Raw genomic sequence first — 112,712 nt, 5'->3', positions numbered from 1 at the left:
TGGAGAAGAACTCGAGCTCTTCGTCCCATGCCGGGCTGGCGATGGAATAAGCGCGATAGAGCGGCTTGCCGTCGATCATCAGACCGATCATCACGAATTCCCCGGACCGGAAGCGGAAGCTCGCCGGGCGTGTCATGCGAAAGCGGAACAGGCGGTCCGTGTAATGCTGGACGGATTTCACTTCCTCGACGAAAGCGCCAGCCGGGGCGGCAGCTTCGAGGTCGGCGGGTTTGGCAAGTACGTTCATGTCAATCTTGGTCCGTTTGTCAGCGCTCGTATTAGATTGTGCCTCATGTAGCATTAGTCCAGCCTTGACTTGAAGCAACTGCTATCCACTAAACGCACTTAGTTCAAAAAAATCATTCTAAAAATGTTCAAGATTCCGGCCTGCAGGCGTTCGCAGGCCTTTCCTGACAGGCCATCCGGCGATGCCGGACGGCCACGCCACCCGCATTACACGTCAGCGTCTTTCTTCAATTGTCGTCACGGTTTCCCGAAAGAAATCGAGCTTTCCGTTGTCTTCGTGGCTGAGGATATAGGTGATGCTTTCGCATTCGCAGTTCCTGACAGGATAGAAGAACCTTTGCTCGAAACGGGTCAGGAACCATCCCTGCCCCAATGCCTGGGAGGCGAGAGCGAAAATATGTGTTCCCTTCGGAAAAACGTCCTGTGCAAGGCGCTGCAGGACACCAGCCATTTCCTCCAGCCCGGAGGCCACCTGCCAGGCAACGTCGGTTTCATCGCGGTAGTGGTCGATACGGAAGTCCAGTTGTTCCGACAGTTCGCCGAAGAGTTCCGGTGACCCTTTTTCAAACAGATCAAGCACACGATGAATGGCGATCGGTTCGGTTCGAGGCAGCGGAAAGGTTTCTGACGGAGACAGGGGTATTGCGGAATTCATTCGGGAGTTCCTTCGGTATGGCGTTGCAATTGACCGCCCGAGTTGTGCCCTCAGCTTGTTTCGCAGTACACTCCTATGGTTTCTATCGTTAATATAGGCAATTCCTATGCTTGAAGTGACCCCGCTTCGCTATTTCGTCAGCGCCTTCGAATTGGGAACGATCAGCGCGGCAGCGACGGGACACGGCATTTCCCAACCGTCCTTGTCCCAGGCCTTGCAGAAACTTGAAGACGCAATTGGAACGTCGCTGTTTGTCCGTTCCCGCACCGGGTTACGCCCGACACCGGCTGGTCGCGATTTGTATCACCATGCCCAGTCTATCCTGCGGGCTGTCGGAGAGGCCGAGAACCGCTTCCTGAAAGAACCCCCGCTTCGCCTGAGCCTCTATACGGCGCCCGATATTCTGCTTCCCGCGTTTCAGGGGGCGTTCCATGCCCTGCGCACCACTTATCCGACACTGGAGATGCGTTTCGAGCAGGCAGCGGCGGACGCGGAACTTTCTCTGGTCGACAAGGCCTGCTCCCCCAAGAGCCACAAGTACCGGGAACTCTACAGCGAGCCTTATGTACTTGCCGTTGCAAGGTCTCATCCGCTGGCCGGGCGCAACAGGATTTCCATGAACGACCTTCAGTCCGTTTCCCTGATCTCCCGCAGGTATTGCCCGAATTATGATGCCCTGCTGGCTGAATTCGCCCTGGCGGGCCTGCCGTTGAACGTTTCAGCTGAAGCGGTCAACGATCAGCAGGTACTGGAATTGGCCGGATTGGGCTTTGGCGCTGCCATCCTTCCTGCCGGCCATTTGAAGATGAAGGATACTTTGACTGGCGTTCCGCTCGACCATGAAGGCCTGGAGCGGCGCAGCGTCGGCATCGCGGTGAAAAAGACAGCATTTGCCGATGAAATGTTCCGCACCTGGATGACGGGCTGGGCAACGTTGCTAATTCGTTTGTGACATTTACGAGAATATCAGGTCTGTAAGCGTTTTTTATTTGACAGATAAATACAAACTGCAAAACTTGCTGAAAGCCAAAGACAAATGGCAATAATACCTTCCATAGAGGCACAGTAAATGTCCGGACGCGCGCACGATGAATCAGGCCAGAAGATAGCATTCGTGCTCATGGAGCGATTTTCCATGAACGCTTTCGCCAGCGTTATCGAACCTGTCAGAATAGCAAATCGCCTTTTGGGAAGAGAGTACTACCAATGGACAACTTATTCGCTTGACGGGAATCCCGTCACGGCGAGCAACGGCTGCGAAGTCGCGGTCAAAAAATCTATTCGCGACCTGCACGATGCCGACATTACACTTTTGTGCACCGGCATCGACGTCGAGCGCCTGCCGCTGGACACGGAACTCGGTAACAAGCTGCGCCGTCTGAACGCAATGGGCCGCACCTTTGGCGCCATCTGCACCGGTGCCTATCTGCTTGCCCGGTATCATCTTCTCGACGGTCGCCGCTGCACCATCCATTGGGAAAACCTGAGATCCCTGCGGGAAGAATTTCCGGATGTCGAAGTAACGTCCGATATCTTTGCGATCGACCGCAACTGCATCACCTGTGCCGGCGGCATGGCGTCGCTCGACATGATGCTGCGCCTGATCGCGATCCAGCATGGTGCCTATCTTGCCCATGAAGTTGCCGAAGTCGCGCTCTACCAGAACATGCGCTCCGGCGAATCTGCGCAGCGCCATGACATCGAGGCCCGGACCGGCATTTCGAATGCCAAGATCCTCGACGCGATCCGGATCATGGATTTGCATATCGAAGACCCGCTGAGCTGCCAGCAACTTGCGATGACGGTCAACCTGTCGCCGCGCCAGTTGGAGCGCCTGTTCCGGCGTCATTTCAACTGCACGCCCGGCCAGTACTACTTGCGCCTGCGTCTTGAAACCGCGCGCGACCTGTTGCGCCGGACCAGCCGCCCGGTGCTGGATGTCGCTTTGGCCTGCGGCTTTGCCTCCACCTCGCATTTCACCAAATGCTACCGCGAGCGCTTCTTGTGCACACCGACGGAGGAACGTCAGTCCTACCAGTGGGCCAACACCAAGACGACATCCGGGGTCGGCACCGCCACCCCCATGCGGCTGATTGCCAAGTAAGACGCGGCCTGAAAAACCAGTTCTCGAACGCCGCGGTCTTCGCGGCGTTTTTTTGTAGCCCGCCATGGTCAACCATGACGTAGAGTAGCGAAGATCCGTGATCGGTGAGCCGAGATCTGGAGAAGCAAGCCGAAGAAGACAGCGAACACAACGTTGCCTCTGTCCCGGCTCGCGCTTCGCTTGGCTGGAATGACATTGGAAAAGGCAAGTCCTTGGCTGCGCCCCCAAGCGCCACGATTTCCCGCCATGATTTCTGCCGGAAAAGCTAGAGCAGCCGCCAAAGCCCCAGTGGAATGAGGTAAAGGCCAAGGGCGAGGATGGCTGCCAGCACGAGCCGGCGGAAACCGGCCTCCGACACTTTCTTGCGCGTGTGCTGTCCAAACCAAACGCCGGACAGGGCCGGTACGACCAGCGCAGCAGAGGCCACTGCTTCCTGGCCTCCCATCAGTCCGAAACCGCCAAGTGAAATGCCGAGCGCCGTTGTCGACAGCAGGAACAAGAGACCCATTGCCTGGATAAGTTCGTCTCGCGTAAGCCCCAGCGCCTGCAGATACATGACACCGGGCACCGTGTAGGACCCCGTCAGTCCCGACAGGACACCGTTGACCAGCCCGACGACCACTCCAACCGGGACGACCCGGTTTTCCGGAATATGCAGCACCAGCCCTGCAAGCATCGGCACCGCGTAGGAAACCATCAGTATCCCCAGAAGCAGATCGGCGGCGCCTTCCGGCAACTGGGTGAGGATGAAGGTTCCGGCGGCGAGCATCACCACGGCTGACACCAGAAAGGGCCAGAGACGGGGCAAGAGAACGCGCAGATAACCACCTGACAGGCTTTGCCAGAGGTTGGTCAGGAATGCCGGCCAGAGGATAAGGACCATCGCCTTTTCGACACCGACAAAAACAGTCATCAGGCCAAGCCCGATTGTCGGCAATCCGAAGCCCACAAGCCCTTTGATGAACCCTGCGCTCAGAAACACCAGCACGGCAATCAGTATCAGTCCCGGACCGGCTGCGCCTAAATCCGTCACGCCTTCACCTGTTGCTGCATGGGGTCTCTTGCTTCTTCTATCCGTCGCCCGTGGGCAGAGTGTAGCCTTCGATCAGCTTGTTCAGCTCACCGGATTCACGGCGACGCTGCAGTTCCTCGTCAAAGGACTCCAGCATTCTTATACACGGTGTCGCGCGGGAGAACAGGAAATGAACCGTGTTGACAGCCGCAGACCACGGCAGGACCTCGACCTTTCCTTCGACCCCGGCTTCCTGGATCATCATCTCGCCGTCCCGGCGGGCAATGACCAGATAGTCGGCCTTATCCTCTGCCAGCAGGTACATGTTGGTCTTGAAGTCGTCGAAGGGTTGCCGATCGATGGACAGTTTGGCAGCCGCATAGGTCTCGAATTCTTCGCCAAACGATGCCCCGAACGGTGCAACGCCCCTCAGTCCCGCAAGGTCTTCAAGCGATGCAGGGCGGATATCCAGGCTGGTGCGGACAAAGACACCGACATCTTCGCGCATGACCGGCAGACTGACGCCGAACTTGGCGAGCCTTTCATCAGTCAGATAGGCCCCCGCCAGGACGTCGATCTGCCCATGCTCAAGCAATGTCAAAAGCCGTTTCCACGGCAGATCCGGCCCCATGACCAAAGGCAAATCCAATGCTGAAAAGATTTCAATTGCGAGGTCGGGAAACACACCGTTGAGGCCGACATCGGCTTCCTGGCGCATGGAAATCGGGTACCAGACACTGGAACCGTTCAACTTGACGGAGGAACAGTCATTCGTGTCGGCACGGGCAGCAGAAGACAGCGTCAAAGCCAGGAAAGCAAGACCCGAAACCAGTATTCTCTTTCTCAAATGATTGAAAACACTCATTTTATACCGCTCAAACAAAGCTATGAATGAAGTCAGACAAATCAGTGAAACTTCTTTTGACTAATCGGTCAATCAAAAAAACACGTTTTACGTGTGCATGCGTTGTATTTACGGTTTCATTTTGACAACGGCATCTGTCGCTCTTGCAAAAATTCACAATAAGATCACTGCGGTCATTTTCTTTGAAACCTGGAAGATGCTAGCCTTGCCGCATGAGTGCCTCCCCCCTGCCCCCGCTGCCGAATCGTATTGCTCGGCACCTCTTTCTCGAAAGACACGGCCTTGCATCCGCCCCCAAGGGAACCGGAAAAGGCGATGATCTTGCTGCGGTCATAGACCAGATCGGCTTCGTGCAACTCGACAGCATCAACACTGTCGCCCGCGCGCACCACATGATCCTGGCTGCCCGGCGACCGGCCTACAAGGAAAAGAACCTCAAGCTTCTTGCCGAGCGTGACCGGCATCTGTTCGAGCATTGGACGCACGATGCGTCGGTCATACCGACAGAGTTCTTCCGGCATTGGCGTCTGCGCTTCAGCCGGGACAAGGAAAACCTCATCAACAGGTGGCGCAACTGGCACCAGAACGAGTTCGAACGGAAATTCGACGAGATTCTGAACAGGATCAGCGACCATGGTCCGGTCACGTCGGCATCTGTCGGAGAAGACGAGCAACGCAGCAATGGCGGCTGGTGGGAATGGCACCCCTCGAAGGCAGCACTCGAGTTTCTGTGGCGCACCGGCGAACTGTCGGTTACCGGCCGGAACGGGTTTCAGAAAGTCTACGACCTGACGGAACGGGTCATTCCAGCGCAACACCTCAATGCTGCTCATGACTTTGAAGAAACGACAGAATGGGCAGCTCGCTCCGCGCTCGACAGGCTGGGCTTTGCGACCTCCGGCGAGATTGCTGCCTTCTGGGACCTGATCACGCCACATGAAGCCAAGGACTGGTGCACGGCAGCAAAGGCTGCGGGCACGATTACCGAAATTGAAGTTGAGTGTGTCGATGGATCCTGGCGGAAGGTTTTCGCCTATCCGGAAACGCTGGATACCGTTTCCGAGCTTCCCGAACCGCCTTCGCGGGTGCGGATCCTGTCGCCGTTCGATCCTGCACTTCGCGACCGCAAAAGGGCCGAGCGCCTGTTCGGATTCTACTACCGGATCGAGATCTTCGTGCCTGAGCCGAAACGCCAATACGGCTACTACGTCTTCCCTGTCCTGGAAGGCGACCGTTTGATCGGCCGCATCGACATGAAGGCACTCAGGAGCGAGAACAGGCTTCATGTGCGGGCCTACTGGCCGGAACAAGGCATCAGAGCCTCAAAGGGCCGAGAGGCCAAACTACAGGCGGAGCTGGAACGCACCGCCCGCTTTGCCGGCGTTTCCGACATCACCTACGAACCGGATTGGCAACGGACGGCCCTTTAGCCGTCCGTACCACTGTTTCCAGCGCTGGCCGGTCATCCGGCCAACACCATGGGTCAATCAAGAGGTCAGCTCGCCACCCTTTCCAACAGGTGCTTACGGGCCAGAGCGCGTACCTCTTCGAAAGTCCAGTCCTTCACCAGCACGCCATTGCGGTAGACCTTCTGCAACTGATCGGTTCTGCCGCCAACCGCTTCGAGACGAGCCGCGCTCAGCACTCCGTTTTCCAGGACCGTCGCCTGCCGACCGGCCTTGGAGGCCTTGCCGGGATCGGTCGCCGGGTTCTTGGAGACATCGCGCCAGGTGCCATCAGCGGTTTTCATCGCATTTGCCTTCATGGCAAAGCGCATCGTGTCCCGGTTGACTTGCTGCAACAGTCCCCCGCCCATTCCGACGGCGATGTTGTCGACCGACCAATTGCGACGCACCAGCTCTTCCACCAGTTGCCTGATGGTGTCGAGCTTCATGCCGTCACCCTGAATGACGCGAACCGACGGATGCAACACGCGCGCACCCTTGCTGTTTTCCGAGCCGCCGTAGTGCTGCCAAAGGGTTTCCATAACCTTCAACGGCATTTCGACAGGGTCGCCGGAATCCGGGCGGATGACGACCGTTGCCCCCGATTTCAGCACCTCGTCCTTCAACCGGCCACACCACAGGTTCTCGACAGCATTGCCGAGATCGTAGCTGTCTGAAACGACCGCCACCAGAGCATTGGGACGGCCAAACTGCACCAGCATGTTCCGGTACGCGTCGACTTCCCGCTCACGACCCCAACTCGTCATAGTCGAGTGTTCGGCTGCCGGGATCGAAAAACCCGCCACATCTGCGCCGTACCAGGTCATGGCCGCTTCCAGAGCTTCCATGGTGTCGGTGCCGGCAAAGTTGACCAGATGGGCCATGCCGCCAAGAGCGGCGCTTTCGGCAGAAGATACACCGCGCGCGCCAAAATCGTGCAGCTTGAACGGGATCTGGCTGTCCGGATCGTCGGACGTGTCCAGAAGACCGCGATACAGGATCTCCTTGCACTTGAAAGACAACGTGGCAACCGTCGACGGGTACCAGACCGACCGCAACAAGGCGGTTTCCACCCAGGTCGTCAGCCAGGGCATGCGCTCGTCGGTGTTTTCCACCTGAACAAGCGGCACACCACTCGGTGCCAGTGTTCCTTCCGGCAGCGCCTTGATCTCCAGCGGAAACAGGCCACCGTGATCTGTCAGGATCTGTTCCCAACCTTCCCGGTTGAAGAGAACGCCATGGGCAGCACAGATCCGATCAGCCGCTGCAATGTCCGATGCCGTGATCGGCTTGAGAAGCACGTCCTTCAGGTAGGTTTGCAGCCCGAAGAACAGGACGCTGTCCGAAAACGGATTTGGCCTTGCTTCCAGGTAAGCAGAAATCCTGCGGGCCTCCGGAGGGTATTGCTTGAAATGCGACTGCTTGTAGCTGTCGGTCGCCAGAAGTGGATTTGTCATTGTGAACTCCTCACGTGACAGGTGCGATTGCCTGCGGGCCTCCCCCGCAGGTGCTGTTACAGGTCCGCCATCAGCTGGATGATGGACCAGTGATCTTCGAAGAACTGCTCGGACTTCAGGTCGCCAAGGCGATGCCAATTGGCTGACCTGGCATCGTCACCACCCGTGACTGAAAACAGTTCGCGCCGTTCAGGCAGGCGAAACAGAAACGCGTGGGTGATGATGCGGCCACGCAACGACCGGTCAGGATGGTCGAAGACCCTTGTCTTGGTTCCGTCTATGAAAGACGCCAGCATCGCCGGGGGAATTTCTCCCTTGTGGTCGCTGATGGCGGTTTCTTCCTTCAACTCGCGGATCGCGGCGTCCTTTATGCTTTCACTGGGATCAAGGAAACCGCCGGGCAGAGCCAGCAACCCCTTGCCGGGAGCCTGGCCGCGCTCGACCAGAAGAATGTTTCCGGACTGGATGACGACGGCATCCACCGTCACGAACGGTCCTCTTCCCCATTGCCCGGGATAAGCATCCAGGTATTCGGCCTCTTCCAGAAGTGCACGAAAGGTCTCCGTCAGAACGAAGGCTTCCAGCCACTCCACCACGCCGGCCGACAGAACCGACCGCGATATGACCGGGATGCGCTGGAACAACTGCCTGCGCACGTCTGTCGACGAGAAGGTGCCGTATTGGCTGGCCAACTGCACATTGCCCCATTCGGGAAACAGCTTGAGATAGTAGCTCGTGCGGTCCTTGCCATAGCCTGCAAGCGCGATCTCGATATCCTGCAAGCCATGCAGAACGACACCGCCCTTGTTGTAATCGGCAAGCACGGTTTCATTGACGGCTCGCTGAACCTCGGCGCACCAGGCAGCATCCGAATAGGGATGATCCGAAACAGGCTTCAGGATCAGACGGCCGGTGGTCAGCTCGTGCTTGAACACCTTTGCGAACATTTCTTCGCGTTCGGCGCAAGTGAAGGGATTTCGCGGGGTGCGCGCCTGACCGGAAGACCCGATCAGCACGATCAGCGTATCGACTTGTTCCAGCGCAGATCTGATGACGGCCTCATGGCCGGCATGCAACGGCTGAAAGCGGCCGACAAAAACGCCGTAGTGAAATTTTGACATTCGAGCCTCCCTCGAATTTTTGGAATACAGCCGAACTCCTCGGCTGCATCTCATCTAATACTCATTTTGAGCATTAGCAAGAGATTAATGCTCAAAATGAGTATTATTCTCTTGTCGATCCGGAAATTGCCGCGATACCGCCGGTGAGATCCCTGCTTGGCGATGTGTCCTGCCGGAACCAAGGACCTGTTCAACGCGGTAAAATGGGCGCATAATTTCTCTGTTTCGAATGAATGAAACTTGGGAGAATACGATGACCGTCGAACGCGCCATTCTTCTCGTGGTCGGCCTGCTGATACTTGCGTCGGTATTGCTGGCTGTCTACGTCAATCTCAACTGGCTTTGGCTCACTGGAATTCTCGGCGCCCATCTCGTCCAGGCGTCCTTTACCGGACTTTGCCCGGTGGTGATGGTCCTGAAAAAGCTGGGTTTGCCGCAGAAATCCGGTTTTGCCTGAAAGGATGCAACGCCGCCAGGAAAGAAACGCGCGCGAAAAGATCGCCTTCGATCTGATCGAGAGCGATCTTGCGTCACTTGATTGTTGATGTAGCTGCTGAAGTTCCCTTCGCCATTCAGTCGGCTCAGGTCCAGCTGAGGACTACCTTGCCGGCTTCGCCTGACTTCATGGCAGCAAAACCTTTTTCGAAATCATCGACACCAAACCGGTGCGTGATGACATTGCGCACGTCCAGACCGTTCTGCAGCATGGCAATCATCTTGTACCAGCTCTCGAAAATTTCCCGGCCGTAAACGCCCTTGATCGTGATCGCCTTGAACACGATGCGTGACCAGTCGACGGGCGACTTTCCAGGCGGGATACCAAGCAGTGCAATTCGCCCGCCCATCACGAGGTTCTCGACCATCTGATCGAGCGCTACCTGACTGCCGGACATTTCCAGGCCGACGTCGAAGCCTTCCTTCATGCCGAGTTTCTTCTCGATGCCTTTCAGATCTTCCCGGGCGACATTGACCGGCACCACGTCGGCCACCTTCGTTGCAAGGTCGAGACGCGCCTGATTGATATCGGTGATAACGACATTGCGCGCCCCAACATGACGGGCAACAGCAGCGGCCATGATGCCGATCGGACCAGCTCCGGTGATCAGAACATCCTCTCCAACCAGATCGAAACTGAGTGCGGTATGAACCGCATTGCCGAGCGGATCGAGAATGGCGCCGATCTCATCGTCGATCTCGTCCGGCAAAGGCACAACATTGAAGGCCGGCAAGCGCAGATATTCTGCAAAGGCACCCTGCTCGTTGACGCCTATGCCGCGGGTTTCCGGATCCAGATGAAACTTGCCCGCGCGAGACTGGCGTGAGTGCCGTCCGATCAGGTGCCCCTCGCCTGAGCATCGCTGTCCGATTTCAAGGTCGGTCACGTTCTTGCCGAGTTCGACAATTTCGCCGGCGAATTCGTGACCGGTGATCATCGGCACCGGCACGGTCTTCGACGCCCAGTCGTCCCAGTTCCAGATGTGAATATCCGTGCCGCAAATGCCGGTTTTATGGATCTTGATCAGGACATCGTCCGGACCGATTTCCGGCACCGGCGCGCGGGTCATCCAGAGGCCCTCCTTCGGTTCGGACTTGGACAGCGCCTTCATTTGGTTGCTGGTCATGACAGAACCCCCGTCGCCTTGCCGGCCTTTTCGAAGGCTTCCAGTGCGCGATCCAGATCGGACCGGGTCAAGGCCGCGTTCATCTGCGTGCGAATCCGGGCCTGACCGCGCGGCACCACAGGAAAGAAGAAACCGGAGACATAGACGCCTTCCTCAAACAGCTTTGCCGCCATTTCCTGGGCCAACTTTGCCTCGCCCAGCATCACCGGAATGATGGGATGCTCGCCCGGCAGAAGCGTGAAGCCGAGCGCTTCGAGGCCTGCACGCCAATAGCCGGCATTGTCGAAGAGGTTCTTGCGCAGATCGTCACCCTCTTCCACCAGGCGGATGGCCTCAAGACCGCTCATGACCACTGCCGGTGGCAGAGAGTTGGAGAAGAGGTAGGGCCTTGCCCGCTGGCGCAACAGGTCAATAACCGGCTGAGGCCCGGCAATATATCCGCCGATGCCACCGCCCAGCGCCTTGCCGAGCGTTCCGGTCAGGATGTCGACATCAACCCCGAAATGCGCCGGTGTGCCCTCGCCCTTCGGTCCCATGAAACCGGTCGCGTGGCAATCGTCGACCATCACCACGGCATCATATTGCCTGGCGAGTTCGGTCACCCCCGGCAGGTTGGCCAGATAGCCGTCCATCGAGAAGACACCGTCGGTCGCGATCATGATATGGCGGGCTCCGGCGGCCCGAGCTTCCTTCAGCTTCGCTTCCAGATCCGCCATATCGGAATTGGCGTAGCGATAGCGCTGGGCCTTGCACAGGCGAATACCGTCTATGATCGATGCGTGATTGAGCGCGTCCGATATGATCGCGTCCTCAGGACCGAGCAAAGGCTCGAACAAGCCGCCATTTGCGTCAAAACAGGCAGCGAACAGAATGGAATCGTCCTTGCCGAGAAATTCAGCCAGACGCTGTTCAAGCTGGCGGTGAATGTCCTGCGTTCCGCAAATGAAGCGCACGGAAGCCATGCCGTAACCCTTTGGCTCAAGTGCCTTGCGGGCAGCTTCCTCAAGAGCTGGATGATCGGCCAGACCCAGGTAATTGTTTGCGCAAAGGTTGATAACCTCGCGCCCGCCAACCGTGATCAAACCGCCCTGCGGCGAGGTGATCAACCGCTCGCGTTTGTAGAGCCCTTCGGCCTCGATTTCTTTTAGCGTCTCGGAAATATGCGACAGAAAGGCATCGGACACAGGGCTTCCTCCGGCAAAATGGATATTTCCTCCACTATGCCGGATATTTGTCCGAAATAAAAGATTCGATTTCCGGTATCACGGATTCTTGCAACTGCCCTTCTGTAAGACCCAGGCGATCGCATCAGCCTTTCCGGCCAGGAAATATCCGCAGATACTAACGCATTACAGTGACACCCGCCATTCGAAAACCTGCATAGAGCAAGGCAACCCCGGCGCATTTGTTGACGAGACCTACAACCCAGTTCTTCATCTCACCACGGGTCAGGCGATCCCCCAGAAAGGCATATGCCGTGTAGGATGTCAGGTCGATCAGGAAAGTCGTCATGCCCATGATGAGGATCTGCGGAACAATGGGTGCATTGATGTCGAGAAACTGGGGCAAAATAGCTGCGAAATAGAGCAGTGCCTTCGGATTGGCGAACTCGATCACAAAGCCCTGGGCGAATAACGCCTTCAGGCTGGACTGCCGCCCGGACCGCTTGACGCGGATTGCACCAGCCGGCGTGAAGAGTGCGGTCAGACCCAGCCAGACGAGATATCCTACACCAGCCCATTTGATTACCGAGAACACCAGGTTGGAAGCAATGATCAGTGAGGCAATGCCGGTTGCCGAAAGCGCAAAATAAACGGCATTGGCAGACGCAATACCAAAAACGCCACCAAGTGCCCGACGCCCGCCATTCGCCGCCCCTTGCGACGCAACGGCCACGGCCGCCGCACCGGGAGAGAAAACCACGACAGCTGTCGTGACAAGAAAGATCAGATAGGTCTCGAACTGCATTGCTTTCTCCTGCGCTCGCCAGATTTGCCGAGAACTGCTGCTTCGCCTAAGCGGCCGCGACAATTTCGATTTCGATCATCCACTCGGGTGTCAGCGTTCGAACCACAATGGCCGTGGTCGGGACGCGCCGGGCGCCCAGCGCCTCCAGTCGTGCGGCCTGGTTCTTTTCGGCATGGTCGAGATCTGAAAGATAACTGGTGACGCGGACGATATTGTCGGTCGTCATGTCTGCTTCAGTCAGGATCCGGCGCAGGTTCGCCCAAACCAGATCGAGCTGCTCTTCCAGGCTCTCTGGAGCCCGGCCGATTACATCAAGCCCCATGGTGCCGCTGACGAAGAGCAACCGCCCTGCACCGGTCACTTCCAGGGCATGCACATAATCCGGTGTTGCCGGGTAAATGCCCTTGTCCGGGTTGATTGTCCGCTCCATCAAGTCGAAGATCCTTCTTCCGAAATCTGTTTCGGATATGACTGTTCAGACGAACACGATTCACCGCAACAAGGATCTGGCCGAATGAAATCAAATAAAGAGACCATTCAGAAAAACAGCACCCCCGGCCGCCCCGTGGACGCATTCGACCGAAGAATATTAGGCGAGCTGGTGCGCAATGCCCGGCAGACCTATGCCGAGATCGGGACCAAGGTCGGGCTGTCCGCACCGGCGGTGCATGACCGGGTAAAGCGGATGATCGCGTCCGGAACCATCGCCTCCACCAACGCCGCCATTGATCCCATCTCTGTCGGCAAACCGTTTCTGGCTTTCGTGCATGTGGACGCCAGCGGATGGGGCAAGAGCGAGCGGATGATGAAGCTGCGGGACTTTCCGGAAGTGGAAGAACTCCATTCCGTCACGGGCGACTGTTGTGTCATCCTGAAGGTGCGGACGGCCAATGCCGACGCGATGGAACGCTTCCTTGCACAGGTCTATGCCCTGCCGGGCGTAAGGGCGACCAGAAGTTATGTTGTGCTGACGACGTATCTCGACCGGCCGGTGCAGGCGGAAGTCACGGAAACCTGGCCTGATGTGCCGCTGCCGGCTGCGTGAGGATCAAGAAAGCGCTCGCGGCCTTCAGAACTTAATCACCATCAGGATCGCCCGAGCCGGGCCGCCCACGGCTGCAATGCAATGGGGCACGTCGGCGGCGTAGCGAGCCGTGTCCCCTTTTCCGATAACACCTTTGGCCACACCGGACGTGACTTCAAGCTGGCCGTCTTCGGCTATCAGTTGCTCCCGCGTTCCACGTTCGTGCGGTTTGCTGTCGAGCTTTCCATCTGCCGCGAATATCAGCTCATAGATTTCGAACCGGCCTGTGTCCTGCGGCGGTGACAGGATGCGGATCTTGCAACCGTCTCCCGCCCTGTCGAGCGCCGGGGTCTGATGTTCGTGCACGATCTCGACCCGATCCTCGGCAGCCTCCTCCCCCAGTAGACCTGCAAAGTCGACATTCAGGGCTCTGGTCAGATTGAGCAGGGTCGCGACAGTCGGGTTGGACTCCCCGCGCTCGATCTGGCTGACCATGGAGCGGGAAACGCCGGAGAGCTTTTCAACGGCCTCGAGCGAGAGCCCCTGGGCACGCCGCGCTTTCTTGAGGCGGGCCGGCAAACGGGAGAGAATGTCTGAATCTGTCATTGCGGAACTAAAATCCGTTTCGCCAGATATTGCAATTTACTTTTCCTGTCATCCAACTGTCACAAATCATGTAAGCTTTCCCTCGGCCAGGACCTGAAAACAGGAATGGCCATCGTCTTCGGGGGGGGAACACATGAAAGCGATACCACGTCTTTATTTTGCCACGGCCGCACTCTTTGCCCTGATCGGCATGGCCTGGGGCATCCACATGTCAGCGACCACTGATCACACGCTTGCGCCAGCGCACGGGCATCTCAACCTGATCGGCTTCGTGATGATGGCCGTCTTTGGTGCCTACTACGCCCTGGCACCAATGGCAGCCGCCTCGCGCCTTGCGCTCATCCACTACGGATTGTCGGTTCTCACCGTCATCGTGCTGGTGCCCGGGATCGTATTTGCGATCAACGCCGAAGGGGAAATCATGGCCAAGGCCGGCTCTGTTCTGGCGGTTCTGACCATGCTGGTTTTTCTCGCAACAGTGCTGCGCAACCGCGCCGATTGAGTTGCCGTCGCTTCCGGGGCGCATCCTGTCGCTTTCGGAACATTTGCTGCACCGCCCTCTCCCATAGCGTTCCGGCACAAGTCGGGGCGGTGCAAAACCGCATCCGGAAAACAAGAAATCGGAAACGCTTCGGAGAGAGAGAACCCATGGCCAGCGATATTGAAATTGCCCGTGCAGCCAAGATGAAACCCATTCAGGAGATTGGCACACGGCTGAATATTCCCGAAGACTCTCTCCTGCCCTATGGGCGCACCAAGGCCAAGATTTCCGCCGACTACATTGCCAACCTCAATGGCCGCAAGAACGGCAAGCTGATTCTGGTGACAGCGATCAACCCGACCCCCGCAGGCGAAGGCAAGACGACCACAACGGTCGGTCTTGGCGACGGTCTCAACAGGATCGGCAAGAACGCGATGATCTGCCTGCGCGAACCTTCGCTCGGCCCCTGTTTCGGCATGAAGGGCGGCGCAGCCGGTGGCGGCTATGCGCAGGTCGTCCCGATGGAAGACATCAACCTGCATTTCACCGGCGACTTCCACGCCATCACTTCGGCCCACAACCTGCTCGCCGCCCTGATCGAGAACCACATCTACTGGGGCAATGAACTGGGCATCGACATTCGCCGCGTTGTCTGGCGCCGGGTGATGGACATGAACGATCGCGCACTGCGCTCCATCGTCTGTTCGCTTGGTGGCATTGCCAACGGCTTTCCGCGTGAAGCAGGGTTCGACATCACCGTCGCCTCCGAAATCATGGCCATCCTCTGCCTGGCCACCGATCTCGAAGATCTGCAGAAGCGGCTCGGCGACATCATCGTTGCCTACCGGCGCGACCGCACGGCGATCACCGCGCGCGAACTGGAAGCAGACGGAGCCATGACCGTACTGCTGAAAGAAGCAATGCAGCCGAACCTGGTGCAGACGCTGGAAAACAACCCCGCATTCATTCACGGTGGCCCCTTCGCCAACATCGCACACGGCTGCAACTCCGTGGTTGCCACCCAGACAGCCCTGAAGCTGGCCGACTATGTGGTGACGGAAGCTGGCTTTGGCGCAGATCTCGGTGCGGAGAAGTTCTTCGACATCAAATGCCGCAAGGCAGGCCTCAGCCCGGATGCGGTTGTCATCGTCGCCACCATCAAGGCCTTGAAGATGAATGGCGGCGTTGCCAAGGAAGACCTCGGCAACGAGAACGTCGAGGCCGTGAAAAAAGGCTGCGCCAACCTGGGACGCCACATTGAGAACGTCAAACAGTTCGGTGTTCCGGCAGTTGTGGCCATCAACCACTTCACAGCAGACACGGAAGCGGAAGTTCAGGCCGTGCGGGATTACTGCGCCGAATTCGGCGTTGAAGCGATCCTGGCGACCCATTGGGCCAACGGCTCCGCAGGCACCGAAGAACTTGCCACCCGTGTGGCAGCCCTTGCCGAAAGCGGCGCGGCGCAGTTCGCACCGCTCTACGACGACAGCCTGTCCCTTTTCGAAAAGATCGAAACCATCGCAAAACGGATCTACCGGGCAGACGAAGTTCTGGCAGACAAGTCTGTGCGCGACCAGCTCAAGCGTTGGGAAGCCGACGGGTTCGGTCATCTTCCTGTCTGCATGGCCAAGACCCAGTATTCCTTCACGACCGACCCGCAGCGCCGGGGCGCCCCGACCGGCCACAGCCTGCCGGTCCGTGAAGTCCGCCTGTCGGCAGGGGCCGGTTTCATCGTGGTGATCTGCGGGGAAATCATGACCATGCCCGGCCTGCCGCGCGTGCCGTCAGCCAACCACATCAAACTGGACGAAAAAGGTCAGATCGAAGGTCTGTTCTGATCATTCAGGATCGATGCCGAATACCAGAAAAAGGCGGGTCTCCGAACCTGCCTTTTTTGTGTGGCGTGCGATCCACAGTCTCTCAGCCTGCGGCGGAGTGACATCGCTTCAAACGCTACACAAGATGAACTGAAACGGCATGGATGCCATGGTCGAGCCACGCATGAAGAAAGTTGAGATTTTGGCTAGTCAGCGCGGTGTGGTTTTCGGCCGAGCAGAACGAGCCCGATCGCAGCCAACAACAGGGAAAGGCCCGAGAAGACGGTCCGTGTCTGGTTCCACACCTGCCAAGGCTCGGAATAAGACCGCCAGAGCATTGCCGCATCATTCAGGTTTTCCGGGATCGCTGCCTCAGCAAGCTCGAGGTTCATCGGCACGTTGACCAGGAACGTCAGCATGATGCCGCCCAGCGCATAGACGATTGCTCCACCTACAAAGGCGACCCCGGCTGCGCGCCGGCCAGACAACAGGCTGAAGACCCCGGAAAGAGCAAGAACGAAAGGCGTGCCGAAGAAAGCGGGCGCAAAAACGGCGTTGCGGACAGACGCGTTCATGGCCTGCATGGCTGCTATCGCAATGCGAGCGTCAGTGGCATCCAGGCCCCACATGGTTGAGCAGACCCAGGCATAGAAGAAACCGAAGATGGCCCCGGCAAAAACAAGCGCCAGGAGACCGGTTCCAAGTGCAAGTCGATACATCCCAAACTCCAAAACCGTAATTAAGTGTACGGATTGTAATTTCCGTAACATCGATTACGGTTTTGAGCAAGCGACGGAGAGAACGACATGCGGGCGGAAGCCAGGGAACGACGGAAAGCATCCATAGAAGCGGCGGCGATCGAATTGCTACTGGATCAGGGCTATGACAACCTGTCGATGCTGGCAGTCGCAAAAAAAGCAAAGGCCTCCAACGAAACGCTCTACCGTTGGTATGGAGACAAGACCGGGTTGTTCAGCGCCCTGGTGGATCGCAATGCAGAAAACATTCGCCAGTCACTTCGAGAGTGTATTGAAAACACCCCGTCTCCCACCGAAGCACTGCGGAACTTCGGCCGACGTCTCCTGGGCGTTCTTTCGAACCCGGCCGCAATCGCTCTCAACCGTGCAGCTGCCGCCGACACGACCGGCACGCTTGGAACTGCCCTCGCGCAAAGCGGTCGCGACGCGATCAGGCCGCTCGTAACCGACCTTGTCGCGAAGGTTCAGGGCGACGGACTGCTGACAGGCCTTGAAACGGAAACCGCGGTAGAAATCTATCTATCCCTGCTGATCGGCGATCTTCAAATCCGGCTGGTGACACGCGCCGTGGCTGAATGGTCGGAAAACGACATCGACGCCCGTGCGGAAACCGCCTGGCAGGGCGTGAAGCTTCTTTCGGCAGGCAGCGCCACTGCCTTCTCGTAAGTTTAGACAGCTACAAACATTTCCCGTCACCGTACAAAATTGACATTGAACGGCCTGGCTTGATTTCCCTGTCGCGTAAACGACTAGCCGTGTCGCTTTGGAGATATCGGCGAATCCGGCTTGAGGCATAAGGTTTTGCACTAAGTTGATGGCCGTTGTGCCTGGTTGGAGCTGCCCATGTCTGACGAAGACGATATTGATCTCGCCTCCCTTTCTGACGACGAACTTGTCGAGCAGATGCATGACGACCTCTACGACGGTCTTCAGGAAGAAATCACGGATGCCGTGAACATCCTTCTGGAACGCGGCTGGGTACCTTACGACATCCTGACCAAGGCCCTTGTCGAAGGCATGCGGATCGTCGGCGTCGACTTCCGCGATGGCATCCTGTTCGTTCCCGAAGTGCTGCTTTCCGCCAACGCCATGAAAGCCGGTATGGGCATCCTGCGTCCGCTGCTGGCGGAAACCGGCGCACCGAAGGTTGGCAAGATGGTCATTGGCACCGTGAAGGGCGACATCCACGACATCGGCAAGAACCTTGTCTCGATGATGATGGAAGGCGCCGGCTTTGAAGTGATCGACATCGGCATCAACAACCCTGTCGAAAACTACCTTGCGGCCATTGAAGAGCATCAGCCGGACATTCTCGGCATGTCTGCTCTTCTGACCACCACCATGCCCTACATGAAGGTCGTGATCGACGAAATGAAGGCCAAGGGCATCCGGGACGATTATATCGTGCTCGTTGGCGGTGCACCGCTGAACGAGGAATTCGGCGAAGCCGTCGGTGCTGACGGTTATTGCCGCGACGCGGCCGTTGCTGTGGAAATGGCGAAAGATCTGATCGCTCGCCGCCACAACATGCTGGCCAACAAGGGCTGACGGCAATGTTCAAGGAGGCTGCCGAAATGTTGGTGGGCGAGCCTCTCTTTCCGGTTGAAACGGATGGGAGCGCGGACGACAAGGCCGGCCGCGTTCTTGTTATTGCCTGCGGGGCTCTGGCACGCGAAATCGTTGCCATCCGCGAAAAGAACCGCCTCGATCATCTCGATATCACCTGCCTTCCGGCGAAGCTTCACAACTCGCCGGAAAAGATCCCTGATGAAGTCCGCCGGGCCATCCTCAAGAACGCGGACACCTATTCCGACATTCTGATTGCCTACGGCGATTGCGGAACCGGTGGCCTGCTCGACAAGGTGCTGGAAGAAACCGGCGCGAGACGCATCGATGGCGCGCACTGTTATGCCTTCTTCACGGGGATAGACGAATTCGACCAGATGGAAGACGACCAGCTCGGCACCTTCTACCTGACCGACTTCCTGGCCCGTCACTTCCAGACCATGGTCATCGAACCGCTCGGCCTCGACTGGCACCCGCATTTGCGGGACATGTATTTCGCTCATTACACCCGTGTTCTTTATCTTGCGCAGACCGATGACCCTGCCCTTGAGAATGCGGCGCGGCGCGCGGCGGACCGGCTGGGTCTGCCGTTTGAAATGCGCCGAACCGGGTATGGATTGCTTCAGCCGTTTCTGGACAAGGGCCAGGCGGACTGAGCGTCGCAAAATAGCATCCGGACAAGTCGGTTTTTCACGTGATGATGCCGCTATCAGGCGTCCTGGATCAGCCAGCTTCCGGCAAACATGTTTCTCAGGAGGATAGTCCGAGAATGGCGCAGAAAATCATCGTTTATTGGCGGGACATCCCGGCACAGATCCTGGTGAAACAGGGGCGCAAATCCGCCCGACGGGAACTGCCGGCCATGTTCATGGAAGCCATTGATGCCTGCGCGATGCGGATCGGTGCGAAGGACAGCGACGCCTACATGGCGGAGTGGCGCCGGACAGACCCGGTCTCCGTCACGGACGACCTGGAAACGGAAGCGGACGCAGCCCTGACCGACCTGGTCTCGGCCTATCCGAAAGAGAGACTGAAAACCCTGCTCGCAAATGGAGGCTCGGAACATGACTGATCAGCGCCTGTTGGCCAATGGGCGGCTTCCCGCCTCTACCGAAATGTCTCCCAAGCAGGTGGTCGAAAAGACCGAGCTTCTGGAATTTATTCCGGCGGGCACGCAGGTCTATGTCACGGATCTGGGCAACTGCTCGGAAGACATGATCGTCGATGCCGCCCGCATCCTGCGCGACAACAAGCTGACCGCCGTTCCGCATATGGCGGCCCGCCGGTACGCCAGCCGTGAGGACTTCGAGCGCCGCATCACGCGTCTGACCCAGGAAGCAGGTGCGACCGAGGTTCTGGCTATTGCCGGTGAAGCAGAAAAAGCCGGCCCCCTCACCTCATCCGTCGCCCTTCTGGAGACGGGCCTCTTCGACAAGCTCGGCATCAAGAAGATCGCCGTTGCAGGTCACCCGGAAGGCGCACCGGACATCAAGCCGGACGTCATCAAGAGCTTCCTGCAGCGCAAGCACGAACTTGCCCGCGAAAGCGATGCGGAATTCCGCATTGTCACCCAGTTCGGGTTCGATCCGCACCGCGTCAGCCTGTGGCTGGACGAGCTGCGCGAATGGGGCAACGAATTCCCGGTCCATGTCGGCGTTGCCGGTCCGGCAAAGATGACGACCCTGCTGAAATATGCCGCTTTTGCCGGTGTCGAAAATTCCTTCAACTTCCTGAAGAAGCGCGGCGGTGCCGTCGTCTCCATGCTGTCGGGCTACGATCCTGACACGATGGTCGATCCGCTGGAGACCCGCGTCACCAGCCAGCCGAACACCCAATTGGCCCAGATTCACGCCTATCCCTTCGGCGGTATCCAGAAAACCGCCGAGTGGCTGCACAGCCGCGGGAGCTGGTCTTTTCAAACCTCGTCTTCAATCCTGACTGCCAATGAGAGCGCATAAATGACCCGCACTGTTGTCGCGTCCGCCACCAAGGAAATCGTTATCGGTTTCGATCAGCCGTTCTGTGTGATCGGCGAGCGGATCAACCCGACCGGCCGCAAGAAGCTGGCGGCGGAAATGGCCGAAGGCAACTTCGAAACCGTCAAGGCCGATGCGCTGGCTCAGGTGGCTGCAGGCGCGACCATGCTTGACGTCAACGCAGGCGTGACAGCGGTCAACCCGAACGAGACCGAACCGCCGCTGCTCGTCAAAACTCTTGAGATAGTTCAAGAGCTTGTCGACGTTCCCTTGTCTATCGATTCATCCGTGACCGCCGCCATCGAGGCCGGCCTTGCGGTTGCCAAGGGCCGTCCGCTGGTCAACTCCGTGACCGGTGAAGAAGAGAAGCTGGAAGCGATCCTTCCGCTGATCAAGAAATACAACGTGCCGGTGGTGGCGATCTCGAACGATGAGACCGGTATCTCCGAAGATCCGGACGTTCGTTTCGAAGTCGCCAGGAAGATCGTTCAGCATGCTGCCGACTATGGCATTCCCGCACACGATATTGTCGTGGACCCGCTGGTGATGCCGATCGGCGCCATGGGGACTGCAGGTCAGCAGGTGTTCCGGTTGCTGCGCCGTCTGCGTGAAGAGCTGAAGGTCAACACGACCTGCGGCCTTTCCAACATTTCCTTCGGCCTGCCGCATCGCCACGGCATCAATGCCGGTTTCATTCCGATGGTCATCGGTGCCGGCATGACCTCCGCGATCATGAACCCGTGCCGCCCGCAGGAAATGGAAGCCGTACGTGCGGCGAACGTGCTCAACGGCACTGATCCGAACTGCTCGGAATGGATCATGACCTACCGTGATCACCAGCCTGCCGCTGCAGGTGCGGTTGCAGCACCTGGTGAAGGTGGTGCGTCTGCAGGCGGTCGCCGCCGCGGTGGACGCGCGGCCCGTCGGTCCGCAGGCTGAGCCCAGATTTCATAACACGTTTGCGGTTCTCTCCCCTTCCGCAAACAGGGTGGCTTTTCACCAGTTTCAGGATGGAATCTCCACCCCAATCCCCTCCCTTTAATAGGGAGGGGTTTTGCGTGTCGAGGGGCACGTTTCAAATCGCGGGATCCGCGTCGTTTTCACGATGGCTCCGGCTTTCGCAGGTTCAGATAAAAACTCCCTCCTCCTTGTGAGTGAAGGGTCAAGGGTGGGCTTCGTCCCCGTAGTGTTTCAAAACCGGTAGTGGCAGATCGCAGACATGACCGAGACCGTCAAACAAGCCAAAGTCGTTTTCCAACCCAGTGGGCGCCGTGGAACCTTTCCTGTCGGTACGCCCCTGCTCGATGCTGCCCGCTCGCTCGGTGTCTATGTGGAGTCGGTATGTGGCGGGCGCGGCATTTGCGGGCGCTGCCAGATTTCCATCTCGGAAGGCACTTTCGCGAAGGAAAACCTGACCAGCGTAGCTGAAAACCTGGAAGGGGCCACCGAAGCGGAAACCCGCTACGCGACCTTGCGCAAACTGCCCGCTGACCGGCGCCTTTCCTGTCAGGCAAAAATCCTGGGCGATCTGGTTATCGATGTCCCGACCGATGCCCAGACCAACCGTCAGGTTGTGCGCAAGCGCGCGGAAGCCCGCAACATCGAAGCCGACAGCCCAATCTCGCTGGTATCCGTCTCGATCGCCGAACCGGACATGGAAACGCCGCGCGGCGATATCGACCGCCTGCGTGAGGCGCTGATTGCCGAGACCGGCATCGCCGACCTCACGATCGACCCGGTGCTGCTGCCACGGGTCCAGACAATCCTGCGCAAGGGCAATTGGCAGGTAACTGCGGCAATCCACGAAGACAGAGGCGTGCTGCCGACACTCGTGGCGCTCTGGCCCGGAGAAAAACCCGCCGTCTACGGCCTTGCCGTCGACATTGGCTCCACCACCATTGCAGCCCACCTTTGCAACCTACAGAACGGGCGTACAGTCTCGTCCGCAGGCACCTCCAACCCGCAGATCCGCTTTGGCGAGGATCTGATGTCGCGGGTGTCCTATGTCCAGATGAACCCGTCCAAGCTGCCGGATCTCACAAAGGCCGTGCGCGATGCCATCAACGCGCTGATCGGCAAACTGGTCGGCGATGTCGGCGCAGAGCGCACGGATGTGCTTGATGCGACCTTTGTCGGCAACCCGGTCATGCATCATCTGTTCCTCGGTATCGATCCGGTGGAACTGGGCGGCGCTCCCTTCGCGCTCGCAGCCTCCGACGCCATGGTTTTGAACGCGCGCGATCTGGATCTGGAACTGAACCCGGGTGCACGTGTCTACATGCTGCCCTGCATCGCCGGCCATGTGGGTGCCGATGCAGCTGCTGCAACGCTTGCAGAAAGCCCTTACAAGCTCGACGAGATAACGCTGCTTGTCGATGTCGGTACCAATGCGGAAATCGTGCTGGGTAACCGGAACCGGCTGTTGGCAGCGTCCTCTCCGACCGGCCCTGCGTTCGAAGGCGCCGAAATCTCGTCCGGCCAGCGCGCGGCACCAGGTGCAATCGAGCGCATCCGCATCGACAAGGAAACGCTTGAGCCTCGCTTCAAGGTGATTGGTGTCGACGAATGGTCGGATGAAGAAGGCTTTGCCGAAAAGGTCGACACTGTCGGCGTTACCGGCATTTGCGGCTCCGGCATTATCGAGGCCGTTGCCGAGATGTATCTGGCGGGCCTCATCACGGAAGACGGTGTTATCGACGGCTCGATGGCGGAACGGACATCGCGCGTCAAATCCACCGGCCGGACCTTCTCCTATCTGATTGCTGACGACGGGGTCGAAATATCGATCCTGCAGACGGACATTCGCGCGATCCAGCTCGCCAAGGGTGCGCTTTATGCCGGCGTCAAACTTCTGCAGGACAAGCTCGGCACCTATGATCTGGACCGCATTCGCCTTGCGGGGGCCTTCGGCAGCTACATCGACCCAAAGTACGCGATGATCCTTGGCCTTATTCCCGATTGCCCGCTGGAAGGTGTCTCCGGCGTCGGCAACGCTGCCGGGACAGGCGCCCGGATGGCTTTGCTCAACCGCGGCTACAGGCGCGAAATCGAGCAGACGGTGCGTGATATCGAAAAGATCGAGACAGCTCTGGAACCCAAGTTCCAGGAGCATTTCGTCAATGCAATGGCCTTGCCCAACAAGGTCGATCAGTTCCCCAATCTTCGAGCTGCCGTCGAATTGCCGGTACGCAAGGAGGCTGACGCGGGGTCGGATGCAGCCGGTGGAGAGCGCAGGCGCAGACGCCGCCGAGGCTGACGGTGTCGTTCCTTCGGCTAGCAAGCATGAACGGGCGGCAGATTTGCACTGCCGCTACTGATCCCAGAAATACTGCTCACGCATACGCCGCCAGATCTTTTCTCCCACGAGGCAGTCATATGGCTCTTCGAAGGTGAATTGGGCCGGGATGACTTGTGGCTCGGGCGGCTTGACGCCGCCGATCTCGAGGATCAGCTTGCGACGAACGGCTTCGGGAAACTGTTCCCAGTCGTTCACCGGTATGACGAAGCTGGCGGGCCCGCCGATGACGCAGCGCTGATAATAGACGTCCAGGTCCGGAATGTTGAACTGGAAGCCCATGCCACCAGTAGTCATCAACGGCAATCCATTGATCACCAGACCGGCCTCCACGGCGGCATCGCGTGCCTGGACCACAGGTGCTCCCTGGTTGTTGGGACCATCCCCTGAAATGTCGATCACGCGGCGGTCTGCCTTGAAAGGTGCATCGGCGAGGAGAGCCGAAGCATGCCAGATTGCGCCGGAAATCGAGGTTCGGCGCTGGCCGTAGGTGCTGTCCGCCAGAACCTTGTCGGCGAACTCCTGGGCATCTTCCACGCCCTCGATCACCGACCACCCGACAATTTCGCGCGCATGGCTTTCGTTGGCCCATTCGAACATCATGAGAGCGATCCGGCCGTGAGCCCCGTACCCGATCGCCCGCACCACTTCCGGGCTGGCGATGGCGGCAGCATATCCGCGGCGCTGGATCTGGAGTTCTTCAGGCGACATGGAGCGGGAGACATCGACAGCAAGGACCAGAGCGACATCGACCTGTTCCTGCGCAAGCGCGGGACCGAGAGGTGCCAGCAGCAAGGCGACTGCACCTGCAAGTGAGCGGACTTCGGAAAGCCTCCACATGCCGAAAGGATAACCGAAACCGAAAGAACCGCCAGCGACTTGACGCATCGTCAGATAAACCATCTGTGATCGGCGGCAGCCACCAGCCGATCGGACACTTTCGCCGCCCTGCCCGCGTCGGCTATAACATCGGCAAAGCAAATCTTCAGGGAGCGTTCCATGTCTGAAACCGCCGCACATGACGAGATCCAGAAACCGATGCTCGCAACGCTTCTTCATGAAGGCGTTTACCGGATCGTGATGCAGCGACCGGAGCGGATGAACGCTCTTTCGAGCGAGATGATGACCGCTCTAGCCGGTGAACTTCGGAAGGCGGCCGAGGATCCTGCAGTGCGTGTTGTCCTGCTCGGTGCGGAAGGCAAGGTCTTCTGCGCTGGCCACGACCTGAAGGAACTAACCGCTGCGCGCGGTGAAGCGGATGGTGGCAAGGCCACCTACGAGCGGATCATGCGCCAGTGTTCGGATCTGATGCAGCAGATTGTGCGCCTGCCCAAGCCGGTGATCGCCGTGGTAACAGGTGTTGCGACCGCAGCCGGTTGCCAACTGGTTGCCTCCTGCGACCTTGCCATCGCTACCGACACGGCTACCTTCTGCACGCCAGGCGTCAATATCGGCCTCTTCTGCTCCACACCAATGGTTGCGCTCTCGCGCAATGTTGCACCTAAACAGGCCATGGAGATGCTTCTGACCGGTGAAAGCATCGACGCATCCACCGCGAAGGATTTCGGCCTGATCAACCGCATCGTCCCGCGTGACTACCTGGAGCAGGTCGTCCAGAAATACGCGGAATCGATCGCCTCCAAGTCTGCCAAGACCGTGAAGATCGGCAAGGAAGCCTTTTACCGTCAGCTGGAAATGCCGTTGTCGGAAGCCTATGATTTCGCGGCACAGACCATGGTCGAGAACATGATGGCCCGGGATGCGGAAGAAGGCATCAACGCCTTTCTGCAAAAACGCAAACCAGAATGGACGGACAGCTGATCCGCCCTGCCGTTTGGAGGCAACAAGGATAAGACATGCCTGAAGCCGGTTATTCCGGACGTCCGCTGTCCGCAAAACTGGGGCTGAAACCGGGAATGATCTGCTGGCGTCACCGGATGCCGGAAGACATTTCCGCCTTGCTGCAGACACAGGCCCCTGGCGCGGTCATTCGTGCCGCGCCGGAACCGGGTGTTGAATGCGCTCATGTGTTTGTCACCGAACGGGTTGAGCTGACTGGACTACTGGAAACCTTGCGGGTCCTGCTGGACCCGGACGGCATGATCTGGGTTTCCTGGCCCAAGAAGGCCAGCAAGCTACCGACCGACGTCACCGAAGACACCATCCGCGAGCTTTGCCTGCCGATGGGGCTTGTGGACGTAAAGGTTTGTGCCGTTGACGGCATCTGGTCCGGTTTGAAACTGATGATCCGCAAGGAATTCAGGAAGGAACAGGCGGCAAAACTGGCCTGAGTGGCTACTGTCAACTCACCGTATTACCACTGCGGTTCCATGTCATTTCAGCGGCAGGAAGATATCGGTTTGCGCTTCATGCTCCGGAACATCCGGAAAGAAGCTGAGGCGTTGAACGAACAGCGGAAAGTCCCGCAGCTCCTCGCCACTTCGTGGCAGCCAATCGCGATAAAGGGCGCGGATTGTTTCTTCAGCCAAGTCGAGTGGACCGGAATGCCTGATTACGGCGCAGCGTCCTGCGGGCAACGTTGCGGCTACCACGCCCTCCGCATTCTCTTTGAACTGTCCTGCTACAGCGCAGCAAATGCCGAACCGGTATTCTTCAGGCAGCGCCGTTCTGGGATCGTCAAAGAGTATATTGAAAGTCGCGCTTCTGGAGGGAGGGCTTGCATTTGCCTTGCGCCAGGCAATGAAGCGTCTGACGGATGCAGGCACCTCTTGCGGTGACCCGCGATGCTCAAGCAGGGCGACGGGTGTTTCAGGAAAATCGATGATCCGGACGGCCGAGACATCAAGGTGCTGATCCGACATGAACTGTCCTTTCAAATTCAGCAATGGGTCATAGGTTCTGTGCCAGACAGACCAGTCGGGCGTTGATCGGAAAGCCGAAGGGCTTTGCCCAAAATCTCGTTTGAACGCACGTGAGAAGCTCTCGAGATTTTCGTAGCCCGCATCGTAGGCAATCTCAGTGACCGGCAGCTCCACCCTGAAAGCGAGCTGCTGCCCTGCGCGTTTCAGCTTCAGGAGCCGCCGGTATTCTGCAACTCCGAGGCCAAAGAAGGCCGAGAACTGGCGCTGAAAGTGAAACTTCGAATAGGCGGCCACCCCCGCAAGCGCAGGAACATCAAGCGGACCGTCCAGCGACCGGTCGATCGTTTCCAGCACCTTTTGGAACCGCTTTTTCAACTCACTCATAAAACGCCGCCTTCCGTATGCCTGTTTAGCCTCTCCCGTTTACCGGTGAGCCGTTTATCGCGCCTGACCGTCCCTGCGCAGTTTCACAATTCTTCGAGGCGAACCGGTCTGCGGCAGAAGGCCCCTTGCAGGCAGGTGTCATTTCGCATTGGATAGCGCGACAAATCTGAGGATCTCCATTCCATGAATCACGACACTTATCCGGACGCCTACATCAAGGGTATTCTCGACGAGGTGAAAACCGTCGCCATGATCGGCGCGAGTGCCAACAATGTCCGGCCGTCCTATTTCGTGCTGAAATACCTTTTGTCCAAGGGATACGAGGTCTGGCCCATCAATCCCGGTCAGGCAGGCAAGGAGATCCTGGGACAGAAAGTCTATTCCTCGCTCGACGAATTGCCTGCGGTTCCCGACATGATCGACATCTTTCGCAATTCCGAAGCGGCAGGCGTTATCGTCGACGACGTTATTGCCAGCGGCAAGTTGCCCAAGGTCATCTGGATGCAATTGACCGTGCGCCACGACGAAGCGGCAGCAAGAGCCGAAGCTGCCGGTATCAAGATGGTGATGAACCGCTGCCCCAAGATAGAGTATGGTCGACTGTCAGGTGAAATCGGATGGGCAGGTGTCAACTCGCGTACGCTTTCCTCCAAGCGCCCTGCTCTGAAAGCAGGGTTTCAGCATCGCGGGCTTTCTGGGGAAAAAGACAGCTAATTTTCCCCATTGCATCAGCTTCGCACAATGCTCGCCGGATAGCTCGTTAGTCGAGATACCGCCGTCCGGAAGCCAACCGGATGCCATCAGTAGCGTGAGGCAGCATGACCCAGGACCCGACCCTGTTTACCGCATTTGAATGGGTTCTCATGGCTATGGCAGCTCTGGTTGCCTTGCTGCTGTTCGCATTCGTGCACAAGGCCGAACACGGATCCCCCTTCGCCCACCGTGACGAAACCTGGGCGCGAGAGCCGGCACAATCCGGCGAGCGGGAGCAGAAGGGCGGCTGAACCGAAATCAATGTATACACCCCCACTTCTACCCCTGCGTGTTTCTGCTATACTTCGGGACTTCAGGGATGGGGTTTTGATCTGCGTTCAGGCGAATTTGCGCCTTTGACGACAGATACATGGGGGCAATACTAATGATATTCGCGCTCGCGACTGTCGCGTTCGTCGTCTGTATCGCGGTACTGATTCATCTGCAGAAACCATCTGCAAACGGCCCGCGCGCAACCAGGCGCACGAAAGATGATGCAACCGACAAAAGCTGACAATTTTAAGTTCAATTTATAAGAGCTTTCGCTCAATTTGCTCCGAATGCCGATGAATTTCTTTCCACTTTCTCCATAAGAGATCGTTAACCTTTTGCCTCGCATCCAAGTTTTCGAACCGGGAGGAAGGCCGCTGTGTTTGCAGTCTTCGGAGATACGACATTTCTGGCATGGAGCCTGCCACTGCTGGCGGCGGCACTGCTTTTTGGTGTCTATTTCGGTGTGAAGCTGGAGAACCGGAAGGACCCTTCCGACCAATAGGCAGACATGCCTCACCCTGGCAGGAGGCAAAGGCCACCAATCCTGCCTAACGCTTTGACATACATAATTTCCTTTAGATCACAAAACCGCAAAATCGTTCTTTGACCTGCCCTGCTCCTTCGGTCAAACTGGCCGCCAATCCAACAGGGAGGTCTTTTAATGAGCGAAAATATTCCAGGTTTTTCCACTCTCGCGATTCACGCTGGCGCAGCGCCGGATCCTTCGACAGGCGCGCGGGCGACACCGATTTACCAGACGACCTCGTTCGTTTTCGACGATGTCGATCACGCCGCTTCCCTGTTCGGGCTGCAGGCCTTCGGCAACATTTACACACGCATCACCAATCCGACGACGGCTGTTCTGGAGGAGCGCGTTGCGGCGCTTGAAGGCGGTACCGCCGCACTTGCGACAGCTTCCGGTCATTCGGCTCAGCTTCTGTGCTTCCATACCTTGATGCAGCCCGGCGACAACATCGTGGCCGCAAACAAGCTCTATGGCGGTTCCATCAACCAGCTGAACCACTCCTTCAAGAGCTTCGGTTGGGGCGTGAAGTGGGCCGACCCTGCGGACATGTCGTCCTTCGAAGTGGCGATTGACGACCGCACACGCGCGATCTTCATCGAGAGCCTGGCCAATCCCGGAGGAATCGTTGTCGACATCGAGGCGATTGCGGCAATTGCAAAGGCAAAGGGTGTGCCGCTGGTGGTCGATAACACCATGGCAACGCCATACCTGTGCCGGCCGATCGAACACGGTGCTGATATCGTTCTGCACTCGCTGACCAAATTCATGGGCGGTCACGGCAATTCCATGGGTGGCATCATCGTCGACGGCGGCAGCTTTGACTGGTCTGCCAGCGGCAACTATCCGCTGCTGTCCCAGCCCCGGCCGGAATACCAGGGTATCGTCCTGCACGAGACCTTCGGCAACTTCGCCTTTGCGATTGCCTGCCGTGTGCTTGGTCTGCGCGACCTCGGACCGGCCATCTCGCCCTTCAACGCTTTCATGATCCTGACCGGCATCGAAACCCTGCCGCTGCGCATGCAGCGTCATTCGGACAATGCCAAGAAAGTCGCGCTTCACCTCGCTGCCCACGACAAGGTCAAATGGGTGTCCTACGCAGCCCTGCCGGAAGACAAGCACCACGCCCTGCAACAGAAGTACATGCCAAAGGGCGCTGGTGCCGTGTTCACCTTCGGCGTTGAAGGCGGTTATGACACAGGCGTCGCCCTGGTGAGCAAGGTGGAACTGTTCTCGCACCTGGCCAACATCGGTGACACGCGCAGTCTGATCATCCATCCCGCGTCCACAACACACCGCCAGCTTTCGGATGAACAGAAGACCGCGGCCGGCGCGGGCCCGGACGTGGTGCGTATTTCGGTCGGCCTGGAAGATGTCGATGACATCATCGCCGATCTCGATCAGGCCCTTTCCGGCTAAGAGGCACCAGCTGAACAAACAAAAAGCCCGCCGATTGGCGGGCTTTTTTGCCTGTACTCCCGTTCGGGCTCCGAGGCCGTAAGCGCAGCGGAAATCCTGGATCGGAGAGCAGCAGCGTTCGGAGCGAAGTGCTTCCACGCGGCAGCCCGTTTCCCCAACAGTTGCGATTTCCGGAACCTAGCTGCGAATGGCGAAAGGCCCTTTCAGCATGGCCACATAGTCAACCGCAGCCGCCAGGACGATAACCGCGAAGCCCTGATGCACCAGAGCGATGGACAGCGGCACGTGCCACAGCAACGTCAGAATGCCGAAGATCGCCTGCAACAACAGGAAGCCCCCAACATGGGCGCCTGCCCGGCGCAGCTCCTTGCGGCGGCTCACGCGGAAGGTACTCCAGGCCAGCGCCACACCGGTGAACACCAGCACATAGGCCGTCATGCGATGCTGAAATTGAACCGTCATCACGTTTTCAAAGAAATTCAGCCAGATAGGCTGGATGGCAAGCATGCCGCGCGGAATGAACTGGCCATCCATGAGTGGCCATGTATTGAAGGTCAAGCCGGCGTTCAGCCCGGCGACGAGACCTCCCAGGAACATCTGAACAAAGACAAGGAAAAGAACCAGTTTGCCCAGCCCTGCGAGCCGCTCCTGCTCCTGAATTTCGGGTTCGGGCAAGGGGCTCAGCCGCCGGGCAATCCAGAAAAGATAGGCAAAAATGAAGAGTGCGAGCGTCAGGTGTGTGGCCAGCCGGTACTGACTGACATCCACCCGGTCCACTAGACCAGATGCCACCATCCACCAGCCGACAAACCCCTGCAAACCGCCAAGTGCCAGGCCGACAAGCAATCTCGGCTTCAGCCAGGGCTCTATCCTGCCGGTTGCCCAGAACGCCACCATGGGAACAAAAAACGCAACACCAATGAAGCGCCCCAGCAGCCGGTGCGCCCATTCCCACCAGAAGATGAACTTGAACTCGTCAAGGCTCATGCCTTTGTTGATGAGCTGATATTCCGGAATCTGGCGATATTTCTCCAGCTCCTCTTCCCACTCCGCTTCGCTGAGCGGCGGAATGACGCCGTGGATGGGTTTCCACTCGGTGATTGACAGCCCGGATTCGGTCAGACGCGTCGCTCCGCCGACGACGACCATGGCCAGGATCAGCGCACAAACGAAGTAGAGCCACCATCGGATCAGGGCCCTGTTCTGTCGCAATCTCTGCAATTTGGCCGGAAGCATCTGTTCGTTCTTCACACCTTCTGCAATCGCAATCATGAGCCGCTTCCGGAAATTCTTATCGTGAGTTTGACCTTTGGCTTGCGGAGATATAGGTGCAGGAGCAAGACGGCAAGCGGTCCGGGACGTTTTGCGGCAAAAGGTCCCTCATCGCGCGGATTCACACACGGTCAACGGACACGCCCGACAATGGTTCCCTCGTTTCGCAAGTTTATCGGCATGGTGCTGCTGGTTGTTTTTGTGGTGGTCTACGCCCTCACCGCGATGGTGATCGGCGACCTGACATTGCAGCAGTCCTCGAACCTGGTCCGCTTCATCTACTTCGGTATCGCAGGTCTGGCCTGGGTCATCCCGGCAGGCGCGATTATCTGGTGGATGGAAAGAGGCGGGAAAAGCCGGACCTGACACCAAACCCGTTGGCAGCCCACCGGGCAACCCGGTAAAGCGCAAAGGGCGCCCCCGTCAGGTACTGGTCGACAACAGCCGGGTCTTGAAACCGGCCGTTCAGGGAGACGCGTGGCAGCATCATCGGGTCGCGCGCGTTGACGGATTGAAGCACACCGGGAAGCGTCGTCACAGACGAGGCAAATCCGATCTCCCGCAAGATATCCGCATCGCGCGGTGTAACCGCGTGTGATTTTCCATACGGATAGGCAAAGTGCTTCGGCCTGCGGCCGAGTTCTTTCTCCAGCCGCTCAAGGCCCCTGGTCACGTCTTCACAGGCGGCATCTGCGTTCAACCGCGCCATGGCAAAATGATCGTGGGTGTGGGCACCGATGGTAACCAGTGGATCGCCAGCCAGTTGGCGGGTCTCGTCCCACGTCATCATCTGCGCGTCCGCCAGGGCTTCCAGGTCGACGCCGTATCTTTCAGCAAGCGCCCGGATGATCTTGCGCTGATCACCTTCGCCGACCTCCAGTGTCAGATGATCGACGATCTTTTCGAAACACGCGTTTTTTTCTGCAAGTGTTCTGCACGGGATGCCGGCTGAATTGCCTGCCGCTGTGAAGACCACTTCATTGTTGTCTGCGATGATCTTCTCAAGGGCCAGCCACCACAGTTCGCTGGTCCGGTCGATCAGCCCGGTTGTGACGAACACGGTGAAAGGAGCTTCCAGTTCCTTCAAAATCGGATAGGCGACAGACAGATTGTCCCGGTACCCGTCATCGAAAGTCAGAACTGCATAACGGCGGTGCCCGTAACCCGACTTGAGCAGGTCGACGGCTTCATCCATCGATATGATTTCATAGCCGTTTGCCCTAATCCGCTCGACCGCAAGCTTCAGAAATTCGGGCGTGATTTCCAGGTGACGGTTCGGCTGGAAAGCATCGGAGCGGGCCGACCGGACATGGTGCATCATAAACACGGCACCACAGCCCTGGGTAAACGGTGCCAGCATACGGCCAAGCCCCGTTCCCTTAAGTACACTGAATGCGCGTGTTACCGTCTTGTGCCGCATGCCCATGTGGCCGAAATGCCCACCTTGCTAGAATGTGCCAGTTAGGCACGGTTTCTTTAACAATTATTGCTAAATCTATCGAGACTTAGCTTGATCTGCCAGCGCAACGTCCTGTCTTTCCTTCATGTTCGTTCAAAATGGTTTATCCGATTTTCAATAACCGTTTCAGCCTGTCTTTCACGCGCTCTGGTGCGAGGTGAGCACCGTGTCCTCAACAGACCTTGAATTGTCCATATTCACGAGGCTTAGCGAAGCACAGGCTGACTGGCAACAACTAAAGGATGTGCTGCACAGTAATCCATACCAGTCTCCTGGCTGGCTTTGCAGCTGGTTCGAGACAGTCGGCCAGAGCCTGAATTGCACGCCGGTGATCGTTGTCGGACGGTGTCGCGGTCAGGCGGTTTTTCTGCTGCCACTGCAACTTGAACGGTCTGCTGGAATCTCTGCGCTGACGTTTCTCGGTCACCAGAACGGCAACCAGAATACGGGCCTCTGGCACGCCGATTTCTACCGAGGTGCCACGGCAGACGAGATGAAAAGTTACCTGTCTGCCGTCTGCAAACAGGTCGGTGCTGATCTCCTCAAGCTTGAAAACGTTCCGGAGACCTGGCTAGGGCGAGTCCATCCGCTGGTTTTCAAAGGAGCAACGTCAAGCCCGAGCCCTGTTTTCGCCCGCGCTCTGCCCTCCGATTTCGGACAGTTGTTCAACGACACACACAGCAAGTCCTCACGCAAGAACCTGCTTCGCAAGGAACGACATCTTCAGGCAGCCGGTAATTACACGATTGCCAAAGCCACCTCCCCTGTCGACAGGCAACGTGGCTTTGATGCCTTTCTTGAACAACGCTCTGTCAGGGCAAGGGAAGCGGGCATTCCGAATGTTTTTTCGGCGCCCCCAGCGAAGTCGTTCCTGTCCAGCGTGGTTGGACTGGATGCAGCGGGCAGCGCGCAAGATCACGGCGCTCATCCCCTGGATCTCTGGTACCTGGAAGCGGGAGACCGGATCAGGGCCACCTATCTGTGCGCCCAGCATGGCAAGACGCTTTATGCCTACAGCAACAGCGTTGCTCATGACGACATGCTGCCCAACAGTCCAGGGCTGGTCCTGATCAAGGAAATCATCGAACGGGCGTGCGGTGATCCGACCATCGACACACTGGACCTCGGCCTAGGCGAGGAACGCTACAAGACCACGTGGGCAGAACCAGTGCCTTTGAAGGACAGCCTTTTGGCGATGACCTGGAAAGGGGCTCTTCGCATGCGTCTGGAAGCCGCAAGGCTGAAAGCCAAAACCCACGTCCGCAATTCATCGATCCTGTGGCCGCTGATCCGGCGTTTGCGCAAGATGAAAGCTGGTTTTTCCGGCAACAGTTAGACAGTTGGCGACCAACTGTCGCCAACATCTTCCTCAGGCGGCGTGCCCGTCGCCGTTTCTGCGCGGCCCCGGTCCAGTTCCACCAGAAATCACGACTTCGACCTTCGCGCCTGTGTTATGTGCCAGAAGATTGGCTGCACTTTGCAGTTCGTGGCCGTGGTCTGGCGCCGATGCTGCAATCAATACCCTGTCCGCGAAACTCAACATACGGGCACTCGCCAGCGACCCATCGATGGCGCCAAGATCGACAACCACAGTTTCATAGGTCGACTTGATTGCCTCAAGAGCCAGCTTGAAACGTTCCGAGTTCACCATTTCGTCCGTGATCTCAACCCGCCCGGCCTCAATGATATGCGCCTTTGATCCGGCATCGCGATAGACCACCTTGGCGAAAGGCGCCGTTCCGGCGACGATGTCGGAGAACCCTTCGGCCCCCTTCAGGTTGGTCTGATCGGGAAAGACTTCCATGATGAGAGAAGACTTGCCACGTCCGGCCGCCTTCCGGATCAGGTCGAAAGCGAGCTCGTGAGACAGGGCCTCATCATCGACGCTGAGAACGACAACGCGTCCCGCCGCTTCGACATCGTCCGCGTGCGTTGTCTTGAGCTGCTCTTCCCGCTTTGCTTGCCTGCTTGTCTTGCTGGTTGAAACCACAGGAACAGGAGCGACTTCCGCGCCTGGAACCTCTGCTTCGGTTTCCTTCGAACCTCGCATGTCCCCCACCCAGTCCGGGCTGACATCGTGATCGTAGCCGGTCTTCATTTTGCGACCACGAAGCTTGCCGGACAGGATCCCGATGCGTCCCTTTGGCCGCTGTGTCTTTTCCGAGGCCTGGGATTGCGGTTGGGGTTGTGGTTCCGGGGGCTGCTCAGGAACCGTTTCTTCGGTAGGTTCATCAATGCTAGCGGCTGTTTCAGGGACGCTTGGTTCCGTGTCGCGAAGCGTGTCGGCTTTGCTCCACTCGCCGGGATCGATCCTGTAGCTGGCAACGGTCTGACCGTAGCCGCCGCCCCAGCCTGGGTTTTCAGCCCGCACGGTATCCTGAGGACCTGATTGCGGCCGCTCATCCATGCGCGGTGCAACGCGCTGCCCTTCGGACGAACCATCCTGCATCCGGTACAGCGCATTGCCGTTCAGAAATTCGCGCATGAGCACAAAGGCACATCCGAGAATAAAGGTGACAAGCGCAGCAATGATGGTGCTGGCAATGATTTTGGGCGAATCCGGTTCTACCGGCACGCTGGCACGGGAGATGATCCTGGCATCGGCAGGCAGAACCTGTGCACGCAAGCGGGAATCAGCTTCCTGGAAACTCAGCAGAAGCTGGTCAAGTTGCGCCGCCTTGGCATTGGCTTCGCGCTCCAGTTCCGCGAGCCTTGCCTGATCGGCGTTGGATTTTGCCGCTGCCGTCTTCAGCTCCTCAAGGCGTGCCCCAAGTGCTTTTGCGCGCTGGTCTTGCACTTTCGCATCGTTTTCCAGTCCCTGCAGGATCTTGCGTGCTTCCGATCGGATTTGCCGGTCGTAATCACCAAGCTGAGATTGAAGCGCTTTCAGTTGCGGGTGGTTGGGCAACAGTGTGATTGAGAGTTCGGCAATATTGGACTGAATTTCGACCTGACGCTCCCGCAGACGCTGAATGAGTGCCGAATTCAGCACATCGCTGGCAGTCTCGAGAGAACCGCCAGAATTCAGCAACTCGCGAATGAGGTCGGCTTTGGCCTGCGCCTCGGCCTTGGAGGACTGGGCGTCGGAGTAAGCGGTACTCGTTTCGGCGAGTTGCTGCTGATTGAGCGGGATATTGTCAGCGCCGATCAAAAGGTCGGCCCGGGCGCGAAAATCCGACACCGCCTGCCGGGCTGCCTGAACTTCCCGGCGCAATTCGACAATCTGAGGCTCCAGCGCAGCGGAGGCCTGCTCGGTCGTCTGCCGTTTTGCGCTGGATTGAACCGACAGATACTCATCAACAATCGTATTGGCGACCTTGGCCGCCAGAACCGGATTTTCGGCGGTGTAGTCCACCGCAATCACGCGGGATCCTTCCAGCCGGTAGATTTCCAGGTTCTCGTAATAATGCTTGAGGACCCGCTCTTCCTCGCTATTGCCTTCGGTCTCGTTTCCGAACCCGACCAGAGACAGCAGGAGGTTGACGAGGCTTCCATCGTCATTGGCATCGAATTCCGGGATCGCAGCAAGGTTGAGCTTGTTCGCGACACGACGTGCCAGATCAGCGGACTTGAGCAGTTGAACCTGGCTGACAACACCTTCACTGTCGAGCAGGGCTCGCTCTTCTTCCTGCCCTCGCGATGCACCGGGCAGATTGTCCGTGCTCTCGATGATAAGGCGCGCTTCGCCCTTGTATTTGGGCGCTACGAACTGGAGCCCCAGAAAGACGACAACGGTGACGAAGAGTGTGAGTGGAACAAGCCAGCCCAGGGATCGCCCGATCGTCCGCAACAGACCACCCAGATCCAGCGCCATATCGTCTTCGGAATGTGTCTGCCGCTCAGCATTCATCTTTTGAAACTCCAAGATACCGGCAAACTATGTCGAATTATGGTAAGCGTTCGGTTAAGCTGGTTACAGTCTCCGGGGACGCCCTGTTAATTAATGCATGCGCAAATTTGACAGGGTGCCGGACAGGTCTTTTTTCCTCTTCACCCTCAATTAACCATAAAGCGCGATCCTGTCTCCGAATTGTAGGAGAGTCGTTGATGCGAACGAGAGCGCTTGTTGTCCTGGGCTTGTGCCTGGGCCTTGCTGCATGCAGCGGGTACAGACAGCCGCCGACAGCGTTTCACGAAACACTGACCCAGCCTTATCGCTTGGACTCAAGCGATAAGCTGCGCATTATCGTGTTCGGCCAGGATGACCTGTCCAATACTTATGTCGTTGATCAAGCAGGATATATTTCCTTCCCGCTGGTCGGCAGCGTCGCTGCGCGCGGCAAGACCCAGCAAGGCCTGGCATCCGAAATTTCGGCCAAGCTGCGTCAAGGCTATATCCGCGATCCGGACGTCTCGGTGGAGGTCGATACCTATCGCCCGATCTTCGTCATGGGTGAGGTGCAAAATGCAGGCCAATATAATTACGTTGCCGGCATGACCGTTCAAAACGCCATCGCAACAGCAGGTGGTTTCAGTTCACGGGCGCTGCAGTCAGATGTGGATATCACCCGACAGCTCAACGGTGAAATTCTAAACGGCCGTGTGCCCATTTCGGACCCGGTGCGTCCTGGTGATACAATTTACGTCCGTGAGCGTTATTTTTAGGGTCCCGCCAAGTTAACTGTGGACTCACCTCCCTTTGTTAGGGTGCAGTTTCAGTGCCCCACAGGTTCGACAAGAAACCTGGGGGTAGCAACAGGGATACTGCATCATGACAACGACCCCCATGCGGATCGTGCATTGCGTGCGCTCGCCCATTGGCGGCATTTTCCGCCATATCCGGGATCTGGCCATCTGCCAGTCGGAAGCGGGACACGATGTCGGCCTCGTATGTGACAGCAACACGGGCAGTGCTTTCGACAATCGGCTTCTTGAAGAGCTGAAGCCGAGGCTAGCTCTTGGTATTGCACGCTTTCCCATGCAACGTCAGCTGACCGTACAGGATCTGAAGGCAACTGTTTCCCTTTACAAGCACATCCGGGACCTGAAACCCGACATCCTGCATGGACACGGGGCAAAAGGTGGCGCCTATGCGCGCCTGATCGGCAGCGTTCTGCGCCTGCGCGGCCAGAAAGCCGCCCGTGTCTATTGCCCTCATGGCGGCAGCCTGCACTATGATCCCAATCGCTTCGAAGGCCGGGTTTACCACACGCTGGAACGGCTTCTTGGCCGCCTGACCGACGGGCTGATCTTTGTGTCCGACTATGAAGCCGCAGCCTACGAAAGCAAGGTCGGTCACACGAAAGCACGTTCGCGCATTGTCTACAACGGGCTGACACCAGACGAATTCACACCCGTTCCGGTGGATGAAGCAGCCGCCGATTTCCTTTATATCGGAATGTTGCGAGACCTGAAGGGACCAGACCTTTTCATTGAAGCGCTTTACAACATTCGCCTCAAGAACGGCACCGCGCCCAAGGCTCACATCGTTGGTGAAGGCCCGGACGAAGAGCGGTATCGGAACATGGTGAGGAAGCTGGGGCTCGACGGCGCAATCACGTTCCATGGCGCCCTTCCCGCTCGTGAAGCTTTCAAGCTTGCCAGGAACGTCGTTGTTCCCTCACGCGCCGAAGCCATGCCCTATATCATCCTGGAGACCTTGGCAGCAGAACGTCCGCTGATTGCAACACGCGTCGGCGGCATTCCGGAAATATTTGGCCGCTATGCCAATCGGCTGGTGGAACCAGGCCATATCGGCAAACTGACCACGGCCATGGAAGAAGCACTTGCAGATCCCGCCAAGATGGCTCAGCAGGCAAAAAACCTGCGCAGCTGCCTTGCAGAGACTTTCTCGGTCGACCTCATGAACGACAGAATCACCACCCTCTACCAGGAAATCCAGGGCATCGCCCCGACCGATAGCTCGACACCGGCCCAAGCTGATAGTGTTTCAGCCGTGCCGCGTGCGCAGACTGTTCTTGCCAGATCGAGCAACCGATAATGAATACCCCAGTTTTCAAACCCTCTGATGCGGTCGAACCGAAGCCTGTTGCGGGCGGGACATCCGCTTTGGGGCACAGATTGGAAAAGCATTTCAGACATACCGTTCATGGCGCGACGGGCAAAAGCAACGTCGAGGTTCTGTCCGCCGCCAACACCAGCCTTTCGGCCGATGCCTTTGAAATTGCTCAAGGCTTAGGTGGCAAGGGCGTTTCCGTTACCGTTCTCACCGGCATGGTGCGTCTGACGGATGTACTTCTGATCGCTGGCACCGCCCTGTTCGCAGTCTTTACCAGTCCCGAAGCGGCTGGTTTCGGACTTGGCAACCTGTTTGTCACTGGCGCCGCCATCCTGTTTGCGCTCGCCTTTTTCCAGGCCGCAGACGTCTATCAGGTTCCGGTCATGCGCCAGGGGCTGTCGCAGATCGGACGCGTTGCCGCCGGCTGGACGCTCGTGTTCGCCATGTTCGCACTTCTGCGGACTACAACAGGCATCGGCACGGAACTGTCAGATGCCTGGATCGGCGCCTGGTTCGCGGTAAGCCTGACCGGCCTTTGCCTGTCACGCTTCATTGTCTATCGGCTGGTGCGTCACTGGATGAAGTCCGGTCGCCTGGAACGGCGCGCGATCATCGTCGGCGGCGGCACGGCCGCCCAGGAACTGATCCACGACCTGGAAGCCCAACCGGACAACGACATCCGCATTTGCGGTATTTTCGATGACCGGAACAACGAACGTTCGCCGCCAGTGGTGGCCGGCTATCCGAAGCTCGGCAACATCAGCGCGCTGGTCGAATTCGCCCGTCTGGCACGCATCGACATGCTCATTGTGTGCATTCCCTTGCGCGCAGAGCAAAGGGTGCTGGAGCTTTTGAAAAAACTCTGGGTTCTGCCGGTCGACATCCGGCTTTCTGCCCACACCGACAAGGTTCGCTTTCGTAACCGCGGATCGAGCTTCATCGGTACGGTTCCATTTGTCGACGTGGTCGAAAAGCCGATAGCCAATTGGGACATGGTGGCCAAGCGGATCTTCGACCTTGTCTTCGCTTCGCTCGCCATCATCACGCTGCTGCCGGTCATGATCGCCGCTGCCATCGCCGTGAAGCTGGACAGCAAGGGGCCGATCCTGTTCAGGCAGAAACGCTACGGCTTCAACAACGAGATCATCGAAGTTCTGAAATTCCGGTCCATGTACACGGAAATGGCCGATCCGGACGCCAAGAAGGTGGTGACCAAGGGCGATCCCCGCGTGACCAGGGTCGGTCGCTTCATTCGCAAGACTTCGATCGATGAATTACCGCAGCTTTTCAACGTTCTCGGCGGCAGCTTGTCGCTCGTCGGACCTCGCCCGCATGCTGTCAACGCCCATACCAACAACAAGACCTGGGACGACGTCGTTGACGGTTACTTCGCGCGGCACAAGGTCAAGCCGGGCGTGACCGGCTATGCGCAGATCAACGGCTGGCGCGGTGAAGTCGATACACCGGAAAAGATCCAGAAGCGCGTGGAGTGCGATGTCTACTACATCGAGAACTGGTCGATCCTGTTCGACCTGAAAATCCTGATCCAGACGCCCTTCCGGTTGCTCAATACGGAGAACGCCTATTGAGCCTTGCGACCGACCATTTTGGCGGCACGCCTCATGCACGCGCGCCTGTCGGTCTTCAGGCCAGAAGCCTGGGCAACGGCGCACTGTGGCTTGCAGCCTTTCTGTCCGGGTTCGTAATCGAGGAGCCTGCACCTTACGAACTCTACATGGCACTGCTTTCGGTCGTCTGGCTTGCCTGCGGCCTGAAACTTCGTCGTGAATTCGGTCCGCTGATCATCTGCCTGATGCTTTACATTGCAGGCGGCGTCGCCTCCATTCCCATGGCCAAGGAGATGGGCGATGCCATCATGTACATCGCCGTTTCCGGCTTTCTGGCAATCACTGCAATCTTCTATGCTGCGATTATCGCGGAAGACCCCGGCAGGTTCAGGGTCATCCAGAGCGGCTATATCGCCAGCGCCGTGCTTGTGGCTGCCATAGGCGTTGCCGGTTACTTTCAGCTTTTCCCCGGCGCATCCTATTTCACGCTCTACGATCGAGCCCGCGGCACTTTCCAGGACCCCAACGTGTTCGGTCCGTTCCTTGTGCTGCCGACGGTGCTTCTGATCCAGAAGCTGCTCCGGCAATCGGTGCTGCGTAACCTGCACCTTTTGGTGCCGCTTGCCGTCCTGCTGCTCGGTGTCTTCCTGAGTTTTTCACGCGGTGCCTGGGGTGTGCTGTCGGCATCGGTGCTGCTCGTCTATTTCCTGGCGCTCGTCACCGAAAAGGCCGCTGCCCGCCGGGCGCGCCTGGTGTTTCTCGGCGTAATCGGCATTCTTGCGGTCTTCGCACTGATCGGTGCGGCACTTTCGGTCGATACGGTCGCCGACATGTTCGCAGAACGGGCAAAGCTCGTACAATCCTACGACGGCGCCCGCCTTGGCCGTTTCGCCCGCTACTCGCTCGGCTTTCAGCTGGTGATGGAACACCCGCTCGGGCTCGGCCCGCTGGAGTTCAACAAGTATTTCCCGGAAGACGAACACAACGTCTATCTGAAAGGCTACACGACCTACGGCTGGCTCGGCGGCTCGATCTACATTCTGATGGCGCTATGGACGTTCTGCGCACTGGTGCCGCTCCTGTTCAAAGCCCGCCCGTGGACCGCCTTCACCCAGTCCGTCTTCGCGGTGTTTACCGCGCATCTTATCCTGTCGGTGATCATCGACACCGACCACTGGCGGCACATGTATATGCTGTACGGCCTGGCCTGGGGCCTGATTGCCGCTGAAAAGCTCGGCCATGGCCGCCCTGCACGACCGGTTCCCGCCTTCCCCTACCGCAAGTAACAGATGTCTGGAAAAGCCTCCAAAGAAGCGCAACAACCTGCTTGCGCTTGGCATGCGAACAAGCTAGGTAGGGTCCGTTCGGGCAGTAGCGCAGCCTGGTAGCGCACTTCACTGGGGGTGAAGGGGTCGTCGGTTCAAATCCGGCCTGCCCGACCAACACAAACTTTCCCAAATATTTTGCAGATTTTGAACCAGTATGCGGCTGGAACTCCATCCAGCGCCGCATAGCGTTTACCGTTCAGCATTCCAACGTTTCACCCAGAAGTATCACAGTCTGCCATTTTCGCTTCCCGCAGTTGCTTGCCGTCGGATGCACGCTATGCGTAAACTTACCTACCGTGACAACGTATGGCAGCTTGCGGCCACAGCACGGAACTGGCACCTGATTATGCTGTATTCCGAGCAATCATAGCTACCAGTTTGTATTCGAATACTCCGAGTATTTTTTTATGAGAATAGCGACAAAATTTTCGAGAAAGTCGTCTGATGATTTTTACTATTGCTACAGCGTCCTCGCGCGTAATCTGTGTTCTTCGTTCAAAACCATTCCAACGACAGACATTTATTTCCTGAACTCCAACCGCGAGCGGAGCTTGCAGCGCGAAGGTGTCAATTCGTTTTCCACCCGCGATGCCGTTGTTGTCTGCCGTCGTGATCATCCGGGCGTCGTTGAGCGGCTTTTGAGTGAAAAGACAAAACGGCTCTATTACGTGATCGATGACAATTTATGGGCAGCAGACAACGATCTGTCGCTGCCTGAACTTTACCGGCAACGTTTGCTGAGCCTTCGCAATGGACAGCACAACAAGCTGGCAACTGCAGCCGACACGATTGTTGTCCCTTCGCCTGCCTTGTTAGAGGTCTACGAGCAACAAGGATTTCAGGTCAAAATGCTCGATCCGTTTTGGTCAGAAGCACTTTCGAAGGACTGGTGTTTTCAAGACCTGCCGGCAGATGCACCGCTCAGGATCGGCTACCTGGGAACTGCCAGCCACGCCGTCGATCGAAAATTCGTTCTCGAGGTATTTGAAAACCTGTTGGCGACAGGCGCAAATGTCGAACTGACAATCGTTGGAGATCACGATGTACCGCCGCAGCTTTCAACGCACCCCAAGCTACGGGTTTTGAGGCACCTCGACTGGTATTTCTATCGCAAGCGCCTTTTCAAACACAGGTTTGACGTTCTTCTCTACCCGGTAATACCTTCCAGCTTCAACGATGCCCGATCCGCGAACAAGCTGGCAGAACATGCCGTTTGTGGAGGCGTAGGTGTGTACAGCGACAGCTGGGCCTATGCTGACTTCGTTCGTGTCAACCGCGTGGGCCTGGTCTGGAAAAACAGCGTTCGAACCTGGGTGGACAACCTGCTGTCGCTGTCGATTGAACGGAACTTTCAGGATCTCGTCGGATCGCTCACACCCGTTCATGAGCGCAATGAAATTGCCGGAAGAGAACAAAAAGCCTTCTGGTCGGCGTGTTTGGAAGCTCCTCGAGATTCATGTTCTCGAATACCAAAATGAGCGATTACTTGGATATCTCTTTTGCAATACTCTTGTAACCAGGCGCTGCTATTTCTTTAGCCAATTCCGACCTATGTTCGTCTGATAAATTTATCCCAATTTCTTCAAGCCAAGTTGCGAACCGTTCTGACTGTGCTTTCATCCTCTCGAAAGACAACAGATAAACAGGTTGTTCGATCTGATCGAGAACTTTGGCCATTGCGAAATAAAAATGAAATGCGTGTTGGATACCCATCTGCAGATCCGACTTATTAAGACCATGGACTGGACTCCTGGACATAATCGTCGAAGCCACATCCAACGGATTGCGTATAACGTAAAGCAATATTGAATTTGGATATTGCGATGTAAGATACGTTAAATGAAAAGAAAAATTTGGAAGCTTGATACCAACAACATCTTCCTCAACAAGCAATCCATCTATCGCGGCTTTGATTTTGTCCTCAGTAAGATCAGGTATCATCAAATTTGGAAGTTCATGATTGTTAACATCAACATCCCCAAAGTAAATGTTAGCTCTCCGCAATGCATAAGCTAGTGCAGAGGTTCCTCCACGACTTGCTCCAGAAATAAGATACACTTTTTTCTTGCCCGATGAAAACTTCTTCATCTTCTCATCGTTTATTGAAACACCAAGGTCAAATAGCTTCATATACTACCACCTACAAATCCATCCATATAACACCTATCAACGAACATATAAAAATTAAAGCCCTCAAAATACTTCAACTTACATTATACTGGAAGTAAGCGTTATGATGCGAGAAGTTTTCGTTATAATAAGGGTCGCGTTGCATGACCTCACCCCAGCGCTGCCTCATGGTCATAGACTCATGCTCGAACCTTGCCATTTTCTCCGGCGAAGTATCTTGGCCACGCGAGACAGACTCATGATGAAATAATTGGGCATATGGAGTGTATACATTCTTCAACCCAAGATCTCTTGACAGCCTTAAGCAAAAATCAACATCGTTATACGCAACCTTTAGATCTTTATCGTCCAAACCTCCACATTTTAGGTATTTATCCTTTTCAACAACCATGCAAGCGGCAGTAACAGCAAGAAAATATTGCGGAAGCTGCAACCTGTGCTGGTAGCCGATATCGCCGCCTTGATAGAATTGAAAAGCGTGATTTGCGATACCTCCCACACCCACGATCACACCAGCATGTTGAACCAAACCGTTGGCATATAGGAGTTTCGCCCCAACAGCCCCGATATGAGGCAGTACCGCATAGGACACCATCTCCCGAAGCCATTCAGAAGAAATAACTTGAGTGTCATTGTTCAAGAGCACAACAACTGAACCTGAAGCATGCTCAACGGCAAAATTATTCATGGCTGAATAATTAAATTCACCAGAATATGGCAATACAGTTACAGGGTGTTTTTCTGTTATTTCAGCCAGATATTCTTTTAACTCCACTTCCACACTGTCATTGTCCACGATGACAACGTCAAAACTTGGATAGTCTGTTTTATCAAACAGACTAAAGACACAGGCCTTTACAAATTCTGTGCAGTCACGGGTTGGAATAATGATGGTTACGTGCGGAACCGGGCTTGGGAGCTCCCTAACGATCCTGTTGCACCCTGAAGGGCCATTCGTTACCGACACCGGCGCGTCCGGGTAATTGTCTTTAAAGTATTCACGCACGGCGCGCTGACGCGCTTCTATGGCTTGCTGCATCCAGCGATCGGAAAAAGATCCCGAACCGGAGAAGCATCGCCAATGGTAGAGAATTTTCGGAATATGACGAATATTTTTCTCGTCAATCCGAGCAACCACCCGGAGTGCTAGATCATGATCCTGACTTCCCTCGAAACCTGGTCGAAACCCTCCGACATCCCTGACGATTGAAGCCCTGTATACGCTGAGGTGATTGATGTAGTTCTGGGTTAGAAAAAGTTCCAGATTCCAGTCCGGTTTGAAGTGTGGATCGGTAAGCCAGCCCTCCTTCCGAATTTTATCTTCATCCGAGTAGATGAAATCTACCTCAGGATATTGCAGAATTTCTCTGGCAACATAATAAAGGGCATGAACTGGTAGCAGGTCATCGTGGTCCATAAACGCAATGTAAGGACCGGTCGCAATATCTATGGCAGAGTTTGAAGCTCTGCAGATATGTCCGTTTTCGCTCCGATAAACGACCTTGATGCGCCCATCACTTACTTCAAATTCCTTGAGAGCCTCTTGAACGGCTGGATCCGTTGAGCAGTCGTCAGCAATGCACAACTCCCAATGCGGATATATCTGCTTCTTCACGGATTGGATGGCATCTCGCAGCTGAGCCAGATCTGTATTATAGACCGGCATTGCAATTGAGATTACTGGAGGATTATGCCAACCGGCAACTTCCTGCAGCATCTCTTCTCGTTCTGATATAGACGGGTTTGCTTGTGCAAAGCAGATATGTGGTCCGACACGAAGATTCTTGCCTTGAATACTTGTGGCGCTGAAAACCAGTCGGAATCGGTTTCGGGAACGCTGCCTTTTACCAACGACGTACCACCAGCAAGCAGCTACAAATATTCGTGGCGAGAGAAAAGCTTCATATATCCTTCGACAGTATTTATTATCCTGTAAATCAAACAGATTATTATTAGACAAGATTTTCAATTTTCCTCCGAACGGAAATATTTATTTACACGCTATAGTGCCCAGAGACTATTTTTCCCAAGTATTTCCCATATCCGCTGCTGGAATATTCTTCGCTGAGCCGTTCCAGATCATTCACAGTAATCCAACCGTTCTTGAACGCAATTTCTTCCGGAACGGCGATGCGGTGGCCCTGTCTTTTCTCGATGGCCTGCACGAAGGTTGCGGACTCTATGAGACTGTCGTGTGTCCCCATGTCGAACCAGGCAAATCCCCGCCCCAGCTGTTCAACATGCAGGTCTCCGCGCTCAAGATACCGGGCGTTCACATCCGTGATTTCAAGTTCACCGCGCGCACTCGGACGGATATCCGAGGCGATAGCGGCGACGTCCTTGTCGTAGAAGTAAAGCCCTGTCACCGCCCAGGAAGACCGGGGCGATTTCGGCTTTTCTTCCACTGAAGCGGGCTTCCCCGACGCGTCGAACGAGATGACACCATATCGTTCCGGCTCCGCCACCTCGTATCCGAGCAGGGTCGCTCCGGACTTGCGCGCTGAAGCTCTCGCAAGAATTTCCGTCAGACCATGTCCGTAATAAAGGTTGTCTCCCAGGATCAGCGCACATTCCTGTCCAGCAAGGAACTCCTCTCCGATCAGGAACGCCTGCGCGATGCCGGCCGGTTCAGGTTGAACTGCATAGCTGATATTGATGCCCCATCGCGCGCCGTCTTCCAGAAGGCTCTGAAAAGCCATGGCATCGCGTGGTGTTGTGATGATCAGGAGATCTCTTATCCCGGCAAGCATCAGGACACTCAACGGATAGTAGATCATCGGCTTGTCGTAGACAGGCAGCAATTGCTTGGAAATACACCTTGTTACCGGGAAGAGACGCGTTCCGCTTCCGCCCGCCAGCACGATGCCTTTCATTGTCCAACTCCAATTCCAATTGCTTGCCCGCAAGATATCAGGCGTTTAGATACAGGCGGTCAAGCATGTCGGACAGTGCCACTGGCCAGTCCCTGGCGGAAAGGTCATGGACACGTGACAGTTTAGAGCAGTCAAGCGCCGAGTTCGCCGGCCGATTTGCAAGCGTTGGAAATTCCGACGCCGGAATGCCAATCAGCTCCGGCTGTTTGCGTAATCGTTCCCCGGCCAGTTCGAATATCTTGGATGCAAACCCATGCCAGCTCACTTGCCCCTGTCCGGCACAATGAAATGTTCCGTATCCACCCTTCGGAAAATTGCCTTTCAGGACCTGCACGGATAGCTGCAATGCGATTTCAGCCAGGTCGGCGGCATATGTCGGGCATCCTGTCTGGTCAGTGACCACCCGAATTACATCCTTCTCCCGTGCGAGCCTCAGCATCGTCCGAACAAAGTTCGCACCTTGCACGCCGTATACCCAGGATGTGCGCAGGATCAGGTGACGTTCTGAGACTGTGCGGACGGCAGCCTCCCCGGCCTCCTTGCTTTCGCCATATACGCCTAACGGGCCGACTGTATCTTCTTCCACATAAGGCTGCGGCTTTGCCCCGTCGAACACGTAGTCCGTGGAGAAATGCATCAAGACGGCACCCCGCCGTTCGGCCACTTCCGCAAGATTGCGCGCTCCGTCGCGGTTGACCGCAAAGGCGGCCCGCCGGTCGGTCTCGGCACGGTCAACGGCAGTGTATGCAGCCGCATTGATGATCAGGTCGGGCGCCAAGTTCTGGACGACATCCGCCACGGTTCCGCGATCGGTTATGTCGAGTGTCGATCTGTCGAGAGCCACGACATCAAGAGCCAGCACCCGGGCTTGCCGAATGACTTCATAACCGAGTTGACCGTTCGCTCCCGTAAGCAGAACACGGGTCATGGAACACCGACAGATGCACTTGAAACACCATTTGCACCCAGTCCCAGCCTGTCGCCTCTATATTGACCGCTACGGATTGCCTCCCACCAGCTGCGATTGGCAAGGTACCAGTCCAACGTCTGGCGCAACCCGCTTTCGAATGAATGACTGGGTCGCCAGTCGAGTTCGGCAGCGATCCGCGAAATGTCCATCGCATAGCGCGCATCGTGGCCAGGACGGTCTGTCACGAACGCGATCAATTCTCGGCGGGGTTTTCCTCCTGGCGCCGTTTCGTCCAGCAGATCGCAGATCAGATGGACTACATCGATGTTTCGACGCTCTGCGTCACCGCCAATGTTGTAAACTCGGCCCGGTGTGCCGCGCGTCAAGACCAGCCACAACGCATCCGCATGATCTTCGACATGTAGCCAGTCACGGATATTTGCTCCCGCGCCATAGACCGGCAGAGGCTTTTCCTCCAGGCCGTTCAGGATCATCAACGGGATCAGTTTTTCCGGAAACTGGTAAGGCCCGTAATTGTTGGAACAATTGGAGGTGACCACCGGCAACCCATACGTATGGTGCCAAGCCCTGACCAAGTGATCCGACGCCGCCTTTGATGCGGAATAAGGAGAATTCGGCGCGTATGCGGTCGTTTCCTTGAAGGCCCCTGTCGGACCGAGACTGCCATAGACTTCATCGGTGGACACATGATGAAAGCGAAAGGCTTCCTTTCGAGACACTGGCAAGCTGGACCAATACCCCCTCACCGCCTCCAGCAAGGTGTAGGTGCCCACGATATTTGTATCGATAAAGGCAGCCGGGCCATCAATCGACCGGTCGACGTGACTTTCAGCCGCCAGATGCATGACAGCGTCGGGTGCCTCTGCCTCCAGCAGACTGGCCATTGCCTCCGCGTCCCGGATGTCTGCCTGCACGAACCGGTGGCGGCGTTCTTCCATGACCGGCGCCAGTGACGCCAGGTTACCGGCATATGTCAGGGCATCCACGGTGACGACTTCTGCCAGGCCTTGCGACACCAGCTTTCGCACGACCGCCGAACCGATAAAGCCGGCGCCCCCCGTGACAAGAACCTTCATCGTTCACTGGCCTCCGGGTACGTGAAACAGCTGGCAGCATCGGCAAGGCGTGGGAGTTTCTGATCCTTTTGCGACAGGATGGCATTGGCTTCAGATATTCGCCAATCAATGTCCAGATCGGGATCGTTCCACACGATGCCCCGGTCATGCTCCGGAGCATAATAATGCGAGACCTTGTAGAGAACCTCCGTGTGCGCCTCCAGGGTCACCAGCCCGTGGGCAAATCCTATCGGAACCAGGATCTGATCGCCGTTTTCCGCGGAGATAACGGACGAGACGTGTTTGCCGTAAGTCGGAGACCCTTGCCGCAGATCCACAGCGATATCCAATATCGCTCCGCGCACGACACGCACCAGCTTGTCCTGCGCGAACGGCGGCGTCTGGTAATGCAGACCGCGGACCGTTCCCTTTTCCGCAGAGTAGGCATGATTGTCCTGGACGAAATCGATGTCTATTCCGGCGTCGGAAAGAAGCGCTTTGTTGTAGGTTTCGGAGAAGAAACCACGGCTGTCACCATGCCTCTTCGGCCGGAGAATCTTGACCTCGGGAATGTCCAGTTCAATTACTTCGAGCATGAGTCCGTTTCGGGTCTCGCGGTCACGTTTCGTGGCAAGCCCCGCTTCAAGGCAGGTCTTGCCGCGAATCTGTATAAGATTTTCAGGTTCCTTCAAGGGCGAAGGGACCACAATCCGACCTCGTTTCCCAAAACGGCTTCGTGTCCGTTTACTGGAGTACCCTCACCTTACAACCGCCGATCGCGGCAGGTCGGAGAGGATTTCCGCGCCGTCTTTCCGCAAGATGACGATTTCCTCCAGACGCAGGCCGAATTGGCCGGGGAGATAGATGCCGGGTTCGATCGAGAACACCATGCCCTCGTCCAGTACGGTTTCGGAGGTCGCCGTCAGATATGGCGGTTCATGTATGTCTATTCCGAGGCCGTGGCCGGTCCGGTGTGTGAAAAAGTCACCATATCCCGCATCTGCAATGACATCCCGAGCCGCCTTGTCGATTGATTTTGCCAAGACCCCAGGCTTTGCAGCGGCAAGCGCTGCTTCCACAGCCTTGTTGACGATGGCGTGGACCTTCTCAAATTCCGCCGTAGGCGTTCCGAAGAAGCCAACACGGGTCATGTCGGACGGGTACCCCTCGAGACGGCCACCGGTGTCGATCAGCACGGCATCGCCGGCCTTCAGCTGTGTTTCGCCGGTGTGATGGTGCGGAAAGGCGCCGTTTCCACCGAAACAGACCGAGGTGAAAACCGGGGTCGCGCCTGCCTGCTTGTAGACGTCCCGGATGACGGCAGCGATCTCAAGTTCCGTGATGCCGGGTGTCAGGGCGTCGAAGCCCGCGATGGCGGCAGTGTCGTTCAGAACGGCACTGGCTTTAAGACGGCGGTATTCGTCCTCTTCCTTTCGAGCACGCAGGAAGCCGACCGTGTCATCCGTAAACCGGCGAGAAGCCCCCGGGAGCGCGTCCAGCAACAGAAGGGCAAAATCGGCACGCATGGTTTCGTCGATGACGACACTTGGCGATTGAGGAAGTCCGGAGGCTTCCAGCAATGTGGCAAGCGCGGCATCCGGTCCATCGTCGTCACGCCAGGGGAAGAAGGGCAAGTGCGTCTTCTGGCGTGAGCTGTCGACATTGAGCGCCGGCATCAGAAAGCCCGCATGGCTCCTGGAAACCAGAAGCATCACCGGCCGTTCGTCACCATGAGGATCGAGACCAGCCAGATACATCATGTGACTGGACGGACCGATGGCCACAAGGTCGGTCCCGGTCGCAGACATCCGCTCGCGCAAAGCGGCAAGGCGCTGATCGGAAAGGGAAGACATTTCAGGAAACTCCGGAGGGGTTGGTCAGTCAGTGTGCTGTGTCAGCAAACAAAAAAGCCGCCCCGGAAACCGGGACGGCCTGGTTTCTGGCGTCAGTTTTTCGTTACCAGACGGTAGTAGACGAAGTCGGACGTTGCACCGTTGACGTAACCTTCGACCTTCTGGTCCATCGCGACCTGATAGGCCGCCTGGAACATGATCACGATCGGCGACTTGGCCTGAACTTCCTTCTGCAGTTCGACATACATCCCGTTGCGTTTTTCCGCATCGCTCTCGGCCAAGGCAGCCTTGGTCATGTCGTTCATCTCGGCCGGAACAGCCCAGGCATTCCGCCACGTGGTGGTTGCCTGGTAGTTGTCGTCGGAGTTGTCGCTGTTATAGGCAAAGGCCTTTGCGTTGGAGTGCGGGTCCATGAAGTCCGGGCCCCAATAGAGCAACATCGCTTCATGGCTGCGCTCGCGGTATTTGGTAATAACCTGCGAACCGGTGCCCGGGATGATGTCGAAATTGATCCCGGCTTCGGCAAAGCTTGCCTGCAGCGACTGGGCCATGTCCGTGAACGGGGTGGAGTTGATCACGTCTAGGGTTACCGTGATCGGCGTCTCGATGCCGGCATCCGCCAGGATCTGCTTGGCCTTTTCCGGATCGTAGGTGTAAGGCGTCTCGTCATAGGAGCCCGGGAAGCCCTTCGGCCAGAAAGCCTGATGGATTTCCATCTGGCCATTCAGGAAGCTGTCGGTCATGCCTTTGTAGTTGACGAGGTAACGGGCAGCGTCCCACACCGCTTCAGGCTGCAGCACGTCCTTCTTCTGGTTGAAGGACAGGAAGTGCACGGCTGCCTGCGGATAGGTTTCCACCTTGATGGTGTCGCCTTCCATGCCGGCGATCTGGTCCGGCGTCAGGTTGCGGGCCATGTCGACATCACCGGACTGCAGCAGAAGCTGCTGGGTTGCAGCTTCGGCTACGTGACGGATGATCACGCCTTCAACCTTCGGTGCGCCCTTGAAGTAATCAGCGTTGGACTTGTAACGCACGAGTTCTCCGGCGCGGTAGGTTTGCAGTTCGAACGGACCGGAACCGGCGGAATTGGCATTGAGCCACTTGTTGCCCATGTCGCCATCTTCCTCGTGCTCCATCACCGTCTTTTCGTCGACGATGGAAGCCGGACGGGCAGCCAGGACGTTGAGGGCGAACGCCGGAGAGAAGTCACCTTCGTATTTGACAACGACCTTGTTGCCGTCGGCCGTGACCATGTCCTCGACATTTTCCGCCGTCCAGCCAAGCTGGGCAAGGATGAAGGCCGGGGTGAGGTTCAGCTTGATGACACGGGCAAAAGAGAACACCACGTCTTCAGCGCGAACCGGATTGCCGGAATGGAACGTCGCACCGTCGCGCAGGGTGAAGGTGATGGTCTTCGCATCAGCGTCAGCCTGCCATTCGGCAGCAAGGCCCGGTGCCAGAACTGTCGGGTCTTCGGCGTCATATTGCACAAGGCGGTCGTAGACATTGGTCACGAGCTCGCCGGAGGAAAACTCGTAAGCCTGGGCAGGATCGATCGCGACGATATCGTCGATGTTCTGCGCCACCACCAGAATGTTGTCCGGTGTCGCGGCACCGGCAGGCAGTGCCATCGGCATTGCCAGGGCGGCCGCCAGAAGCGCGGTCCTTAAAAGTTTCATTTCTTCGTCTCCGTCTGTCAGGGGGTTAGGATTTGTTCTTGTTTTTGGCGCGGCTCGGCTTCACCGCGCTCTTGTCAGGCGACACCAGCTCGATGCGGCTGGTTTTCTCGTCGCCGGCGTTGAAAATCGTGAGGGTGCCGGTCCACAGGATCTTTGCCGGCGCATCGTTCGGGTTTGACCAGGCATGCGGGGTGTTGCCCCGATAATGCAGGCTGTCGCCAGCGGTCATCACCATCGCCTCGCCGTCGAGGTACTGGGTGATGGACCCTTCCAGGATGTAGATCAGCTCCTCGCCCTCGTGGCTCACCGTTTCCGAGGCATATCCCGGCGGCACGGTGAGAATGAACGAGGAAAGCTGATTGCCTGGAAACTCGGTTGCCAGCCGCTCATAGCTTACGGCGGAACCGGAAATGGAGAAATTGGGCCGCGTGGCGGCACGGGTCAGTGCATCCTGGGCCCGTGGCTGGGCAACGAAATAATCCAGCCCGACGCCGAGTGCCCTGGCGATTCCCGCCAGAGATCCGAGTGTCGGTGTCGCGTGATCGCGCTCGACCTGACTGAGATACCCGACCGAGAGGTTCGAAGCATCGCTCAGCTGTTGCAGGGTGAACCCCAGCTGCCGGCGCCGCGCACGGATCAGCGCGCCAACCTTTGTATCGACATCGGAAGCGGCACGTGCTGTCGAACTGCTCAAAGATTTTTACTCCCATCAAAATTTTTTTGATGTAACCAGATTTTTTTGTATGCTCCAAGAACTTTTTTAGACACCTTTGAAAAAAGCGCCTTACGAGCGCTTTCTGAAAGCTGTTTAAAAACAACAACCTGAAGACTCAAATTCAGAAAATGAGTCATATGAGTGTGGAGAACGGACTTGAAGAATCCGGTTGAACAGGGAACGGCGACAGGCCGCTACCGGCATGTCTTTTGAGCCTTCCGAGAGCGTAACCGACGCACGAGAGGGCCTGTTGACGAGCCAACTGCTGGGCAGTGTGGCGGCGTTGTTGCGCTTCTGTCTTGTAACGGCCGGAACGTTCCTTGGCCTGCTTGCAATCACGTTTTTCATCGGCCGCGTGGTGCCGATCGATCCGGTTCTGGCAGTAGTCGGAGACAGGGCCTCGAACGAAGTCTATGAAGCTGCCCGTCAGGCGATGGGGCTGGACAGGCCACTGGTCATCCAGTTTTTCTCCTACGTGGGCGACGTCTTCACCGGCAATCTCGGCATGTCGATTTCCACCGGTCGGCCGGTCGCTGAAGACCTGGGGCGGTTCTTCCCCGCCACCCTGGAAATGGCCACGATCGGCATCCTGATCGGCGTGCTGCTCGGCGTACCTATGGGCGTATTGGCCGCCACCCGCCAGGGAACCTGGATCGATCAATTGATCCGCGTCCTCGGCCTTCTTGGCTATTCCGTCCCCGCGTTCTGGCTTGGCCTGGTTGGTCTTGCGGTCTTCTACGCCGGCCTCGGCTGGGTTGCCGGTCCGGGCCGTATCGACATCTTCTACGACGGCATCGTTGATCCCGTTACCGGGCTTTACCTGATCGACAGTGTTGTCGCAGGCGAATGGGACATCTTCTGGAACGCGCTCGATCACCTCATGCTGCCGGCGTCGATCCTCGGTTTCTTCAGCCTTGCCTACATCGCCCGCATGACCCGGTCGTTCATGCTGGATCAGCTTGGGCACGAGTATGTGACGACCGCGCGGGTGAAAGGTGTGCCCGAGCGCCGTGTCATCTGGCGCCACGCGTTCTACCCGATCCGCATCCAGCTGATCACCGTGATCGGCCTGTCCTATGCCGCTCTTCTGGAAGGCTCCGTGATGATCGAGACCGTGTTCTCCTGGCCCGGTATCGGCAATTACCTGACCAGTGCCCTTCTCAATGCCGACATGAACGCCGTGCTGGGCGCGACGCTCGTCATCGGTGCCGTGTTCATCCTCATCAACAAGATTTCCGATGTGCTCTACCGCATTCTCGATCCGAGGGCCCGCAAATGATCGACTGGCTTCTCGACGATAGCCCCGCCTCGCGCCTGCAGGCCAATCTTGGCCGCGCCTGGCGTGTCTTTGCAGCACTCCTGCGCAATCCGCTTGCCGTGGTGGGGGGCTTTATCATCCTGGTCCTGATCGTGATGGCGATCTTCGCTCCGCTGATCGCCCCTTACTCTCCCATCGGCCAGGATCTCGCAAACCGCCTGATGCCGCCGTCCGCGGCCCACTGGATGGGCACCGACGAGCTTGGCCGGGACATCTACTCCCGCGTTGTCTACGGTGCGCGCATCACGCTGATGATCGTCACCATGGTGGCCGTCATCGCCGCTCCAATTGGCCTCATCGTCGGTGCGGTCTCCGGATATTTCGGCGGCTGGACCGATCGGGTGCTGATGGGCGTGACGGATATCTTCCTGTCCATGCCGAAGCTGATCCTCGCGCTTGCCTTTGTGGCAGCCCTTGGACCCGGCATCGAGAATGCCATCATCGCCATTGCGATCACCGCCTGGCCTGCCTATGCGCGTATCGCCCGAGCGGAAACGATTACCTTCCGCGATGCAGAGTTCATCGCGGCGGTGCGCCTGCAAGGCGCGTCTTCCGCCCGGGTTATCCTCCGTCACGTTCTGCCGCTTTGCGCTTCTTCCACGATCATTCGCGTGACGCTGGATATGGCCGGCATCATCCTGACGGCCGCCGGTCTCGGCTTTCTCGGTCTCGGCGCCCAGCCGCCTCTGCCGGAATGGGGGGCGATGATCTCGCGCGGACGGAATTTCATTCTCGACCAGTGGTGGGTCGCCACCATGCCGGGCTTTGCCATCATCCTGGTGAGCCTCGGTTTCTGTTTCCTCGGTGACGGCCTGCGCGACGTGCTCGATCCCAAGCAGGGAGACAAGCAATGAGCGCCCCGCTTCTCGAGGTTGACGGCCTCACCGTCACCTTCCCGACAGCCCGCGGCCCGGTCGATGTCGTCAAGGGTATTTCGTTCACGCTTGGGCGGGAACGGCTTGGAATTGTCGGCGAATCCGGTTCCGGCAAATCCATGACCGGCCGGTCGATCCTGCGCCTGATCCGGAAACCCGGAAAGGTCACCGCCCGGCGCATGACCTTCGACGGCATGGACCTCCTCAGCCGAAGCGAACGCCAGATGCGCGATCTGCGCGGCGCCCGCATTTCCATGGTCATGCAGGATCCCAAATTCTCGCTCAACCCGGTGATGACCGTAGGCGAGCAGATTGCCGAAGCCCTCGTCACCCACAAGAAGCTGCCACGCCGGGAGCTGAAGGAACGGGTGCTTGCCATGCTGGAAGCTGTGCGCATCAACGATCCGGCACGGGTTGCGGGTCTTTATCCGCACGAGGTTTCCGGCGGTATGGGCCAGCGTATCATGATCGCCATGATGCTGATCCCGGAACCTGATCTCCTGATCGCAGATGAACCAACCTCCGCGCTTGATGTTTCCGTGCAGGCACAGGTCCTGGACATTATCGACGATCTGGTCACCGGCAAGGGCATGGGTCTGATCCTGATCAGTCATGACCTCAACCTGGTGTCCCGCTACTGCGACCGCATCCTGGTGATGAATAGCGGCGAGATCGTCGAGCAGTGCAAGGCGAGCGATCTGCACAACGCGCAGCATCCCTACACTCGTGGCCTGATTGCCGCGATGCCGCGCATGAATGAAGACCGTGATGAGCTGCCCGTTCTCGACCGCAGTACCTGGACCACGGGAGGTGGAACATGACCGACGCCGCCATCCATCTTGAAAACCTCACCATCAGCTATGGCGACACGGCTGTTGTTCACGACGTCACCTTCGATGTTGCTGAAGGGGAAAGTTTTGCGCTGGTCGGGGAATCCGGCTCAGGCAAATCGACAATCCTGAAGGCAATCTCCGGACTGGCCCCGGACTGGACCGGCACCATTGCCGTTGAAGGAAAACCTCGCGGACATTCACCGGACAGGACCTTTGCCGAAACCTGCCAGATGGTGTTTCAGGACCCTTACGGCTCGCTTCATCCACGCAAGACCATCGATACATGCCTTGCAGAGCCGCTCGCCATTCATGGTATTGGCGGTCGGGACGGCCGAGTGAAAGACATGCTTGCCGCCGTCGGTCTGGACCAGCGATTCCGCTTCCGCTTTCCGCATCAGCTTTCCGGTGGTCAGCGCCAGCGAGTGGCGATCGCCCGTGCGCTGATGCTGGAACCGCGCGTTCTACTGCTGGACGAGCCGACATCCGCACTGGACGTTTCGGTACAGGCGGAAATCCTGAACCTTCTGAAAAAGCTGCGGCGGGAACAGGGGCTGACCTATCTTATGGTCACGCATAACCTTCCGGTTGTCTCGTTCCTGTGCGACCGTTTGGCTGTCATGCGCTATGGCCGCGTGGTGGAAATTGCCGGTGTCGACGCTCTCAAGTCGGGTCAGCTCTCAGATCCTTATTCCCGCGAACTCTATGCCGCCAGCGGCGGCATCTTGCACCCTGCCTAACGTCAACCAGAATTGCTCGAGATTTCGACAAATGACCGATTTCACAGGCCCTTTGGCCACATTTGACCATGCCCTTTCCACCGCGATCACACCGGATGCGCCTTTTGATGCTCTTCTGAAGCTGACGCAGGAAACCATTGGCGTGAAGCTGTTCACGTTCATGACAGCCGACATGAAAACCGAGCTGGCGCAGCGCTCCTACACTTCGCATCCGGAAGACTACCCGGTCTCCGGAACCAAACCGATCACTTATGACCGCTGGTTTGAAACCGTACACAAGGACCGGAAAAGCTTTGTCGCAAACACGCTTGCCGATATTGCGACCGTCTTTCCCGATTACGAGCTGATAGGCCGGCTTGGCTGCGGCTCCGTCATCAACCTGCCCGTTGTTCTCGGCGATACGCTGGTTGGTACCGTCAACATGCTTCACGAAGAACATCACTACACGCCGGAACGCGTCGCTCAGGCACAGGCCTGGCTCTCGGTTCCGGCCAAGGCTGCCTATCTGGCAAGCCAGTCGCTGTCGACCGCCTCCTAGGACGGAATAGCACACGCAGTCTCTCGTAACCCCGCCGCTCTGGCGGGGTTTGTTTTTGCCTGACCTGTCAGTCCTCTCTGACGGTATCGACAGAAGGAGCTACATCGATCGTTTCCGTGGCGAGATCCACAAGCCAGGCAATGCGTGTCTGGTATCTGACGACCACCTTGTAATCCTCTCCCAGAACTTCACGGGCGGCCTCTCTGAACGGATGTTCCTTCATGGCGACCGGCAGAAAATCGTCGAGTGAGCCGATCTTGTACTGCGCGTCCGATGGCAGATCGAGAAGTACCCAGATTTCCGCAATCCTGGTGCGGGCATGAACGTCGACCCTTATGATCTCGACAGGCGTGTCGCCCGCCCACTCCTTGGTGCGCTGTGCCAGAACGGCCTCTGTTCCGGTTTCGATGTAGCGCAGGTAGGTTGCCGCCAGAAGCTGGACCAGAACGACCGACAGGAAGGCAAGCGTGACCGTCATGCCGAGCGTGAACTTGACGCCCCGATGCGCCTTGCGGAAGAGCCGCTCCCGTGGGCCCAGGATGATGTAGACCAGGCTTGCGGAGAAGATGATCGCCCCGAAATTGGTGGCAAAGAGCAATGTGGCCTCATAGGCCGCCTCCTGTTCTCCGAAGTACAACAGGATCCCTGCTGCCGCGAGCGGCGGAACCAGGGACACGCCTATCGCCGCTCCAGGCAAAAGGCTGATTTCCGATTTCCTGATCTGCACATAGGCACCGGCAATGCCCGCGGCGAGCGCAACGACCATGTCTTCCGCCCCGGGATTGCTCCGGCTGAGGACTTCATCCGGCAGCAGCAGCGTTGAAGGCGCATCCGCGATCCAGACAATCAGCCACGAGATCACGATACTGCATGCTGCCGCTACCCAGACCGTCAGCATCAGGACAAGAGCCCGACCGATCCATCCCATCACGATTGATGAGGCGATGCCCAGAATAGGGGTCATAAGCGGGGCCACCAGCATGGCCGCGATCACGACAGCACCGGAATTTCGCAACAGGCCCATCGTCGCGATGATCACGGCAAGCGACAGCAGCAAAGCGAATTTGCGCCAATAGGCCGCCTTGTTGGCGCCCTCGAACCTCAGAATTTCCTTGGTGGTGGAGAACTGACTGATGGACATGAAACAGCTGCTCCGGACATTATATCGTCCGAGTATGCTTCACGTAGCGTCATTCGTCATCTTAATTGCAACGACTTGGTTCACAATCTTCGATAGGCACGAGACCAAATTCCGGAGAAACATGTCTTCCGCCAGAAATGGCTCAATCCAGTCAACAGCTTACCGTCAGGCTGCAGCCTTTTTCGCGCGCTCGATCTTGCCGATGAACTCGGAAAGCCAGGCGATTTCCTTCAGGTAGACTTCCATGGAGAGCGAGGCAAGTTCCATGAGGAGGGCTTGCGGATTGGGGTTGTCCAAGCCCGTCTCCCGCAAGAAGTTCTGGTACTCGTCACTGAAAGCCTTTGGCACACGCATTTCGGCCTCACGCACTCACGGTTCTGCTGGTCTGTGCAAGCAGGCCTTCCAGCCCGCGTTTAGGAATTGTTAAGATTTCAGAACCTCTGCCGATATCGTCAGAAATGTCATTTCCTCACAATCCCCAAGAGCTGAAGGCCTGGCTTGGGATAACTCACCCAAACACGTCAAAAATGGCCCATAGCTCCCGCTTTTCGCTTGCACTTGGCCAGCCAAATCTTCGACCCTGCCAAGAATCACAATTCTACCCCATCCAACCCGACCTCAAGAGCCCTTCATGAGCCCGTCCACAGACCTTTCCTTCGCGCCTTTGTCCGATGCCTTTGCACAAGACCCCTACCCGTTCTACGCCGCACTGCGTGACCGCAAGGGTCTGACTTACTTCGAGGATTTCGATATCTGGCTGGCAGCGACGTTCGATGACGTTTCGGAAATCGTACAGAACGGCAAGATGGTGCGCTCCATGGACCACATCGCGAGCGCGGAAGAAATCGCGGACATGAAACGTGCCCAGAACTGGCACGACATGCCGCATCATTCCCGGTTCGTGCAGTTCTCTCTGCTGGACAGCGACGGGGACATTCACGACCGGCTGCGCAAGCAGGTGTTCAGACTGTTCACGCCGGTGATGGTCGGCAAGTTGCGCGATGACATACAGGCCTATGTCGACCGCCTTTTCGACGGTCTGTCAGACCGCACCGAAATCGACTTTATCGAAGATCTGGCCGCCCATGTTCCAGGTCACATCATCGGCCGTGTTCTGGGCGTTCCCGATGAGGACTGCCCGCAGCTGCGCATCTGGTCGGAAAACATTGTTCAGTACTTCGACATCGACCGGACGAATGAGCGCAAGGAACTGGCCGAACGCAACACGACCGAATTCTATCACTACCTGCAAACGCTGAAAGCAAAGCGCGAACGCACACCACAGGACGACCTTCTGTCGCTCATGATCGAAGCTGAACGGGCCGGCCAGATGAACGAGGACGAATTCATCTCCACCGCCATGCTGATCCTGATGGCCGGTCACGGTTCAACCATTGACGTTCTCGGCAGCGGCATGCATGCGCTGCTGAAGTTTCCGAAAGAGCTGCAGCGTCTGCGCGAAGATCCCTCGCTGATGAAAACGGCCGTGCAGGAAATGTTCCGCTATGAATCTCCCTTGCCGTTCTTCCACCGCTATTCCACCGAGGACATGACGGTTTGCGGCGACGCGTATCCGCGCGGGACGAAGTTCGGCGTCCTCTATGGAGCAGCCAACCGCGACCCGGCCCAATTTCCCGACGCTGACCGCTTCGATGTTGGCAGAACGCCGAATTGGCACATTGCCTTTGGCCGGGGCGCACATTTCTGTCTCGGCAACCATCTTGCACGTCTGGACATGGACATCATTTTTTCAACACTGCTGAAAAGGTTCAGCACGATTGAGCTGGTTGACAACAACGTCACCTACAAGCGTGGCCTGTCCGTGAGAGGCCCGGAAGCACTCAGACTTGCCTGGCAACCTGCCTAGTTGCAGCTATTGCACTTGCTCCCGGCATGCGTGCCGCTAATTATTGCCCTTCTTGCCACGAAAGCCATTGGATACCTCATGCACCTCAAACAAGTTGCTCTTTGCCTGACCGGGCTGTGTGCCGTCTTGCCTGCACAAGCAGGCACTGTCGAGCTTGGGCCCCGCCCCGCCTATCTTGTGTCCCAGATGACTGACGGCCCACTGAAGGACACCTTGGAAGCCTGCATCGGCAAGCCGGCAAAACGCACCCTGTTTTCCATCAGCCATCGTGGGGCCCCATTGCAGTTTCCAGAACACACGGAGGAAGGCTACCGGGCTGCGGCACTCATGGGAGCGGGCATCCTGGAATGCGACGTCACCTTTACCAAGGACAAGGAACTGGTATGCCGGCATTCCCAGAACGATCTGCACACGACCACGAACATTCTGACGACCGATCTCGCCGATAAATGCACCACGGGCTTCACTCCGGCCTCGGGTGAGACGCCGGCCGCGGCCGAATGTCGGACGAGTGATCTGACCCTGGCTGAGTTCTCGTCCTTGCAGGGCAAGATGGACAGTGCAGACAAAACGGCAACAACGCCTGAAGCTTACCAGAATGGAACCGCACCCTGGCGCACGGACCTCTACGCGGGCACGGGAACGCTGCTGACACACGATGCCTCGATCCGCCTTTTCAAGGACCTCGGCGTGAAATTCACTCCGGAGTTGAAGGCCCCTGAAGTCGAGATGCCATTTGATGGCTTTACCCAGGCCGACTACGCCCAGAAACTGATTGACGAATACAAGGCGGCAGGCATTCCGGCAGAAGACGTCTACCCGCAATCCTTCAACCTTGATGACGTTCTCTACTGGATCGAAAACGAACCGGACTTCGGCAAGCAGGCAGTCTTCCTTGAAAGCCGCCGCGATGTCGATCCCATGGATCCGGAAACATTCTCCCCTTCCATGACCGAATTGAAGGACATGGGCGTCAACTACCTCGCACCGCCGCTGTTTGTCCTTCTTGCGCAGGAAGACGGCAAGATCGTTCCCTCGGCTTATGCGATTGCAGCAAAGGAAGCCGGTATCGAGCTGATTGCCTGGACGCTTGAAAGGTCGGGACCGCTGGCGTCCGGCGGCGGCTGGTATTATCAGACCGTCAACGATGCCATCGACGGCGACGGCAAGCTTTATGAGGTTGTGGATGTTCTGGCGCGCCAGGTTGGCGTCAAGGGCATCTTTTCGGACTGGCCGGCAACCACGAGCTTTTATGCGTCCTGCCTCGGACTGGAGTGACGTGCAGGAACCGGTTTGGGCAACCAAGGTGAGAGGCGATAAGGCCTTTTTCACCAAAGTTGCCTAACCTCCCGCATCATTCCGCAAATCAGGTGTGGTCTTACCGTTGAAAACGCATCCGCTTCCAAGCGTCGATTCCCAGATCCTCTACAAGCGCTATCAGCCGCTTGACGGAGACGCGATCATGGCTGTCATTGTAGCCGTCGCGGAAAAGGTGGGCGTTCCGCGCAGCGCCTGCCAGCTGTTGAACACGTCCGACGAAGTCAACAAGCGTTTTCTGTGCGGCAAGTTCCATGTCCTTGTCACACAGTCAGGCCTCTTCGAACACACGCCACTGATAGATGCTGCGCTTGAAACGATCTATGCCCGGACCGCTTTTCCGGAAGCGGCCGACCTTTTGAACGAGATTGCGGCCTGCACGCAGATTTCGGTCAGAAAAAGCCTCATCCCCACGGATTCGCTGCCAGAGAACCTGAAGACACTTTCCGGAGTGGAAAGTCTCGCTTTCTGCGAGGCTGAGGAAACCTTGCAAGCCATGGAGATCGCAAGGTTGATCACGGCGATCATCGTGGAAAGATCCCGGCCGGACGCCGTCTTTTGGGCTCCAAGCAGCTTCCTGCTGAAGCCGGATGCCTTCTCGGCACTGGCTCGTGCCTCAAACCACGACGACCTGTACCTCTTGCCCAATCCTTACGGACAACAGGATCCCGAAACCGGCGAGCAATTGATCGGCATGATGGGGATCGGCTCCCAGTGGCTAACCGGGTACAGAGTGGAGGTGCTGCCTTGCAGGTTGCCGCCAGAGTACCTTGCCGAGATCCTCGTCGCGTTTTCAAAGTTCACGAACAAGAGTAGTCGCCTGATCGGTGATGGAGACGTTTTTGGCCGTGAGGAAAACGAAAAGATCCAGGTGATCTACCATGAGGAAGACGATGACGGGTTGGGTACGATTGAACTCAAGGTCGTCCACAATCCCAAATTCGGTATCCTCCGTGAAGATGTGCCGACAAAATACGTTCGCTACGATGAAGACCTGAATGAAACCGAGAACTATACGGACGGGAACAAGGATGCAGAGCTGGATCCGCACGACCCCGTGGACGCAGCCATCCTGGAACGTTTACAGGAACTGAAAGAAGAGCCTGCCTCTCAAGAGCTTCCAGAAGTTCGGAGCGAGGAGGCATTCGAGCAGGAGATGTCGGCACTGGACCGGCCAGACCAGCCAGCTACACCAGCTTACCCTGAAACGGCTACACCCGTTTCACCACCAACCGCATCGCAAGTTCATCAGACGATCGCCACCGCAGCCCGACGGCCGGATGACACCCGCATTGCTGGAAAGACTTCCCCGTCATCAAAAAGGATGTCGGTTGCCGAATTGCGAGACTTCGTCAAGCAGGCTCAGGTTTCGAACGAAACTTCGGAAAAGGCCGGCAAACCTGGCTTCCTGGCGAAACTTTTCAAACGCAAGGCAGACCAGTAAGGCCAGGTATGAAGGTCAGCGCGCCTGATCCAGCGTTCGCTTGCATTCCAGCAACTCGAAGAGGGTTGCCTGCAGGCGGCGGATATCCTCCTTCGTCACGGACGAATGGGATCCTGTGCCCTGAGCCGGTTTCTCACCGCGCAGGCGACCAAGAATACTGAAATGCCCATGACCCTGGGCTGGTGCCGATTCCGGTGCATTGTCCGCCAAAACGCCGCTTGGCAACGGGCCGTTATGGATTTCATGCTGGCCATTTTGAGAAATCATCGCAGGGGCAGGCGCAGGTTCCGCCTGTGCCGGTTCTGCAGTGGCAACGGCCTGCAGGGCCGACATGTCTTCATGCCGGATCTGCATGACGAAGCGTGGCCCCTGCTCTTTCAGGATCCGCTGTACACCCTTGATCGTGTAGCCTTCACCGTAGAGCAGATGACGGATGCCCTTCAGAAGCTCGACATCGTCCGGCCGGTAGTACCGGCGACCTCCCCCACGCTTCAGCGGCTTGATCTGCGAGAAGCGTGTTTCCCAGAACCGCAGCACGTGCTGCGGCAGGTCAAGATCTTCTGCGACTTCGCTGATAGTACGAAAGGCGTCGGGGCTTTTTTCCTGCGAGCTCATCCGGTCTTATAATTTTCTGGCTATTTGCTGGCCTGTCCTGTCAGCGCATCATTGATCCGCTGTTTCAATACGTTAGACGGTTTGAACACCATCACCCGGCGCGGTGAAATAGGTACTTCCTCGCCGGTCTTCGGATTGCGGCCGATGCGCTCCCCCTTGGAGCGGACCACGAAAGACCCGAAGCTTGATAATTTTACTGATTCTCCGGTCACAAGACAGTCGGAAATTTCAGAAAGTACGCGTTCGACCAATTCAGAAGACTCGGTCCGGGACAGACCAACTTTCTGATAAACGGCCTCACACAGATCAGCGCGGGTAATAGTCCGATTGCCCATAACCCCTCCTCAACGACGCCATCATCTGGCTGATTTTGCACAAGAACTCCGATGCAAGGCCATACGGTACGGCCTTGCGGCGAGCCGGTCAACCGGAACTCTTGGTGGAAATCAGATTTGTCGTAGGAAGTTAGACAGGACTTACCAGCGCAGCAGAACGGAGCCCCAGGTGAATCCGCCGCCCATTGCTTCCAGCATCACGAGATCGTTCTTTTTGACACGTCCGTCCCTGACGGCCGTATCCAGTGCAAGCGGAATGGACGCGGCAGAGGTGTTGCCGTGATGCTGGACCGTGGTCACGACCTTCTCAGGTGCGATACCGAGTTTCTTGGCGCTGGCATCGATGATGCGCTTGTTGGCCTGATGCGGAATGAACCAGTCGAGATCTTCCGATGTAGTGCCCGTTGCCTTGTAGGCATCTTCAATCACGTCGGTGATCATGCCGACCGCATGCTTGTAGACTTCACGGCCTTCCATCCGGAGATGCCCAACGGTACCGGTCGAGGACGGTCCACCGTCGACGAAGAGCTTTTCCTTGTGCCGGCCGTCGGAGCGAAGGTGCGATGTGAGAACACCCCGGTCAGCCGTCGTGCCTTCGCCTTCCGATGCTTCCACCACGACAGCACCAGCGCCGTCGCCGAAGAGAACGCAGGTCGTCCGGTCGGTCCAGTCCAGAATGCGTGAGAACGTCTCTGCACCGATAACCAGGCAGCGCTTCGACAAGCCGGCCCGAATATAGGCATCGGCCGTCGTCAGGGCATAGACAAAGCCCGAGCATACGGCGTGCACATCGAATGCGGCACCGTGATAGATGCCCAGGTTGGCCTGGACGGTGACAGCCGTTGCCGGAAAGGTATTGTCTGGTGTGGCGGTCGCCAGAATGATGGTGTCGATCTCCTGAGCATCCCGGCCGGCGCTTTCCAGCGCGCGCTTGGCAGCTTCCAGAGCAAGGTCCGAGGTCATCTGGCCTTCGGCTGCAACATGGCGCTGCTGGATGCCGGTGCGCTGAACGATCCATTCGTCAGACGTGTCGACCATCTTGGAGAGATCGTCGTTGGTCAGGATTTTTTCCGGCAGGAAACTTCCGCAGCCGGTTACGGTCGAACGGATTACGCTCACAAATCACCTTCCGATGTCGGCGCGGCTTCTGCGAAGCGGCCACGATGATAATGCACAAGATCCTGGGCGATCTTGTGTGTCAGTTCGTTTTTGACCATGTCGTAGGCAAGGTCGATCGCCGAGGCATAGCCTTCAGCATCCGTCCCGCCGTGACTTTTGATCACAATGCCATTCAGTCCCAGGAACACGCCGCCGTTGACCTTGCGCGGATCCATTTTCTCGCGCAGCAGATCAAAGGCGCCCTTGGCGAAGAGATAGCCGATTTTGGACATAAAGGTCCGATTCATGGCCGAACGCAAGTAACTGCCGATCTGCTTGGCTGTGCCTTCCGCGGTTTTGAGCGCGATGTTACCGGCAAAGCCTTCGGTCACGACGACATCTACAGTGCCTTTTCCAAGGTCATCACCCTCGACGAAACCGGCGTAATGCAGCGAGCGCAGCGGCGTTTCGCGCAGAAGCCGGCCGGCGGTGCGAACCTCTTCCAGTCCCTTGACCTCTTCCACGCCGATGTTCAGCAGGCCGACGCTCGGCTTCTGGACACCGAACAGGGCCCGCGCCATGGCGCCACCGAGAATGGCGAAATCGATAAGCTGCTGTGCGTCGGCGCCAATCGTTGCACCGACATCAAGCACCACGGACTCGCCGCGCATGGTTGGCCAGATGGCCGCGATCGCCGGACGTTCGATATTGGCCATTGTCCGCAGGCAGAACTTGGACATGGCCATGAGCGCGCCCGTGTTGCCGGCAGAGACCGCAACGGATGCATCGCCTGTCTTTACCGCCTCGATGGACCGCCACATGGACGAGCGCCAGCGGCCCTGACGCAGTGCCTGACTCGGCTTGGTGTCCATCGCAATGGAGACATCGCAATGATGGAACGTCGAAGCATCGCGAACCCTTGGATACTTTTCCAGGAGTGGCAGCACGACCTTTTCATTGCCGAACAGCAGGAAACGGATGTCAGGATGGCGGACAAGCGCAATTTCCGCCCCGGGAATGACGACGTCAGCCCCATGATCGCCGCCCATGGCATCCAGAGAAATCGGAATAGTTTTCGCCATCTAGAAGGTCTTTTGACGTTTCGCTACCAAGAACAGCACCGAGTGGTGCTTCCAGACAAAGTCCTGCAGGTCCGGCAAGGGCCTAGAACGGGCGCGAACATAACGGTTTTGGCAAGACTGACAACCGTTTTCCTGATCGCGGAGAGTTCTGACGTTGAAAACCTGCATGAAGACCCAGTCCAAATCGTTCCGGCACCTGTGAATACAATGGATATCAGTTATCCGGCTGTTCCTTGAGTGCCTTCAAGGCGGCGAAGGGGGACGGTTTGGCCTCGGGCTCTTCATCTACGCTGTCGTCGTCGCCATCGCCACCCTCGAACTCCACTCCTGGCTTGCGGGGGAACGGGTCGAGCGTAAGTGCAAGTTCCTCGCAGATCACGGCACCAAGGTCGAGAACACCGTCCAGAATGACATCGGGCGGGTCGAGCGTTTCCAGGTCGATTTCAATCTCGCCGTCCTCATTGAGATCGCTTACCTTGCGCGGCCGGCTGGACTGGGGCTCGAAGGTGCGATCGACATCGATCTTCAGCTGGCTTTCGAAAGGTTCCAGCGACACCACACAGGTCTGTTCCAGCGTTGCCGTCAGCGGACCGACCACACGCAGCCCCGCCTTGCGATACGGTTTCAGAAGAAAATCCGCCTTGAGGTCACGAATACCATCGAGCTCATAGGTCTTTGCTATGGCCTTGAGCGCGGCTTCGTCCGGACTGACAGTGACGCGTTCGTCCTTGTCGACAACGCGGGCGGCGTTGACCTTGTACGAATAGGGGAAAGTTTCTTTTGTCATTTTTGTTTTTACCTTGGCACCTTTGTCGCGGCCTCTTGCACCGACGGCTTGGCTCTCAGACCGGCAATGCCTTGAATTTTTCAGGGTCGGACCAGACGATGCTCCCGTTCATCAGTGCTTCCACCGTCTGCCCCTCGAGGCTTTCGGCAGCTTCCAGCATATAGTACGCCAAACGCTTCTGTGCGACCGGCTCCGGTGCATCCGGATAGATGTTGCGGCCGAGCGCCTCTGCCAGCTCCTCAACGTTTTTTGATTCAATCGCCGGAATATAGGCATCGGCACGACCATAAAAGGCTTCGCCCATGACTTTCACCTTCTTGGGCACGCGCGTGTCGCTGACACCCATTTCACGCAGCGATGCATCCATGTCCAGAAAGAACAGGTCAAAGACGTTCTGCGTAAACTCCGAGACCGACTTCCCCTCCCCGCGCATCCGGCGGAAATACAGCACTGCATGGGCCACGATCATGTCAAAACGGCCGTCGACACTATCGGGCACTTGAAAGTCGGTGTAAAAGACTGGCTGCCGTGCTTGAGCCACGATTTCACAATAGACCTTGTGCTCGGCATCGCGGGTCCGACGGCGGAACAGGCCAAACAGCATGGCATCTCCTTTTAAGTCAGGTGTTGCCTTGTGCCCTATCCCACGATAGTGACTTTGCCAAGCAACGAAATTCAAGAGCAGCCAGACCGGTCTGGCGAAACGGGAATTCTTAGATGAACTTCAAGGCAAGCGCCCTGATCCTTCCGCTTCTGGTCACCTTACCGCTCGGCGGCTGTTTTACCTCCACCTATACGCACGGGCACGTGATCACCAGCGACATGCTGAACCAGGTTCAGGTCGGCTCCAGCCGCGAACAGGTTGAGCTGGTCCTGGGAACCCCGTCGACTACGTCCAGCCTCAACGGCGATGCCTACTATTACATCTCGCAGAAAACCGCCACGACCGCCTTCATGGCTCCGGATATCGTCGAGCAGCGCGTCGTCGCGGTTTACTTCGACAAGGACGGCTACGTCCAGGACCTCGGCAACTACTCGCTTGAAGACGGCAAGATCGTCGACATCGTCACCCGCAAGACCCGTACGGGCGGTGCCGACTATGGCTTCCTGACGCAGATCCTGCGCGGTGCGACCAACCCGAGCCTTGGCCTCTGAGGCAAGAGTCTCAACCCTATGCAAAAAGCCCCGGCCATCGGCCGGGGCTTTCTTTTTCCGGGGCGTCAGTGCGCCAGGATCGCCAACAGCAGCAAGGCTACGATGTTGGTGATCTTGATCATCGGATTCACGGCCGGACCGGCGGTATCCTTGTAGGGATCCCCAACCGTATCGCCTGTCACCGAGGCCTTGTGCGCCTCGCTGCCTTTCTGGTGGGTCACACCGTCCTTGTCGGTGAAACCGTCCTCGAAGGACTTCTTGGCGTTATCCCAGGCACCGCCACCGGCGGTCATGGAAATGGCCACGAAGAGCCCCGTCACGATCACACCCAGCAGCATTGCTCCAAGCGCCGCGAAGGCGTCGGCCGGCGTTGCCACGGCCTTGACCAGGAAGAACACCACGATGGGCGACAGCACCGGCAGCAGCGAGGGGATGATCATCTCCCGGATCGCCGCCTTTGTGAGCATGTCCACCGCACGGCCGTAATCCGGCCGTTCCGTGCCCTGCATGATGCCCGGCTTTTCCTTGAACTGGCGGCGGACTTCCTCCACCACCGCTCCGGCAGCCCTGCCGACGGCGGTCATTGAAATGCCGCCGAAGAGATAGGGCAACAGACCGCCGAACAGGAGACCTGCTACCACATAGGGGTTGGACAATGTGAACAGGGTGCCGACGTCGATGCCGTAGAAGATCGAGCCTTCCGCAGCATTGCTGGAGAAGAACTTCAGGTCTTCCGTATAGGCGGCAAAGAGCACCAGCGCACCTAGCCCTGCGGACCCGATGGCATAGCCCTTGGTGACCGCCTTGGTGGTGTTCCCCACCGCATCGAGGGCGTCCGTCGTGGTACGCACTTCCGCCGGAAGATCCGCCATTTCGGCAATCCCCCCGGCGTTATCGGTCACCGGACCAAAGGCGTCGAGCGCTACCACCATACCTGCGAGCGCCAGCATGGTCGTTACCGCAATCGCAATCCCGAAGAGGCCCGCGAACGCGTAGGTGACCAGAATGCCCGCGATGATGATCAGCGCCGGCAGGGCCGTTGCTTCCAGTGACACGGCCAGACCCTGGATCACGTTGGTGCCATGACCGGTCACCGACGCCTGGGCGATGGATCTCACCGGACGATACTCCGTGCCGGTGTAATATTCGGTCACCCAGATGATCAGCCCGGTCACCACGAGACCCACGAGACCACAGACGAACAGATCGAACCCGGTAAAGGTCGTGCCGCCCGATGTCGTGAACTCGGTGCCGGCACCGATCCAGCCGAAGATGATGATCGCGAGGGCTACCGCGGACAGAACCGCCGTGGCAATGAAGCCCTTGTAGAGCGCCCCCATGATCGAGTTGTTGCTGCCGAGCTTGACGAAGAACGTGCCGATGATGGACGTCACCACGCAGCTAGCTCCGATCAGCAACGGCAGGTGCATCAGGTCGATGGCCTGGCTGCTCGTGAAGAAGATCGAGGCCAGGACCATCGTGGCGACGACCGTCACCGCGTAGGTTTCGAACAAATCGGCCGCCATGCCCGCACAGTCGCCGACATTGTCGCCGACGTTGTCGGCGATAGTCGCCGGGTTGCGTGGATCATCCTCCGGAATTCCGGCTTCAACCTTGCCGACCAGATCACCGCCCACGTCAGCCCCTTTGGTGAAGATACCGCCGCCGAGACGGGCGAAGATCGATATCAGGGAGGCACCGAAGCCGAGCGCGACCAGCGCGTCGATCACTGTACGGTCCGTCGGGTCGTACCCCATCATTCCGGTGAGGATGGCGAAATAGACTGCCACGCCAAGCAACGCGAGCCCGGCAACCAAAAGGCCGGTGACGGCACCGGCCTTGAACGCGATTTCCAGCCCTGCCCCGAGGCTTTGGCTGGCCGCCTGGGCGGTGCGCACATTGGCCCGGACGGAAACCATCATGCCGATGTAACCGGCAGCTCCCGAGAGGACGGCGCCGATGGCAAATCCGATTGCCGCGGTACCGGAAAGCAATAGCCAGGCGAGCACGAAAACAACGGCCCCCACAATGGCAATAGTCGTATATTGACGATTGAGATAAGCGCTAGCCCCTTCCTGGATCGCCTCGGCGATCTCCTGCATGCGCGCGTTCCCTGCATCCGCTGCCATAACGGACTGAATGGCCCACGCCCCATAGGCAATGGACAAGAGGCCACAAATGATGACGACAAGCTCGATCATACTTCCTCCCAAAGCTGCGGCGGACTGATTTTCTTGTCGTTTTTTGCCGCCTGACGGCCCTTCACATCAATTCCTCGACGTGAGGGAGGGTAACGATAGCAGCAAAGCGGCGCGCCTCGTCAAGCTCTCACATTGTTTAATTCAAAACTTCCGTTACGGTATTATTTGATGCAGCGCAGTAATTATGCTGCGCTGACGAAATGGAATTTCGAAGGTACTTTAAGCGGTTGTATCCGCTCTTCTTTCCGCAACTGCAAGCCAGATAAGCAAGCCGATGCAGAGCACCACAAAGGGAAACACCAGAAGGGTGACCGTGTTCCAGCCGTAGACATTCAGCAAAGCACCGGACGAGAACGATGCGGCAGCAACAAAGCCGAACACCAGGAAATCGTTGACCGCCTGCACCAGGTTCCGCTCTTCGGGCCGATAGGTATCCGTCAGCATGGCGGTGGCTCCGATGAAGCCGAAGTTCCAGCCAAGGCCGAGCAGGATCAGCGCGATCCAGAAGTTGGCAAGGTCGACCCCCATCAACGCGACCACCGAACATCCGGCCAGCAGCAGCAGGCCAATCGAGACGATCCGCTCCTTGCCGAAGCGACCGATGAGATTACCCGTGAAGAAACTCGGACCGAACATGGCGAGCACATGCCACTGAATGCCAAGCGTGGCGTCATTCTGCGACAGGCCGCAGCCGATCATGGCCAGCGGCGTGGCCGTCATCACCATGCTCATGAGCGCATAGGAACAGATACCGCAGGCTGCCGCGACGATGAAACGGCGTTGCGACATGATCTGGCGCAGTGGACGCCCACCCGCCTGGGTATGGCTGTGCCGCTGCGGCTTTGGAATTCGGAGAAAAGCCACGAGGAAAAAGGCAATCAGGGACAAGCCAGCCTGCGCCAGATAGGTTCCGGCGAACAGGATTGGCGAGAACAGGTCCTTGGTGGCGATAACCGTTTGCGGACCAACCACCCCTGCCAGAACACCACCGGCAAGCACCCATGAGATGGCCTTCGGCTTGAAGGCGTCACTTGCCGTGTCCGCTGCCGCAAAGCGGTATTGCTGCACGAATGCGCCTGCAAAACCGCTGATGCAGCACCCGAGGGCAAACATCAGAAACTCGTCCTGGAAAACCGCGAATGCCGCCAGCAGCCCGGCGATGGCGCCAAGCAAAGCTGCCCCCATGAAACCGGTCCTGCGGCCGTATCGGCGCATGATCATGCCGGCGGGAATGGTCCCGAAAGCTGTTCCCAGGACCATCGCCGACACAGGCAAGGTTGCCAGAGACTTGTCCGTATCCAGCATCGAATACCCGACCAGCGGCGCCGTTGCGATCACGATCGACGCCGAAGCCCCACCAATTGCCTGAGCCAGAGCCAATAGCAGCGCGTTTCGTTTTGCCAGACTGTCGTCGACAAAGCTATCGGGGGTCGTCACGGTCATTTGGATACTTTCAGGAAGGCAGAAGTTTGCATGGCACATAACACGCCAACAGCTGACCGCGAAAGACCAGAAGTTTCATTTGCAACTGGAGACCAGCCGAGAGCTGTAACGTGCGACACGTCACGGCCAAGCGGCAAGAAAGCGCAACACCATCGGAGGCAGGCATTCGGGCGACGGATCCGGCCTGGTAAAATTCCAGCTCCTATCCTTTGCAATAGCTAAAAGTGACTGAAGCCCGCAAAGCGACCGTAGTCGACAGGTTGCCCGGCTTCCTCAAGCCGAATTCGGCCCTCACCTGCCCGGGCATGACCGATTTGCGTAACGGGACAGCCGGCAAGATGAGCAACCCGGCAGAAGGTACCAGAAACGTCTTCCGGCACCGACATCAGGATTTCGTAATCGTCGCCACCGTTCAGGCAACGGGCAAAGTCTTCTGGTGACTTGATCTTGAGATGGGCGAGCGCCTGTGAAAGCGGCACCTGATCCAGGTCGATCGTGAGGTCCAACGCCGAAGCGCTGGCCATATGCGCGCAGTCGGCGAACAGGCCATCTGACACGTCCATGGCAGCCGAAGCATAATCGGTCACCGCCCCGGCAAGCCTCGTGCGCGGCCTCGGCAGCAGGTAACGGTCGAGAATATGGGCTTCTTCGCTCTCTGTCAGATCATGATCGCGGCAGAAGTCGGGATTGAGGCGCGCCTGAAGACCGGCAGCGGCGTCACCAATGGTTCCAGTAACAAACAGAAGATCGCCCGGTCGTGCCCCGGACCGCCGAACTGCGCTGCCGGTTTCAACCTCGCCAATTGCCGTGATCGACACCTGCAGACCATTGCCGGAACGAACCGTGTCACCGCCCAGAAGATGGAAATCATAGGCCGCCTGGTCAGCCGCCAGGCCGTTGCAGAACCGCTCAAGCCAGTCGACCGTCCAGTCGGACGGCAACGACAGCCCCATCAGATAGCCGCGTGGACGTGCGCCCTTCGCCGCAAGGTCCGAGAGGTTGACCCTCAGTGCCTTGGCGGCAATCGCTTCCGGTGCATCTTCAGCAAAGAAATGAATATCGGCCGCCAGCACGTCCTTGGTCAGAACGAGGTCATGGCCTTCCCGCGGTGTCAGCACCGCGGCATCGTCGGTCAGACCGAGACTGCCCGGGTCTTTTGCCAAAGGGGCAAAGAAACGCCGGATCAGCTCGAATTCGCCTGGCCGGTCAGCGCCCATGATCAGGAGGCGCCGTCCGTTTTCTTTTCCTCGAGTTCGCCGCTGCGCAGTTCATGCGCAAGACGGTCGAGCACGCCGTTGACAAGGCCGGGCTCATCATCATCGAAAAAGGCCTTGGTAACGTCGATATACTCGGAAATGATCACCTTGGCCGGAACATCCTTGCGGCGCAAAAGCTCGTAGGAGCCGGAGCGGAGGATAGCCCGCAGCAGGCTGTCGATACGCTTCAGGGGCCAGTCTTCGGCCAACGCGGTGTGAATGTAGGGATCCAGAAACTTCTGGTCCTCCACAACGCCGGCAAGGATCTGCTTGAACCATTGTTCGTCGGCTTCGCGGTACTGCGCACCGTCGATTTCCTTGCCGAGGCGAAAGGCAGTGAATTCGCTGACGACACTGGTCAGCGGCGCACCGCCGACGTCCATCTGATAAAGGGCCTGAACAGCAGCAAGGCGAGCCACGCCGCGTTTGTTTGCAGGGCGCACAGTTTTTCCAGCCGGTTTTTCCGGGTCGGCCTTTCCGGTCATTCTTCTTATACTCCAAGCCGCTCGCGCAGGGCGATCATGTCGAGGGCAGCACGGGCAGCCGCGCCGCCTTTGTCCTTGTCGTCCACCTTCGCGCGGGCCCATGCCTGCTCACCGTTTTCAACGGTCAGGATACCATTTCCGACAGCCAGATCCGCATCGACGATCAAATCCATGATCACCCGGTTCGATTCATTGGCAACAATATCGTAGTGGGTGGTCTCGCCGCGAATGACGACACCCAGCAGAACGAAGCCGTCGTACAGTTCGCCGTCGTTTTCCATTGCGGTCAGAGCCATGGACAGGGCAGCCGGAATTTCCAGGACGCCCGGTACAGCGATCCGGTCATAGCTTGCGCCGGCAGCCTCAATGGTCTTGATCGCGCCTTCTGCGAGAGCATCGGCCAGATCTTCGTAGAAACGGGCTTCGATGATCAGAAGTTTCGGTGCAGCGCTCATGGGTTTTCGTTCCTATGTAAGGCCGCGACAGGAACCACGTCTGCCCCGGTTTGTCCAGTCTCATTCGTAAAGGACCACGATATCCCGGTGACGAGTTCGTCCCGTGGTTAAGGCGGTAAATGATATTAGCTCTTTTCGAAGGTGTTGGGACCGTCCCCTACCCGGTCTTGGAGAATTCCGCAAGACGGGCGGCGTAGCGGGCCATCATATCCACTTCCAGGTTGATCTTGTCACCGACCTGCCGATCGGACCAGGTCGTGACTTCGAGCGTATGCGGGATCAGGAAGACGGAGAAGAGCAACCCGTCGACCTCGTTCACCGTCAGGGACGTGCCATCGAGCGCAACCGAACCCTTCTTGGCAATGAAGGGGGCGGCTTCCGCCGGTGCTTCGAACTGGAAATAGACCGAATCCGGATGGTCTTCACGCTTTGTCACCGTTGCAAGTCCATCGACATGGCCAAGCACCAGGTGCCCGCCCAGCTCCGCACCCATCGTCAGCGAGCGTTCCAGATTGAGTTTCTGCCCCACTTTCCAGGATGCGACGTTGGTCAGAGCCAGGGTTTCGGCGGCCGATTCCACTTCAAACCAGTTGCCATTGGATCCGTTGTCCTTGGCTGTCACCGTGTGGCAGACGCCAGAACAGGAAATCGAAGCCCCGATGTCAAAGTCATTCGTATCGTAGGCGGTGCGGATCCGCGTCCGCATTCCGGCAGGGATCTTGTCGATAGCGAGGATCTCGCCGAGGTCGGTCACAATTCCGGTGAACATGTCAGGCTCCGCGCCGTCTGAGATAAACAAAACTGTCCGGACCGAAACGGCCCGCATCGACCCGCTCGAATTTGGGGTCTTTGAGAACATCTGCAAGGTCAAGACCGTGCAGAGCAGGTATGCCACCTTCGCCGATTACGATATCCCCGGTAACGACACAAAGATCATCCACCAGGTCCGCCGCCAGGAATGACGACGCCAGACGGGAACCGCCTTCAACCATCACCCGCGTTATGCCGCGTGTTGCCAGCGCACTCAGGATGACAGAGGGCTTGATGCCGGTTTCTTCAGCGGGCACCCGGATGACATTGACGCCAGCAGCCGCCAGGTCCGCCAGCTTGTCAGCATCCGCCGCATTGCCACACACAAGCCAGACAGGCACGTCGACGCAGGTTTGCACCAGTTTGGAAGTCAATGGCAGCCGGGCACACCGGTCGATGATGACCCGCACAGGAGAGCGATCAGCGAGGCCCGGAAGTCTGCAGGTCAGTTGCGGGTCATCGGCAAGCGCTGTGCCTGAACCGACCAGGATGGCGTCGCATTCGGCGCGAAACCCATGGACCTTGCGCATCGACAAGGCACCGGAGATCTTGACCTGACCTTCGCCTGCCCGGCCGATAAATCCATCCCTGGAAACAGCCAGCTTCAGGAAAACCACCGGACGCTGTTTCAGTTGCCTGTAGGTGAACCCTCGGTACAGCGCATGCATGGCCTTTTCGCGCACACCCACTTCCACCTCGATGCCCGCATCGCGCAGCATGGCGACACCACGGCCAGCGACACGCGGGTTCGGGTCCAGCATACCGACGACCACGCGTTTCACGCCTGCCTCGATCAGAGCCTTGGCGCAAGGCGGGGTTCGGCCGTAGTGAGAACATGGCTCCAGGGTGACGTAACAGGTCGCCCCTTTCGCCCTGTCCCCCGCCTGGTTCAAGGCGTTGACTTCCGCATGCGCCATGCCGGGACGGGACGTGACGCCTCTGCCCACGAGAACAGCGACACCTGCGTCGAAACGAACGATGAGCGCAGCCACGGAAGGATTGGGCCACACACGGCCGAGACCACGACGGGCAAGGCGTTCGGCGGCCGCCATGAAACGGGCATCAAGATTGGCAAGCTCGGACATCAAGAACCGGATACTGCAGGTCAGGAGTTTTTGAGCGGCTGTCCGTCCGGATCGCTCAGCTCATCCAGAAGGGCTTCGAAATCCTTTGCCTCGCGGAAGTTCTTGTAAACGGAGGCAAAGCGGACATAGGCAACGTCATCGATGCCCTTCAGGCCTTCCATGACGTGGTTGCCGATGGTTTCCGCGGTGATTTCGGTTTCGCCTGAACTTTCGAGCTGGCGAACGATGCCGGAGACCATGCGTTCGATCTTGTCAGGATCCACGGGACGCTTGCGCACCGCGATCTGCACGGACCGCATCAGTTTTTCCCTGTCGAAGGGAACGCGGCGCCCGGAGCGTTTGAGCACCAGGAGTTCGCGCAGCTGCACGCGCTCGAAGGTGGTGAACCGGCCGCCGCAGGTATTGCAGATCCTGCGGCGGCGGATGGCTGTATTGTCCTCGGTTGGGCGGGAATCCTTGACCTGGGTTTCCTCACCCCCGCAAAACGGACATCTCATGTCTTAAAGCTCCTGAGCGAGCCCGCGATTAGCCCCCGTAGATCGGGAACCGGGCCGTCAGTGCTTCTACCTTGGCTTTGACCGCCGCTTCAACTGCCGCGTTGCCCTCTTCACTGTTTGCGGCCTTCAAACCGTCCAACACTTCCGTGATCAGCAGACCGACTTCGCGGAATTCCGCAACACCGAAGCCGCGTGTGGTCGCTGCCGGGGTGCCGAGACGAACGCCAGACGTGACAAACGGCTTTTCCGGGTCGAACGGGATACCGTTCTTGTTGCAGGTGATGTTGGCCCGGCCGAGAGATTTTTCAGCCACCTTGCCGGTGGCGTTCTTCGGACGCAGGTCCACCAGCATCAGGTGGTTGTCGGTGCCGCCGGAAACGATATCCAGACCCTGTTCCTTCAGGACTTCAGCCAGAACCTTGGCGTTTTCCTGAACGGCGCGGGCATAAGCCTTGAATTCCGGCTGCAGTGCTTCCTTGAAGGCAACGGCCTTGGCAGCAATCACATGCATCAGCGGGCCACCCTGAAGACCCGGGAAGACGGCCGAATTGATCTTCTTGGCGATCGCTTCGTCGTTGCTCAGGATCATGCCGCCGCGCGGACCGCGCAGGGACTTGTGGGTGGTGGTGGTGACGACGTGGGCGTGCGGAACCGGCGACGGGTGGACCCCACCTGCAACCAGACCGGCGATATGCGCCATGTCGACCATGAGATAGGCACCAATGCTGTCGGCGATTTCACGGAAACGCTTCCAGTCCCAAATGCGGGAATAGGCGGTGCCGCCGGCCAGGATCAGCTTGGGCTTGTGTTCGTTGGCAAGGCGCTCGACCTCATCCATGTCGAGAAGATGGTCGTCCTCACGCACGCCATAGGAGACGACGTTGAACCACTTGCCGGACATGTTGACCGGGGAACCGTGGGTCAGGTGACCACCGGAGTTGAGATCCAGGCCCATGAAGGTGTCGCCAGGCTGCAGAAGAGCCAGGAACACTGCCTGGTTCATCTGGCTGCCGGAGTTCGGCTGAACGTTGGCAAACTGGCAGCCGAACAGTTCCTTCGCGCGCTCGATTGCCAGCGTTTCGGCAATGTCGGCGAACTCACAACCGCCATAGTAGCGCTTGCCCGGATAACCTTCGGCATATTTGTTGGTGAAGATCGAGCCCTGTGCTTCCAGCACTGCGCGGGAAACGATGTTTTCCGAAGCAATCAGCTCGATTTCATGCTGCTGACGGCCGAGTTCCTTGCCGATCGTGTCGAAGATATCCGGATCGGCTTCAGCAAGGCTGCGGGTGAAGAAACCGGACTGCAGGGACTGATCGGAGCTTTCCATCAAAGACATAGCGCCATCCTTGTGTTCTTTTGATAGATCAGGAGCATCGGCGGCCAATGTCCGGAAGGACGCGTTCGACCGTCATGCCTGTGTGAGGCGAGGAATTAACACACCCCCCGACCAGAACCAAGGGGCATACCGACGCGTCCAGTTTGGAAAACGACACAGCTGCCAAATCTTGAACGAAACAAGTTTTCGCAACCTTGGGCCAAATCTAAACTGACAACCCAACAAGTTACACTTGCAACAGATCCGACCGTCAGCGCCGATCATTTGACCGGCACCAAAACAATACCCGGACACAATTCAAATCTGCTCTCGCAAACCGATCTGGTGCGCCGTTCTTCTCAAAACGATTTAAATTTCTTGTTGTTTTATCGAAACCTGTTGCGGAAGCAGAGACTTAAGACAAACCATCAATAAAGGGTCGGGTCAGGTCTGTTCTGCGCAGCCAAGCCTTCCTGTTCAAGGCGGCGGCGAAGTTTTCGAACGGCAATCCGCTTCAGATCTTCCTGAGCTGCAGAAGCTGGCCCGAAGACCGACACTTCAAAACCGGTCGTCGCGTCAATGGCAGTGACCTTGACCTGCTGACCGATCGGCCGAAACTCAAGATAAATTTCACCAGGCCGCTCTTCGCGACTCATTGCCGTTCTCCTGATCCAGCACCCCGTTGTCGAACAAGCATGCGAATGGAGCTAGAATCCATGAAACGCCGGCCTGATCAAGGCCGACGTTTCTGGACAGGAAACAATTGTTTGACGCTTGGCGACACCTACAGGCGTGCTTGCTCACCCGTTCCGTAGAGATCGTCGCGGTCGTAGATATCATCGCGGAAATGCACCACACCGTCGGCATTTGCCCAGGCGGTGATGTAGGTGAGATAAAGCGGAATCTGCGATTTCAGTTTCACGTCTTCACGATCACCGGTGCGGATGACACCATCGACGCGCCCCCGATCCCAGTCAGGAGTTGTCGACTGCAACAGCCAGGTCACCAGCTCTCGCACATTCTGTACGCGCACGCAGCCCGAAGAATGGAACCGGTTGGCTTCACCAAACAGGGTCTTGGACGGCGTATCGTGCAGATAGACCTGGTGTTTGTTGTGGAAGTTGATGCGCACCGACCCGAGCGAGTTTTCCGAGCCCGGATCCTGGGTGAAGCGATACTGGGTCGCCTCATCCGTGTTCCAGTCGATCTGTTGCCAGTTCAGCTCGTTGTTGCTCCAGTCGAAGATGCGGATATTGTTCTTCGCAAGATACTGCGGATCCTCTTTCATCTTGGGGATCAGGTCCTTGCGGATGATAGACTTCGGCACCGTCCAGTACGGATTGAAGTTCAACTCGTAGATCTTGCTGTTGAGGATCGGCGTCTGGCGGTCGATCTTGCCCACAACGGCCGTGTGGCGCGAACGGACCATGCCGTTTTCAACCGCCTCGATCTCTGCTGCCGGAATGTTGACCATCACGTAGCGGTCGCCCAGGAAACCGGACATGGACCGCATACGGATCATGTTGGTTTCGAGCTGGCGCAGACGTACGTCGGCCGAAATGTTCAGCGCAGTCACGGTGCCGTCGCCCATCACACCGTCCGGAATAAGACCGTGACGAAGTTGAAAACGGCGCAGACCTGCATCCACGTAAGAATCGAAGGTGTCGGAGAGGCCGGCCTGCTGTTCAAGATCGCCGGAAACGATCAAGCGGCGGCGAAGTTCCACGACGCGCGGATCCTTGGCACCAATGCGAAGCGCCTTGCCGCCAGCAGACACCGTTCCCCAGCCACCGGCCTGGACAATGCGCTGATAACGATCGATCGCTGCCGCGATATAGTCGGCCGTCTGCGGCGACAACGTCGGAGCAGAGGATTTCACTTCCGTGATGTGATCCGTTGCGATGTCAAAGTTATCCGCCCATTCAACCTGCTGGTTCTGTGCGAATGTCATCGGGGCCGTCTGTGCCTGCGCACCAGTTGCGATCATGACTGGAGTTACCACGCCCAGCATCATCATGCTCTTGAGCGTTTTTCCAGCAGTCCACTTCCAGTGACGCTTTATCCCGAACGGTCCGGATAAAAGGTTCATCGCCGACCCCATGTTGCAGCGCCATTCGGCGCAAATGTTCTTCAAATACGCGGGGTTCAGACCAACAAAACAGGCCACCCCGGCGGTTCCTGCTCCCAGTCCTAACGGAAGGGAGTTAACAAATCGCTTGATTTTTTAACCATCTCGGATTCAGGAGCACTGCACAAAGCCATTCCAATGTGACCACAAGATGTCAACTTTGCCGCAGCAGTTAAAACTGCCTGCACCATAGCTTTGTTTCTCCGCCGTTCGAGAATTCTGGCTGTGCAAATTTGCGTGAGGTCGGCAACTTGAGGCTGAAAAACAGAAAGCACCGCCCAATGGGCGGTGCCTTGTCATCTGAATGTTCCGCGAATGTCTTACAGGCGGTAAAGGATCTGGTCGGTCCAGAACCGCTCCAGACGGCGCAGGGACTTGTTCAGTGCCACAAAGTCCTGCGGACCGATTTCGCCGACCTGTTCCACGGACAGCATGTGACGCTCGTAAAGATCGTTCACGATCTTGGCCACTTCCCGTCCCTTTTCCGTCAGGCTGACACGGACAGACCGGCGGTCCATACGCGAACGCTGATGGTGGATGTAACCAGTCTCGACCAGCTTCTTCAGGTTGTAGGAGACATTCGACCCCAGGTAGTAACCGCGTGTCCGCAGTTCACCGGCGGTCAGTTCGCTGTCGCCGATGTTGAACAGCAGCAGTGCCTGCACGCTGTTTACGTCGGACCGGCCCATGCGGTCGAATTCGTCCTTGATGACGTCGAGCAGACGCCGATGCAGTCGCTCAACGAGCGTAAGAGCCTCTAGGTAAAGCGGCTTGATCTCAAGCTCTTCCCCTTCACTCTGTGCAACAGCGTCGACTGCCCTACTTGCGGTGATCATGTGATTGCGCCTCTTTTAGTACCTGTCGTTGGACGGATATTTTTCCCGCCTTGTTTCGCAATCTAACCGAGCGATTCTAAAATCCGCTTAAGAGACACGCTGAATCATCCGTTAACTTCCAAGGGGCGTTTTAGACTTCCCTTTAACAAGTTGTTTACGATGTTCCGCGGAGGAACTTCACAATCCCTGAGAAATCCTGGGTTTCGCCACCCGAGTTACAGAAGAGAGAGTAGAGCGCCGCCGCTTCCGCGCCCAACGGCGTTGCCGCGCCTGCCGAATTTGCTGCTTCCTGAGCAAGTTTCAGATCCTTGAGCATCATCGCGGCTGCAAACCCAGGTTGATAATCCCGGTTCGCCGGAGACGACGGCAGCGGTCCCGGCACCGGGCAGTAGGATGTCAGGGACCAGCACTGACCGGACGCCGTCGAGGAGATATCAAACAACTTCTGCTTGTCCAGACCCAGCTTCTCGGCGAGCACGAATGCCTCCGACACGGCAATCATGGAAATGCCGAGGATCATGTTGTTGCAGATCTTCGCCGCCTGACCGGTTCCGGCGTCGCCTGCATGCACGATGGTCTTGCCCATGATGTCGAGATAGGTTTTCGCCGCTTCGAATGCCTCGGCGGATCCACCGACCATGAAGGTCAGCGTTCCACCCGCTGCGCCGGCAACACCACCGGAGACCGGTGCGTCGACCATTTTCATGCCTCTTGCCTCTGCCGCAGCGCTGACCGCACGGGCACTGTCGACGTCGATCGTCGAGGAATCGATCATGAGAGTGCCGGGCTTGGCGTTGTCGAGAATGCCGCCCTCGCCTTCATAGATCTGGCGGACATGCTTTCCGGCGGGCAGCATGGTGACGATCACGTCGGCAGCAGCAGCCAGGTCGGCGACACTAGCTGCCTTTTCACCACCCTCCGCTTCGTGTGCCACCATGGCCGCATCGGACAGATCAAATCCGAGTACCTTGTGCCCTGCCTTGACGAGATTGATCGCCATCGGTCCGCCCATGTTGCCAAGACCGATAAATCCGATAGTGCTCATGATGGTTTCCTCCCAAAGAGATTTCATGTTGATTTTGAATCTGTTGGCTGGCCGTCTTGAACTGCCGTTCCAGGCACTTCAAAAACTGATTCAACCGCCGTCAGCCGGCATTGGCCTTGTTTTCCCTGTCCATTAGGAAGGCCAGTCCGGCATAAATTGCGATTGTCAGCAGGTAGAAGGCGATTTCATATGGCCGGCGGCCGTAGAGATCGGAAAAGGCTGTGTGCATGACGATCTGGCAGAAGCAACGGAAAATCCACATCACCGTGCCCCAGGACACGGTCAGCCAGAGGCCGGTCGCGGCCACCAGATCCAGGACGGCAAAAAAGACGATGGCTCCCTGCAGCGCCACGGGCATGTCCCAGAACCACAATCCACGCCATTCGACGATGCCGATAATGCGCGCCCAGTAGATGACGCCGCCGCCGATGAGAATGATCGCAATGCCGCGCAGATACCAGATCAGCAGCGTGCTCCAGGGTGGGCGGGAATCGATCAGGTCCTGAAAGCTGGTAATCATGTGCTGTCCGGGTCAGGTTGAGCTCAGCTGAGCGGCAGATCTCCGTCAGCAGGTTCCTCGAAATACGACGCCAGCTCGGCGCTGTCCACTTGGCCAAACTGGGCAGGCGACCATTTTGGCGCCTGATCCTTGTCGACCAGCACAGCACGAATGCCTTCGTAGAACTCCGTCCCCTGCAGAATGCGCGAGACGATGCGATATTCAAGCTTCATGCATTCATTGAAGGAAAGCTTGCGGCCTCGCTTCATTTGCTCGAAAGCAACCAGAACGCTTGTCGGTGATTTTTGCCGGATGGCAGCCGCGGCCTTCCCCGCAAATTCGTTCTGCGAAGCATCCAGACGCGACAGAATGTCTTCCACCGATGCAGCCGAAAAGATCTCGTCGATTACGTCGAGATTTTCGCAGACGGGCCCCTTCTCCGGCGTCATCAGATACGGCGCAAGCACTGCGCCGATATCGTCTGCTGTTTCAAGGTCCTGTTCCAGGTCAGCAAGGCTTTCTTCCGAAACCGCGTGGGTCAGAACGCCGGTAGCCAGAGCATCGCCCTGTTTCAGCCTGCCGGAGCTAAGTGCACAGTAGACGCCGCTGTTCCTGGGCATGCGCGGCAGGAAGAATGTCCCGCCGACATCCGGAAAGAAGCCAATTCCGGTTTCAGGCATCGCAAACAACGTCTTTTCCGTGCCGATGCGATAGCTGCCATGAACCGACACCCCGACACCGCCGCCCATGACAATCCCGTTGACGAGAGCGACGTATGGCTTCGGATAGGCCTTGATCTGTGCATTGAGCATGTACTCGTCACGGAAGAAGGCGCTCAGGCCGTCTGTCTGCCCGCTCATTCGGGCATCATAGATGCTGCGAATGTCGCCACCTGCGCAGAACGCCTTGTCGCCAGCACCCGTAACGACGATGTGTGCGATTTCCGGATCTTCCGCCCAGCGCGACAATTGCTCGGCCATTGCCAGGACCATTGCGTGGTTGATCGCGTTCAGTGCCTTCGGCCGGTTCAAGATTACAAACCCGGCCTTGCCGCGCTTCTGGAAAAGAATCTCGTCGCTCACTGGCGCCTCGCAAAAAGAAGAGTCGTTTCAACGGAATGGGACGGAAAACTCGATCAGTCCTTCAGCAGCTGCCGTGCAATGATCAGCCGCATGATCTCGTTGGTGCCTTCCAGGATCTGATGCACCCGCACATCGCGGAAATAACGCTCGATAGGATAGTCGCGCAGATAGCCGTAGCCGCCGTGAAGCTGCAGTGCTTCGTTGACCACTTTGAAGCCGGTGTCGGTAGCAAGCCGCTTGGCCATGGCCGCAAGCTTGGTGGCGTCATGCGATTTCGCATCCACCGCCGAAGCGGCCTTGTGCAAGAGCAGCCGGGCTGCTTCCAATTCGGTTGCCATATCCGCCAGGCGGAACTGAAGTGCCTGGAAGTCGGCAATCGGTCGACCAAACTGCTTGCGTTCCTGCACATAGGCCAGGGCGTGATCGAGACAGGCCTGTGCAGCCCCCATCGAGCAGGCGCCGATGTTGAGCCGACCGCCATCGAGCGCCGCCATCGCGATCTTGAAGCCCTGCCCTTCCGATCCGATCAGATTTGACTTCGGCACCCGGCAATCCTGAAAATTGACCTGGGCCGTCGGTTGGCTCTTCCAGCCGAGCTTCACCTCGTTGGCACCGAAGCTGAGACCGGGCGTCCCTTTTTCGACCAGAAGACAGGAAACGCCGGAAGGTCCCTCACCACCTGTGCGGACCATTACAGCATACAGATCGCTTACGCCGCCGCCGGAGATGAATGCCTTGGAGCCGTTGAGGACATAATGGTCACCATCATCCTTGGCGCTGGTACGCAGGCTCGCTGCATCCGAACCCGAGCCCGGTTCGGTGAGACAGTAGCTGGTGAGCAGGTCCATGGTGCAGAGCCTGGGCAGATACTTCTGACGCAGGTCCTCCGAGCCATATGTGTCGATGATCCAGGCGACCATGTTGTGAATGGATATATAGGCCGCCGTCGACGTGCAGCCCTTGGACAGTTCCTCGAAGATCAGCGTTGCATCCAGCCGGGTGAGCGCGGAACCGCCGACATCTTCCTTCACGTAGATGCCACCGAACCCAAGCTCGGCTGCCTTGCGCAGGGTGGGAATCGGGAAGTGGCTTTCCTCGTCCCATTCCTTGGCAAATGGCGCCAGTTCATCACGCGAGAAACTTGCCGCCATGTCCTGAAAGGCGCGCTGATCTTCGTTCAATGAAAAGTCCACGGGTCATCCTCCCTCAAGCGGTGGCGGCGCACTTCCTCCTCCGGAAAGGTTTGCGCCCTGTCTTCGCGGCAGCACTAAAGCACATTTGACGCGAACGTCAAACAATCTCTTTTTCTTTATTAAATTCAGTTATTTTACAGAATGTTGGATTGCGTCAATCTGCGTGATAGATTGGCGGCTCACTTCGATCAGAATACGCTTTCCAACATCTCCTAGCGAACAGTCAGGGCCGATGCCGTCAAAATCTCCCCTCCCGCCGATAACCTCCGACCATATGGACACACTGCTGGCCGGCACGCGCATGCGCCGCAACCGCCAGAGCGACTGGTCGCGCCGCCTGGTGCGCGAAAACAATTTCACGGTCGATGACCTGATCTGGCCGATTTTCCTGGTGGACGGCGAGAATATCCGTCAGTCCGTTCCGTCCATGCCGGATGTTGTGCGCCTGTCCGTGGATGAAGCCGTCCGCGACGCCGAGAAGGCGGCGAAGTTGAACATTCCGGCACTTGCACTGTTTCCCTACACCGATCCCGGTCTTCGCGATGAAACAGGTTCCGAGGCTCTCAATCCTGAAAACCTGACCTGTCGCGCCTTGCGCGCCATCAAGGCGGAAGGCCTGAACCTGGGCCTGATGACGGACGTCGCCCTTGATCCCTACACCAGCCACGGTCATGACGGATTGATGGAAGGCGAGACGATCCTGAACGACGAGACCGTGGATCAGCTCTGCCGGCAGGCCCTGGTGCAGGCGGAAGCCGGATCAGACGTGATCGCCCCGTCCGACATGATGGATGGACGTATCGGCGCCATTCGACAGGCACTCGATTCTCAAGGTCATCGCGGAACCCAGATCATGGCCTATTCGGCGAAATACGCCTCCGCCTTCTATGGTCCGTTCCGCGACGCCGTCGGCTCATCGGGGACCCTGGTTGGCGACAAGCGCACTTACCAGATGGATCCGGCCAATACGGACGAAGCCCTGCGGGAAGCCGAACTGGACATTGCTGAAGGCGCCGACATGGTGATGGTCAAGCCAGGCATGCCCTACCTCGACATTGTCCGGCGGATAAAGGACGAGTTCCAGGTGCCGACCTACGCGTATCAGGTGTCAGGCGAATACGCGATGATCAAGGCCGCGGCCGGAAATGGCTGGCTGGACGGTGACAAGGCGATGCTGGAAAGTCTGCTCGCCTTCAAGCGCGCCGGCGCCGACGGCATCCTGACCTACTTCGCACCGAAGGTGGCCGAAATGCTGGCAGCCGGGAAATGACCTCCGCCGGGGCCACCACCGCTGACAACGTCACATTCGACAAGGTTCAGGAAGCGGCTGCACTTTTGAAGGGCGCCGTAATCGAGACCCCGTGCCTGCCCGCTCCGCGGCTTTCGCAGCTCACAGGGGCGGATGTCTTTGTAAAATACGAAAACATGCAGGTCACCGGCGCCTTCAAGGAACGTGGTGCACTGGTGAAGCTCTCCAGCCTGACGGCGGATGAAAAGAAGCGCGGCGTGATTGCGGTTTCGGCCGGCAACCATGCCCAGGGCGTTGCCTATCATGCCGGACGGCTTGGCATACCGGCAACCATTGTCATGCCGGTTCTGACGCCATTCGTGAAGATCTCCGCGACCCGCAACCATGGTGCAGAGGTGGTCCTGGCGGGAAACACGCTGGCCGAGGCGAAGGAAGAAGCCGACAGACTGGCCGAACAGAACAATCTTGTCTGGGTGCATCCCTATGACGATGCCCATGTCATTCACGGCCAGGGCACGATCGGCATCGAGATGCTGGCACAGCAGCCGGATCTCGATGTGCTCGTCGTGCCGATCGGCGGCGGCGGCCTTATCGCCGGCATCGCCACGTCGGCGAAGGCTCTCAAGCCTTCCGTCGAAGTGATTGGCGTTGAAACGACGCTTTACCCCGGCATGTGGGGCGCCTTCTATGGCAAGGACGTGCGCTGCGAAGGCGCGACCATTGCAGAAGGTATCGCTGTGCGCGACATCGGTGTCCTTACGACCGAAGTCGTCAAAAGGGTCGTCGATGACATCCTGCTTGTTTCGGAAAGCAGCATCGAGCGGGCGATCAACGCCTATCTGACCTTGCAACGGACCATTGCGGAAGGCGCAGGCGCCGCCGGTCTCGCGGCCTTGCTGACCGAACCCGAGCGATTTGCCGGTAAGAGGGTTGGGCTGGTTCTTTGCGGCGGCAATATCGATCCGAGACTGCTCTCCAAGATCGTGGTTCGTGAACTTGCACGCGATGGCAAACTGGTCTCGATCCGGATCGACACGCCGGACCGCCCCGGCGTTCTGGGTGAAATCGCAACCGTGATCGGTGACATGCAGGGCAACGTGGTCGACGTTGAACACCATCGCCTGTTCCTCAATGTTCCCGCGAAAGGGGCAACGCTGGACGTCACCTTCGAGGCCTTTGACCGCCCGCATGGCGAGCGTATCGTCGCCGCTCTGCGCGAACGTGCCTTCGTGGTGCGTTACCTGGAAATCGGCGAGCGGATGGACTGAAGGGCTGCCACCTCAGTCCTTCATTACACGGCTATTGATGCGGACATTCCACACACCGACCTCATCTTGAGGAGGACCGGAGGACCGTCTCGAAGGATGGGCTCCTTGCTCCGGAGTATGCCGCCCATCCTTCGAGACAGCGCTCCGCGCTTCCTCAGGATGAGGGGTTGGCGTGGATTACCCGCGGAACGGTTCGGCTTCACCCGGCAAATGATTTGCGAAACCCGCTTCAAATCACCACATGTTGATCATCCAACCCAAGGGAGCCGAACCATGTCAGCTGAAACCACCTCCGATTATGCCCGTCAGGACGTTTTCGATCCTGTGAGCAATCCGGAGCTGTTTTCCGGCGTGCGCAGCCGGCGCATCTTTGCCTTCTTCATCGATCTGATCGTGATCACGTTGTTCACCTTCGGTGCCGGCATCGTGGTGTTCTTCCTGGGTGTCTTTACGCTGGGTCTCGGCTTCCTGCTTTACGGCATCCTGCCGACGGCGGTTGCGCTGCTCTATGTCGCCTTCACCCTTGGTGGCCCGCAGGCGTCAACCCTGGGCATGCGTGCGACGGGACTGGAAATGCGCCTCTGGTATGGCGCAAAGCCCTACCCGCTTCTGGCAGCCGTCCATGTCATCCTGTTCTGGTTTTCGGTCTCTTTGCTGACGCCGCTTGTTTTGCTGGTGTCACTGTTTTCCGACCGTAAACGCCTGCTGCACGACCTCGTACTGGGAACGGTAGTGATCAACTCGGCCTCCCATCAAGGCTATGTGCGCGGTCAGGCGTAAGGTCAGTTCAAGAGAGCCAGCGACAGGTTCAATATTCCGGCAAAGCAGGTCCAGAGCGCATAGGGAATGAAAAGCTGCGCGGACAAACGATCGGTTTGCCAGCTTCCACCGATAAAGTTCAGGATCAGGTAGAGCATCGCCGCGATCACGGCAAAAGCCGTCCACATGAAGTGGAGCGTGAAAAAGAGTGGCGACCAGATCCAGTTGAGAACCATCTGCCCGTACCAGATTTTCATCACGCGGCTATCGGGTGCCCGAAGGAATGTCCGCCAGCCGGCAATCGCTATCAGTATGTAAAGAATGGTCCAGGCAGGCGCGAACACCCAGTTGGGTGGATTGAACGGCGGCTTCTGCAAGGCCTCGTACCAGGCGCCTGGGGTGTTCAAAACGCCGATCGTGATGCCGACACCCAAGACAACTGCCAGAAACAAGACCAGCGAGAGCAGGTCTTTCGGGAACGAAGGCGAAATTGGGTTCTCTGATTTCATGACTTCTTCAACGCGGATCGCCAGTCCGGGTTCCCATTAATCGGATCAAATCGCGGTAACGGCACATGAACTTTGACAGTGTCATTGCCTCAAAGGAATATATCAACGGCAATATTATCTTAAGGCTCTTCCATTGCCGGGACCGCCTGCTTTAAAGTGCAGGTTCGTGAAATTGGCCAAGGTGGCTTTGGGCAGGTGAATGGACTCAGTTGATATTGCAATGGCGCTGACCTTCGTGGTGATCGCGTCCACTGTCGTCCTGTACGCCGTCGAGCGGTACGCGATTGAAACAATAGCTCTCGGGTCCGTTTCCGCCTTCATTGTCATCTTTTCGGTATTTCCGGTCGAGAGACCGGACGGTTCGCTTATCACCACCGGCGACTTTCTGTCCGGCTTCTCAAACCCGGCGCTGATAACAGTCATCTGTCTCCTGATCATCGGTCAGGGACTGTTCCAGACCGACGCGCTGGAAGCACCCGCAAAGGCGATCGTCAAGATGACGCGCGGACGGTCACTGCGGGCTGCGATCCCTGTTCTCCTGACTGTCGCGGCGCTCAGCGCTTTCTTGAACAACACCCCTGTTGTGGTGATGTTTCTGCCGATCCTGACTGCTGTTGCCGCCACGGTCGGCCAATCGCCGGCCCGTGTGCTGATGCCCCTGTCTTTCCTCGCGATCCTTGGCGGCATGACGACGTTGATCGGCTCGTCGACCAACCTGCTGGTAGCAAATTTCGCGGCGCAAAGTTCCGATCTCAAACTGACCTTTTTCAGCTTCACGCCAATCGGACTGATCATCGCCGGTGTCGGCTCGATCTATGTGCTGTTCATCATGCCGAAGCTGCTTCCGGTGCGCAAAACCATGGCGGAAGAGTTCCAGAGCTCCTCCGGCAAGCAGTTCATCGCCCAGATCGAAATCACCTATGGTCATCCGCTGGTGGGCGTGGAATCCGTATCCGGCATGTTCCCGCAATTGAAGGACATGACGGTGAGACTGGTTCAGCGAGGCCAGAAGCCAATCCTTCCCCCGTTTGAAAACGTGGTGCTCTCTCCCGGCGATACGGTGATCGTGGCGGCGACGCGTGCAGCCCTTGCCAATGCTCTGGCTCGCCGGCAGCCGCTGATGGAAGCTGATTCAGATACCAGCAACTCCGGCCGCGAGGCTCAGGCACCTGCCGGCACGATCAGCCTGGCGGAAGTGGTGGTGGCCCCCGCGTCCCGGCTGATGGGACGCACCTTGCCCCAGTCGGGCTTTTACACCGACACCGGCTGTCTGGTGATGGGCATCCAGCGCCGCAGCCGCATGCCGCGCATGGCGATGAACGACATTCGCCTGGAAGCGGGTGACGTGCTTCTGGTGGCCGGCAGCGAAGAGGCGATCGCGCGCCTGCGCGGTAATCGCGACGTGCTGCTGCTGGACTGGTCGATGGCCGAAGTACCGCGCAAACGCTATGCGCCACGGGCGCTTGTCATCTTCGCTCTTGTTGTCGCGCTGGCTGCCAGCGGCCTTGTTCCCATTGTCACCACCGCCGTGGCCGGGACCTTCGCCATGATTGTATCGGGATGTCTCAACATCCGCCAGGCCATGCGCGCCATCGACAGCCGCATCTTCATGCTGGTGGGCGCCTCACTTGCGGCTGCCGTTGCACTGGAGGGAACCGGCGGTGCGAATGCGATTGCTACCGGACTGGTTCATTTGCTCGCCGGGGCATCACCGACCGTGATGCTGTCGGCCCTGTTCTTCATCGTGATGATCCTGACGAACTTCCTGTCGAACAACGCGGCGGCTGTCCTGTTCACACCGATTGCGATCAATCTGGCAAATCAGATCGGTGCGAGCCCCGAAGCCTTCGTCGTCTGCCTGATTATTGCGGCCAACTCGTCGTTTGCGACGCCGATCGGCTATCAGACCAACCTGATCGTGATGGGTCCGGGTCACTACAAGTTCAACGACTTTGTGCGGGCTGGCACACCGCTTGCGCTCATTTTATGGTTGACCTTCTCTCTGGTCGCGCCATGGTATTACGGACTATAGGACCGGGAATAGAGAACAAATCTAAAGGTTTCGCGGGACAAAACGGTGACACGGCACCCCACAGATCATCCGCAGTTCTACCTTACGGCGCCAGCGCCCTGCCCATATCTTGAGGGAAAACAAGAGCGCAAGGTCTTTACCCATCTTGTCGGCCATGGCGCTCCCGCCCTCAACGAGGTGCTGACGCAGGGCGGTTTCCGGCGCAGTCAGAATATCGCCTACCGCCCGGCCTGCGAACGGTGCCAGGCCTGCATCTCGGTTCGCGTCCGTGTCGACGATTTCAAGTGGAGCAAGTCGTTCAAGCGGGTCTGGAAATCCGGATCGGACATCGTCGGCGCCCGTCTGCCGCCCAGCCCGTCTGCCGAACAATACGATCTCTTCCGCGATTATCTTCAGGCCCGACACGAGAACGGCGGCATGACGGAAATGAGTGTCCTCGACTACGCAATGATGGTCGAAGACACACATGTCGAAACGATTGTCCTGGAGTATCGCCAACGCGGTCCGAACAGCTTCATCACCGGGGCCGGCGAAGGCCCGTTGTTGGGCGTTGCCCTTTCCGACCAGCTCTCGGACGGGCTGTCGATGGTCTATTCCTTCTACGACCCCGACTACACCAAGACCCCGCTCGGCACCTATATGATCCTGGATCACATAGAGCGGGCCCGGAAAATGAACCTGCCCTACGTTTATCTTGGCTATTGGGTCAACGGCTCCCAGAAGATGGCCTACAAGGCCCGCTTCAAACCGCAGGAACATCTTGGCCCCAACGGGTGGCTCGTTGTCGACGCTGAGGCCTATCAAACGGAACCGCACTCAGAGGAATGACCGTGTGGAAGGCGGCGCACCCCTGCCCTCTCCTCTAAATTGCGGCAGCTCCCACCCCAACACCTCATCCTGAGGAAGCGCGTCAGCGCTGTCTCGAAGGATGGGCGACACACTCTTGAGCAAGTGGCCCATCCTTCGAGACGGACCTGACGGTCCTCCTCAGGATGAGGTTGGAAGGGGGTGCTGCGCTCGGGAAACGGCTGATAATTTTATCGACATCACCGAACTGCGACGAGAGCATAAAACCGTCGTGTTCCTAAGGTATAAACGAGCGGATCTGCCTGAAGACCGAATGGAACATTTCCTCGGTGAGGCGGCCTGTGTTGGTGTTGTAGCGAGAGCAGTGATAACTGTCGAAAAGCGTCAGTCCCGTTCCGGGAAGCTCATGCCGAGCGCCGTGGGCAAAGGCGAAAGATGCCCGACGCTGATCCAGGGCCGACAGAAAAGTTTCATGCGCGATCCGGCCGAGAGCAAGCACAGCCTTGATCGACGGATTGGCATCCAGCGTCGACAAAAGATACGGGCGGCAGGTCTTGATTTCCGCGCCGGTTGGCTTGTTCTGCGGCGGCAGGCAGCGCACTGCGTTGGTGATCATCGCATCCTTCAACTGCAGACCGTCGTCCGGCCGGGCCTTATAGGTCCCTTCGGCAAAACCGAATTCGATCATGGTCTGGTAGAGGAGATCTCCCGCATAGTCCCCTGTAAAGGGGCGGCCCGTGCAGTTCGCCCCTTTCATGCCCGGCGCCAGGCCGATGATCAGAAGACGCGGCGCGTCGGCTCCGAATGACGGAACCGGCGCGTTGTGCCAGTCGGGATAGGCAGCTTTCAGCTCTTCACGCAGGGCAACAAGGCGGGGACAGGCCGGACAATCTGATGGGGGATCGACTGGCCCATGGTCTGCAATATAGTCGGACATTGCCCGATCAAGCCTCAGTAGTCGTCGTCCTCGTCGTCTTCATCGACTTGCGCGGGTGTCTGCGGACGGGCAGGACGTTCGGACGGATCACGGCCGATCTTGTTGGCAAGGCTGGCCAGATCGATGAAGTGGTCGGCCTGGCGACGCAGGTCGTCAGCGATCATCGGCGGCTGGGTCTTCAAGGTCGAAACCACGCTCACCTTGCGGCCCTTGCGCTGCAGCGCCTCAACCAGAGAGCGGAAATCGCCGTCGCCTGAGAACAGCACCACGTGATCAACGGACTCGACCAGTTCCATGGCATCGACGGCAAGTTCAATGTCCATGTTGCCTTTCACCTTGCGGCGGCCGGCACTGTCGACAAATTCCTTTACCGGTTTGGTGATGACCTTGTAGCCGTTATAGTCAAGCCAATCGATCAGCGGACGAATGGAGGAATACTCCTGATCTTCGATCAATGCGGTGTAATAGTACGCCCGCAGGAGATACGCCTGTCCCTGGAACTCTTTCAGCAAACGTTTGTAGTCGATGTCAAAACCAATTGCCTTGGCCGTTGAGTACAAGTTCGCTCCATCAATGAACAAAGCAACTTTTTCTCGAGCGTCAAACATCTTATTTGAAACCTTTCCGAGTCATACACGTCGCTCTTGCAATTTGGCGTAGAAGGAACTGGCTTCCCGCGACCAATTCCACGCACACTCTATAAGGCGACGTATATTTTGCTGTAAGTTTACCGCGTATTCCGTGGCGTCACACAGCTTATCGTTTTGTTTTGTCAACGGCCTTCTGATTCTGAAAAGGGCCGTTACTAGTGGCCTACACCATTATATTGGAGTGCCGCAATGCAAAAGCGAGTAGCCTGCACCAAATCAGACAAAAAAACCGCGGATTCTTTGCCTATGCGTTCCGGGATCTGACCTCCTCCTCTCAAATTTGACAAGGGGTTGCTTTTTGGAAACGTGAACACTATACGCTGTTTCTTCAAGTTCCTTAAGCCTATGGAGACGTCGAATGGCGCGCGTGACCGTCGAGGACTGCATCGACAAGGTCGAAAACCGGTTTGAGCTGGTGCTGCTTGCTGCGCATCGCGCTCGCATGATCTCGAGCGGCTCGCCGCTGACCATTGACCGTGACAACGACAAGAACCCCGTTGTTGCGCTGCGCGAGATTGCCGAGCAGACCGTCAGCCCGGAAGACATGAAAGAGGACCTGATCCACTCGCTGCAGAAATATGTGGAAGTGGATGAGCCCGAGGCCGAAGCCGTGCCGATGGTTCCGTCCTCGAACCAGCATCAGATGACGCAGGTCAACAACGTTGACGACAGCGCGGTCGAATTCGACCGCATGTCGGAAGAAGACCTTCTGCGCGGCCTCGAAGGCCTCGTTCCGCCGGAGCGGACCGACGACGTCTGATTTGAGTTCACAAGTTCGTCTGAAGCGCGACGGGGTTTCCTCGGCGCTTCGGGCGATTTTTGTCTGTCCCGCTGATGTCTCAGCCGTTTTCCAGGGTCGGTTGCGGCCATGATGCGTCAATACGAACTCGTTGAACGAGTTACGCGCTACAATCCGGACGCCGACGAAGCCTTGCTCAACAAGGCTTACGTCTATGCCATGCAAAAGCATGGTACCCAGACGCGTGCGTCTGGCGACCCCTATTTCTCCCATCCGCTTGAAGTTGCCGCGATCCTCACCGACCTGCGCCTGGACGACGCCACCATTGCCGTTGCCTTGCTGCATGACACGATCGAGGACACCGACGCGACCCGGGCCGAGATCGACTCCCTGTTTGGCGAGGAAATCGGCAAGCTGGTCGAAGGCCTGACAAAGATCAAGCGCCTGGACCTGGTTTCACAGAAGGCCAAGCAGGCAGAAAACTTCCGCAAGCTTCTGCTTGCGATTGCCGATGACGTCCGCGTGCTTCTGGTCAAGCTGGCTGACCGTCTGCACAACATGCGCACGCTCCACCACATGCCGGAGCACAAGCGTGGGCGGATCGCGGAAGAAACGATGGAAATCTATGCGCCGCTCGCCGGACGCATGGGCATGCACGACATGCGCGAAGAGCTGGAAGACATTGCCTTCCATACGCTCAACCCCGAAGCTTATGAAACCATCACCGACCGTCTGGTCGATCTGCGCGAACGCAACCGCGATCTGATCCTGGACATCGAGACAACGCTGACCGAACGCCTTAGCGAACGGGGAATGGCCGCCCTCGTGAAGGGCCGAGAAAAACGCCCCTATTCCATCTTTCGCAAGATGCAGCGAAAGGCTATCGGCTTCGAGCAGCTGTCCGATATCTACGGGTTCCGCGTCACTGTCGGCACCGTGGAAGCCTGCTACCGCGTGCTGGGTGTCATTCACACGACCTGGCCGACCGTTCCCGGCCGGTTCAAGGACTATATCTCCACGCCCAAGCAGAACGACTACAAGTCGATCCACACCACGATTGTCGGACCGTCCCGCCAGCGTGTGGAACTGCAGATCCGGACCATTTCCATGGATCGGGTGGCCGAATACGGTATCGCCGCACATGCGCTTTACAAGGACGGGGAATTCGGCGGACGCAATATCGCCCGGCATACGGAAGACTGCCGCGCCTTCGAATGGCTGCGCCGCACGACCGAACTGCTGGCTCAGGGCGACACGCCGGAAGAATTCCTGGAAAACACCAAGCTGGAACTTTTCCATGACCAGGTTTTCTGCTTCAGCCCAAAGGGCCGTCTGATCGCCCTGCCCCGAGGCGCGACGCCGATCGATTTCGCCTATGCGGTTCATACCGGTATCGGCAACACATGTGTCGGCTGCAAGATCAACGGCAAGATCATGCCGCTGGTGACCGAGCTGCATAACGGCGACGAGGTCGAAATCATCCGTTCGCCCGCGCAGACCCCGCCACCGGCCTGGGAAGCGATTGCCGTTACCGGCAAGGCCCGCGCCGCGATCCGTCGCGCCACCAGGGAATCCGTGCGCAAGCAATATGGAGCCCTTGGCGAACATATTCTGAAGCGCGCATTCGCCAGAGCCGAAAAAGCCTATTCGGAAGACCTGCTGGAAGCGATCCTCGATCTCCTGCACCAGGCCAGCGTCGCCGACTTGCTGGCTGCCGTCGGACGCGGGGATCTTTCCGCCCAACTGGTTCTGAAATCGGCTCACCCGGACTATCAGGACGAGCGCGTTGCCATTTCCGGCCCGCCACTGGAAGAAGGCTGGTTCGGCCTGAAACAGGGCCACGGACTGAAGTTCCGCATTCCGCCCGGCGAACTGGATGCAGACAAGGCAGCTGCCGGCGAGAGTGGAGAGCCTGAAGAAGGTCCTGCCCTTCCCATTCGTGGTCTGTCCGGCGACATCCCGGTTACTTTTGCTCCCGATGGCGGTGCTGTTCCCGGCGACCGTATCGTCGGCATCTTGACCCCGTCCGAAGGACTGACCATCTATCCAATACAATCGCCGTCCCTGAAGGAATTCGACGACCAGACGGAGCGCTGGGTCGACGTTCGCTGGGACATCGACGTCAACAATCCGGAACGATTCCCAGCACGTCTGGACATTTCGGCTGCAAACGAACCTGGTTCCCTGGCAACCATCGCGCAGGTGATCGGCGAAAACAGCGGCAACATCGACAACGTCAAGATGATGCAGCGAGCCTCGGACTTCCATCAGATGATCATCGATCTTGAAGTCTGGGACCTGAAACACCTGAACAGGATCATAAATCAGCTGCGAACCAAGCCTAATGTTTCCAGCGTCAGCCGTGTGAACGGCTAGATTACAAACGGTAGCAGGCACATAAGGACAAGGCGGCTTGCCAGTGAGTGACACAGCCGCTTGACCATGGAAGACCCGCCGCTGCCAAAGAACTTGAGGGGATCTGATAATGACACGCGATGAAGTTCTGGCCGTATTCCGCGAGGCCGGCGCCTTTCTGGAGGGTCACTTCATTCTGACCTCCGGTCTGCGCAGCCCGGTATTTCTGCAGAAGGCCCGCGTGTTCATGTATCCGGACAAGACGGAAAAGCTCTGCAAGGCACTCGCCGACAAGATCCGCGCCTCCGGCCTGGGCCAGATCGACTACATCGTATCGCCGGCGCTCGGTGGTCTTATTCCGGGCTACGAAACCGCCCGCCATCTTGGCGTTCCCGCCATGTGGGTGGAGCGCGAGGACGGGGAGTTTCGGCTGCGCCGCTTCGAAATGCCGCAAGGCGCCCGTGTCATTGTTGTAGAGGATATTGTCACGACCGGCCTATCGAGTCGGGAAACGGTAACCTCGTTGAAAGCTCTTGGTGCTGAAGTCCTGGGTGTTGCCTGCCTGATCGACCGCTCCGGCGGCGAGGCTGACGCCTCGGTTCCGGTGATTGCTCTGGCAGAATACAAGGTTCCGGCCTATGAACCTGACAACCTGCCGCCGGAACTTGCCGCCTTGCCAGCAGTCAAACCTGGCAGCCGCGGACTAAGCTGAACGATAAAAGACGGGAACGAACCTTAGACCATGCTGTTTCGCCGGAGAAATAGGCCAACACGGATTGAGCGACTGCGCGTTGCCGTCTGGCCCCGGAACAGCTGGGCGCGTTCGACCCGCTATTTCGGCAAGCGCGTCTTGCGCCTCACGGCGACACCCCACGCGATTGCCCTTGGCTTTGCCGCGGGTGCCTTCGCTTCATGCACGCCTCTTGTCGGCTTCCATTTCCTGACCGCTTTCGCACTTGCCTACCTGGTGCGCGGCAACATGATAGCAGCAGCGCTTGGAACGTCCGTCGGCAATCCACTGACGTTCCCGTTCATTTGGGCCTTCACCTTCAAAATCGGACAGTGGATCATCCACGGGCGCGCTCCAAAGGCGGACCCGCATCAGGTTCACCAGCAGTTTCAGCAAGGCCTTTTCGAAAAATCTCTCGACGCGCTCTGGCCAATGCTCAAACCGATGTTCATCGGTGCGGTTCCTCTTGGATTGGTCGTTGGAACGGTCTCCTATGTGGTCGTTTACAAGAGCGTCGAGGTCTACCAGCGCCGCCGCAGAAACAAGCTGGCCGACAAGGGCGCCGGCAAACATGGCCGTTTGTTCCCCCCACCGGGCAACACAGTCGAAGAAGACGGCAGCGCTTGATTTTCGTGAACGACCGATCCAACTAAGATCGGAACCAAGAACCCATCCCGCCGCAATCTGGAAAGCAAGGCCATGATCCTTGGAATTGGCAGCGATCTGATCGATATCCGCCGGATCGAGAAAACACTCGAAAGATTCGGCGAGCGCTTTACCAACCGGGTCTTCACCGAAATCGAGCGGACAAAATCCGACAGGCGCGCCGAGCGCGCCGCATCCTATGCAAAACGATTTGCGGCCAAGGAAGCCTGCTCGAAGGCACTTGGCAGCGGCATTCGCATGGGGGTCGCCTGGCGGGAAATGGGCGTTGTGAACCTTCCTTCCGGCAAACCCACCATTGCCCTGACCGGTGGCGCTGCCGAACGATTGCAGGCAATGGCGCCTGCCGGTTTCAGGACCACCATTGATCTGACCATTACGGATGATTATCCGCTTGCGCAGGCATTTGTCGTCATTTCGGCGTGGCCGACCGACTGGCCCGAACCGCCAAGGGCGGATTCCCCCTGAAAGCCCAGCCTCAAGGGCCTTCCTCTCATTGCGTTGGCAGGCGCTAGCGGATAAGAGTCCGGCTGTACGCGGCGATGCAGACCATAACGCCGGACAAATTTGATCAAGGGACAAAATGAGCGTGACGGAAAACAAGAAGGATAAGGACAGCGGCCTCGCCGAAACAATCAAGGTTGTTGTCCAGGCGCTGTTGCTTGCCCTGATCGTGCGAACATTCCTGTTCCAGCCGTTTAACATTCCATCCGGCTCGATGAAGGATACCTTGCTGATCGGCGACTATCTGTTCGTCTCCAAATTCAGCTATGGATATTCCCGCTATTCCTTCCCTTTCGGCCTGGGCCCGTTCAGCGGCCGCATCTGGTCTTCCGAACCGGAGCGCGGTGACGTAGCAGTTTTCAAGCTTCCGACCGACACGTCCGTTGACTACATCAAGCGCGTGATCGGGCTGCCTGGCGATACCATTCAGGTGATCGACGGCGTGGTGCATATCAATGGCGAACCGGTCAAACGCGAAAAGATCGATGATTTTATAGAACAGTCTCCGTCCGGCATCGTACGTCGGGTGCCGCGCTATCGGGAAACCCTGCCGAACGGCGTTTCTTATGAAACCCTGGACCTGACGACACGCGGAGAGGTGGACAACACCCGCGAGTACAAGGTGCCCGAAGGCCATTACTTCATGATGGGCGACAACCGCGATAACTCCGTCGACAGCCGTTATCTGAACAGGGTCGGCTACGTTCCGTTCGAAAACTTCATGGGCCGTGCCGAAATCCTGTTCTTCTCCGTCAAGGACGGAACTCCTGCCTGGCATATCTGGTCCTGGCCGTGGAGCGTTCGCTGGGAACGGATTGGCCGGACACTCTAACCGGGGCTTTGGCGGAACGCCGCCGAAGCAGGCTGCATGAAAAGACAACTGCATCAACCAGGTCCGATTTCGGCCCTGAAAACGGCACTGCAATACGAGTTTCAGGACCTGGAACTCCTGCGGGTCGCGCTGACCCATGCCAGTGCCCTTGCACCGTCTGAAACAGTGTCGGGCAGTTATCAGCGTCTGGAGTTCCTTGGCGACCGGGTTCTCGGCCTCGTGATAGCTTCCATGCTGCACAAGCATTTTCCCAAGGCTGACGAAGGTGAGTTGGCGCGGCGCTTCAACCACATGGTCAAGCGCGAGACCTGCGCGGAAATCGCCCAGGAACTTGGTGTCGGCGATGCGATGCGCATCGGGCTTGCAGAAGCACAGACCGGGGGCCGGAAGAAAACCGCCCTGCTCGCCGATATATGCGAGTCTGTCATTGCCGCGATTTACCTGGACGGCGGGTTTGAGGCAGCCGAAAGCTTCATTACGCGCCTTTGGGAGCCGCGTATGCTATCCTGGTCGGGTCCACTGCGCGACGCCAAGACAACGCTGCAGGAATGGGCACAATCGAAGAGCCTGCCGACACCGCGATATGATGTAACAGGCCGGGACGGACCGGACCACGCACCGAATTTCACCGTTTCGGTGACCGTTCAGGGGCTGCCGCCAGGCGAAGGCAAGGGTGGTTCCAAACGGATTGCGGAACAGAATGCGGCAGAGGCCGTATTGCGCCGGGAAGGCGTCTGGAAGGAATAAGACAGCTTGAACGAAAACACGACCAACGATGGTCCGATGGACGAAGATGACGACAACGGCTTTCAGGCCCCCACCGGCCGTTTCGACATGCCGCTGCCCGAGCCGCTGCCGGAGATGCCTGCAGATACCAAGGCGGGTTTCATTGCCCTGATAGGCGCGCCCAACGCCGGCAAATCGACGCTGATCAATCAGCTTGTCGGCACCAAGGTCTCCATCGTTACCCACAAGGTGCAGACAACACGCACGATTGTGCGCGGCGTGGCCATGCATGGCGCGGCACAGCTGGTGTTCATCGACACGCCGGGCATCTTCAAACCCAAGCGCCGGCTCGATCGCGCCATGGTCGACACCGCCTGGGGCGGTGCGCGCGATGCCGATCTGATCGCGCTTCTGGTCGATGCCCGCAAAGGCCTGACCGAGGAAGTGGAAAACATCCTCAAGCGCCTGTCCAGCCAGCAGGCACCAAAGGTTCTGATCCTCAACAAGACCGATGTCGCCAAGCGTGAAAAACTTCTGCAGCTGGCGCAGAAGATCAACGAATTCGTGCCTTTTGACGAAACCTTCATGGTATCGGCTCTGACCGGCGACGGCACCGAAACCATCCTGGACTATTTCGCGTCCAAGGTTCCGGACGGCCCCTGGCTCTTTCCGGAAGACCAGCCGTCGGACCTGCCCCTGCGCATTCTTGCGGCTGAAATCACCCGCGAAAAGCTGTTCGAGCGCCTGCATGAGGAACTGCCCTATATCTCCACCGTGGAGACGGAACAGTGGCAGGCCCGCAAGGACGGGTCGGCCCGGATCGAACAGACCATCTACGTGGAGCGGGACAGCCAGAAGTCCATCGTGCTCGGCAAACGCGGACAGACGATCAAGGCGATTTCACAGGCAGCGCGCGAAGAGCTCTCGGAAATCATCGAAGCTCCCGTCCACCTGTTCCTGTTCGTGAAGGTTCGGGAGAACTGGGCGGACGATCCGGAGCGTTACCGGGAAATGGGACTGGAATTTCCGAAATAATTTACGCGGATCGCCGAATCCGCCAAACTCCCGGCCTGACATGAAACGGGAAACGGCCCTTGGAATGGAGCGGACGCGGCGTGGTGCTGACCACCCGCAAACACGGCGAAAACGATGTCATTCTGGAGGCCATGACGCTGGATCATGGCCGCCACCTCGGTCTCGTCCGTGGTGGCCGCTCTCGGCGGCACCGGCCTGTTCTGCAGCCCGGCAACGAGCTTACCCTCACCTGGAAGGCACGCCTTTCCGACCATCTCGGTCAATTTCACATAGAGCCGGAAACCCTGCGGGCGGGTGACCTCATGACCAGCAGCCTCGGTCTGGCCGCGCTTCAGCATCTGGCCTTTCTGCTCCGTCTCCTGCCCGAACGCCACGCCTACCCGAGACTGTTCAATGCGCTAACGGTGGTTCTGGACCATCTGGAGGCTTCGGACGCGGCAGCCGCGCTTCTGGTCCGTTTCGAGCTTGAGGTATTGCGCGACCTCGGCATCGGTCTCGATCTTTCGTCCTGCGCCGCCACAGGCAGCAACGAAGACCTTGCCTACGTGTCGCCGAAATCCGCCCGTGCGGTCTGCCGGGAAGCCGGCACGCCCTATCATGACCGTCTGCTGCCCCTGCCCGGCTTTCTTCTTGAGGGGCAACGGCAGGCCGGCAGTGAGCTGACCTGGGCTGATGTCACCCAGGGGTTCGACCTGACAAGCTTTTTTCTGAACAGATACCTGCAGGAACATGGCACCAGGGACGGCGGCACGCGAAGCCAGGTACTCTCCGCCCTTGAGAAGCGTTACCGAACCGAATTTCCCTGGAATTTCTGACCGTTCAGGGTCACGTGCTAACTTGAACCCGGCTGCTGCGGCTGCCACAGCGAACTGCCCTCGCCTTTCGGAAGAAGGATCATCTCAACGACAGCGGAGACCCCACTCAGCGGTACATATCCGATGTAATCCGTGTAACGACTGTCGACCGAATTGTCTCGATTGTCGCCCATTACAAACAGATGACCGTCGGGCACGACATATTCTCTTGTCGTGTCCATTTCTCCTTGCGGATCGAGATCCAGAACTTCGTAACTTCTGCCGTTCGGCAAAGTTTCCCTGAATCGCGGAGCAGAGATCTCTGAGCCGTCTCGATCCTCGTAGCGATAGTCTGCAAGGGCCTGACGTGGAACAGGCACATCATTGATCAGCACCACGCCGTCCTGAAGCCGTATGCGCTCGCCAGGCAAGCCAATGACCCTTTTCATATAATCGTTCGCTCTTTTGGCGGCGATAGTGAAAACGATTACGTCTCCGCGGACTGGCTCATAGTGCTCGCCCATTGAGGGGAAGATTTTTGTCGCAAGAACAACTTCATCGACCTCCAGGGTCGGACGCATGTTGCTTGAAAGATTGGAATAGGTTTTCAGGCGCAGCAGGTAAAAATCGTTCCAGGACACCGCGACCGCGACCAGAACCAGCGCTACCAAACCGACCAAGAGCCAGCGAAAAGATTTGCGTTTGGAAGCCATGCCCCCCCCCCAGCAAAGGAACCACACGATTGGCAGTGCGGCTGAATAAACCTTTCGACGGTCTAAGGGACGGTGCTGATTACTACAATCCTTTCCTGCAACCAAAGGTATTTAGACGACGCGCCTTCATCCTGCCTGGGCAGCCTCCAAAGCAACCGGAGGGTCGTCCGATTGCATAGTGCCGCTGGAAAGGGTCATGCCCGTGGCAAACAGGCGTCCAAGATCCGCTTCGGAAAGCGGCCTGGAAAACAGGTAGCCCTGCACTTCGCTTGTGCCGAGACTTTTTAGAACGGACAGTTCCTCTTCCGTTTCAACGCCTTCGACAACGCAGGCAATGCCCATGTCGCGGCTGAGGGCCAACAGCGACTTGACGATGCCATATCCGGCCGTATCCGGCCGAATACCGTGGACGAAACTTCGATCGACCTTGATGCAGTCGAGGGGCAGCTTGTGAACATGGGAAAGGCTCGAATAACCGGTGCCGAAATCGTCGAGTGACAGACGGATCCCGGTTTCCTTCAAAGCCAGGATCGCCCGGCTCGCTTCCTTGAAATCCCACATCACGGAAGTTTCCGTCACTTCGCAATGCAGTCGCCCTGGCTCAAATCCGAAGCTCTCCAACAGGTCGAGTATCTCCTGCACGAAACCACGGGACGACAGGTTGCTTGCCGACAGGTTGAAAGACAGCTTCAGATCGGCTGGCCAGTGACGAGCGGCTTCAAGCGCCTTGCGCAACAAGATCAGCGTCAGCCTGTTGATCACTCCGCAACGTTCGGCAATGGGGATGAACTCACCTGGAGGCACATTGCCCAGCAACGGACTGTTCCAACGGGCAAGACATTCCACACCCGTAATCCGGTTGTGTGCCACATCCACGATCGGTTGAAAGGCAACCGACAATTCGGCTTCAATATCCGCCGACTGCAGCGCCTGGGTAACTCTGGCGTGGGACAGCATCTGTTCGCTGTGGCGCGGTCCGAGGACGGCAACCGGCTCGTTCCGATTAAGCTTTGCTTCCTGGAGAACGTAGACGGCGTGTTCCAGCAGGTCCGTCGGTGACAGAACGCTTTCATCCAGATGAGCTATACCGGCGGCATAGTTCAGCTTCATGCTGGCTCCCGGCAGTTGGCAGCTCTCTGCAAACAATTCGTCAAAGAAACTGCTGACATCCGAAAAGGCTGCTTCGTCCCCAACGGCTAATAATGCGAACTCGTCACCGGCAATCCGGGCCACGAACATTTGCGGTGCGAGCTTGGATTTCAGCCGCCGCACGACCTCAAGAAGGATCTGATCTCCGGTGTTGAGCCCATAGATGTTGTTGATGGCCCTAAGGCCTCCCAGATCGAATACACATAACGACAGCGGTTCCCCCGACTGGCGAGCCGACCTGAAGCTTTGGTCCAGTTCCAGAAGAAAGCAACGCCGGTTGGGCAGACCGGTCATGTGATCGTGGTTTGCGATGTAATAGTTCAGATCACTCAGTTTCTGGGTTTCATCCTGCTTGTGTTCCAGTTCCTCGGAATGACGTTTCAGATCCCTACCCGTGCGGATCAGTTTGATGAAGCCGCGATAGTGGTTGTTCAGGATGAAGAAGGCCCCCATGGAAGCCGCTATTCCATAGAGCGCGAAATAGGTGAAGACATGCTCGCCTGCGATGGCAAAGTATATAAAATACAAGGTGTTGGCGCAGAAGGCGTTGATGAGGGCAACCGCGCGAAAATGGATCAGGCAGAAAAGCAGCACCAGATTGGCGACGGCAATCGTGAAGACCACCTGAACCTGCAGGTATGGCCCGCCATAGGGAAAAAGCGACAGAACCCAGATCGAGAAAATCGCAGGCGAAACCACCGCCAGGACCTTGGCCTGCTTCTGCCAGACAAGAATTTCAGCGTGGCTCGGCGTTTCTTTCTGGCGCCTGCGAACCGTCACGATCCGCTGCACGGCGAAGGCGGTCACGAGTAGCGGCACCACAAGCGTCAGAGCGATCGGAGCAACCGACCAGTGCGTCACCGACAAACCCCAACCGCCAGCCAGGCTCATCATGTAGAGGAACGGTGTCTGGCGCTGGATGAACTGATATTGCGCAAGGGCAACGTCCGGGTCGCCACTATCACCAGCAACCCACGTTTTGAAAGCCGTCACGGCCGACGTCAACCAGTTTGAACCCATTCAGGCATGTTCCAAAGTTTAACCCGGCATCGGTAAAATCCGCAGCCTTTCTTGGATTAATACCGCTCTCTCCTTGACATGACATCAAGGAAGCTTCGCAGTTTTCGATATTTTACTTCGAGTTTTTCTTTGAATGGACTTCTTGCTCGCACGCCTTCCGTACTCTCCTGCCGTCGCCTGTAGCGGATAGAAATTCACCCACAGACGTGTAAAATCCGTTGAAAATCCGCTGTTCCCGGCCATTCGAGGCAGTTAGCGAATTGCACCTCGTGCCTGAAACAGCTAGCAAGCAAGTATGGGAAAAGAGACGACACCGCCGCCAAGCGGCATTGAGAGCATCAATCTCAAGAATGCGCTGGAAGAGCGCTATCTGGCCTATGCACTGTCGACCATCATGCACCGGGCCTTGCCGGATGTGCGCGACGGTTTGAAACCCGTGCACAGGCGCCTGCTTTACGCAATGCGCCTTTTGAAACTGGACCCTGGGTCCGGGTTCAAGAAATGTGCCCGTGTTGTTGGTGACGTGATCGGTAAATACCACCCGCACGGCGACCAGGCAGTTTACGATGCCCTCGTTCGTCTCGCCCAGGACTTCGCGCAGCGCTATCCGCTGATCGACGGACAGGGCAACTTCGGCAACGTTGACGGCGATAACGCGGCTGCCATGCGTTACACCGAAGCGCGCATGACCGACACGGCCAAACGGCTGCTGGACGGCCTGGACGAGAATGCCGTCGATTTTCGCGAGACCTATGACGGTGAGGACAAGGAGCCGATCGTTCTGCCGGGCGGTTTCCCGAACCTTCTCGGCAATGGTTCGTCGGGCATTGCCGTTGGCATGGCGACCTCCATTCCGCCGCACAATGCGTTCGAGCTCTGTGAAGCCTGCCAACACCTGATCAAGAACCCGAATGCGGAAACCGGCGAGCTGCTGGAGTACATCAAGGGCCCGGATTTCCCGACCGGCGGTCTTCTGGTGTCGGACCAGGGGTCCATTCGCGAGGCCTATGAAACCGGACGCGGCAGTTTCCGCGTTCGTGCCCGCTGGGAAGTGGAAGATCTCGGCCGCGGGCAATGGGCGATCGTCGTCACCGAGATCCCCTACCAGGTGCAGAAATCACGCCTGATCGAAAAGATCGCTGAACTGCTGACGGCGCGCAAGCTGCCGCTTCTGGACGATATCCGCGATGAATCTGCCGAAGACATCCGCATCGTCCTGGTGCCGCGTTCGCGCAATGTCGACGCAAATATCCTCATGGAATCCCTGTTCAAGCTGACGGACCTGGAAAACCGGTTCTCCTTGAACATGAATGTCCTTTCCATGGGCAAGGTGCCGATGGTCATGGGCCTGAAACAGGTCCTGCGCGAATGGCTCGATCACCGCAAGGAAGTGCTGATCCGCCGTTCCGAGTACCGTCTCGGCCAGATCAACCATCGTCTGGAAGTTCTGGAAGGCTATCTCGTCGCCTATCTGAACCTGGACGAGGTCATTCGCATCATCCGCGAAGAGGACGAACCCAAAGCCGAACTGATGCAGACTTTCGAGCTGTCGGACGTTCAGGCGGAAGCCATCCTCAACATGCGCCTGCGCTCCTTGCGCAAGCTTGAAGAAATGGAAATCCGCAAGGAACACGACAAGCTGTCGGCCGAGAAGGACGACCTGACCAAACTGCTCGGTTCCGATGCGCGTCAGTGGACCAAGATCTCCAAGGAAATTGCGGAAATCTCCAAGGTCTATGGCCCTGAAACCGAAATTGGCAAGCGCCGGACCGACAAGTCCGAAGCTCCGGAGACGGACCTGATCGACATCCAGCAGGCGATGATCGAAAAGGAACCGATCACCGTCATCATTTCCGAAAAGGGCTGGATCCGGGCGATGAAAGGTCACCAGACGGACCTTTCCGGTGTTGCGTTCAAGCAAGGCGACAAACTGAAACTGTCGCTGCATGCGGAGACGACGGACAAGATCCTGCTGTTCTCCACCGGAGGCAAGTTCTTCACGCTTGGTGCCGACCGCCTGCCTGGCGGACGCGGCCATGGCGAGCCGATACGTCTGATGGTGGAAATGGACGAAGCACAGGATGTGGTCAACGCCTTCGTTCACAAACCTGGCCGAAACCTGCTCCTGGCAACCACCGAAGCGCGTGGTTTTGTCGTCAGCGAGGACGACGTCGTTGCCAATACGCGCAAGGGCAAGCAGGTTCTCAACCTCAGCGCTCCGGCGGAAGCCTCGATCTGTGTCGAGGCATCGGGTGACCAGGTGGCCATCATCGGTGAAAACCGGAAACTGCTGGTATTCCCGATGGCACAGATCCCGCAAATGGGTCGCGGCCGCGGCGTGCGCCTGCAGCGCTACCGGGACGGCAACATCTCGGACATTCGGGTCTTCAAGGGCGAAGACGGCCTGACCTGGACCGACAGTTCCGGCCGCAGTTTTACCCGGACAATGGAAGAGCTTGCGGACTGGCGCGGCGAACGCGGTCAGGCCGGTCGCCTGCCGCCCACGGGTTTCCCCCGGTCGAACAAGTTCGGGCCCAGCAAGCTTTAAGGCAAAGCTCCCGGTCGTTTTCCGATCGGGCTAAGCCATACTGGCGGCGCAAAGCTGCCGCCAGTGACCAGGTGTCATCCCGAATGTGCGCTTGAAGTGACGTGTCAGATGACTTTGATCCGCAAAGCCGCTGGCAAAGGCCGCGTCGGCAAGTGACGCTCCCTGATGCAGCTCGGTCTTGGCCTTCTCAAGACGCCGCATGACGAGATACCGGTGCGGGCTCGTTCCAAAGACCTTTCGAAACTGCCGCGACAGGGAAAACCTGTCCATCTGCGCCAGGTCCTCCAGTTCCTCCATGGCTATACGGTCTGCACAGCCCTCCCTCAGGTACTCGGCGCAGGCCTTGAGGGACGGCCAGTTCAATGAGGAGACACCTGCCATGCGGTCATCGGCATGACGAGCCAGGCAAGCTGCCAGATCCGCAATCAGGCAGTCGCGCCGGAAAGGACCCATTTCGTGATCGATATCGGTCAGGGCGTCCGCCAGATCTTTCCTGAAGCCTGCGTCGGAGATGACGGGTGAGCCGATAAACGGCAGGCGCGCGTTGCCCGAGGCAGCCAGGGTTTCACAAATCAGCTCCGGCGGAATGTAGATCATGCGATAGCGGAGCCCTCGTTCAGTCCCTGCACCACCATCATGCAGCTCGTCCGGATGAATGACGATCACCTGCCCAGGCAGCGAAGCACGTTTCTCACCGCGATAACTGAAGGTCTGTACGCCGCTCATGGTCAATCCGATGGCGTAGGTGTCGTGCCGGTGAGGTGTAAAGCCATTGCCGTGAAACCGGGCGTCAATGCGCTCGATCCCCTCTTCCGGCGGCGCTACCTGGATCCTGTCCGCTTTCACTTCGCACAAACGTTCAAGACCACTCGGCTTCGGCTCCGCTAGGTCCTTGCTTTCGCCTTCAAGATGTAATCCCCGCGTGGAGTTGAAAGTCATGTTCGAAACCAAGTTCGTCGTTGTTGTCCGAGAAGATCTCGCTGTCTGGCAGAAGCTGAATGTGACTGCTTTCCTGTCAACCGGCGTTGCCGCTGCAAAGCCCGGCATAATCGGCGAACCCTATAGCGATGCGGCGACCAATGTCTATCACCCGATGAGTGTCCAGCCGATCATCGTCTTGAGTGCCGACGCGGAAACACTCGGCAAGATCCACAGGCGGACGCTGGACCGTTCGGTTCCGGCAAGTCTTTACATCGAGGAAATGTTCTCCACGGGCCATGACAGTGCGAACCGGGAGGTCTTTTCGCGCTTTGGCCCGGATGATGCGAGAGTGGTCGGCATTGCCTTTCATGCGGACAAGAAGGTCGCAGACAAAATTTCCAAGGGCGCGAAGATGCATGCCTGAACAACTTCAGACTTTGCAGGCCTCGAAAATTACCCCCTCCCGCCTTCTTCAAAAGTCGGATCAATCTTCACTCGACTGCGCATGTCTTTTCCGGGCACTGTGGGGCAAAGAAAACCCGGGAGGACTCATGATAGGGGCGTTCACGTTCAATACCAGTCAGCGCATCGTCTTCGAAAATGGAGCAGCTGCGAACCTGGCAAGCCACGCGGCTTCCTTTCTGGGGCCGCGCCCCTTTCTGGTAACGGATCCCGGCATTGTTTCCCTCGGCCTGCAGGCGTCCTGCGAGGCATCCCTGGTGGGAGCGGGGCATGACATCGCCCGGTTCAGTGACGTCGTCGCCGATCCGCCGCGGTCCCTGGTCGATGCAGCCGTGGACGCAGCTCGCTCGCACGGCGCAACGTCGATCATCGGGTACGGCGGAGGTTCCTCCCTGGATGTCGCAAAGCTTGTCGCGCTGCTGTTGGGCAGCAACGAGGATCTGGACGAAGCCTGGGGCATCGGAAACGCCAAGGGGCCTCGACTGCCGCTGATCCTCGTTCCGACCACAGCAGGAACCGGCTCCGAGGTCACTCCAATCTCGATCATTACAGTGGGGGATGAGGAAAAGCGCGGCGTCGTTTCTCCCTTCCTTCTTCCCGATCTTGCGATCCTCGACCCGCTGCTCACACTTGGCCTGCCAGGCCCGGTCACTGCGGCGACAGGGATAGATGCCATGGTCCACGCGATCGAGGGATACGCCTCGAAATCCGTGAACAACAACCCCGTCTCCCGAACGCTTGCCGTTGAAGCCTTGAAGCTGCTTGGCGCCAACATTGAAAAGGCCGTGTTCACACCGGACGACAGGGACGCACGTGGCGCGATGTTGCTCGGCTCCATGCTTGCCGGCATGGCCTTTGCCAATTCACCGGTGGCCGCGGTTCATGCGCTTGCCTATCCCATCGGCGGCACGTTTCACGTCCCTCACGGGCTATCCAACGCGCTGGTTCTGCCCCATGTCCTGAAGTTCAATAACGCTGTTGCTTCAGAAACTTATGCCGAGATTGCGCCAATTGTTTTCCCTGGACTTGCCGAGGTAAACGATGCCAGGGCGCGCTCTGACGTGTTTGCAGATAACCTGGCAGACCTGGCTGCAAAACTGGGCCTTCAAACACGCCTGCGCGATGTCGGAATCAGCGAGACTGATCTGCCCAAAATGGCGAGCGACGCCATGAAGCAAACCCGCCTGCTGGTCAACAACCCGCGGGAGCTTGGCGAAACGGACGCGCTTGAAATCTACAGGGCGGCGCTATGAACATCACAGCTCATCCACAAGCGGCGAGGCCGGAACCTTTAAACAGGTCCGAATTCAAAGCTTTTCAACATATCCCCACAAGGTGGATGGATGTGGACATCTACGGGCACGTCAACAACGTTCAGTATTTGAGCTTTTTCGATACGGCTGTTAACAGCTGGTACGTTGATAAGAAACTGCTCGACCCGCTAAAGAGCCCCGAGATCTTTCTGGTGGTAGAAACCGGCTGCCATTACTTCGCCGAACTAACCTTTCCCGCCATCATATCCGCAGGACTGAAGGTTGAAAAACTTGGCTCAACTTCTGTAATTTTCAGGGTTGGATTGTTTGCCGGCGAAAGCGAGACGACAGCAGCTCACGGCCGCTTTGTCCATGTCCACGTGACCCGTGAAACTCGCAGACCCTGCCCTATTCCCGACTGGAAACGGGAAATCCTGGAAGGTTTGACGGCTTAGATACCGGACAAGTCCGTCGAGACGGTTACACTGCGAATGCTCACAGGCAATCCACGGGAAAAGTCCGGGATGAGCGTTTCCACTACCCACAGGAACTGCACAGCTCTTCCACACGTTATGCGCAAGCTTTCAACAGGTTACGCACAGTCATGGAATTGTCACGCAGCGCCGCTGTGGATAGCGAAAATCAGCTGAAGTTCTTCATCAAGCGGGACTTTTCGCGCTGCCAATCGCGTTTCTTCTCAGTCTCGCGCTTGTCATGCAGCTTTTTGCCCCGGGCAAGGGCCAATTCCAGCTTTGCCCGGCCCTGCTCATTGAAATAGAGCTTGAGTGGGACAATCGTCTTGCCGTCCTTCTGGACGGCACCAGCCAACTTGCCGATCTCGCGCTTGTGCAACAGCAATTTTCGCGGACGGCGGGGTTCGTGATTGAACCGATTGGCCTGCAGGTATTCCGGAATATAGACGTTGTAGATCCAGATCTCGCCCTTATGTTCGGCGGCGTAGGATTCTGCAATATTCGCCTTGCCGTTGCGCAGCGATTTGACCTCGGTGCCCTTCAACTCGATGCCTGCTTCCAGGGTGTCTTCGATTTCGAAATTGAACCGGGCTTTCCGGTTGTCGGAAATGATTGTCCGCCCCGGATCGCCCCCTTTTCTCGGAGCCATTTTTTTCCTTCCGGCGCCAGCGCCTTGAAGTTCGGTTCGTCTCGAAAAGGCAAACAATCGAGACGAACGTCAGTTCCCGGCAGCCAGTGCCATTCCTTTTCCGGTCAGTTGATCAGCCCTGCGTGTGCCATTGCAGCTCGGATCTCGGCTTGTGCTGCTTCCGTCACCGGTAGAAGAGGCAGCCGCAGCTCTTCGTCCACCTTGCCAAGCAGGGAAAGCGCGTATTTTGCGCCGCCCGGGCTCGGCTCCAGGAACATGGCCCGGTGTAGCGGCGCAAGCCGGTCCTGGTATTCCAGCGCCTTCTTGTAGTCACCGGCAAGCGTGGCAGCCTGGAACTCGGCACACAGACGCGGCGCTACGTTGGCGGTCACGGAAATGCAACCGACACCACCATGAGCATTGAAGGCAAGTGCGGAGATATCTTCACCGGACAGCTGGACGAAATCCGGTCCACACAGATGGCGCTGACGGCTGGCCTTTGCCATGTCAGCCGTTGCATCCTTGACGCCCTTGATGTTCTCGCAGGTTTCAAACAGCTCTGCCATCGTTTCCGGCAGCATGTCGACAATCGAGCGGCCTGGAATGTTGTAGATGAAGATCGGGATGCCGACGGCATCGTTGACGGCCTTGAAATGGGCCTTCATGCCAGCCTGGTTCGGCTTGTTGTAGTAAGGCGTCACGACCAGCAGCGCATTGGCGCCGGCCTTTTCGGCGTGTTGCGCGAAGTCGATTGCTTCGATCGTATTGTTGGAACCTGCGCCCGCCATGACGGGAACGCGGCCCGCGGCCGCTTCTACACACAGTTCGACAACGCGCTTGTGTTCATCATGGGTCAGCGTCGGGCTTTCGCCGGTCGTGCCCACGGGCACGAGACCGGAGGAACCTTCAGCGATCTGCCAGTCCACGAACTCCTGAAACCGTTTCTCATCAAGCGCTCCGTCCTTAAACGGGGTAATCAGCGCTGGAATTGAACCTTTAAACATCTCGGTTTCCTCTTGGATGACTGTCGTGGTTCCGACGGGCGGAAGGGCATCTGTTTCAGATGGAGGCGCAACATACTCATCTGCCGAACAAGGAGCAATGGTTCCAATGCTATAGAACTGCTGCTTTTCGACTTTTCTTGCCTTAACTGCGCTCTTCCAGCGACACCTGGCCTCATCTTTTCAATGCCTGATACGAAGTCTTCCTATTGGCACCCGCCCGCAATCCACTCTATCTTTGAAAAAAACAACTTTTGGATGGAAACGTTACGGGAGACACCCATGACTTCTGCGCCGCAAGAAGCGCTTGTCAGCTCCAGCACCGCCCCGATGCCCCCAGTAGTAGACTTTACCTGGAAAAGCCCGGATGGCCTTACCTTGTCAGGCTGCGAGTGGCCGTCTGCCAAACCGGATTCGGAAGGGGCAGCGTCGCCAATTCCCGTTCTCTGCCTGCCGGGGCTTTCCAGAAATACACGAGATTTCAATGAGATCGCGCGTTTCCTTCAAACTTGCGGCCACAGGGTCATCGCCCTCGACTACAGGGGACGAGGCAAGAGCGACTGGGATCCCGATTGGCGCAATTACGCCTTGACCGTTGAAGACAAGGACATCGATGCTGCCATTGCGGAACTTGGACTGGACCGTTTTGCCGTTCTTGGAACTTCACGGGGTGGCTTGCATGCCCTGGCAATGGGCTTGCGTTATCCCGCATCCCGAATGGCGGCCGTGATCTTCAATGACATTGGTCCGCATATCGAGATGCGCGCGATCCACCGGATAGCCGCAACACTCGGCCACCACATGAAATGCGCCTCCCATGAAGACGTCGCAGCCAACCTGGAACACACGCTCGGATATCAATTCCCTGCCTTCGGAAAGGCTGACTGGCTCAAGCTGGCCGGCCAGCTTTCGAGCGAGCAGGACGGACATGTGATGATGGACTACGACCCCGCCCTCGCCCATCAATTGGCAAGTCTCGATGATGCCACGCCCACACCCGACCTCTGGCCTCTTTACGAAAAGCTGACCGACAGACCGGTTCTGGTGCTTCGCGGCGAACATTCGGATCTGCTGAGCCCGGAAACATGTCGGCGGATGACGGACAACCACCCGAATGCCACAGCAAAAACCATTCCCGGCCAAGGGCATGCCCCTGTTCTGTGGGATGGCGAGACGCACAAGACGATTTCGGATTTTCTGAAAAGCGTTTGAATCTGGCGGCCACCTGGCCTTGTTCCGCTTAGAGCTTCTGAGCTTCTGAGCTTCTGAGCTACAGCGACACTCTGTGCGTCGCATTTTTCAGTTCTTTTTGCCCGACAAGACAAAAGAAAACCCGGCGTTTCCGCCGGGTTTTCCATCAAACCTCGAGTGAGGGTTGATTAGAAGGTACGCTGCATACGAACACCGAAGAGGAGTTCATCAACGTCAGATGCGTTGTCCGGGTCGGTGTTGGCGTAACCAACGTC

The 112,712-nt window shown here is 57.8% G+C and carries 113 protein-coding genes and 1 tRNA gene (1 of these 114 running past the window's edge); 56 read left to right on the top strand and 58 right to left on the bottom strand.

The window, feature by feature from the left end; translation table 11 throughout:
- A protein-coding gene (locus ACYQ6M_RS10975; RefSeq protein WP_023003885.1) for a ferredoxin--NADP reductase crosses the window boundary here: on the bottom strand, positions 1 to 247 show its 5' end (the start). It extends 566 nt beyond the left edge of the window; the window shows 247 of its 813 coding nt (coding positions 1-247); it begins with the start codon at positions 245 to 247; its stop codon lies beyond the left edge, outside the window.
- Positions 248 to 460: 213 nt separating this feature from the next.
- Positions 461 to 901, bottom strand: coding sequence for a hypothetical protein (locus ACYQ6M_RS10970; protein ID WP_460073779.1), 441 nt, complete (start codon positions 899 to 901; stop codon positions 461 to 463).
- Positions 902 to 1,007: 106 nt separating this feature from the next.
- Here ACYQ6M_RS10970 and ACYQ6M_RS10965 point away from each other — a divergent pair, with 106 nt between their 5' ends.
- Both ACYQ6M_RS10965 and ACYQ6M_RS10960 read left to right on the top strand, forming a co-directional pair.
- Positions 1,008 to 1,853, top strand: a complete 846-nt coding sequence (locus tag ACYQ6M_RS10965; protein WP_460073777.1) for a LysR family transcriptional regulator — start codon at positions 1,008 to 1,010, stop codon at positions 1,851 to 1,853.
- 117 nt (positions 1,854 to 1,970) lie between these two features.
- On the top strand, positions 1,971 to 3,005 hold the full coding sequence (locus ACYQ6M_RS10960; protein WP_023003882.1) for a GlxA family transcriptional regulator: 1,035 nt from the start codon (positions 1,971 to 1,973) through the stop codon (positions 3,003 to 3,005).
- A gap of 265 nt (positions 3,006 to 3,270) precedes the next feature.
- On the opposite strand, the gene ACYQ6M_RS10955 is transcribed toward ACYQ6M_RS10960, so the two are convergent.
- Together ACYQ6M_RS10955 and ACYQ6M_RS10950 are read right to left on the bottom strand one after the other, a co-directional pair.
- Entirely contained in the window at positions 3,271 to 4,038 is a 768-nt protein-coding gene (locus ACYQ6M_RS10955) for a sulfite exporter TauE/SafE family protein (RefSeq protein WP_077290147.1), read from the bottom strand.
- Between the two features lie 37 nt (positions 4,039 to 4,075).
- On the bottom strand, positions 4,076 to 4,882 hold the full coding sequence (locus tag ACYQ6M_RS10950) for a substrate-binding periplasmic protein (protein WP_460073775.1): 807 nt from the start codon (positions 4,880 to 4,882) through the stop codon (positions 4,076 to 4,078).
- Positions 4,883 to 5,094: 212 nt separating this feature from the next.
- Between ACYQ6M_RS10950 and ACYQ6M_RS10945 the strand changes: the two genes are divergently transcribed.
- Positions 5,095 to 6,312, top strand: coding sequence for a winged helix-turn-helix domain-containing protein (locus ACYQ6M_RS10945; protein ID WP_460073773.1), 1,218 nt, complete (start codon positions 5,095 to 5,097; stop codon positions 6,310 to 6,312).
- 65 nt (positions 6,313 to 6,377) lie between these two features.
- On the opposite strand, the gene ACYQ6M_RS10940 is transcribed toward ACYQ6M_RS10945, so the two are convergent.
- Both ACYQ6M_RS10940 and ACYQ6M_RS10935 read right to left on the bottom strand, forming a co-directional pair.
- Complete coding sequence (locus ACYQ6M_RS10940; protein WP_460073771.1) at positions 6,378 to 7,784, bottom strand: nicotinate phosphoribosyltransferase; 1,407 nt, start codon at positions 7,782 to 7,784, stop codon at positions 6,378 to 6,380.
- A gap of 56 nt (positions 7,785 to 7,840) precedes the next feature.
- Positions 7,841 to 8,905, bottom strand: a complete 1,065-nt coding sequence (locus ACYQ6M_RS10935; protein WP_055653537.1) for an NUDIX domain-containing protein — start codon at positions 8,903 to 8,905, stop codon at positions 7,841 to 7,843.
- Between the two features lie 253 nt (positions 8,906 to 9,158).
- Between ACYQ6M_RS10935 and ACYQ6M_RS10930 the strand changes: the two genes are divergently transcribed.
- The gene (locus ACYQ6M_RS10930) at positions 9,159 to 9,362 is read left to right on the top strand and encodes a YgaP-like transmembrane domain (RefSeq protein ID WP_031270681.1); all 204 of its coding nucleotides are present in this window, start codon (positions 9,159 to 9,161) and stop codon (positions 9,360 to 9,362) included.
- Between the two features lie 124 nt (positions 9,363 to 9,486).
- On the opposite strand, the gene tdh is transcribed toward ACYQ6M_RS10930, so the two are convergent.
- From tdh to ACYQ6M_RS10910, 4 genes are all read right to left on the bottom strand, one after another.
- A complete protein-coding gene (gene tdh / locus ACYQ6M_RS10925) occupies positions 9,487 to 10,527 on the bottom strand; it encodes an L-threonine 3-dehydrogenase (protein ID WP_460073768.1) in 1,041 nt (346 codons plus the stop codon).
- Positions 10,524 to 11,711: a glycine C-acetyltransferase gene (locus ACYQ6M_RS10920; protein ID WP_062489104.1), complete on the bottom strand. Its 1,188-nt coding sequence runs from the start codon at positions 11,709 to 11,711 to the stop codon at positions 10,524 to 10,526. Before ACYQ6M_RS10920 ends, tdh begins: the two co-directional genes overlap by 4 nt.
- A 157-nt stretch (positions 11,712 to 11,868) precedes the next feature.
- The gene (locus tag ACYQ6M_RS10915; protein ID WP_075281506.1) at positions 11,869 to 12,495 is read right to left on the bottom strand and encodes a LysE family translocator; all 627 of its coding nucleotides are present in this window, start codon (positions 12,493 to 12,495) and stop codon (positions 11,869 to 11,871) included.
- A gap of 46 nt (positions 12,496 to 12,541) precedes the next feature.
- Positions 12,542 to 12,925, bottom strand: a complete 384-nt coding sequence (locus tag ACYQ6M_RS10910) for a RidA family protein (protein WP_460074625.1) — start codon at positions 12,923 to 12,925, stop codon at positions 12,542 to 12,544.
- A gap of 84 nt (positions 12,926 to 13,009) precedes the next feature.
- Here ACYQ6M_RS10910 and ACYQ6M_RS10905 point away from each other — a divergent pair, with 84 nt between their 5' ends.
- Complete coding sequence (locus tag ACYQ6M_RS10905) at positions 13,010 to 13,540, top strand: Lrp/AsnC family transcriptional regulator (RefSeq protein WP_460073765.1); 531 nt, start codon at positions 13,010 to 13,012, stop codon at positions 13,538 to 13,540.
- Positions 13,541 to 13,564: 24 nt separating this feature from the next.
- Here the strand turns inward: ACYQ6M_RS10905 and ACYQ6M_RS10900 are convergent, their stop codons facing one another.
- Positions 13,565 to 14,125, bottom strand: a complete 561-nt coding sequence (locus tag ACYQ6M_RS10900; protein WP_023003870.1) for a helix-turn-helix domain-containing protein — start codon at positions 14,123 to 14,125, stop codon at positions 13,565 to 13,567.
- 133 nt (positions 14,126 to 14,258) lie between these two features.
- Between ACYQ6M_RS10900 and ACYQ6M_RS10895 the strand changes: the two genes are divergently transcribed.
- Positions 14,259 to 14,627, top strand: coding sequence for a hypothetical protein (locus tag ACYQ6M_RS10895; protein ID WP_460073763.1), 369 nt, complete (start codon positions 14,259 to 14,261; stop codon positions 14,625 to 14,627).
- 146 nt (positions 14,628 to 14,773) lie between these two features.
- Positions 14,774 to 16,444 (top strand): formate--tetrahydrofolate ligase, encoded by a 1,671-nt coding sequence (locus ACYQ6M_RS10890; protein ID WP_168693310.1) that lies wholly within the window; start codon positions 14,774 to 14,776, stop codon positions 16,442 to 16,444.
- A 185-nt stretch (positions 16,445 to 16,629) separates the two neighbouring features.
- Here the strand turns inward: ACYQ6M_RS10890 and ACYQ6M_RS10885 are convergent, their stop codons facing one another.
- Entirely contained in the window at positions 16,630 to 17,142 is a 513-nt protein-coding gene (locus ACYQ6M_RS10885; protein ID WP_460073761.1) for an anthrone oxygenase family protein, read from the bottom strand.
- Positions 17,143 to 17,229: 87 nt separating this feature from the next.
- On the opposite strand from ACYQ6M_RS10885, the gene ACYQ6M_RS10880 reads away from it, so the two are divergent.
- From ACYQ6M_RS10880 to ACYQ6M_RS10850, 7 genes are all read left to right on the top strand, one after another.
- A complete protein-coding gene (locus ACYQ6M_RS10880) occupies positions 17,230 to 17,847 on the top strand; it encodes a TetR/AcrR family transcriptional regulator (protein ID WP_460073759.1) in 618 nt (205 codons plus the stop codon).
- 177 nt (positions 17,848 to 18,024) lie between these two features.
- Complete coding sequence (locus ACYQ6M_RS10875) at positions 18,025 to 18,729, top strand: corrinoid protein (protein WP_031270674.1); 705 nt, start codon at positions 18,025 to 18,027, stop codon at positions 18,727 to 18,729.
- 5 nt (positions 18,730 to 18,734) lie between these two features.
- Positions 18,735 to 19,403 (top strand): DUF1638 domain-containing protein, encoded by a 669-nt coding sequence (locus tag ACYQ6M_RS10870; protein ID WP_460073757.1) that lies wholly within the window; start codon positions 18,735 to 18,737, stop codon positions 19,401 to 19,403.
- A gap of 113 nt (positions 19,404 to 19,516) precedes the next feature.
- Positions 19,517 to 19,819, top strand: coding sequence for a virulence factor (locus ACYQ6M_RS10865; RefSeq protein WP_031270670.1), 303 nt, complete (start codon positions 19,517 to 19,519; stop codon positions 19,817 to 19,819).
- Complete coding sequence (locus ACYQ6M_RS10860) at positions 19,812 to 20,705, top strand: methylenetetrahydrofolate reductase (RefSeq protein WP_023003862.1); 894 nt, start codon at positions 19,812 to 19,814, stop codon at positions 20,703 to 20,705. The genes ACYQ6M_RS10865 and ACYQ6M_RS10860 overlap by 8 nt, the downstream gene beginning before the upstream one ends.
- On the top strand, positions 20,706 to 21,662 hold the full coding sequence (locus tag ACYQ6M_RS10855) for a methyltetrahydrofolate cobalamin methyltransferase (RefSeq protein WP_023003861.1): 957 nt from the start codon (positions 20,706 to 20,708) through the stop codon (positions 21,660 to 21,662).
- A gap of 280 nt (positions 21,663 to 21,942) precedes the next feature.
- The gene (locus ACYQ6M_RS10850; protein WP_460073754.1) at positions 21,943 to 23,979 is read left to right on the top strand and encodes an ASKHA domain-containing protein; all 2,037 of its coding nucleotides are present in this window, start codon (positions 21,943 to 21,945) and stop codon (positions 23,977 to 23,979) included.
- Between the two features lie 54 nt (positions 23,980 to 24,033).
- Here the strand turns inward: ACYQ6M_RS10850 and ACYQ6M_RS10845 are convergent, their stop codons facing one another.
- On the bottom strand, positions 24,034 to 24,906 hold the full coding sequence (locus tag ACYQ6M_RS10845) for a DUF1194 domain-containing protein (protein WP_228148047.1): 873 nt from the start codon (positions 24,904 to 24,906) through the stop codon (positions 24,034 to 24,036).
- 111 nt (positions 24,907 to 25,017) lie between these two features.
- Between ACYQ6M_RS10845 and ACYQ6M_RS10840 the strand changes: the two genes are divergently transcribed.
- The gene (locus tag ACYQ6M_RS10840; protein ID WP_460073752.1) at positions 25,018 to 25,839 is read left to right on the top strand and encodes an enoyl-CoA hydratase; all 822 of its coding nucleotides are present in this window, start codon (positions 25,018 to 25,020) and stop codon (positions 25,837 to 25,839) included.
- 35 nt (positions 25,840 to 25,874) lie between these two features.
- On the top strand, positions 25,875 to 26,309 hold the full coding sequence (locus ACYQ6M_RS10835; protein WP_228866011.1) for a DUF3052 domain-containing protein: 435 nt from the start codon (positions 25,875 to 25,877) through the stop codon (positions 26,307 to 26,309).
- A 42-nt stretch (positions 26,310 to 26,351) separates the two neighbouring features.
- Here ACYQ6M_RS10835 and ACYQ6M_RS10830 read toward each other — a convergent pair whose 3' ends face one another.
- Positions 26,352 to 27,224 carry an AraC family transcriptional regulator gene (locus ACYQ6M_RS10830; RefSeq protein WP_460073750.1) on the bottom strand — a complete coding sequence of 291 codons (873 nt, stop codon included), beginning with the start codon at positions 27,222 to 27,224 and terminating at the stop codon, positions 26,352 to 26,354.
- 183 nt (positions 27,225 to 27,407) lie between these two features.
- Between ACYQ6M_RS10830 and ACYQ6M_RS10825 the strand changes: the two genes are divergently transcribed.
- The 4 genes from ACYQ6M_RS10825 (at position 27,408) to ACYQ6M_RS10810 (ending at position 30,192) form a co-directional block, all read left to right on the top strand.
- Complete coding sequence (locus ACYQ6M_RS10825) at positions 27,408 to 27,938, top strand: CoA-binding protein (protein ID WP_055653510.1); 531 nt, start codon at positions 27,408 to 27,410, stop codon at positions 27,936 to 27,938.
- Positions 27,939 to 28,042: 104 nt separating this feature from the next.
- Entirely contained in the window at positions 28,043 to 28,228 is a 186-nt protein-coding gene (locus ACYQ6M_RS10820; protein ID WP_460073748.1) for a hypothetical protein, read from the top strand.
- A gap of 398 nt (positions 28,229 to 28,626) precedes the next feature.
- Positions 28,627 to 28,752: a hypothetical protein gene (locus ACYQ6M_RS10815; RefSeq protein WP_023003851.1), complete on the top strand. Its 126-nt coding sequence runs from the start codon at positions 28,627 to 28,629 to the stop codon at positions 28,750 to 28,752.
- A gap of 159 nt (positions 28,753 to 28,911) precedes the next feature.
- Positions 28,912 to 30,192, top strand: a complete 1,281-nt coding sequence (locus tag ACYQ6M_RS10810; protein WP_460073746.1) for an O-acetylhomoserine aminocarboxypropyltransferase — start codon at positions 28,912 to 28,914, stop codon at positions 30,190 to 30,192.
- 177 nt (positions 30,193 to 30,369) lie between these two features.
- Here ACYQ6M_RS10810 and ACYQ6M_RS10805 read toward each other — a convergent pair whose 3' ends face one another.
- A complete protein-coding gene (locus tag ACYQ6M_RS10805) occupies positions 30,370 to 31,464 on the bottom strand; it encodes a COX15/CtaA family protein (protein WP_075281493.1) in 1,095 nt (364 codons plus the stop codon).
- Between the two features lie 150 nt (positions 31,465 to 31,614).
- Between ACYQ6M_RS10805 and ACYQ6M_RS10800 the strand changes: the two genes are divergently transcribed.
- Complete coding sequence (locus tag ACYQ6M_RS10800; RefSeq protein ID WP_023003848.1) at positions 31,615 to 31,830, top strand: DUF2842 domain-containing protein; 216 nt, start codon at positions 31,615 to 31,617, stop codon at positions 31,828 to 31,830.
- Here the strand turns inward: ACYQ6M_RS10800 and ACYQ6M_RS10795 are convergent.
- Positions 31,790 to 32,884 carry a polysaccharide deacetylase family protein gene (locus ACYQ6M_RS10795; protein ID WP_460073743.1) on the bottom strand — a complete coding sequence of 365 codons (1,095 nt, stop codon included), beginning with the start codon at positions 32,882 to 32,884 and terminating at the stop codon, positions 31,790 to 31,792. The two genes, ACYQ6M_RS10800 and ACYQ6M_RS10795, sit on opposite strands and share 41 nt — an antisense overlap.
- Before the next feature lie 205 nt (positions 32,885 to 33,089).
- On the opposite strand from ACYQ6M_RS10795, the gene ACYQ6M_RS10790 reads away from it, so the two are divergent.
- Entirely contained in the window at positions 33,090 to 34,259 is a 1,170-nt protein-coding gene (locus ACYQ6M_RS10790; protein ID WP_460073741.1) for a GNAT family N-acetyltransferase, read from the top strand.
- Between the two features lie 33 nt (positions 34,260 to 34,292).
- Here ACYQ6M_RS10790 and ACYQ6M_RS10785 read toward each other — a convergent pair whose 3' ends face one another.
- Positions 34,293 to 36,773, bottom strand: coding sequence for a GumC family protein (locus tag ACYQ6M_RS10785; protein ID WP_460073739.1), 2,481 nt, complete (start codon positions 36,771 to 36,773; stop codon positions 34,293 to 34,295).
- Positions 36,774 to 36,970: 197 nt separating this feature from the next.
- Here ACYQ6M_RS10785 and ACYQ6M_RS10780 point away from each other — a divergent pair, with 197 nt between their 5' ends.
- The 6 genes from ACYQ6M_RS10780 (at position 36,971) to ACYQ6M_RS10755 (ending at position 43,256) form a co-directional block, all read left to right on the top strand.
- Positions 36,971 to 37,528: a polysaccharide biosynthesis/export family protein gene (locus tag ACYQ6M_RS10780; protein ID WP_023003844.1), complete on the top strand. Its 558-nt coding sequence runs from the start codon at positions 36,971 to 36,973 to the stop codon at positions 37,526 to 37,528.
- A gap of 106 nt (positions 37,529 to 37,634) precedes the next feature.
- Positions 37,635 to 38,864, top strand: coding sequence for a glycosyltransferase (locus tag ACYQ6M_RS10775; protein ID WP_460073737.1), 1,230 nt, complete (start codon positions 37,635 to 37,637; stop codon positions 38,862 to 38,864).
- A complete protein-coding gene (locus tag ACYQ6M_RS10770) occupies positions 38,864 to 40,471 on the top strand; it encodes an undecaprenyl-phosphate glucose phosphotransferase (protein ID WP_460073735.1) in 1,608 nt (535 codons plus the stop codon). Before ACYQ6M_RS10775 ends, ACYQ6M_RS10770 begins: the two co-directional genes overlap by 1 nt.
- Positions 40,468 to 41,736 carry an O-antigen ligase family protein gene (locus tag ACYQ6M_RS10765; protein WP_460073733.1) on the top strand — a complete coding sequence of 423 codons (1,269 nt, stop codon included), beginning with the start codon at positions 40,468 to 40,470 and terminating at the stop codon, positions 41,734 to 41,736. Before ACYQ6M_RS10770 ends, ACYQ6M_RS10765 begins: the two co-directional genes overlap by 4 nt.
- Before the next feature lie 79 nt (positions 41,737 to 41,815).
- Positions 41,816 to 41,892 (top strand) — tRNA-Pro (locus ACYQ6M_RS10760).
- Between the two features lie 293 nt (positions 41,893 to 42,185).
- Positions 42,186 to 43,256, top strand: coding sequence for a glycosyltransferase family protein (locus tag ACYQ6M_RS10755; RefSeq protein ID WP_460073731.1), 1,071 nt, complete (start codon positions 42,186 to 42,188; stop codon positions 43,254 to 43,256).
- 4 nt (positions 43,257 to 43,260) lie between these two features.
- On the opposite strand, the gene ACYQ6M_RS10750 is transcribed toward ACYQ6M_RS10755, so the two are convergent.
- From ACYQ6M_RS10750 to ACYQ6M_RS10710, 9 genes are all read right to left on the bottom strand, one after another.
- Positions 43,261 to 43,908 (bottom strand): hypothetical protein, encoded by a 648-nt coding sequence (locus ACYQ6M_RS10750; protein ID WP_460073729.1) that lies wholly within the window; start codon positions 43,906 to 43,908, stop codon positions 43,261 to 43,263.
- A gap of 73 nt (positions 43,909 to 43,981) precedes the next feature.
- On the bottom strand, positions 43,982 to 45,877 hold the full coding sequence (locus tag ACYQ6M_RS10745) for a glycosyltransferase family 2 protein (protein ID WP_460073727.1): 1,896 nt from the start codon (positions 45,875 to 45,877) through the stop codon (positions 43,982 to 43,984).
- A 25-nt stretch (positions 45,878 to 45,902) separates the two neighbouring features.
- Positions 45,903 to 46,781, bottom strand: coding sequence for a glucose-1-phosphate thymidylyltransferase RfbA (gene rfbA / locus ACYQ6M_RS10740; RefSeq protein WP_370199236.1), 879 nt, complete (start codon positions 46,779 to 46,781; stop codon positions 45,903 to 45,905).
- A 37-nt stretch (positions 46,782 to 46,818) separates the two neighbouring features.
- Positions 46,819 to 47,709, bottom strand: coding sequence for a dTDP-4-dehydrorhamnose reductase (rfbD, locus tag ACYQ6M_RS10735; RefSeq protein WP_460073725.1), 891 nt, complete (start codon positions 47,707 to 47,709; stop codon positions 46,819 to 46,821).
- Positions 47,706 to 48,788, bottom strand: coding sequence for a dTDP-glucose 4,6-dehydratase (gene rfbB, locus ACYQ6M_RS10730; RefSeq protein ID WP_460073723.1), 1,083 nt, complete (start codon positions 48,786 to 48,788; stop codon positions 47,706 to 47,708). Before rfbB ends, rfbD begins: the two co-directional genes overlap by 4 nt.
- Positions 48,785 to 49,363: a dTDP-4-dehydrorhamnose 3,5-epimerase gene (gene rfbC / locus ACYQ6M_RS10725; RefSeq protein WP_460073721.1), complete on the bottom strand. Its 579-nt coding sequence runs from the start codon at positions 49,361 to 49,363 to the stop codon at positions 48,785 to 48,787. The genes rfbB and rfbC overlap by 4 nt, the downstream gene beginning before the upstream one ends.
- 162 nt (positions 49,364 to 49,525) lie before the next feature.
- Positions 49,526 to 50,620, bottom strand: coding sequence for a M24 family metallopeptidase (locus ACYQ6M_RS10720; protein ID WP_055653481.1), 1,095 nt, complete (start codon positions 50,618 to 50,620; stop codon positions 49,526 to 49,528).
- A gap of 92 nt (positions 50,621 to 50,712) precedes the next feature.
- Positions 50,713 to 52,299 (bottom strand): ABC transporter substrate-binding protein, encoded by a 1,587-nt coding sequence (locus ACYQ6M_RS10715; RefSeq protein WP_460073719.1) that lies wholly within the window; start codon positions 52,297 to 52,299, stop codon positions 50,713 to 50,715.
- 25 nt (positions 52,300 to 52,324) lie between these two features.
- Positions 52,325 to 52,993 (bottom strand): cupin domain-containing protein, encoded by a 669-nt coding sequence (locus ACYQ6M_RS10710; protein ID WP_023003831.1) that lies wholly within the window; start codon positions 52,991 to 52,993, stop codon positions 52,325 to 52,327.
- Positions 52,994 to 53,216: 223 nt separating this feature from the next.
- On the opposite strand from ACYQ6M_RS10710, the gene ACYQ6M_RS10705 reads away from it, so the two are divergent.
- From ACYQ6M_RS10705 to ACYQ6M_RS10685, 5 genes are read left to right on the top strand one after another with little or no spacing between them, the layout of a single operon-like run.
- Positions 53,217 to 54,293: an ABC transporter permease gene (locus tag ACYQ6M_RS10705; protein WP_055653475.1), complete on the top strand. Its 1,077-nt coding sequence runs from the start codon at positions 53,217 to 53,219 to the stop codon at positions 54,291 to 54,293.
- Entirely contained in the window at positions 54,290 to 55,186 is an 897-nt protein-coding gene (locus ACYQ6M_RS10700; protein WP_023003829.1) for an ABC transporter permease, read from the top strand. The genes ACYQ6M_RS10705 and ACYQ6M_RS10700 overlap by 4 nt, the downstream gene beginning before the upstream one ends.
- Complete coding sequence (locus tag ACYQ6M_RS10695) at positions 55,183 to 56,028, top strand: ABC transporter ATP-binding protein (protein ID WP_460073716.1); 846 nt, start codon at positions 55,183 to 55,185, stop codon at positions 56,026 to 56,028. The genes ACYQ6M_RS10700 and ACYQ6M_RS10695 overlap by 4 nt, the downstream gene beginning before the upstream one ends.
- Positions 56,025 to 56,777, top strand: a complete 753-nt coding sequence (locus tag ACYQ6M_RS10690; protein ID WP_023003827.1) for an ABC transporter ATP-binding protein — start codon at positions 56,025 to 56,027, stop codon at positions 56,775 to 56,777. Before ACYQ6M_RS10695 ends, ACYQ6M_RS10690 begins: the two co-directional genes overlap by 4 nt.
- 31 nt (positions 56,778 to 56,808) lie before the next feature.
- Entirely contained in the window at positions 56,809 to 57,315 is a 507-nt protein-coding gene (locus tag ACYQ6M_RS10685; protein ID WP_075281479.1) for a GAF domain-containing protein, read from the top strand.
- Between the two features lie 67 nt (positions 57,316 to 57,382).
- On the opposite strand, the gene ACYQ6M_RS10680 is transcribed toward ACYQ6M_RS10685, so the two are convergent.
- Positions 57,383 to 58,456, bottom strand: coding sequence for a DUF389 domain-containing protein (locus ACYQ6M_RS10680; RefSeq protein WP_228866028.1), 1,074 nt, complete (start codon positions 58,454 to 58,456; stop codon positions 57,383 to 57,385).
- 165 nt (positions 58,457 to 58,621) lie between these two features.
- Positions 58,622 to 58,810 (bottom strand): hypothetical protein, encoded by a 189-nt coding sequence (locus tag ACYQ6M_RS10675; protein WP_460073713.1) that lies wholly within the window; start codon positions 58,808 to 58,810, stop codon positions 58,622 to 58,624.
- A 277-nt stretch (positions 58,811 to 59,087) separates the two neighbouring features.
- Here ACYQ6M_RS10675 and ACYQ6M_RS10670 point away from each other — a divergent pair, with 277 nt between their 5' ends.
- From ACYQ6M_RS10670 to ACYQ6M_RS10660, 3 genes are all read left to right on the top strand, one after another.
- Positions 59,088 to 60,323: a cytochrome P450 gene (locus tag ACYQ6M_RS10670; protein ID WP_460073711.1), complete on the top strand. Its 1,236-nt coding sequence runs from the start codon at positions 59,088 to 59,090 to the stop codon at positions 60,321 to 60,323.
- 78 nt (positions 60,324 to 60,401) lie between these two features.
- On the top strand, positions 60,402 to 61,601 hold the full coding sequence (locus ACYQ6M_RS10665; protein WP_460073709.1) for a glycerophosphodiester phosphodiesterase family protein: 1,200 nt from the start codon (positions 60,402 to 60,404) through the stop codon (positions 61,599 to 61,601).
- Between the two features lie 106 nt (positions 61,602 to 61,707).
- A complete protein-coding gene (locus ACYQ6M_RS10660) occupies positions 61,708 to 63,084 on the top strand; it encodes a hypothetical protein (protein ID WP_460073707.1) in 1,377 nt (458 codons plus the stop codon).
- A gap of 15 nt (positions 63,085 to 63,099) precedes the next feature.
- Here the strand turns inward: ACYQ6M_RS10660 and ACYQ6M_RS10655 are convergent, their stop codons facing one another.
- The 6 genes from ACYQ6M_RS10655 to ACYQ6M_RS10630 all read right to left on the bottom strand — a co-directional run bounded on the left by ACYQ6M_RS10655 (position 63,100) and on the right by ACYQ6M_RS10630 (position 67,680).
- Entirely contained in the window at positions 63,100 to 63,699 is a 600-nt protein-coding gene (locus ACYQ6M_RS10655) for a MerR family transcriptional regulator (RefSeq protein WP_460073705.1), read from the bottom strand.
- A gap of 20 nt (positions 63,700 to 63,719) precedes the next feature.
- Positions 63,720 to 64,034: an integration host factor subunit alpha gene (locus tag ACYQ6M_RS10650; RefSeq protein WP_023003819.1), complete on the bottom strand. Its 315-nt coding sequence runs from the start codon at positions 64,032 to 64,034 to the stop codon at positions 63,720 to 63,722.
- Positions 64,035 to 64,175: 141 nt separating this feature from the next.
- A complete protein-coding gene (locus ACYQ6M_RS10645; protein ID WP_152507017.1) occupies positions 64,176 to 65,153 on the bottom strand; it encodes a beta-ketoacyl-ACP synthase III in 978 nt (325 codons plus the stop codon).
- Positions 65,150 to 66,214, bottom strand: a complete 1,065-nt coding sequence (gene plsX / locus ACYQ6M_RS10640) for a phosphate acyltransferase PlsX (protein WP_023003817.1) — start codon at positions 66,212 to 66,214, stop codon at positions 65,150 to 65,152. Before plsX ends, ACYQ6M_RS10645 begins: the two co-directional genes overlap by 4 nt.
- 214 nt (positions 66,215 to 66,428) lie before the next feature.
- A complete protein-coding gene (locus ACYQ6M_RS10635; RefSeq protein ID WP_055653457.1) occupies positions 66,429 to 67,001 on the bottom strand; it encodes a YceD family protein in 573 nt (190 codons plus the stop codon).
- 55 nt (positions 67,002 to 67,056) lie between these two features.
- On the bottom strand, positions 67,057 to 67,680 hold the full coding sequence (locus ACYQ6M_RS10630) for a ubiquinol-cytochrome C chaperone family protein (protein ID WP_208993360.1): 624 nt from the start codon (positions 67,678 to 67,680) through the stop codon (positions 67,057 to 67,059).
- 38 nt (positions 67,681 to 67,718) lie between these two features.
- On the opposite strand from ACYQ6M_RS10630, the gene ACYQ6M_RS10625 reads away from it, so the two are divergent.
- Positions 67,719 to 68,156, top strand: coding sequence for an outer membrane protein assembly factor BamE (locus tag ACYQ6M_RS10625; protein ID WP_006931570.1), 438 nt, complete (start codon positions 67,719 to 67,721; stop codon positions 68,154 to 68,156).
- A 65-nt stretch (positions 68,157 to 68,221) separates the two neighbouring features.
- On the opposite strand, the gene ACYQ6M_RS10620 is transcribed toward ACYQ6M_RS10625, so the two are convergent.
- The 16 genes from ACYQ6M_RS10620 to ACYQ6M_RS10545 all read right to left on the bottom strand — a co-directional run bounded on the left by ACYQ6M_RS10620 (position 68,222) and on the right by ACYQ6M_RS10545 (position 84,489).
- The gene (locus ACYQ6M_RS10620; protein WP_023003813.1) at positions 68,222 to 70,357 is read right to left on the bottom strand and encodes a sodium-translocating pyrophosphatase; all 2,136 of its coding nucleotides are present in this window, start codon (positions 70,355 to 70,357) and stop codon (positions 68,222 to 68,224) included.
- Positions 70,358 to 70,576: 219 nt separating this feature from the next.
- Entirely contained in the window at positions 70,577 to 71,800 is a 1,224-nt protein-coding gene (locus tag ACYQ6M_RS10615) for an MFS transporter (protein ID WP_031270647.1), read from the bottom strand.
- A 218-nt stretch (positions 71,801 to 72,018) separates the two neighbouring features.
- Entirely contained in the window at positions 72,019 to 73,017 is a 999-nt protein-coding gene (gene thiL / locus ACYQ6M_RS10610) for a thiamine-phosphate kinase (RefSeq protein ID WP_209168970.1), read from the bottom strand.
- Positions 73,018 to 73,019: 2 nt separating this feature from the next.
- Positions 73,020 to 73,541, bottom strand: a complete 522-nt coding sequence (gene nusB, locus ACYQ6M_RS10605) for a transcription antitermination factor NusB (RefSeq protein WP_023003810.1) — start codon at positions 73,539 to 73,541, stop codon at positions 73,020 to 73,022.
- A gap of 5 nt (positions 73,542 to 73,546) precedes the next feature.
- Positions 73,547 to 73,996, bottom strand: a complete 450-nt coding sequence (gene ribH / locus ACYQ6M_RS10600; protein WP_023003809.1) for a 6,7-dimethyl-8-ribityllumazine synthase — start codon at positions 73,994 to 73,996, stop codon at positions 73,547 to 73,549.
- Positions 73,997 to 74,153: 157 nt separating this feature from the next.
- Positions 74,154 to 74,765: a riboflavin synthase gene (locus tag ACYQ6M_RS10595; RefSeq protein ID WP_370199253.1), complete on the bottom strand. Its 612-nt coding sequence runs from the start codon at positions 74,763 to 74,765 to the stop codon at positions 74,154 to 74,156.
- A gap of 1 nt (position 74,766) precedes the next feature.
- Positions 74,767 to 75,891, bottom strand: a complete 1,125-nt coding sequence (gene ribD, locus ACYQ6M_RS10590; protein WP_460073698.1) for a bifunctional diaminohydroxyphosphoribosylaminopyrimidine deaminase/5-amino-6-(5-phosphoribosylamino)uracil reductase RibD — start codon at positions 75,889 to 75,891, stop codon at positions 74,767 to 74,769.
- Positions 75,892 to 75,911: 20 nt separating this feature from the next.
- On the bottom strand, positions 75,912 to 76,388 hold the full coding sequence (gene nrdR, locus ACYQ6M_RS10585; protein ID WP_023003806.1) for a transcriptional regulator NrdR: 477 nt from the start codon (positions 76,386 to 76,388) through the stop codon (positions 75,912 to 75,914).
- A 28-nt stretch (positions 76,389 to 76,416) separates the two neighbouring features.
- On the bottom strand, positions 76,417 to 77,727 hold the full coding sequence (glyA, locus tag ACYQ6M_RS10580) for a serine hydroxymethyltransferase (protein ID WP_031270645.1): 1,311 nt from the start codon (positions 77,725 to 77,727) through the stop codon (positions 76,417 to 76,419).
- Between the two features lie 407 nt (positions 77,728 to 78,134).
- Complete coding sequence (locus ACYQ6M_RS10575) at positions 78,135 to 78,362, bottom strand: DUF6898 family protein (RefSeq protein WP_460073696.1); 228 nt, start codon at positions 78,360 to 78,362, stop codon at positions 78,135 to 78,137.
- A 128-nt stretch (positions 78,363 to 78,490) separates the two neighbouring features.
- Complete coding sequence (locus tag ACYQ6M_RS10570; protein WP_023003803.1) at positions 78,491 to 79,795, bottom strand: L,D-transpeptidase family protein; 1,305 nt, start codon at positions 79,793 to 79,795, stop codon at positions 78,491 to 78,493.
- Between the two features lie 359 nt (positions 79,796 to 80,154).
- A complete protein-coding gene (gene ldtR, locus ACYQ6M_RS10565) occupies positions 80,155 to 80,670 on the bottom strand; it encodes a transcriptional regulator LdtR (protein ID WP_023003802.1) in 516 nt (171 codons plus the stop codon).
- A gap of 154 nt (positions 80,671 to 80,824) precedes the next feature.
- Entirely contained in the window at positions 80,825 to 81,715 is an 891-nt protein-coding gene (mmsB, locus tag ACYQ6M_RS10560; RefSeq protein ID WP_460073693.1) for a 3-hydroxyisobutyrate dehydrogenase, read from the bottom strand.
- 100 nt (positions 81,716 to 81,815) lie between these two features.
- Complete coding sequence (locus ACYQ6M_RS10555) at positions 81,816 to 82,235, bottom strand: DUF6163 family protein (protein ID WP_023003800.1); 420 nt, start codon at positions 82,233 to 82,235, stop codon at positions 81,816 to 81,818.
- Positions 82,236 to 82,258: 23 nt separating this feature from the next.
- The gene (locus ACYQ6M_RS10550; RefSeq protein ID WP_460073690.1) at positions 82,259 to 83,296 is read right to left on the bottom strand and encodes an enoyl-CoA hydratase/isomerase family protein; all 1,038 of its coding nucleotides are present in this window, start codon (positions 83,294 to 83,296) and stop codon (positions 82,259 to 82,261) included.
- 53 nt (positions 83,297 to 83,349) lie between these two features.
- Positions 83,350 to 84,489: an isobutyryl-CoA dehydrogenase gene (locus ACYQ6M_RS10545; protein WP_168687167.1), complete on the bottom strand. Its 1,140-nt coding sequence runs from the start codon at positions 84,487 to 84,489 to the stop codon at positions 83,350 to 83,352.
- A gap of 274 nt (positions 84,490 to 84,763) precedes the next feature.
- Here ACYQ6M_RS10545 and hemB point away from each other — a divergent pair, with 274 nt between their 5' ends.
- From hemB to ACYQ6M_RS10530, 3 genes are all read left to right on the top strand, one after another.
- Entirely contained in the window at positions 84,764 to 85,759 is a 996-nt protein-coding gene (gene hemB / locus ACYQ6M_RS10540) for a porphobilinogen synthase (RefSeq protein WP_460073688.1), read from the top strand.
- On the top strand, positions 85,756 to 87,006 hold the full coding sequence (locus tag ACYQ6M_RS10535; RefSeq protein ID WP_460073686.1) for a threonine ammonia-lyase: 1,251 nt from the start codon (positions 85,756 to 85,758) through the stop codon (positions 87,004 to 87,006). The genes hemB and ACYQ6M_RS10535 overlap by 4 nt, the downstream gene beginning before the upstream one ends.
- A gap of 273 nt (positions 87,007 to 87,279) precedes the next feature.
- A complete protein-coding gene (locus tag ACYQ6M_RS10530) occupies positions 87,280 to 87,786 on the top strand; it encodes an RDD family protein (protein WP_460073684.1) in 507 nt (168 codons plus the stop codon).
- Positions 87,787 to 87,788: 2 nt separating this feature from the next.
- On the opposite strand, the gene ACYQ6M_RS10525 is transcribed toward ACYQ6M_RS10530, so the two are convergent.
- Positions 87,789 to 88,274 carry a TspO/MBR family protein gene (locus ACYQ6M_RS10525; protein WP_460073682.1) on the bottom strand — a complete coding sequence of 162 codons (486 nt, stop codon included), beginning with the start codon at positions 88,272 to 88,274 and terminating at the stop codon, positions 87,789 to 87,791.
- A gap of 199 nt (positions 88,275 to 88,473) precedes the next feature.
- Between ACYQ6M_RS10525 and ACYQ6M_RS10520 the strand changes: the two genes are divergently transcribed.
- Both ACYQ6M_RS10520 and ACYQ6M_RS10515 read left to right on the top strand, forming a co-directional pair.
- Positions 88,474 to 90,306: an SLC13 family permease gene (locus tag ACYQ6M_RS10520; RefSeq protein ID WP_023003793.1), complete on the top strand. Its 1,833-nt coding sequence runs from the start codon at positions 88,474 to 88,476 to the stop codon at positions 90,304 to 90,306.
- A gap of 45 nt (positions 90,307 to 90,351) precedes the next feature.
- Complete coding sequence (locus tag ACYQ6M_RS10515) at positions 90,352 to 91,134, top strand: arginyltransferase (protein ID WP_023014479.1); 783 nt, start codon at positions 90,352 to 90,354, stop codon at positions 91,132 to 91,134.
- Between the two features lie 256 nt (positions 91,135 to 91,390).
- Here ACYQ6M_RS10515 and ACYQ6M_RS10510 read toward each other — a convergent pair whose 3' ends face one another.
- Complete coding sequence (locus ACYQ6M_RS10510; RefSeq protein ID WP_023003791.1) at positions 91,391 to 92,050, bottom strand: uracil-DNA glycosylase; 660 nt, start codon at positions 92,048 to 92,050, stop codon at positions 91,391 to 91,393.
- A gap of 14 nt (positions 92,051 to 92,064) precedes the next feature.
- Positions 92,065 to 92,658 (bottom strand): LabA-like NYN domain-containing protein, encoded by a 594-nt coding sequence (locus tag ACYQ6M_RS10505; RefSeq protein WP_023003790.1) that lies wholly within the window; start codon positions 92,656 to 92,658, stop codon positions 92,065 to 92,067.
- A gap of 400 nt (positions 92,659 to 93,058) precedes the next feature.
- Between ACYQ6M_RS10505 and rpoZ the strand changes: the two genes are divergently transcribed.
- From rpoZ to recO, 9 genes are all read left to right on the top strand, one after another.
- A complete protein-coding gene (rpoZ, locus tag ACYQ6M_RS10500; protein ID WP_023003789.1) occupies positions 93,059 to 93,460 on the top strand; it encodes a DNA-directed RNA polymerase subunit omega in 402 nt (133 codons plus the stop codon).
- A 108-nt stretch (positions 93,461 to 93,568) separates the two neighbouring features.
- Complete coding sequence (locus tag ACYQ6M_RS10495) at positions 93,569 to 95,815, top strand: RelA/SpoT family protein (protein ID WP_023003788.1); 2,247 nt, start codon at positions 93,569 to 93,571, stop codon at positions 95,813 to 95,815.
- 109 nt (positions 95,816 to 95,924) lie between these two features.
- The gene (gene pyrE, locus ACYQ6M_RS10490; RefSeq protein WP_023003787.1) at positions 95,925 to 96,506 is read left to right on the top strand and encodes an orotate phosphoribosyltransferase; all 582 of its coding nucleotides are present in this window, start codon (positions 95,925 to 95,927) and stop codon (positions 96,504 to 96,506) included.
- A gap of 30 nt (positions 96,507 to 96,536) precedes the next feature.
- Entirely contained in the window at positions 96,537 to 97,151 is a 615-nt protein-coding gene (locus ACYQ6M_RS10485) for a DUF2062 domain-containing protein (protein ID WP_055653442.1), read from the top strand.
- A gap of 72 nt (positions 97,152 to 97,223) precedes the next feature.
- On the top strand, positions 97,224 to 97,655 hold the full coding sequence (gene acpS, locus ACYQ6M_RS10480; RefSeq protein ID WP_055653440.1) for a holo-ACP synthase: 432 nt from the start codon (positions 97,224 to 97,226) through the stop codon (positions 97,653 to 97,655).
- Between the two features lie 115 nt (positions 97,656 to 97,770).
- Positions 97,771 to 98,523 carry a signal peptidase I gene (lepB, locus tag ACYQ6M_RS10475; protein ID WP_023003784.1) on the top strand — a complete coding sequence of 251 codons (753 nt, stop codon included), beginning with the start codon at positions 97,771 to 97,773 and terminating at the stop codon, positions 98,521 to 98,523.
- Positions 98,524 to 98,559: 36 nt separating this feature from the next.
- Positions 98,560 to 99,270, top strand: coding sequence for a ribonuclease III (gene rnc, locus ACYQ6M_RS10470; protein WP_023003783.1), 711 nt, complete (start codon positions 98,560 to 98,562; stop codon positions 99,268 to 99,270).
- 36 nt (positions 99,271 to 99,306) lie between these two features.
- Positions 99,307 to 100,284: a GTPase Era gene (era, locus tag ACYQ6M_RS10465; RefSeq protein ID WP_416384216.1), complete on the top strand. Its 978-nt coding sequence runs from the start codon at positions 99,307 to 99,309 to the stop codon at positions 100,282 to 100,284.
- 59 nt (positions 100,285 to 100,343) lie between these two features.
- On the top strand, positions 100,344 to 101,099 hold the full coding sequence (gene recO / locus ACYQ6M_RS10460; protein ID WP_055653434.1) for a DNA repair protein RecO: 756 nt from the start codon (positions 100,344 to 100,346) through the stop codon (positions 101,097 to 101,099).
- A 17-nt stretch (positions 101,100 to 101,116) separates the two neighbouring features.
- Here recO and lepB (ACYQ6M_RS10455) read toward each other — a convergent pair whose 3' ends face one another.
- Positions 101,117 to 101,791 (bottom strand): signal peptidase I, encoded by a 675-nt coding sequence (gene lepB, locus ACYQ6M_RS10455; protein WP_228868869.1) that lies wholly within the window; start codon positions 101,789 to 101,791, stop codon positions 101,117 to 101,119.
- A gap of 126 nt (positions 101,792 to 101,917) precedes the next feature.
- The gene (locus ACYQ6M_RS10450; protein ID WP_460073676.1) at positions 101,918 to 103,933 is read right to left on the bottom strand and encodes a putative bifunctional diguanylate cyclase/phosphodiesterase; all 2,016 of its coding nucleotides are present in this window, start codon (positions 103,931 to 103,933) and stop codon (positions 101,918 to 101,920) included.
- Positions 103,934 to 104,255: 322 nt separating this feature from the next.
- Between ACYQ6M_RS10450 and parC the strand changes: the two genes are divergently transcribed.
- Positions 104,256 to 106,508: a DNA topoisomerase IV subunit A gene (parC, locus tag ACYQ6M_RS10445; protein WP_055653428.1), complete on the top strand. Its 2,253-nt coding sequence runs from the start codon at positions 104,256 to 104,258 to the stop codon at positions 106,506 to 106,508.
- A 30-nt stretch (positions 106,509 to 106,538) separates the two neighbouring features.
- On the opposite strand, the gene ACYQ6M_RS10440 is transcribed toward parC, so the two are convergent.
- Positions 106,539 to 107,447, bottom strand: a complete 909-nt coding sequence (locus tag ACYQ6M_RS10440) for an AraC family transcriptional regulator (RefSeq protein WP_460073674.1) — start codon at positions 107,445 to 107,447, stop codon at positions 106,539 to 106,541.
- Here ACYQ6M_RS10440 and ACYQ6M_RS10435 point away from each other — a divergent pair.
- The 3 genes from ACYQ6M_RS10435 to ACYQ6M_RS10425 all read left to right on the top strand — a co-directional run bounded on the left by ACYQ6M_RS10435 (position 107,446) and on the right by ACYQ6M_RS10425 (position 109,599).
- Entirely contained in the window at positions 107,446 to 107,853 is a 408-nt protein-coding gene (locus ACYQ6M_RS10435) for a DUF2000 family protein (RefSeq protein WP_460073673.1), read from the top strand. The two genes, ACYQ6M_RS10440 and ACYQ6M_RS10435, sit on opposite strands and share 2 nt — an antisense overlap.
- A gap of 127 nt (positions 107,854 to 107,980) precedes the next feature.
- Positions 107,981 to 109,144 (top strand): iron-containing alcohol dehydrogenase, encoded by a 1,164-nt coding sequence (locus ACYQ6M_RS10430; RefSeq protein WP_460073671.1) that lies wholly within the window; start codon positions 107,981 to 107,983, stop codon positions 109,142 to 109,144.
- Positions 109,141 to 109,599: an acyl-CoA thioesterase gene (locus tag ACYQ6M_RS10425; RefSeq protein ID WP_460073669.1), complete on the top strand. Its 459-nt coding sequence runs from the start codon at positions 109,141 to 109,143 to the stop codon at positions 109,597 to 109,599. Before ACYQ6M_RS10430 ends, ACYQ6M_RS10425 begins: the two co-directional genes overlap by 4 nt.
- Positions 109,600 to 109,786: 187 nt before the next feature.
- Here the strand turns inward: ACYQ6M_RS10425 and smpB are convergent, their stop codons facing one another.
- Together smpB and dapA are read right to left on the bottom strand one after the other, a co-directional pair.
- Positions 109,787 to 110,266 (bottom strand): SsrA-binding protein SmpB, encoded by a 480-nt coding sequence (gene smpB / locus ACYQ6M_RS10420; RefSeq protein WP_023003773.1) that lies wholly within the window; start codon positions 110,264 to 110,266, stop codon positions 109,787 to 109,789.
- A gap of 104 nt (positions 110,267 to 110,370) precedes the next feature.
- The gene (gene dapA, locus ACYQ6M_RS10415) at positions 110,371 to 111,249 is read right to left on the bottom strand and encodes a 4-hydroxy-tetrahydrodipicolinate synthase (protein ID WP_023003772.1); all 879 of its coding nucleotides are present in this window, start codon (positions 111,247 to 111,249) and stop codon (positions 110,371 to 110,373) included.
- A 279-nt stretch (positions 111,250 to 111,528) separates the two neighbouring features.
- Here dapA and ACYQ6M_RS10410 point away from each other — a divergent pair, with 279 nt between their 5' ends.
- Positions 111,529 to 112,458: an alpha/beta fold hydrolase gene (locus ACYQ6M_RS10410; RefSeq protein ID WP_367021386.1), complete on the top strand. Its 930-nt coding sequence runs from the start codon at positions 111,529 to 111,531 to the stop codon at positions 112,456 to 112,458.
- Positions 112,459 to 112,712 lie beyond the last annotated feature (254 nt).

The organism is Roseibium sp. ROS1, from assembly GCF_054658215.1.
The sequence above is the reverse complement of the archived record's forward strand: the minus strand, read 5'-3'. Positions and strand labels throughout refer to the sequence as shown.

Coding starts and splice junctions, on each gene's coding strand:
- ACYQ6M_RS10870 (WP_460073757.1), top strand. CDS start 18,735: ATGTTCAAGGAGGCTGCCGAAATGTTGGTGGGCGAGCCTCTCTTTCCG.
- ACYQ6M_RS10680 (WP_228866028.1), bottom strand. CDS start 58,456: ATGTCCATCAGTCAGTTCTCCACCACCAAGGAAATTCTGAGGTTCGAG.
- ACYQ6M_RS10535 (WP_460073686.1), top strand. CDS start 85,756: ATGACCTCCGCCGGGGCCACCACCGCTGACAACGTCACATTCGACAAG.
- ACYQ6M_RS10510 (WP_023003791.1), bottom strand. CDS start 92,050: ATGTCCGACTATATTGCAGACCATGGGCCAGTCGATCCCCCATCAGAT.
- rfbB (WP_460073723.1), bottom strand. CDS start 48,788: ATGAAGGTTCTTGTCACGGGGGGCGCCGGCTTTATCGGTTCGGCGGTC.
- ACYQ6M_RS10705 (WP_055653475.1), top strand. CDS start 53,217: ATGTCTTTTGAGCCTTCCGAGAGCGTAACCGACGCACGAGAGGGCCTG.
- ACYQ6M_RS10635 (WP_055653457.1), bottom strand. CDS start 67,001: ATGACAAAAGAAACTTTCCCCTATTCGTACAAGGTCAACGCCGCCCGC.
- tdh (WP_460073768.1), bottom strand. CDS start 10,527: ATGACCAGCAACCAAATGAAGGCGCTGTCCAAGTCCGAACCGAAGGAG.
- ACYQ6M_RS10505 (WP_023003790.1), bottom strand. CDS start 92,658: ATGTTTGACGCTCGAGAAAAAGTTGCTTTGTTCATTGATGGAGCGAAC.
- ACYQ6M_RS10860 (WP_023003862.1), top strand. CDS start 19,812: ATGACTGATCAGCGCCTGTTGGCCAATGGGCGGCTTCCCGCCTCTACC.
- ACYQ6M_RS10880 (WP_460073759.1), top strand. CDS start 17,230: ATGCGGGCGGAAGCCAGGGAACGACGGAAAGCATCCATAGAAGCGGCG.
- ACYQ6M_RS10555 (WP_023003800.1), bottom strand. CDS start 82,235: ATGATTACCAGCTTTCAGGACCTGATCGATTCCCGCCCACCCTGGAGC.
- ACYQ6M_RS10905 (WP_460073765.1), top strand. CDS start 13,010: ATGAAATCAAATAAAGAGACCATTCAGAAAAACAGCACCCCCGGCCGC.
- ACYQ6M_RS10820 (WP_460073748.1), top strand. CDS start 28,043: ATGACCCAGGACCCGACCCTGTTTACCGCATTTGAATGGGTTCTCATG.
- ACYQ6M_RS10915 (WP_075281506.1), bottom strand. CDS start 12,495: ATGCAGTTCGAGACCTATCTGATCTTTCTTGTCACGACAGCTGTCGTG.
- ACYQ6M_RS10430 (WP_460073671.1), top strand. CDS start 107,981: ATGATAGGGGCGTTCACGTTCAATACCAGTCAGCGCATCGTCTTCGAA.
- nusB (WP_023003810.1), bottom strand. CDS start 73,541: ATGACCGGAAAGGCCGACCCGGAAAAACCGGCTGGAAAAACTGTGCGC.
- pyrE (WP_023003787.1), top strand. CDS start 95,925: ATGACACGCGATGAAGTTCTGGCCGTATTCCGCGAGGCCGGCGCCTTT.
- ACYQ6M_RS10425 (WP_460073669.1), top strand. CDS start 109,141: ATGAACATCACAGCTCATCCACAAGCGGCGAGGCCGGAACCTTTAAAC.
- mmsB (WP_460073693.1), bottom strand. CDS start 81,715: ATGAGCACTATCGGATTTATCGGTCTTGGCAACATGGGCGGACCGATG.
- ACYQ6M_RS10940 (WP_460073771.1), bottom strand. CDS start 7,784: ATGACAAATCCACTTCTGGCGACCGACAGCTACAAGCAGTCGCATTTC.
- ACYQ6M_RS10700 (WP_023003829.1), top strand. CDS start 54,290: ATGATCGACTGGCTTCTCGACGATAGCCCCGCCTCGCGCCTGCAGGCC.
- acpS (WP_055653440.1), top strand. CDS start 97,224: ATGATCCTTGGAATTGGCAGCGATCTGATCGATATCCGCCGGATCGAG.
- ACYQ6M_RS10570 (WP_023003803.1), bottom strand. CDS start 79,795: ATGAACCTTTTATCCGGACCGTTCGGGATAAAGCGTCACTGGAAGTGG.
- parC (WP_055653428.1), top strand. CDS start 104,256: ATGGGAAAAGAGACGACACCGCCGCCAAGCGGCATTGAGAGCATCAAT.
- lepB (WP_023003784.1), top strand. CDS start 97,771: ATGAGCGTGACGGAAAACAAGAAGGATAAGGACAGCGGCCTCGCCGAA.
- ACYQ6M_RS10690 (WP_023003827.1), top strand. CDS start 56,025: ATGACCGACGCCGCCATCCATCTTGAAAACCTCACCATCAGCTATGGC.
- ACYQ6M_RS10845 (WP_228148047.1), bottom strand. CDS start 24,906: ATGCGTCAAGTCGCTGGCGGTTCTTTCGGTTTCGGTTATCCTTTCGGC.
- ACYQ6M_RS10410 (WP_367021386.1), top strand. CDS start 111,529: ATGACTTCTGCGCCGCAAGAAGCGCTTGTCAGCTCCAGCACCGCCCCG.
- ACYQ6M_RS10910 (WP_460074625.1), bottom strand. CDS start 12,925: ATGGAGCGGACAATCAACCCGGACAAGGGCATTTACCCGGCAACACCG.
- ACYQ6M_RS10485 (WP_055653442.1), top strand. CDS start 96,537: ATGCTGTTTCGCCGGAGAAATAGGCCAACACGGATTGAGCGACTGCGC.
- rfbC (WP_460073721.1), bottom strand. CDS start 49,363: ATGCTCGAAGTAATTGAACTGGACATTCCCGAGGTCAAGATTCTCCGG.
- rpoZ (WP_023003789.1), top strand. CDS start 93,059: ATGGCGCGCGTGACCGTCGAGGACTGCATCGACAAGGTCGAAAACCGG.
- ACYQ6M_RS10675 (WP_460073713.1), bottom strand. CDS start 58,810: ATGCGTGTGCCAAAGGCTTTCAGTGACGAGTACCAGAACTTCTTGCGG.
- ACYQ6M_RS10440 (WP_460073674.1), bottom strand. CDS start 107,447: ATGACTTTCAACTCCACGCGGGGATTACATCTTGAAGGCGAAAGCAAG.
- ACYQ6M_RS10900 (WP_023003870.1), bottom strand. CDS start 14,125: ATGACAGATTCAGACATTCTCTCCCGTTTGCCGGCCCGCCTCAAGAAA.
- ACYQ6M_RS10800 (WP_023003848.1), top strand. CDS start 31,615: ATGGTTCCCTCGTTTCGCAAGTTTATCGGCATGGTGCTGCTGGTTGTT.
- ACYQ6M_RS10805 (WP_075281493.1), bottom strand. CDS start 31,464: ATGATTGCGATTGCAGAAGGTGTGAAGAACGAACAGATGCTTCCGGCC.
- ribH (WP_023003809.1), bottom strand. CDS start 73,996: ATGAGCGCTGCACCGAAACTTCTGATCATCGAAGCCCGTTTCTACGAA.
- ACYQ6M_RS10830 (WP_460073750.1), bottom strand. CDS start 27,224: ATGAGTGAGTTGAAAAAGCGGTTCCAAAAGGTGCTGGAAACGATCGAC.
- ACYQ6M_RS10875 (WP_031270674.1), top strand. CDS start 18,025: ATGTCTGACGAAGACGATATTGATCTCGCCTCCCTTTCTGACGACGAA.
- plsX (WP_023003817.1), bottom strand. CDS start 66,214: ATGGCGAAAACTATTCCGATTTCTCTGGATGCCATGGGCGGCGATCAT.
- ACYQ6M_RS10625 (WP_006931570.1), top strand. CDS start 67,719: ATGAACTTCAAGGCAAGCGCCCTGATCCTTCCGCTTCTGGTCACCTTA.
- ACYQ6M_RS10575 (WP_460073696.1), bottom strand. CDS start 78,362: ATGAGTCGCGAAGAGCGGCCTGGTGAAATTTATCTTGAGTTTCGGCCG.
- ACYQ6M_RS10650 (WP_023003819.1), bottom strand. CDS start 64,034: ATGGGCAATCGGACTATTACCCGCGCTGATCTGTGTGAGGCCGTTTAT.
- ACYQ6M_RS10780 (WP_023003844.1), top strand. CDS start 36,971: ATGCGAACGAGAGCGCTTGTTGTCCTGGGCTTGTGCCTGGGCCTTGCT.
- ACYQ6M_RS10525 (WP_460073682.1), bottom strand. CDS start 88,274: ATGAAATCAGAGAACCCAATTTCGCCTTCGTTCCCGAAAGACCTGCTC.
- ACYQ6M_RS10810 (WP_460073746.1), top strand. CDS start 28,912: ATGAGCGAAAATATTCCAGGTTTTTCCACTCTCGCGATTCACGCTGGC.
- glyA (WP_031270645.1), bottom strand. CDS start 77,727: ATGTCTTTGATGGAAAGCTCCGATCAGTCCCTGCAGTCCGGTTTCTTC.
- rfbD (WP_460073725.1), bottom strand. CDS start 47,709: ATGACCCGTGTTCTGCTTACGGGAGCGAACGGTCAACTCGGTTATGAA.
- thiL (WP_209168970.1), bottom strand. CDS start 73,017: ATGGGCGCTGACCGGCCAGGCGAATTCGAGCTGATCCGGCGTTTCTTT.
- smpB (WP_023003773.1), bottom strand. CDS start 110,266: ATGGCTCCGAGAAAAGGGGGCGATCCGGGGCGGACAATCATTTCCGAC.
- ACYQ6M_RS10695 (WP_460073716.1), top strand. CDS start 55,183: ATGAGCGCCCCGCTTCTCGAGGTTGACGGCCTCACCGTCACCTTCCCG.
- ACYQ6M_RS10825 (WP_055653510.1), top strand. CDS start 27,408: ATGAATCACGACACTTATCCGGACGCCTACATCAAGGGTATTCTCGAC.
- ACYQ6M_RS10615 (WP_031270647.1), bottom strand. CDS start 71,800: ATGACCGTGACGACCCCCGATAGCTTTGTCGACGACAGTCTGGCAAAA.
- rnc (WP_023003783.1), top strand. CDS start 98,560: ATGAAAAGACAACTGCATCAACCAGGTCCGATTTCGGCCCTGAAAACG.
- ACYQ6M_RS10855 (WP_023003861.1), top strand. CDS start 20,706: ATGACCCGCACTGTTGTCGCGTCCGCCACCAAGGAAATCGTTATCGGT.
- ACYQ6M_RS10930 (WP_031270681.1), top strand. CDS start 9,159: ATGACCGTCGAACGCGCCATTCTTCTCGTGGTCGGCCTGCTGATACTT.
- ACYQ6M_RS10520 (WP_023003793.1), top strand. CDS start 88,474: ATGGACTCAGTTGATATTGCAATGGCGCTGACCTTCGTGGTGATCGCG.
- rfbA (WP_370199236.1), bottom strand. CDS start 46,781: ATGAAAGGCATCGTGCTGGCGGGCGGAAGCGGAACGCGTCTCTTCCCG.
- ACYQ6M_RS10960 (WP_023003882.1), top strand. CDS start 1,971: ATGTCCGGACGCGCGCACGATGAATCAGGCCAGAAGATAGCATTCGTG.
- ACYQ6M_RS10715 (WP_460073719.1), bottom strand. CDS start 52,299: ATGAAACTTTTAAGGACCGCGCTTCTGGCGGCCGCCCTGGCAATGCCG.
- ACYQ6M_RS10785 (WP_460073739.1), bottom strand. CDS start 36,773: ATGAATGCTGAGCGGCAGACACATTCCGAAGACGATATGGCGCTGGAT.
- ACYQ6M_RS10720 (WP_055653481.1), bottom strand. CDS start 50,620: ATGTCTTCCCTTTCCGATCAGCGCCTTGCCGCTTTGCGCGAGCGGATG.
- ACYQ6M_RS10775 (WP_460073737.1), top strand. CDS start 37,635: ATGACAACGACCCCCATGCGGATCGTGCATTGCGTGCGCTCGCCCATT.
- ACYQ6M_RS10850 (WP_460073754.1), top strand. CDS start 21,943: ATGACCGAGACCGTCAAACAAGCCAAAGTCGTTTTCCAACCCAGTGGG.
- ACYQ6M_RS10835 (WP_228866011.1), top strand. CDS start 25,875: ATGCCTGAAGCCGGTTATTCCGGACGTCCGCTGTCCGCAAAACTGGGG.
- ACYQ6M_RS10965 (WP_460073777.1), top strand. CDS start 1,008: ATGCTTGAAGTGACCCCGCTTCGCTATTTCGTCAGCGCCTTCGAATTG.
- ACYQ6M_RS10495 (WP_023003788.1), top strand. CDS start 93,569: ATGATGCGTCAATACGAACTCGTTGAACGAGTTACGCGCTACAATCCG.
- hemB (WP_460073688.1), top strand. CDS start 84,764: ATGGACACACTGCTGGCCGGCACGCGCATGCGCCGCAACCGCCAGAGC.
- ribD (WP_460073698.1), bottom strand. CDS start 75,891: ATGTCCGAGCTTGCCAATCTTGATGCCCGTTTCATGGCGGCCGCCGAA.
- ACYQ6M_RS10950 (WP_460073775.1), bottom strand. CDS start 4,882: ATGAGTGTTTTCAATCATTTGAGAAAGAGAATACTGGTTTCGGGTCTT.
- ACYQ6M_RS10945 (WP_460073773.1), top strand. CDS start 5,095: ATGAGTGCCTCCCCCCTGCCCCCGCTGCCGAATCGTATTGCTCGGCAC.
- ACYQ6M_RS10865 (WP_031270670.1), top strand. CDS start 19,517: ATGGCGCAGAAAATCATCGTTTATTGGCGGGACATCCCGGCACAGATC.
- ACYQ6M_RS10935 (WP_055653537.1), bottom strand. CDS start 8,905: ATGTCAAAATTTCACTACGGCGTTTTTGTCGGCCGCTTTCAGCCGTTG.
- ACYQ6M_RS10895 (WP_460073763.1), top strand. CDS start 14,259: ATGAAAGCGATACCACGTCTTTATTTTGCCACGGCCGCACTCTTTGCC.
- ACYQ6M_RS10435 (WP_460073673.1), top strand. CDS start 107,446: ATGTTCGAAACCAAGTTCGTCGTTGTTGTCCGAGAAGATCTCGCTGTC.
- dapA (WP_023003772.1), bottom strand. CDS start 111,249: ATGTTTAAAGGTTCAATTCCAGCGCTGATTACCCCGTTTAAGGACGGA.
- ACYQ6M_RS10670 (WP_460073711.1), top strand. CDS start 59,088: ATGAGCCCGTCCACAGACCTTTCCTTCGCGCCTTTGTCCGATGCCTTT.
- ACYQ6M_RS10885 (WP_460073761.1), bottom strand. CDS start 17,142: ATGTATCGACTTGCACTTGGAACCGGTCTCCTGGCGCTTGTTTTTGCC.
- ACYQ6M_RS10755 (WP_460073731.1), top strand. CDS start 42,186: ATGAGAATAGCGACAAAATTTTCGAGAAAGTCGTCTGATGATTTTTAC.
- ACYQ6M_RS10530 (WP_460073684.1), top strand. CDS start 87,280: ATGTCAGCTGAAACCACCTCCGATTATGCCCGTCAGGACGTTTTCGAT.
- ACYQ6M_RS10685 (WP_075281479.1), top strand. CDS start 56,809: ATGACCGATTTCACAGGCCCTTTGGCCACATTTGACCATGCCCTTTCC.
- ldtR (WP_023003802.1), bottom strand. CDS start 80,670: ATGATCACCGCAAGTAGGGCAGTCGACGCTGTTGCACAGAGTGAAGGG.
- ACYQ6M_RS10770 (WP_460073735.1), top strand. CDS start 38,864: ATGAATACCCCAGTTTTCAAACCCTCTGATGCGGTCGAACCGAAGCCT.
- ACYQ6M_RS10970 (WP_460073779.1), bottom strand. CDS start 901: ATGAATTCCGCAATACCCCTGTCTCCGTCAGAAACCTTTCCGCTGCCT.
- ACYQ6M_RS10750 (WP_460073729.1), bottom strand. CDS start 43,908: ATGAAGCTATTTGACCTTGGTGTTTCAATAAACGATGAGAAGATGAAG.
- ACYQ6M_RS10655 (WP_460073705.1), bottom strand. CDS start 63,699: ATGAGCTCGCAGGAAAAAAGCCCCGACGCCTTTCGTACTATCAGCGAA.
- ACYQ6M_RS10665 (WP_460073709.1), top strand. CDS start 60,402: ATGCACCTCAAACAAGTTGCTCTTTGCCTGACCGGGCTGTGTGCCGTC.
- lepB (WP_228868869.1), bottom strand. CDS start 101,791: ATGGCTTCCAAACGCAAATCTTTTCGCTGGCTCTTGGTCGGTTTGGTA.
- nrdR (WP_023003806.1), bottom strand. CDS start 76,388: ATGAGATGTCCGTTTTGCGGGGGTGAGGAAACCCAGGTCAAGGATTCC.
- ACYQ6M_RS10840 (WP_460073752.1), top strand. CDS start 25,018: ATGTCTGAAACCGCCGCACATGACGAGATCCAGAAACCGATGCTCGCA.
- ACYQ6M_RS10890 (WP_168693310.1), top strand. CDS start 14,774: ATGGCCAGCGATATTGAAATTGCCCGTGCAGCCAAGATGAAACCCATT.
- ACYQ6M_RS10620 (WP_023003813.1), bottom strand. CDS start 70,357: ATGATCGAGCTTGTCGTCATCATTTGTGGCCTCTTGTCCATTGCCTAT.
- ACYQ6M_RS10795 (WP_460073743.1), bottom strand. CDS start 32,884: ATGCGGCACAAGACGGTAACACGCGCATTCAGTGTACTTAAGGGAACG.
- era (WP_416384216.1), top strand. CDS start 99,307: ATGGACGAAGATGACGACAACGGCTTTCAGGCCCCCACCGGCCGTTTC.
- ACYQ6M_RS10595 (WP_370199253.1), bottom strand. CDS start 74,765: ATGTTCACCGGAATTGTGACCGACCTCGGCGAGATCCTCGCTATCGAC.